Genomic DNA, 115,343 nt, shown 5'->3' on the forward strand with positions numbered 1-115,343 from the left:
ATGCTTTCCTCGACAAGTTCAACTGGACTCCGGAGGATATGGCGAAGGTCATGGTTGCTATTCAAGGCGGCGAAACGCCAGAAGCAGCAGCTAAAGCCTGGGTTGAAGGCAACGCCGAGCTGGTTGATGCTTGGTTGAAATAATTCAGCCTTGCTTTCATCAGCAGCGCGCGCTATAATACATCTAATTTCATTACAACGACTTGCTGATGACGAGAATCCAACTCCGAGGCGTTCTCGTCAAGAGAGATGTTTAGCGCTTCTCCTAAGTTAACCGGGCCCGCCCGTTATCGCGGAACCAAAGCGGATCGTTCGGCACTGCCGTCCGGTCAAGTTGGGTGGCACCGCGAGTTTAACGCTCCTCGTCCCAAAAGGATGAGGGGCGTTTTTTGCGTTTTTATTTAAAAGGCGAAGGAGCGCGGTAACATGCTGGACATGAAATGGATTCGCGAAAACAAAGAGCTGGTGCAGCAGGCGGCGGAGCATAAGGGGCTGGATTTTAACGTTCAGCAGCTGCTGGATGCCGATAGCCACAGACGCGAGCTGCAGCAGAAGGCGGACGAACTTAGGCAGGAGCGCAATGCGCATTCGCAGCGCATTGGGAAGCTGATGCAGAGCGCAAATGCGAGGCGGCAGAAGCAAGGAGCGGAGCAGCACGGGGCAAAGCAGCAACAGGCGGCGTTCGAACCGCCGCAATGGACGGAGCAAGAGCAGGCCGAGCAATTGAAGCAGGCAGTAGCGAAAATTAATGAGCTGCTAAAGCCTTGCGAGGAGCAGCTGCTTGAAGCCGAGCAGCAATTCCGCAAGCTTATGCTGGAGGTGCCGAATCCGGCTTCGCCAGATACGCCTATCGGCAGGTCGGATGCTGACAATGTGGAATTGCGCCGAATCGGCAGCATTCCGGCCCCCGCTTTTGCGCTGCGGGATCATGTAGAGCTTGGCGAGCTCCACGGCATGATAGATATAAATCGCGGCGTTCGGACGGCGGGCTCGCGCAGCTACTATTTGAAAGGGACAGGTGCCCTGCTGCACCGTGCGGTCCAGCAGCTTGCGCTCGATTACTTGCTGGAGCGCGGATTTACGCTGCTTGATGTGCCTCTGATGGTAAGAGAGGAAGCGATGTACAATACGGGATATTTCCCCGGGGGAACGGATTCGGCATACCGGATCGACGGCGAAGATCGCTGGCTGATCGGGACTTCGGAAGTACCGCTAGTCGCCTATTACGATAATGAAATCGTCGATGTGGCCGAGCCGATTCGGCTTACTGCCGCAACCGCCTGCTTCCGCAGCGAGGTCGGCTCGGCTGGCCGGGATGTGCGCGGCCTCTACCGCGTGCATCAATTTGCCAAGGTTGAGCAGGTTGTGCTTTGCGAAGCCGATCCTGCCCGTTCGGAGGCGCTGCTCCACGAAATAACAGCGAATGCGGAACAGCTGCTGCAATTGCTGGAGCTGCCCTATCGTGTTGTTGCGGTATGTACCGGCGATATGTCGCAAAAAAATGTGAAGCAATTCGACATTGAAACGTGGATGCCGAGCAGGCAAGCTTATGGCGAGACGCATTCGTCGTCGAATGTGCATGATTTTCAGGCGCGGCGCTCGAATATTCGCTATCGCGATGCCGAAGGCAAGCTGCGCTACTGCCACACGCTCAACAACACGGCCGTCGCAACGCCGCGCATTCTTATTCCGCTGCTGGAAAATCATCAGCTTGAAGACGGCTCGATTTATATTCCGCCAGCGCTTCGTCCCTATATGAACGGGCTGGAAATGCTGCAAGCTCCAGCTGCCCCCCTTGCGGAAGCAGCCCAGGTGCAGCCAGAAACAAAGTAAAACATGTCCAGATAATGGTCATACCAACAGGCTGGAAAATAAAAAGACAAGCGCTGCCGATTCAGCAGCGCTTGTCTTTTCTATAGTTGAGCAGCAGTCTGAACGGCAGCGGGCAGCTTGCTGGCTTTATTTTTCCAAGCTGTATTGGCGTTAGGATGATTTCAGCTCTTCCAAGTAGGCGACCAGACGATCCGATGTTTCGCTGATGCCCTGCTCCATTCCCATTTCGACTACCGTCTTGAGTGCTTCCTCCGTTGGGTAGCGGGTCACGCTCACGAATTTGGTTTTGCCATCCTGCGTCGCTTCGAACGTCATGGTGACGTTAGCTGACGGCATGTCCGCGGATTCATTGCCTTCGGCATCAGAGAAATAATCTACGTAGGCGATTTTCTCATTCGTTACAATTTCCTTGTATACGGCCTTGCCCCATGATTCATAGCCGAAAAAATCCCCTTGGTTCTGGTCGATGCATTTCATGCAGTAATGCCATACGCCGCCTGGACGGAAATCGACTGTGCAAGCCGACAAAATCCAGCCATTCGGTCCCCACCAATGCTTCAAATGCTCAGCCGTGGAATGGGCTTCAAACACGAGTGCATGCGGTGCGTCAAAAACCCGCTCCATCGTAAGTACCTGTCCGTCTACCTTTAAGCTTAATTTGTTCGTCATTGTGATTGCCTCCTGAAAGTTAGTTTGGTTTGCTGCCTCGTTCCTTCAACTGCTGCAAGTAAAAATCCAATTTGTCGAACCGCTCGCTCCATAGGCTGCGATAGGTTTCCAGCCAGCTGTCCATCTCTTGGAGCGGCTCCACCCGAAGCTTGTAATAACGGCGATTGGCCGCTGCCTGCACCTCGACGAGCCCTGCTTCCAGCAATATACGCAAATGCTTGGAAGCCTGAGGCTGACGAATGGGCAGACGTTCCGCAATTTCTCCGACAGTCAAGGAACCATCCACCAGCAGCTCCATGATCCGCAGGCGCGTCGGGTCGGATAATGCGCTGAATGTCGTAGCTTTCATAAAAACCGCGTCCTTTAATGGCGCTGTTAGAATTAAAGGGAAGTCAGCGCTATGAAGGTGCTTTCGTTTCCCTGAATTGAATATACCATTACAGGAATATTCCCGTCAAGGAATAATCAAAAAACTTCCGCCGAGCATAATTGGCATACTGTCATTTTGCACAAAAAAAAGCCGCTAACAAGCATAAAACTTGTCACCAGCTTACGTATAAAGATCAAAAAAAAAGAGCTGCACCCCAGCGGTGTGCACTCCTTCTAGCCCTTCAATGATCCGGCGGCCATGCCGGAAATAAAATAACGCTGCAGCAATAAAAATAAAATAAGCATCGGCAGCGAGATCAGTACAACTCCGGTCAGCAGCCCCGGATAATTGGTTGAATATTCGCCCTGGAATTGCAAAAGCGCTAAGGGCAGCGTCATTTTTGCCTTATCTGTGAGCAGCAGCATCGGGAACAGCAGGTCATTCCAGACGCCCACGAGCAGGAAGATAGCTGTTGCCGCAAGTGAAGGTGCTGACAGCGGCAGCGCTATTTGGGTGTAAAGCCGCCATTCCCCCGCGCCATCCATGCTGCCTGCCTCGAACATTTCCTTGGGCAGCGCGCGCATGAAGCCCGTCAGCATAAAAACCGCTACTGGCAGCAGCATCGCGACCGTCACTAATATGAGCCCAAACCGGCTGTTCATCAGCCCAAGATCGCGCATAAAGGAGTAGATTGGAATCATATTCACCTGTGCCGGAACCATCAATCCTATGAGAAATATGCCGTAAAGGATTAGGCCGAGCCTATTGGCAATCCGGTAAATGCCGTAAGCAATCATGCTTGACACGATCAGCTCCAGGACAACCGTGCTGAAAGAAACCGTTATGCTATTGCTGAAATAAGACAGCATCGGTTGGCTGTCGAATAGATGGCTGTAGTTTTGCCCTGTGAATGAGCTTGGAATACCGAGCGGACTCGCATAAAACTGCTGCTGGTCTTTGATCGTCGTCACAATCAGGAAAATAAGCGGCAGCAAAATAATGATCGCGAAAGCGAGCAGAAACAAACGCCCTGCTATTCGTAACAGCATGAATCCATGCCTCCTTTCTGATCTGATCATGACGCAAGTTAAGGGCCTATCTTCAAGCCGCCTGCTTCGCAGCGCGTGGGGCAGCTTGAAAATACGGCCTAATAGGAGACGCGATTCGCTTGCAGCGCTTTGAATTGCAGAAACGTAATGAAGGCAATAATAAACAGGAAATAAATCGATGCAGCGGACGCTTGGCCAAACTTATAGTTTTGGAACGCCGCCGAATAAATGTACGTGGACAAAATTTCCGTCGCATAATTCGGGCCGCCCCGCGTCGTAACGAAAATCAAATCAAACGCCTTGAAGGACTGAATCGTCGTATAAGCGACAACAATCGTAGCCGCAGGCGCAAGCAAGGGCCAGGTAATCCGGCGAAAAATAGCCCATCTGCCTCCTCCGTCCAGCTTCGCCGCCTCATACAGCTCCTCTGGAATCGCATGCAGGCCTGCGATAAACAAAATTGCCATTTGCCCAATATGCGCCCATGCTTGAACGGCAGCAATGGAATAGATCGCAAGCGACGGATTGCCAAGCCAATTATTCGCAAGCGCTGACAATCCGAGCATCCGGAGCAGCTCGTTAAGCAGCCCCAGATTCGGATCGTAAACATAAGCAGCGATAAAGCCGACGGCGGCAGACGATAATATCGTCGGGAAGAAATACAGCGCCCGCAGCGCCACCGTCGTTTTTTTATTTTTCGTCAGCAGCAGCGCTACAATTAGTGATACGAGCGTCTGCACGACCACGACCGACAGCATGAACCGCAAGTTGTTGCCGATCGCTTTTTTGAAAATAATGCTGTCTGCTACCGTCTTGTAATTATCAAGACCTACGAAGCCGGAGGTGTCCGACATGCCGTCCCAATCCGTGAAGGAATTGTAGAAGCCGGACAGCGTCGGATATAGAAAGAAGACAGCATAGAGCAGCAGCCCCGGGACAAAAAAGAAGTATATCGTCTTCCGCACAGCCATCAGACTATGGCTTCAGCTGCTGGTCCACAATCGCTTGCGCGCTGCTGGCAGCCCCTTCCGCCGAATCGCCAGCAATGACCGCTTGAATGGAGCCGGTAACCGCCTTCTGAATTTCAATATTCGTAATGAGATAACGAGGCTGGAAGCGCGTTTTCTTATCGGCCCAGCCGCTGATGACTTGCAAAGCAGGGCTTGTGTATTCGATATCCTTGACCGGAATGTTCTGGTTCGCCGCATTTGCGACTTTGCCCGCTACTTCTTTTTTGCCCAGATAAGAAATGAAGGCTTTGGCTTCTTCCGGATGCTTGGACTTGCTGTTGACGCCAAGCATGAATGTCGTCGTATGAATGCCTTCATAGATTGCTTGATCAGCGGGCACGGTAATTGGAGCGAGCAAATCCAGCTTCAGCTCAGGACTCGCTTTCAATACGGCTGCAATGGAGTACGAGCCAGTTGCCAGCATCGCCGCTTTTCCTTGTGAGAAAAGGGCAATCGCCGCATCCGTATTCGTACCCAGCGAATCCGGCTGGAAATAACCTTTGTCGTTCAGTTCTTTGAACTGCGACAGCGTGGTGGTCCACCATTCATCCGTAAGCTTGGTTTCGCCCTTCTCAAGCTTTTGGAACACCTCTTCATCCGGCGCATTGTTCATCATCATCGGGTTCATGAATTGGCCTGGGCCAATATCGGCGCCGGGGAAGGCGATCGGGATAATGCCGTTGCTCTTAAGCGTTTCGCTTGCGGCAAGGAAGCTGTCCCAATCCTTCGGAGGTGAAAGGTTGTATTGCTCGAACAGCCCGACGTTGTAAACCGGAATGTTGTACACGAGAGAATACGGCAGCGCGTATTGCTTGCCATCTTTTGCTCCAGATTTAATCAGCTCCGGCACGAACGATTGGACGAATGCCTCATTCGTTAAATCGGTGTATAAGCCTGCTTTGGCAATGGATTCAAACTGTGCGCCCGGGAAGGAAGCAAATACGTCGCCTACAGAGCCGTCGAGCAGCTTAACCTGCGCCGTCGTCTGATATTGCTCAGACGGGAACGTCTGCATCGACACTTTGATGCCGGGATTTTCCTGCTCAAAATCTTTAATAATCTCGTTCCAGACTGGCACATCGCCCTGCCAATGGATAAAGCTGATCTCTACGGGCTTGCCAGCTCCGCTATTGCCGCTGGATGCGGTATTGCTGCTGGCATCGCCGCCAATGCCGCCGCAAGCTGCCAAGATGAGTGCAAGCAGCAGCAGTATGGCTGCGGGAAACGAATATTTTTTCAACATCATGGATTTAATAACCCTCCTATCATCTTCTGTGAAAATTTACGCCCGTACTTCGCGTCTGCTCGCCCACTTCTGATGGAACAGCGGCAATGCTTCTTTGCCGAAGCGCTCTGCCTCCTCCAGATGAGGGTAGCCCGACAATATAAAGGAGGATACGCCTAGCTCTGCGTATTCAATTAATCGTTCTGATACTTGGTCGGCTGTGCCTACAATCAGGATCGCTCCGCCCGAACGGACAAGCGACAGTCCTGCCCACAGGTTCGGCCCTACGACAAATCGCTCATCCTTGAACTGCTCGCGCAGCTCGTTCTGCCGGCGTTGGTTCGTTGCATCTGTCTTGGCAAAAGCTTTCTGCGCCTGCTCAATCGCTTCAGGCGACACCTTGCTAATGAGCTCCCATGCCGCGGCCCAAGCCTCTTCCTCTGTGTCGCGTACCAATACTTGCGCCCGAAGCCCGAAGCGGACCGGACGGTCAATACCCGTCTCCTCGCGATACTGCGAACGAACGACTTCAAAATCTTCGATCTGCTCGCGAATCCAGTCATGCGGCTCGCCCCACATTAAATACGTATCCGCGAATTCAACCGCTACGCGCTTCGCTGATGGAGAGCTTCCGCCGAGGTAAAACGGCGGATGAGGCTTCTGCACCGTCAGCGGCGTCGTCACCGCACGCGTGAACTGATAATATTTTCCGCGGAAAGGCTGCTGCTGATCGTTCTGCTTCGTTTCGGCACCTTCGCTGCCGACGAATTCAGAAGCTTTAATGCCATCCGATTGCGTCCACGCCTGCTGCATCACCGCCAAATATTCACTAGCGCGCTCATAGCGCTTATCATGCGCATGGGCAAGCGGGTCGCCAAGCTCCTCCAGATCCTGCACCGAGCTTCCGGTCACGACGTTAATCATCGCGCGTCCGCCAGATAATTGATCGAGCGCCGCTCCCATCCGGGCCGACAGCACTGGGGTTGTGAGGCCTGGGCGCACCGCTACAAGCGGGCGAAGCGTCGTCGTGTGGCTCATAATGGCTGAGCCAACAACCCAAGCGTCCAAGCACGGGCCGCCCGTTGGGATCAGTACGAAGCCAAGGCCTGCTTTTTCAGCCGCTTTAGCCACATCAATCAAATACTCCAGCGTAGGTTCCCTCTCCGATGCTACGCCTACGTAGCTGCCATCTCCCGCCGTAGGCAGAAACCAGCCAAATTCTATCTCTTTATGTTCATTAAGATTATTCACCATTATGCTCTCCTTTACGGGTATGACTCTGGATCCGTGAGCAGCCCGTATCTCCAGTTCGTCTGGCAGATGCCTATGGTACATCCGGCTGTCCGGTCAATAACCAACAAGTTTAGTAGGAATAGTTGTATTTGCATCATAACAATCAACCGTTAGTGGGTCAATGTCATTTCGCGGCGTTTTAAACTTGTCATTTTGTGATGTCGAATCATTTGCTATACTGGGAAAGGTTATGTCTTTTCACAGCGCCATTGAGGTAAAGATAGAATAATAGATTGTAGGCCAGGCACGTTTAAACATGGAAAAAAGGGGGTATTAATGATGAGACCGAATATGCGTGAGGACCATCATGAATGGCTGGAAATCTATCATTTCACGCCTTCTGCTTTCGAGAAATCGGGAGCTGCATGGCCCATTCGGGTCGGAACGAATATCGCCAAGCCGAATTATCATATCGGTCCGCGTGTGGCGCCTTACTATTATTTGCTAGGCGTGCTGGAGGGGCAAGGAACATTCATTCAGGGCAACAAGACGTACACGCTGCGTCAAAATGATCTGTTCTGCCTGTTCCCGCAAGTTACCCATGAATATTTCACCTTGGCGGAGGAGCCGCTGCACAAAATCTTTTTTGCCTTTGATGGCAAGAAAGCGATTCAGCTGTTGGCCCGGCTCGGGCTTGGACCGCAATCGCCCCATGCACCCGGTGCATTGACACCACAGGCTGCCGAATTTATGCAGCAGCTATTGCAGCTCGTCAGCCACTCGGGTCCACCGAATACCGACCTGGCGCGGCTAGGCCTTTTTCACCGGATATGGGATGAGCTTGTCTCATCTGCTTCTCCCGCTGTTTTTCCCCGCGACCATCGCAGCATCAGTTGGCTGCAAAAGGGGCTGGAGTATATGGAGATTCATTATGCGGAGGGCATTTCCGTGGAGAGCGTCTCCGACTACGTGGGAGTCAATCGCACACATTTTACTAAACAATTCAGCAAAGCATACGGCATAACACCGGTCCAATATATCCAGCAGCAAAAAATGGGCGAAGCCAAGCGTCTTCTCGCGCAAACCGGCTATACGTTATCGGAAATCGCCAGCTCCATCGGCTTCCCCGACCTCTTTTCTTTTTCCAAAGCGTTTAAGAAAAATGTAGGGATTGCGCCCAAGCAATACCGCTCCCAGCTCATTAGCGGGAAAACAGAGAGCAACGATTGACAGCTGTAACTGTATAAATTATAATTACAGTATTATCATTGTTAGATTGTAATGGGATTCAAGGTGAAACGGCCGTTGCCATCCTTTGACGGCGCAGCGCGTTTCATTCCGAGAAATATAGAGAAAGGATAGTGTTACGATATCCTTTCCTATATTTCAAGTGTAAAAGGCTGTCGCCGTCCTCTGGCGTCAAAGTTACCGTTTCACGCTGAAATATAAGCCCATTTATAAGGATGTGACTTATAAATGCTTATATTTTTGAAAAAATCAGGCATAATTGCAGGTTCCATTAAACGACAGGTGGTGACTGGAATGAATAATGAGATGATAATTAAACCGGGCGACTGGATGAACGGAACGACTGGAAATGGCGAGCTGATGCTCGGCTTCGTAGAAAGCGTTGATGCTTCCCACGGCACGGTACGGCTATATGTAACGGCATGCGACAATGAGCTTGCCATCGGCAGAACGATTACGCTTGCAGCTTCACAGGTTAATTCGCTGCGCTCGTCACCGCTTTATACGGTGCAGCAACTGACGCAGCTAATCGACCTGGCGCTCGCAACAAACGATGAAGCTTGGTTTAATGAGCTTTCGGCCATGCTCGTCAATTTGAACAATGGCAAATTGCCGCAGGACAGCTCCCTGCCAAACGCCCATACCAAGATTTTCAACCGTCTGGGCATTTCGGTTAATGGAGAAGCAAACGGCTTGTAACACATAGCAGTAAAAATGTTCATCGTCGGCGCTAGTGTGCCGGATGGAGATGGAGATGAAGCGTTCCTTCTGGGACGCTTTATTTTTTTGAGGGTGGCATGGACTTGTGGGGAACGATTGGGGTGAGCTATAGCGTCGCTAGTATCAGCGGTATCGGCGGTGGATTTCATGCTGAATTAGGGGTTGTATTGTTTTCTGCCATCCCTTACGATGAGAGAAAATAATGTAAAAGAAGTATGTAAGGGAAATATGCAAAAGACTGGTGCGAATGTGAAGCTCCCATGAAATCCCTGGGGGATTCGCACCTCGAAACTTGTCGAAAACGACTTATTTTCATGAGAACGGGCAAAAGTCAATTTTTGTTTTAGACTTGTTTGGCATTACTTTTTTTGAAAATGTGCTGGATGAATGCCTGCTTGGCATCATTCATGGGGATTTTCGCTGTCGCACTCCGTATGGGGTGCGTGGATTGAAACTACGTGTGTCGGGAGCATTAAGTTACCTTCTGCACGTCGCACTCCGTATGGGGTGCGTGGATTGAAGCCGACTAACATGGTCTGCGGTATCACTCATTAGCGTCGCACTCCGTATGGGGTGCGTGGATTGAAGCTGCTTGACCGCACCTATTTTTTTCTTCCGCAAACAGTCGCACTTAAATAGATTTGGTGGACACAGCAGCAGCTATTTCGACAGAATCACAGGTTATGGCACAAGCTGCGGACTCAGGAGATGCTAATGTGCTGCAAATGATCATTTTGACGGGATAATGAGGGCAATAGCGGCTTTCCAGTCCGCTTAAGGTCTAAATTCAGTTTAAAAGCCAAAATAGCGGAATCTCAGTCCTTGAAAAAAGAGTGAGTAGCCTGAGCCGCGTACTCTTAGCAAAATCGCAGGCCATTAGAGCTCTAAAGTTATACCATTCTACTTGCAACATCAACAAAAACCGTTCCTTTCGTTAATGGCAGACTCTGCTTGCCCTTAACGAAGAAACGGTTTTTGTCGTTTTACCTTTTATCTTTTACCTCTCACCTTTTACCGATCAACCTTCTAAAGCTTAAATTTATCGATTTGCGTACGCAGCTTCTCCGCCATGTTGGCGAGCTCTGCCGAGGAGGAAGCGACTTCCTCCATCGATGCCATTTGCTGCTGCGCTGCAGCCGAGACATTTTCAGATTCAGCAGCGGTTTCGCTGGCGGAATCGGCAATGTGACGAATAGCGTCCACTAGGCTGCCAGTGCCAGTGACAATTTCGTCCGCCGCTGTCGAAACGCTTCGAATGCTGCCAGCAACCTGCTCCACGGATGAGCGAATATGCTTAAACAGCTCGCTTGCCGATTCGCCTGCTTGTCTGCCCTGAGCAGCTTGCTCTACGGTCTGATCAGACGCGAGAAGCGTCCGCTTAATCTCAAGCTGAATGCTGCCAATAAAGCCGGAAATTTGCTCCGCCGATGCCATCGACTGTCCTGCAAGCTTCCGAATTTCATCGGCAACGACGGCAAAACCTCGCCCAGCTTCGCCAGAGCGCGATGCTTCAATTGCCGCATTCAAGGAGAGAATATTCGTCTGGCGAGCGATGTTGCTAATGCTTCCTACAACCTCGCCAATTTTGTCCGACAAGCCGCTAAGGTCTTGAATCGTACCGGACAGCTCGCGAATGCCGAGCTCCATCTCGTCCATTTTTCCACCGAGCTTAATCATAGCGGCTGACCCGTCTGTTGCAAGAGTGGACGTCTCAGAAGCAATGACTGATACGTCTGAGCTATGTGCAGCAACGCCGTTAATTTGCACAGCAATATTTTCAGCTGCATCGCTGCCATCTTGTACGCTGGACGTTTGCCGCTCCGAGCTTTCGGCCACAACCATAATAGCCTCCGAAATGCTCTGCGCTGCATGCGCCCCTTGATCGGCGCCTGCCGCAAGCTGCTTCGCTGATTCCGTCAATTGCTCGGATAAGCCTGCAACGCCTTTCATTAATTGGTGCATTTGATCGCCTGCTGCATTAAAGGAATGTAGAGCAACGCTAATATCGTTTTTGCCTTTGGCCGGAATGCGATGCGTGAGATCCCCTTGTGCCAGCAAATCAATTCCGTGAGTCAACTGGCGGATAGGATGTACAATTCGGAGCGCTATCAAAATGCTAAGCAGCAGCGCGCCCAAAATAATGAATTGCCCTACGATAATAATGAGCTTCAGCAAATCATTAACCGGTTTTAAAAACTCGCTTTCATGCACATAGGTGACAACGATCCAATTGAGATCTGTTTTGGTTAAATAGGAAAGCTGGTCGACCCCTGATTCATGGAAATGAATGGCCTTGTAATTGCCCTGAACCGCATCAGCGAATGCTTCATCCAGTACAGGGTTATTCAAATCGGCAATCTTATTGTTTAAAATAAAGGACTCATCCGGAAAATAAATAAAGGTTCCATCCGCAGTCGTCATAAGAGCTCTTCCCGTCTCGCCTTGCTCAAAGCGGGCGATGCTCTCAACCGCCTCACTGATTGGATATGCTGCTGAATAGAAGCCCACAGGCTTGCCATCCTTCATTAACGGAGCACCAATCGCAACGACAAGCTGGTTGTCTACTTTAGAAATAATCGGGTCAGAGACGAAAGCGCGTCCTGCCTGTACCTCCTTTATATAGGCGCGTTCAGATAAGTCATATTCCTTGCCGTTCAAGTCTATTGCAAGCTTGCCTGTCATATCAGCCGAATACATAATCGTTGAAAATTCAGGATGCAGCTTCTGTGACTCGATGATATAGTCAAGCTGCTTTTGCTTGTCGTCTCCAAGCTCCGCTCCATGCTCCGCAAGCATTTTAATAATGGTCTGCTTCTCTTTCATTCTGCTGTCAACTTCCTTTGCCAGCAGCCGCGTATTCAACTCCATTTGCTTCTCTGACTGGCTCCTGACCTCACTTGAGGTGGGGGCATAGAACGTATAGGACAGGACCGATACACAGACAACGACTATGAGCAGTGTAGACAGCACGATCCGCCCCGCTGTTTGACGAAGGGAACAGAACCTAAGTAAAGCACGAATAAAACGTGAATTTTTGAAAGCCATAAGCTATCCCCTTTTTTAAAAAATGATTATTGTGTAGTAGTTATATCGGAATAGGAATGAGACTTTTTAACCAATGTGACACTTTTTCGACAATTTTCTATTCACTTGTTTTATTGCAGCCTTAGCTAATCCCTTGATTATGATAATAAAATTTCATCCCTTGAGGTTGTAAGCCCTGAGCATCTTGCGCAGCAGTTGGCGACGTTGGTTTAAAAAAAGGCAAAATACAGAAGAGCCGCACCTTAATGGGGCGGCCCTTCTGTATTTCGTTTATTACAACGGCTTTATTGCTCGGATCTCCTCTTCCGTCAATCCAGATGAGCTTTCTTTTTTTCAGCATCATATTTATTAAATTGTTGCATCTCAACATTAAAACCAAGAGGAAGAGCTCTATAGAGCCCCTCCTCTTGGTCAAAAATAAAACGATAGCTCTAGCGTAAAAAAATTCGATGCTATGCTCTTTCCACTCTCTTCACAAGCGGCTTGCTGATGCCTTCCGCCGCACTGCCCGTCGCCGCGAAGCTGTCCGCGTCGTAGTTATACGAGATTCGCTCCGGCAGCGGCATCCGATTGCCGTCTAGCAGTCCGCGAACGAGCTCGCGGCCAAGCTCTGGCGTCATGCCGTTATACCAGTTGCCGTCGGGATAGACGACCACATTGCAAGCATCCTCGCATCTGCCGTTGCACATCGTCTTCGTCGTATGGACGAAAGAATCCGCTTCGCGTCTCGCAAGCTCCTCACGGATGGCGAGCGTTACCTCTTCAGCGCCGCTGCGTTTACAGCTGCCTCCGTTGCATAGAAGCAGATGATGGCGCGTCTGCGTCAGGTTCCAAGTTGCCATCCTCTTGAAGCCTCCTTTCCTACCTCGTTTCCCGGTGCACAGTTACCCGCCCCAAGGCGGGACTGTATTTGCGCATCTCCAGCCGCTCCGGGGTCGTACGTTTATTTTTGGAGGTCGTGTAGTTGCGGTCACCCGTCTCCGTGCATGCCAACGTTACAGTAACTCTCATTAGGCTCACCTCCTTTTATAACATATTATTGAACGGCCTGTCTCCTTAATTTATCGCGCAAGCCTCCTGCGGCGACTGCGGAAACGGATCAATAAGGCTGTCCCAATCCTGCTTCATCTCTTCCTTCGTCAGCAAGCATTGGTCAAGCGTTGCTTCAATCTCGGCACGCTGCAAATCGATTCCGATAAACACAACCTTATTGATTCGGTCGCCATACATCGGATGCCAGCTGTCCGCCAGCTCAGGCTCCGACTCAAGCAGCAGGTGCTGCTCTGACTCAGGAAGCGCAGCCACCCACAGTCCAGCAGGGCCAAATTGAATCGATGGCCCCGCCTGGCTAATGCTCTGCGCCTGCAAGCTGCGGGTTGCCAGCCACATAATGCCTTTGGCCCGGATAATGTCCGAAGGCCACTCCTCCATCCAATGCATCAAGCGCCCCGGATGAAAAGGCTTCGCCCGCACATAAACGAATGAGCCAATCCCGTATTCTTCCGTTTCTGGCGTATGTACTGGGGCATTCAGCTCCCGCATCCAGCCAGCCGATACGCTGGCTTCTTCAAAGTTGAATCTGCCGGTATTCAAAATTTCCGCGGGATCGACCTTGCCCTGCTCGGTGCGAATCAGCTTGGCACGCGGCTGAAGTGTACGAAGCACACCTTCCAGCTCGTCCAAATCCTCCTCGCTCACCAGATCGCATTTATTTAGCAGCAGCACATCGCAAAATTCAATTTGGTCGATCAGCAGATCAACGACCTCCCGGTGGTCTTCCTCATGCGCCCCTTGGCTGCGTTCAAGCAGCGTCTCGCCAGAGGCATAATCATGCCAGAAGCGGTATGCATCAACGACCGTCACCATGCAGTCCAAGCGGCAAAATTGCGACAGGTCAATGCCCTGCTCCTCATCAATATAGGTGAACGTTTGGGCAACGGGAACCGGCTCGCCCACACCCGTCGATTCAATCAAAATATAATCAAAGCGCTCCTGCTTCGCCAGCCGCTCCACCTCGCGCAGCAAATCCTCGCGCAGCGTGCAGCAGATGCAGCCATTCGACATTTCCACCAGCTGCTCATCGGTGCGGGACAGCCCGCCTTCTTTTTGAACCAAAGCCGCATCGATATTGACCTCGCTTAGATCATTGACGATGACCGCCACCCGAAGGCCATCGCGATTGTTCAGCACATGATTGAGAATCGTCGTTTTTCCTGCTCCTAAATAACCGCTTAGCACCGTCACGGGAATTTTAAAGCCTGATTGCTTCTTCACTACTGCTTCCTTATCCATTCGTTTCACGCTTCCCTTCATATATAGCTTGTAAATAGCTTGGCCTAAAAGCTAGATGACCTGTCGCTTGCTACGGCTTAAAACTGCCTTATTCGTTCAAAGCGAGCTTCAGTGCTTCCAGGTTATTTTTCATTACACCAATATAATCGAGCCCGTCTGCCGCTTCTTCCTCTGTCAGCCCTTCAAGCGGATTAAGTACAGCTGTCTTGGCGCCGATTTCGCTCGCAATCGTGCTGGCGATTTTTGGATCAACCAACGTTTCGAAAAAAATCGTCTTTATTTGCTGCTCCTTCGCCAGCTTCACAATTTCCGCCATTTGCTCCGGGGATGGCTCCTGGTCAGGAGAAAGGCCGGAAATCGGCACCTGCGTCAAGCCGTATTCACGCGCCAAATAGCCAAAAGCCGCATGCTGGGTAACGAACTCCGTACGCTTCACTCCTGCAAGCCCTGTTTTATAAGCCTCATCCAGCTCTTGGAGCTTGGTAATATAAGCATCAGCATTTGCTTTGTAGTTGTCGGCATGGGCGGGATCTGCTTTCGCGAACGCCTCTTGAATCGCTGCAACTTCTGCTTGTGCCAGCTTCGGACTCAGCCATACATGCGGATCGAGGCTATGCTCATGAGCGTGATCATGCCCCTCCTCCCCATGGGCAGCTTCCTCATGCTCGGCAGCATGGTCATAATCATGTTCCGCATCCGTATCTGCTTCCGCATCCGCATCACTCGCAGCACCGTGCGCCTCTTCTCCATGCGAATGCTCATCTTCCCCGCCCTCTGCTAGTTCAATGCTGCTGCTCGCCTCCACGACGATGCGCTTCTCATTGGCGGCGCTGTCCAGCGCCTGTTCCGCCCAGCCTTCTACAATGCCGTTATATACGAATACATCTGCCTCTTTCAGCACCGCCATGTCCTTGGCACTTGGCTCCCAGTCATGCGGCTCCGTGCCGGCCGGAATAAGCGCTGTTACATCGGCATATTCGCCGCCCACCTGCTTGCTGAATTCATACATGGGATAAAAGGTAGTTACGACTTGCAGCTTCTTCGCTTCCGTCTCCCCCGCAGCTGGCGAAACGCTTGGCTCCGACGAAGCGGCACTTCCGCTATCTGCCTGGGCCCCAACTGTATTCACCCCATTCGTGCTTCCTGCCGCGCCGCATCCCGACAACAGCAGCATCGCTGCCATTAATAACAAAGAAATTTTACTAAACATAACTTTCATTTTCTGTACCTCCATGTGTGTGAGTAGCTGGTGCATCCAGCTTGTTGCTCTTCATACGGGGAAAAGCGTCCTGCTTCGCCACTTGCACTTGCCCCGTTTGATGATGGTTGATGATGGTGCGATTTTGCCGATTGCCCAGCTTGCCGGCGATGACGGATACCTTCTTCAATACAATGCCAAGGATCAGCAGCGCCAGCAAAAATAGGGCGATCGTTCCGCCTGGCGGCGTTCCCAGCTCATAAGAGGCGGTCAGTCCGGTAAAAACGCCCGCCACGCCGGCCAGCATCGCAATCATGAGCGCTGCCGCAAAGCTGCGGGCAAGACGAACCGCCAGCGCCGCAGGCAGCACGATCAGCGCCGATACGAGCAGCACGCCTACAATCGGCATAGCCGCAGCGACAATCATGCCCGTCACCATGCTGAACAGCATGGAGATGAGCCGGACGGGAATGCCATTCGTTTGTGCCGTTTCCTCGTCGAAAGCCATCTGATACAACGGTCTGCGCAGCAAAATAAAAAAGATCGCGCCTACTGCCGCCGCACCGAGCATGAGCATAAGCTCGGCTTCGTTCACCGCGACGACGGAGCCGAATAAATACGAGGAGAAGCTTTTGTTCATTCCCTTATTCAGCCCCATCAGTACAACGGCGCTCGACAAGCCGCCAATCATAATAATGGCAATCGACATTTCGCTGTAGGCGCGGTAGGAGCGCCGAATATATTCAACCGCTATCGCTCCTGCTACAGCAGCAGCAAACCCGGCATAGGAAGGATTCCAGCCCAGGTAGGCACCCGCGGCAACGCCGGCTAATGATACATGCGAAAGCATATCCGCCATCAGCGCCTGCCGTCTCAGCATTAAATGTACGCCCAGCACAGAGGCGACTAAAGCGATGATGCCTCCGGCGCAAAATGCCCGCTGCATGAAGTCGTAGTGCAGCATTTCCATCCTCCCTCCCCCTTTCGTTCCAGCTCAATTATTCGGTCCAAATAAGGCCGGACCTCTTCGAGTCCATGGGTCACCATCACAACCGTCCGTCCATGAGCCTGCACATGATGATACATTAACTCGTAAAAACCTCTACGGCTCGCTTCATCCATGCCGGTTGTCGGCTCATCCATAACGAGCAGATCAGGCTGCTGGGCCAGCGCTCTGGCAATACACACCCGCTGCTTCTGTCCGCCTGAGAGCTCGCCGATTTTGCAGCCGCGCTGCTCCCACATGCCGACCTGGCGCAGCGCCTCCTCGGCACGAGCCCGCTCCTGCGGCCGCAGCCGCCGCAGCCAAGCTCCGCTCTCATATGCGCCTGACCTGACGAACTCCAGCACCGTGCTGGGAAAGCCGCTGTTAAACGCCGCAATCTGCTGCGGCACATAGCCGATCACGAGCTTCTTGCCGCTCGCACTCTGCTTCGCCAAGTAAACCTCCCCGCTCCATGGCTTCAGCAAGCCCAGCGCCAGCTTAAGCAGCGTCGTCTTCGAGGCGCCGTTAGGCCCGGTTACCGCTATAAATTCGCCGGCATGAATCGCCATATCGGCTTCATTCAGACTCGGTACGCTGCCGTAGCCGAATACGACCTTTTTTAAAGTAGCAATCTGCACGCAGTCTCTCTCCTTCTGCTCCAACGTTATTTTTTAAAAATATAAGAATTTATAAGTTTCACCCGCGAAACGGCAGCTTTGCCGCCTGGGGATGGAGACAGCCGTTTATGACTAATCGTAATGATTACGATATTATCTTAAAAAAGAAATCGCCAGCAGCGACTTGTTATCCGTTATTACCTTGTTTAATAGTAATTATTACGCTTAATGAGTATAGCAAGCAGATTTTCATTCGTCAACTGCCTATTTTGGGCTAGCCCCCATCGCCTTATACGGAGGAATATCCGAGGCATGCGCTGGCATACAGGCCAGATCCAGTATACAATAAAAGTCATTATTCAAATATTTTCCGGCATAGCTTGCCAAGAAAGGATGTTTACATTTCCGATGAGTACATCCGTTGAACAACATCGCGAGGAAGCACCTTCGACCGTCAATTGCATGGTCATTACCGTATCTGACACACGTACGCCTTCTACCGATAAAAGCGGCACGCTGCTTATAGAGCTGCTCAAGGCAGGCGGCTATCAAACGACGCGCTACGCCATCGTCAAGGATGAATACAGCGAAATCCAGTCCGCGCTGCGCAGCGGAGCTTCGGACCCGGCAGTTGAGGCGATTTTGCTCAATGGCGGGACGGGCATTGCCAAGCGCGATACGACCTATGAGGCTGTAAAAGATTTGCTGGACAAGGAGATGCATGGGTTTGGCGAGATTTTTCGCTATTTGAGCTTTGCTGAAGATATCGGCACGGCGGCGATTTTAAGCAGGGCGATTGCTGGCGTCTACGAGGATACAGCGATTTTCTCCATGCCAGGCTCCAGCGGCGCAGTCCGGCTCGCGGCCGAACGCATTATCGTTCCTGAACTCGGTCATGTGATGCGGGAAATTTATAAGGATATTCGCTAACGGCTTTAAATAAATTGCAGCAAGGTATTATTAAATAGGAGATTGCAAACGATGATAGAAGTATTTGAATTGCGAGATAAGATGGCGTTTTTTGATGAGGCTGTTCAGATGTACTGGGATCAATGGGGTAGCGAGAGCAACTTTAAGTTTTATCAGGATTGCATGCTTCATTCATGTAAATCCGATTGTGACCTTCCACGATTTTATATTGCGCTGCAAAATGATTCCATTGTCGGTACATCTCTCTACTGATTTGGAAGGCTATTATGAAAAATATGATTGGACGTATCTCACCAAGGGCTACCTCTTTAATGGAGAAGCTGCAAAAATATATGAAGCCACTGTCCATCCATAAAAACAAGAGAAAGAGGAGGCGGCCTCTCTTTCTCTTGTTCCCCCTCTCTTTCTACTCTTTCTCGCGCCTCTTTTTTCAGGCTCTATTCAGCCTCTCACCTTTCCATCTTTCTATATTTTAAGAATAGTTCGTTCGTTTGAATGTCGCGTCGTTTTTGGCAATCGTTGTTGTGAGCGCGCTCAAGGCATCCAGCCGTAGCACGAAGTTATAATGGCGAACGTAATAGCCGCGAATAATCGCTGCCATTTTCGTAATGCATCCAAAGCACCTATTTGCCTGTTGCGGCGTTATAGATGACCTTCGGGCGCTCAATTTTGCTCGTATTCAGCTCCGTTGCCGAGGTTTTAGTCAGCACACTGCTGCGGAAGGTCCAATTTTTGAGATCGCTTGACGTATACACGTTAACGGCATCGAAGGTTCCGCTCGTTGCATGCTCGCCATACCAATAGTAGGTAGAACCGACTTTTAAAATGTTGCCGCTGTTCGCAAGGATCGGATTGCCTGCGGTGTCTTTCCAATCCGTCCCGTTCACAATGCTGACGCTTGCAGCGTTGGCACGGCCCGCCGGAATCGCTCCGGCAGCAATCAACATTTATGTAAGCGATTTCAATTGAACAATCCGGCGAAGGGTGAACGATTTGGACGACGGCCGAAAAGGGACAGAAAATGAGTACTTTATCAGAAATTTGCTATTCAAACTCGTTTATTGTAACATTTTATTAGTTTGAGAGATTGCTAGTTTTGCTGCCCATTATTTATATTTATACATTCAGGAGATGATCTAGATTAGTTACGCTGCTGCATTTGCAATGTCTTTCATTATTGTGCTGCTGCTTATTCCTCCGCTTCGCAAGCTCGCTTTCCGCATCGATTTTGTGGACAAGCCTCGCAAGGATGTCGAACGCAAAATACATAAAGAGCCGATTCCACTCACGGCGAGCTATGCTATTTTTGTCGGCTTCATGGCAACGTATTTGGTGTTTGTAGATGAAATTACAATGAAAACAGTAGCTATTATTATAAGCTCGATTTTGCTGCTCATTATTGGCACGATTGACGATTGGTACAAGACGCATGGCAAGGATTTTCCGTCTCTGCCGAAAATGCTCGTTCAAGTGTCAGCCGCCGCAATCGTATTTTTCGCAGGGGTATCGTTCGAGGGCTTCTATAATCCGCTTAGCGGGGAATTCGTCAACCTGCCTTATGCTTTGCAATTCGTGCTGACGATTTTATGGATCTTCGGCGTAACGACCGTTATTAACTTCTCGGATGGCATGGATGGCTTGGCGGGCGGCCTTTCAACAATTTCAGCTGTGACGCTGTTTATTGTGGCCCTCACCAAGGGACAAAGCGATTCCGCGATGCTGGCTATTATTTTGATCGGAGCTGCGATTGCGTACTTGCGTTACAACAAGCCTCCGGCGAAAATATTTATGGGCGACGCTGGCGCGACGTTTCTCGGCTTCATGCTCGGGGTTATTGCCCTCGATGGCGCCTTCAAGCAGGCGACCGTGCTGTCGATATTCATTCCGATTTTAGCGCTTGGCGTACCGATCTTCGATAACATCTTCGTCGTAATCAAGCGCATGATTCAGGGCAAGCCGATCTATCAGGCAGATGCGACACAGGTCCATTACCGTCTGCTGCATTCCGGCCTCAAACCTACGCAAGTATTGTCGTTTCTGTTCCTGATTAGCGTATGCTTCTCGCTATTTTCGATTATTTTGCTTATGATTCCGGTATAGCGCGTGTTATACAAAATCCCCCTGCCGTGTGGCAGGGGGATTTTTCATGGCTGCGTTGAGTAGTGGCTATTCATTCAAGCGCTGCATTACGCGGTGCAGCAGCACGCTGACTTCTGCACGAATCGCATGATCTCCTGGAGCAAAAAGCTTGTCCGTTCTTCCTTGCAGCAGCTCCTGCTCGTACAAATACGCAATATCCTGCTCTGCCCAGTGGCCGCTAATATCGCTGAACGGATGCCCGGCGGATGAGGCTTCTCCCTGCGCATCTGCTGGCTTGGCCTCGTTTGTCGGCGAGGCTTCCGCAGTAGCTGCTTCCCCCGTTGCAGGCTTTGCAGCTGCTGCGGAAGCAGCGGCCTCCGCCGCGCCGAGCGCCTTAAGCTGCCGCGACAGCACCGCAGCAATTTCCGCCCGCGTAATCGGCTGGTTCGGCAGAAAAACGCTGCCTTGCGGCCGCTCTACCCCTTGCAGCAGGCCACTTGCCGCAGCCGTCTCCACATAGTCGTATGACCAATCGCTTTTGCCCACATCGGTAAAAGCAGGGATGGACTGCTGCTTCATATCCAGCTCAAATGCCAGCACAGCAGCCTTAGCGAATTCTGCCCGCGTCATTAGGCGTCCCGGCTCAAAATCGCCAGCGGCCGTACCCTGCATCACCTGCTCCAGCGCCAGCTCCCCGACAGCTGCGGAAGCCCATTTCAGCTTCGCAACCGCTTCATAATCCTTGAATTGCTTAAGGCGCTGCTCCACGGTCAATTGGGCGGCAGCTTTCGAAGGCGCTTGTCCAACGATTTTCGCCGCACCTTCCTTTGCGGGTCCGGCGCCAATGCTGACAACTGGCTCATTCACGCTATGCTGGATATTCAGCCCCGGATTATCCGGCAAAATAATAATCGACTTCGCCAAGCTGAAGCTCGCTGCTCCATCCTTCACCGCTTTGAAGGTCACACTGCCCAGCTTGCCATAGCCTGAAAATAATGCCGGGCCGCGCTGGGCCGTCGCCTCGGCAATCTGAATCAGACCTGCTGCTGCATCAAGCTTGTTCAGCAGCTGCATGGGGCTCGCCGCAGCTGCAAATACTGCAGGCCGCAGCAGCGCCCCCGCCCCTTTTTCAACTACAGGCGCTATCCGCTCCGTATCGTATTTCATATGTACCTCATAGCCTTGGACACCGCCGTAGCTCCCCTTAAACCCTTGCAGCCATACGGCGACCTCGAACTCCTCGCCAGCCTTCACCTGGTCCGCGGATGGGACAATGCGAATTTGCGGCAGCTTGCCTGCCTCCACCTTCTCGGCTCCCGCGGCTGCAACCGTACCAAGCCCCAGCCATGCAGCGGCCAGCAGGCTAGCCCCCATCAATAACAACCATTTTGAATGCAGACTCACTCTCAAATCCCATCTCTCCTGTCCTCAGCTTCTTACGCCATATCCATCGCTTGCCTAGTGAGCAAATATAATTTAAAAGGCGGTTTTCTTAAAGGTTATTACTATTATGCGGAAGTGGTCTGAAAGTTGTTAGGTTGCCTGCCCAATCTTTTTTATCAAGTTTATAATAGTTATATTTTTCGTTATCAATCTCGATCATACTCTGAAAGTTAAAACCACATTTATCTATTACTCTATTCGACGGAACGTTGTCTAATAGAGCAATAGCACTAAGCACCTCAACATTCGTATTCTCGAATAAATAATTAGTCATTCCTTGTGAGGCTTGGGTTGTATAACCTTTACCTCTATGATCTTTTGAAATGGCATACATGATTTCTCGGTTTGGCGGTGGTAATTCGTCTTTCATTCCTGAACAACACCAACCGATAAATTCTCCTGTCTCTTTCAAAATAATTCCTAATCGAAGACGGAGATCACCAATATCTTCACCTTTCGATACCGTATTGAAAAACTGTTTGTTCTCTGGAATTTCATAGTTAATAAACCAATCTTTCCGCTGCTCTTTAGATACGTTCCAGCCTGGCAAATACTCATGTATTTCAGGTTGCCAGGTGAGTGAATGAAAATGATCTAAATCAGTAGCCAAGAATTCTCTTAGAATCACATCCTTGCAGTCAATCGTAAAAGCGTTTTCCTCTGGAACGAAACGAATATTAGTGTCCATGATAATTCTCCCTCTATAAACTGTACTAATGTCTATAATAACTCTCTAAGAGAATCTATTGCGAGGGTAAAATCACTATAATTGTTTTTTATTTAGCTACCATATTTCAGAAAACAGCCTATTAAAAAAGAGAATGCTCAGATTCAACCATACCTATGTGGCATCCTGAAAATAAGGAGGGGAGCCGATCGCGCTCCCCTTCCATTTTTTCACGACTGTTTCATGATCAGCCACTTGTTTCGTGTCTCTTGTCTCTTGTATCTTGTCTTTTTCCTTTTACCTCTTGCCGCTTACAGCTTGAAGTTGCCTAAAACGAAGGAAATATCGAGCAGATCAACCGCGTTATCCCGGTTAATGTCCGCTGCGCTTGCTTGCGCATTTGCCCAGCTTGTGCTCCGCGACTTGCCGAACTGCTTGGCAACAAGCTGGAGATCGGCCAGATCGATTTTGCCGTCGCTATTCACATCGCCCGCCAAAAGCGGTCCGACATTAAGCGTCGTATCCTCGCCTGCCACCGTCACCGAAGCAGCCGAAGCCACATGGCCTGGCGCTACGACGCGCACCGTGTAAGTGCCCGCAGGAACAAGCAGCGTATAGCTTCCATCCGCCTTCACTTCACCGACAGCTGCAACCTCTTTGCTTGCTGTAATGGCCTCTACCACAACTTTGTGAACGCCATCAGCACCTTGGTACCAAGTCTCGCTGTAATTCACACCGCTGCCGAAAGCTTCCGCTGTTATTTTGCCTGTAATCCGATGTTCCGGCTCAGTAGGACCCGCCGTCACCGTAACAGATGCGTCACTCACGCTGCTGTAGGAAATTTCTTGCGTATCGCTGTTCAATGCCCGTACATTGGACAATTTAAAATCCCGTTTTCCGGTGCTGCCACTGGAAAAATGGAACGTTGCCAGCGTCCCGGAGCCACTGTAGCCGCTATGATCTCCGGTCAAGGATACGACATAATCGCTCCTTGCAGTGCCGTTGCCGAGATCGACAATCGTCTCATCTACGATAAGCGATCCGCCAGGATTCGCCTGCTGCTGGTAGGTCGACAATGCAACGCTCGGCTCCACTGAGCCTTTCACCAGCGAGCTGTCATACGTCAAGCTGAATTGCGCCGCATATAAGTCCTTAACATGAGCAAAATTCACATCAAGGTCAAAGGTTTCTCCTGTCCGTACGCTGGACTTTGAAGCAACAGCCGCTAATGTGGCAGGCTGCTGAGCCGTGCTCTCATAACGGACAACAAAGGCTGGCTCAATGACGCCATTATCGGCGGCATCATACACATACACATCAAACGTATTGCTTCCTTGGACAATCGGCACCGGAATCTCAAAACGCCCGTCTGCTGCAATCGTCGCATCATACTGCTGCAAATCGCCTTTTGCATCCTCAGCCATCGCAGCAGCGCCAACTGCCGAATAATCGCCGAACAAAGTAATGAGGCGGTCGCTAATAATTCGCCCGCTAATCACGCCTTCACTGCCCGTAACGGCAATCGGCGGATCAGAGAGCTCCGCAACCGGAGCCTGCACATCCACGATAAATTCGGCAAGCTGGTCCAGCAAATAATCTTCGTTCCCAAGACCAACCCAAGGCACGACGACATATTGTCCTTCCCCAAGCTGCTGAGTGCCAAGTGCCGTCAATATTTCCCCGTCCCAGCCTTCAACGATGTAGCTGCCCGGGCTAATGCCTTGCGCGCTTTCCACAATGACGCCCTTCCAGGACAAATTGCTTCCCGAAACCGCATAAACATCTAGTGAAAAATACGGCAGTGTGGCATTTACGCGGAACTTAAGGTCGGTCGTATCCGCTGCGCCATCACCATTTGGCGAAAAGAGGAACGGTTCAAGCGTAATTTCCGATACTTTTGCCGGAAGCTCCACGTCGCCCACATAGACAGCGAGTGGAAGCTGTATCGTCTGTCCTGCACCTTGAATGACGACCTCGCCCTCGTAACGGCCAGCTGCTGCTGCTTCAGCTACATGCAGTGCTACATCGAAGGAAGCAGTACCTCCTGCCGCCACCGCAAACTGTTCTTCGCTAACACTCAGCTCACCCGCTGCCTCGCCATACCATATCGTCGATACCGCATACGAGCTTCCTGCTCCGGAAATATCCTTCACTTGAATGGTTTTTGCCGACTCATTCCCGGCGGCCAGCGCCCCGAAAGACAAGCTGCCCGTCAAATAGGATGTAGCGGCTGATCCTGGTACCGCAACCGTCGTTTCTTCCACGAGCGCTATCGCTTTGGCATTGGAAATTTGCTCCAAGTCAATCCGTCCTGCCCCTTGATCCATATGGGAATAGCGCTCGCCGCTGCGATCTGCCAGCTTCTTCGCATTGTTCATCAGCAGTCCTTTTACCTCAAACGGAGTAAGCCCCCGCTTCTTTTGAAGCAGCAGCGCCGCAGCGCCTGCAATATGCGGACTTGCCATGCTCGTGCCTTGCTTATTTTCATAAGCATCTGAATAATCGCCGCCATACGCTGGTATGGATGAACGAATGGCTACACCTGGCGCCGTTATATCCGGCTTAATGGCCAGACCCGGCAGCGATGGGCCGCGCGAGCTGAAATCTCCCATCATATCCTGCTCTACTACTGTGCTGAAGTCGATCATGTAAGCGCTGGCTCCAGTCGCCGCCGCGTCAGCCTTCGCTTTGAGCGCAAGTCCATCCTCCTGCGAGATGCTAAGCGTTGGGACATAATCGACTCCAGCATTGAGCGTTCCGCTAAATTCGCCTGTCGCATTGTTATAAATAATGACAGCCGCAGCTCCGGCATTTAAGGCATTCAGCGCCTTTTCGCCAAAAGTAATGGAGCCCCGTGAAATGAGGGCAGCTTTCCCCGTCACATCTTTGCCAATGAAATCTGCCGCTGTTCCAAAGCCGGCATATACAAGCTCCAGTGCACTATTTTCCAAATTTCCAAGCTCGGGAGAATAGGCCATGTACGCACCATAAACACGGCCTGCACCAGCTCCTGTCAGCACTGGCACCGATAATGGCGGTGAAGATGCACCGACGGAAATCGCCAGCTCTGCAGTAGCTGGAACACCAACCGTATACGGCTCTGGTCCATCATTGCCGTTCGCCGCAACTGCCACGACGCCTGCCAGCATCACATTATTCAGCGCAACGGCGCTAGCCTCGAACTGGTCATTAAAGTCATCGCCCAGCGAAAGGTTAATGACATCCATACCGTCAGTAACCGATCGTTCCATGGCGGCAATGACGTTTTCGGTCGAACCTCTGCCTTTCGGCCCCAGTACGCGGTAAGCATAAATATCTGCACCGTATGCGACGCCTTTTACCCAGCCGCTTTCGCTATCCGGGTTTCCCGGATCGCCGCGCCCTGCCACGGTACCAGCCACATGTGTGCCGTGGGAGGTTGCCACTTCGGCATCATTCGGATCGGGAAGCGTCTCGTACGGATCATTGTCATTGTCGACAAAATCATAGCCGCCCTTATAAGCATCCTTCAAGCTTGGATGGAGATAGTCAATGCCGCTGTCGATCACACCAACCTTAATGCCTTCCCCCGTTAGGCCGCTGTCCCAATAAGTAGGGGCACCGATAAATGGAGCACTTTCGTCCATTTTCGCCTCTACGCTTGGCAGCGGGTCTATAATGATTTCCGTATTCGGGTAGATTGCCTTCACGCCAGGCAGTGCCAGCAGCTTGTCCACCTGATTGGCCGGAACCTGTACCGAGTAACCATTGAAAATTTGCTGGTACTGGCGCCCGAGCTTCACATTCAGCTTCCTCGCAGCAGCAGCAAAGCTCGATTGCTCCTGCTTCACAATCGTCTGATAGTTGGCAATGGACTTAGCCTGCCCTTGCTGTGCCTTGACGCTCTGTACGGCAATAGGATCAGAAACCAGCTCAACGATGACGCTGATCGTCTGGCCACTGTCCGAATGCGGCACATAATTTTTGGGCAATGGCGTTGTTCCATCTGCTGCAGAACCCGTGGTTTCGGAGCCACTCGCCGCTTCCAGCTTGAAGCGCTGCTCGCCCTGAGCGCCAAGCAAGCCTGCCGACTCCTTCTTGCCAGCTGAATCTACTTGCTGATAGGCCGATTTGGGCAGCTTCAGCTGCTGTGACAAAATGGAAGATTTAATGCTTTGCGGCGCTGCTTCCGCCCCCATAGCTCCCGCGGGGAACAATAAGGTGAGCAAAAGCGCCATAACGATTAAAATAGATAATGGCTTATTCCGACTTGTTTTGCGTTTAAACCATTGCTGCATGAAATCCCTCCTATTTTTCTTTGCCCTCTACTAAACTGCTAGCCGATCCTCCTTTCTATCTCATATCACAAATTTCCTTTTAATCCATAAATATGTATTTCTAAGTTCGCTAAAATCTATTGTAAAGGATCGTTTACGAGAAAATTGTAGAATCGTCTGATTATTGAAAATATTTTGGAGCATACAAGGTGAAACGGCTGTCGCCGTCCTTTGGCGGCGCGGCGCGTTACATTCCGAGAAATATAAGCCGATTATAAGTGTGAAACTTATAATCGGCTTATATTTAAAAAAAATCTGGCAAACGCTATAAAGCAGCGTCTGCCAGATTGTCTATGAATCTATGAATGGCATACCGTTAAGCGCCAGCTTTCGGCAAAATCAGCACGGATGCGGTTCAAACTATGATTTCGTTTTTGTCGCTGCACGCACCATAGGTGCGACATTCCCGGCTAAAAGCTCGATGCTTTCGGCAACTTTGGCATAAGGAATGCCGCCAATATCGAGCTGGGCAATAAAACGCTGATGCCCGAACAGCTCATGCTGGCAAATAATCTTCTCAGCTATTTCCTCAGGGCTGCCGACGAACAAGGCCTGATCCGGCGCCGTCATATCGGCGAATTCCTCCTGCGTAATCCGGAAATCGCTGCCGCGCTGGCGGTTCATATGCGACCAATAATTCGTGTAATAGGGGAAATATTCCGCACGCGCCTGCTGGCTATCCTTCGCGATATAACTGTGGCCAGTGACGCCAACCTTCAAGCTCGCTGCATCAAAGCCCGACGCGATTCCCGTTTCGCGATAAAGATCGACGAGCGGCTTGAACCTGTCCGGCGAACCGCCAAGAATCGCCATGATCATGCCGAGGCCAAACTCCCCTGCGCGCACGGCGCTCTGCGGCGATCCGCCAACGCCAACCCATACCGGAATTTGCGGCTGAATTGGACGCGGGGCAATCGCGGCGGCCCGAAGGGCAGGGCGATGCTTGCCCTGCCAGGTTACCGTATCCTGGCGGCCTAGCTCGCCGAACAGCTCCAGGTTTTCGCTAAACAGCTCATCATAATCGCTCAATTCATAGCCAAACAGCGGGAACGATTCGACGAAAGCACCGCGTCCTGCAATAATTTCCGCGCGTCCATCAGATAATAAATCAAGCGTCGCATAATCCTCAAATAAGCGCACCGGATCAACCGTACTTAGCACGGTAGTCGCACTCGTCAGCCTAATGCGCTCCGTTTCCCGGGCAATAGCTGCCAGCATAACCGGCGTTGCCGAAACGACAAAATCATGGCGATGATGCTCGCCCAAGCCGAATATGTCAAGGCCTCCCTCATCCGCCAGCTTTGCCGCTGCAATAATGTCCTGAATCCGCTGCTTCGCACTTATCGTGTCCGATGTATGAGGATCAGGCAATATATCGCCTAGTGTATAAATGCCAATTTCAATAGCGGCCTGTTCCTGTTGATCTTCCGTTTGCTTCTCCATCTCCACTTACCCACCAATCGTCAGCAAACTGGATATGCCAGAAGGATCTGTGACCATCCAGCCATCTGCCTGCTTGCGGAATTGTATTTGCTTTTGCCCCAGTCTGGCCAGTACTTCGTCCATCGCTGCTTGATCAGGAAGCACAATCGTGTAGTAATCCAGACCTGCCGCATTCGCTGGAGCCGCTGGAACACCGACGCCTGCCCAAGTATTCAGGCCTAGGTGATGATGATAGCCGCCCGCCGAAATGAACAATGCGGAGCCGCCCATATTGAAAATAATATCAAAGCCTAATGTGTCGCAATAAAACTGCTGGGCTTGCGGCAGATGGCTTACATGCAAATGCACATGCCCGATGACCGTGTCCTCCGGCAGTCCGTTCCATACTTTGCCTTCGGAAGCATCCAGAAGCCCTTTAATGTCAACGGGATCAGTCGCCATCTTATAGCCGCCGCCCTCCAGCTTCTCCCATTGCTCACGCGGGCGATCGCGGTAAATCTCAATGCCATTGTTGTCTGGATCATTGAAATACAAAGCTTCGCTAACCAAATGGTCGCCCTGTCCAACGGCTACATTATGGTTTGCCAAATTCCGCAAAGCAAGCCCTAGCGCTTCGCGGCTCGGCAATAAAATTGCAAAATGATACAGTCCCGCAGCTGCACGCTCCGGCAAAACAACCGCACCCTGCTGCTCCTGCAGTATGAGCAGCGGACGCTTGCCATCAGCCGTTAGCTGCACTTCGTTTCCGCTGCGAGAAAGCTCCTTAAAGCCAACAACCGCTTTATAAAAAAGGAGCGAGCGCTCCATATTACTTACTTTAAGCTTCACATATCCAATATGTGCAGCCGGATGAATGGAAATAGTCATTGTCCATCGCCTCTTTATCTGATATATTTGTTATAAGAATATATGTTTTATATGAGAAATATTATCATGCTCATGGTGGCAAGTCAATAAAACATTTGCTACTATGGATGAAGCTTAATGCCACATTCACAAATCAGCCAGCAAAGCCCTCACAGCTTAACGACATCGTTTAAGAGGCAACCAAGGTTTCAGGAGGTACTCATGGATATTGGCAATACAATTCGTACAATTCGCAAGAAGAAGCAGCTCTCCATCCAGCAGATTGCGGAGGCTACTGGACTATCGCAAGGCTTCCTGAGCCAAGTCGAAAATAACAAAACATCGCCATCTATTTCTACGCTGGATCACATTGCGGGTGCGCTGAACGTTCCGCTCGCCTTCCTGCTGCTCAAGAAGGACGAGCGAATGCAGATTTTGCGTAAGGATGAGCGTCGGCACACCTTGTATGGCGGCGGAAAGATGAAGGTCGAGCAGCTCAGCGAGCGCGGTTCTGTCAAAATGATGCTCGTCGAGCTTGAGCCCGGCGCATCAACGGCAGAGGCGCACGCCCATGCGGGCGAGGAAATCCACTTCCTCCTCTCCGGCACGATCTATGTAGAGCAGGGGGACGAATCGGCGACCATCTATGCAGGCGATTCCTTTAGCTGGAAAGCCTGCATGCCCCACTACGCCAAAAATATTGGCGAGGATACAGCCATTGTGCTCATTTCCATCAATAACGATACGCAATTGGTTTAGCCCATCCTATTCAAATTGCTCTGCTGAAAAAGCAAAAACCCGCAGCTGGAGCATCTGTTGCCAGATGTCCTGCCTGCGGGCAGCTTATTGCATGAGCTGCTATTATTTTTTGGCTGCTAGAAAAGCATCGATTTGGCTTTGCACTTCTGCAATAATTTTATCAATGCCGGCCGCTTTCACCTGCTTGTTCAAATCCTCGAGGCCTTTATCTACATCCTTAATCGCGCCGTATTCCAGCGGAATTGCAAAGCGGAGCATCACATTACCGACGTTAGCCACTTCCGTCTTCACCTTGCTGTTGTCAAAAACGAAGGTTTCCAGTGGGTAGTGGTAAACCTTTCCTTCCCAATCGTTTGTGAGCGCGGTTGCTTCCTCTGGGAAGGATGCGTTGTCACGATTGAGCGGCGAGTTGAAGCCCCAGCTGGAGAAGCCTGTGAAGTTCACGCTTTTATCGGTCGTATCGTATTTATCGTCGCCAACGGCTGTGAAATGTACGCCTGGGATACCGTATTGCACCAAGTCATGAAGCTCTCTGTCATTTTGCATCAGGTCGACGAACATCAGCGAACGCTCCGGATTTTTGGACGTTGCATGGATAGAAACGCCGTTTTGCGTCGATACGGCATTCGATTTCTTCGTATTCGGCGTAATGTCGGCAAGCGCAAGCTCATAAGGAGATTTTTCCATGCGCATCAATGCCATGAGTGAGCCGAGCGTTCCCATATTATGCGTAATGGACGCTGTTTTGCCTTCCTTGAAATCCTGCTGATGATCATTTTTATTATTCAATACGTTTTTCGACCAGGCATTATTGTCGGCAAGATCTTTGTAATAATACAGCAAATCCTTGAATTCCTGTGTTTCATAGACGTTAAACACTTTGCCCGCTTCATCCGTCAGCTTAAAGCCGATCGGCAGGTCGAAATCGAGCATGTTCCAGTCATTTTGCTGCTTGAGCAGGATACGGTCTAAATTATGCAGCTTCCAGTCGCCGGTTTCCGGTGTGAATGGCGTAATGCCTTTCTCATTTTGAGCGATCGCTTTCAAATAGTTAGCATAAGCTTCCGGGCTGTCGATAGCGGGAAGATTGTATTTTTTACGCAGGTCCTCCCGGTACAAAATCAGCTTCTCTACCGATTCGCCTCTGTTTTGCGGAACCATGTACAGCTTGCCGTTTACTTTCGCTTGATCCCAGCCTACCTTGTCCATCGCCTTCCATGTTTCCGGCATATATTTGGACAGCATATCATCGGTCAGCTCCAAGAAGCCGCCTTTGAGCGCCTGATCGTTATAGCCCGCCCAGTTCGCGGAATAGATGAGGTCGAAATCTTCATTCGCCGCCAGCTTCAGCGGATATTTTTGCGCCCAATCGGACCAATCCAAAAACTCGGCATCGACGGTTGCATTGATTTTTTCCTTGAGCTTTTTGTTGATTTCCGCAAATACGCTATCATAATCAACCGGCTTTGGTCCAACGAACACCATTTTCAGCTTGACCTCTTTGGAAATATCTAAGCCGTCCTTTGTAGGCGACTGCGTTGCGGAAGAATTAGTACCTGATGCTGGCGCTGTGCTCGCTTCTGTTCCTGTATTGCCACCGTTGCCGCATGCACCAAGAACCATGGCTAAAGTTAAGGCTACCGCCGGTATAACGACTTTTTTCTTCTTTTGCATATTGAATTTCCCCCTTAAATGTAACTGTTGATATGCCCATCTATCTTGATAAACCAAGTTCCCTTGGGATTATCCTTTCACTGCGCCAATCGTCAAGCCTTTTACAAAGTACTTCTGGATGAAGGGATAGGCAAGCAGGATCGGACCGCTGGCTACAACCGTCATTGCCATCTTAAGACCCTCTGTCGGCAGGCTTGTCGTCACAACAGCGCCTGAGCCCATCATCGCCTTGCGCATACCATCCATGTTGCCCAACATTTTGTACAAGTAATATTGCAGCGGCATCAGCTTGTCGTCGGCAACGAACAGCAGGGCGTTATACCAATCATTCCAATAGCCGAGGGCAAGGAAGAGACCGATCGTTGCGAGAGCAGGCTTGGACAGCGGAAGAATAAGTTTCATGAAAATGAGGAAATCGCCTGCGCCATCGATTTTGGCCGATTCAACAATCGCTTCTGGAATGTTGCTCATAAACGATTTCATAACGATAATATAAAACACGTTCAGCAGCAGCGGCACAATCAGCGCCAGCGCCGTATCCTTCATATGGAGATAGTTGACGATGAGCAGGTACCAAGGCACAAGCCCGCCGCTGAACAGCGTCGTAAAGAAAAAGAAGAAGGAGAAAAAATTGCGCCATTTGAAATCTTTGCGTGATAGGCAATAGGCGGTCATAGCGGTCAGGAATAGGCCGATCGCTGTACCGATAACGGTAACGGAGATGGTTACCCCATACGCCCGAATCATTTGTTCGGGATATTTGAATAGGATTTTATAAGGCTCCACAGAGAAGGCCGTTGGGAAAAATTGATAACCCTCACGCACAATGGTGCTTTCCTCGGTAAACGAAGAGGATACGATCAAAATAAAGGGCAATATGCACAGAACCGACAGTACGGTTAAGGAAGTATAGCCGATAATGGCAAGAAGCTGGCGGTCGAGCTGACCGCTTTTCACAGACTTGTTGCTGACGATATTAGCATCAGATACACTCATTTTCATGACCTCCCACTAGAATAAGGCGCGATCTTTGTCATACTTGCGAACGGCATAGTTAAACAGCATAATGGTGGTAAATCCAAGAACTGATTGATAAACCCCAGCTGCGGCCGACATGCCAATATCATTCGAAGTGATGAGCGATCTGAATACGAACGTATCAATAACATCAGTAGACGAGAACAGCACACCATTATTGCCGACCATATTGTAAAACATCCCAAAATCGCCTTTGAAAATATTGCCGACTGCCAGCAGCACCAATATAATGACGGTCGGATATAAATTAGGAATCGTTACCTTGAAGATACGCTGAAAAATATTCGCGCCATCGATTTCGGCTGCCTCATACATTTCGGTATCAATGCTCGTGATCGCCGCCAAATACATGATCGTACCGTAACCGAGCGTTTTCCACGCCGCGACCAGTACGAGAATAATCGGCCAATAGGCAGGCGTATTATAAATATCAATCGGCTCCATCCCAATATTCCTCAGCAGGGAATTAACCGTTCCGATGTCAAAGCTGAGCAGGTTGTAGGCAATCGCTCCCACGACTACCCAGGAAATAAAGTAAGGCAGGAACAAAATCGACTGGGCGATTTTGCGGAACCATTTGCCCCCAACCTCGAACAGCAAAATCGCTGTGAAAATTTGCAGCACATTGTTGACTACAATAAAAGCGATATTATAGAGCGCCGTATTTCTTGTTATGCGCCAGGCATCGCCCGATTCAAAGAAAAACCGAAAGTTGTCCAGCCCATTCCACGCGCTGCCAAAGATTCCGCCGGCATAATCATAATGCTTGAAAGCAATAATAATGCCCGCCATTGGTATATAAGCAAACAGTAGAAAAAACAAAACGGCTGGCAGCAGCATGAGCAAAATAGCCCGATATTTGATGACATCCTGTATAAATCCGTGTCGCTTCATCTGTGCTCCCCTCTCTTCTCTTGTCTGCTTTCATTATAAGAAAAGCAGGGCGTCCGCATAATTAAGGGGAACAACTAAAACTAATACTAATTCAACGATTGGATAAAATAACGGCTAAAAATAACCCGGAATCCACCGGACCCGGGCCGTTACCATGCAATAAAAAGAGAAATACGATTAAATATTATGCTTTTTCCGATATTCTCCCGGCGACATGCCAACCTGCTGCTTGAATTGACGATTAAAATAAATAATATTTTTATAGCCAGCCAGCTCGGCAATTTCGTAAATTTTCTTGGTCGGGTCCTCCAGCAGCTTGCACACATGCTTCATCCGCAGCTCGCTTAGAAAATCACTGAACAGCGTATTCGTCTCGGCTTTGAACAGCTGGCCCAAGTAGTTTGGCGTAAAGTCAAAGTGGGCCGCTACCTCATTGAGCGTAATTTTCTGATCGAGCCGCTGCTCAACATATAGCGCAATTTCTTCAATCAGCTTCCGCTTCTGCCGCTGCTTCTTCAAATACAGCAGCTCGGACAGCTCGAAAAACCGCCTTCTCAGCCAGGAGAGAATGTCATGCACCGTCTCAAATTGGAACAAAACAAACGGCTGATGGGAGTCCCATTTTAAAATTTCATATAAATGCTCGTTCATTTGCTGGAGATCCGCATGCAGCTTGGACGTAATGCGAATGATGAGGTCGTAGATGTCGTTTTTCCCGGTTAACGGCTGGTCGCCGCTGAACAGCTCCCGCAAGCAATCATCAACCGTCGTCAGATCATATTCCAGCATCGCGCGCAGCATACGGTCTACCGTCTCTTCGAGGCTGTAGGCCATCGCTTCTTTCGGCGACCAAGCCGCTGCATCGTGAATAAGCCTGTTTTTCCCGACAATCCATTTGATGCTGAGCGCTGCCTGTGCCTGCTGATAGGCATCATGCAGCTTGGCGATAACCGTTGTATGCATGCCAGCGCCAATCGTAATCGAATACGGAAAAGCTTCATTAAATGCTTGCACCAGCTTTTCAAGCAGAGCTTTGCATTCCGCCTCCTGCACCGTCGCCAGCAGCACAAAATGATAGTCATAGCTGGTCAGCACGGTTCCAACTTGATGCCGATCTACAAAGGTCCGAATGAACAACGCCATTTCCGCTGTTAAGGAACGGCGCTCGTCAGCTGCCATTTTACCCAGCTTCCACTCCAAATCGTCGATTTCAATAATGGCAACGGCTGCTCCGCCCTGCAGCAGAGGCATGAGGAAGCTGTGGAGATGCTGCTCTACCCGCCCCGATGTCGGCTCGTTAAACCAGCGCAGCAGCAGCTCCTGATGCACAAGCGTCAGAGTCTCGGTCAGCGATTGGTTTTGCATCCGCTCCTGCTCGATTTTGTTGCACAGCTCCAGCAGCATATCATGAAGCTCGTTATCATCAACCGGCTTAAGCAAATATCCGGAGGCGTTCAGTTGGATCGCTTCCTTCGCATAGCTGAAATCCTGATGTCCGCTTATAAAAACAAGATGGGCCTGCGGGTTAATCGCCTTCGCCCTGCGCGCAAATTCCATCCCCGACATAATCGGCATGCGAATATCCGAGAGAATCAGATCGATGCGCTTCTGCTCCATCATTTCCAGCGCCTCAAACCCGCTAGTGGCCACGGACACATCCTGCAAATGCAGGCGCTCGTTGCCGACTACCCTTCGGCGAAGCCATTCCAAGTCGATCGCCTCATCATCCACCAATAATAAACTAATGTCCATCCCCGCACTCTCCCCTCTTAGCTGCTTATGGATCAAATCCCTTCCGCATCCTCCCGAATCTCGGCATTTTCCACTGGAAGAATAATTTGCACCGTTGTGCCTGCACCATAATGGCTGCCAATTCGAATCCCAAAATCTGTGCCGTAGCGCAGCTTGATCCGCTCTTCGACGTTTTTCAGCCCATATTTATCCGATTGGCCATTTTCCACGCTATCCGTTTGGTCGGCAAGAGCTGGCAAAGGCAAAGGCGTATTCGAGAGCATTTTCCTCAGCGTATCCGGCCGCATTCCTATGCCAGTATCAATAATTTTCAGCTCAATGCGGTCGCCCAGCCGCCTGCCCGTTATGCGAATCGCTATCGTTTTGCCAAACCAGGCATGCTTAAATATATTTTCGACAAATGGCTGTAAAATAAGCTTAATGATCGGTGTTTGCAAAATATCCGGCTCAACATCGTAATAAACCTCGAACGTGTCCGCATATTTGACTCGCTGAATGTCCAAATACGTCTTTACCTGCTCTAGCTCCTTCTCCAGCGTGATGTAAACGTTACCGCCATTTAACGTTAATCGGTAAAACTTCGACAGCCCCTGAACCATCGCCGTCACCTTGTCCGTCTCGCCCAAATTAGCCAAGCTGCCAATCGTCGAGAGCGTGTTATACAAAAAATGAGGGCTGATCTGCGCTTGCAGCACATCCAGCTCCGCCTGCTTTTTCTGAATGCCCTGCACGTAGACATTTTTGATCAGCTCTTGAATGCTCGTTGCCATCTGATTAAAGGAATTGGCGATGTGGACAAACTCGTCATTGCCGGTAAAACCAATCCGCTTATGAAAGTTCCCCTCTTGGAAGGAGCGGACCAAGGTGACGATTCGCTTCATCTTCTTCCCGGAAAGCCGGGCAACGATGTAGCCAATAAACACCATGACCAGAAAGCTGATCAAGCACACGGCGAAAATAACCTTTTGCATGCGGCTGGCGTCCTTGTTTAAATAAGCATGCGGCACTATCGTTTCAATGACGAATGGCGTTCCGGGTATTTCCTCTTTCACACTAAGGTAGGAGGCCGAATCAGAATGGTCGCTTGTTATGCCGCGCGTATACATGACCTCGCCTGATTGAGTGTTTAGCAGCCGCAAGCTGATGCCTTGATCGATCGGGAACGTATCGAAGTTGCCAAGCAGCTCATCGAAGCGGGCCGTCACGCGCACATAGCCGATAATGGGAGCCATCCCGCTGGAGGACACCAGCTTGCGAAAATGCGAAACGTTTTCCAGCTTGCGGTCGGAACCCAGCTGTATCCAAAGATTATCCTGATTGGATGCTTGAAGTGACTTGAACCAGTCTGTATGCTCGATCTGACGCACCGAGAGCACATAATAGTCTCTGCGCTGAATCGGCTTGTCCATATCATCGCCCGGCACCTCGTACAATTTCTCGTCTACCGTGTAGACGGCAAGCCTGATATTGTTGCCATACAGTTGGAGCGGCGCTCTCATCTGCGGTATGATGTCATCCTTCATTTTCAGCATCATTTCCAGCGGCTCTCCCGTGTTTTGCAGCGCATTCTGAAAAGTTAAGCTGCTGAAAAGCGTGCTCGATATGCGCTCAATTTCATCCATTTGGTATTCAATATTATTGCGCGTCTGCTCCAGCGCGGTGCGAATATTCGTCTCCGCCATCTCCGTTCGCGATTGGATGAGCATCGTATACGATATATAGCCGACCAGCACATCCGTCAGCAGTACAAGCGCCATATAGGGAATCATCATTTTATACGTAAATGGTATATACAGCTTGCTCAGCTGGAAGCTCTTCATCTGTCGTCTCCTTTCGTATCATGCACCGCTTATGTGCATCATTCTACAATACGGGCGGGGAATTTGATATGGCAATAAAATCACTATTTTCTGCACTTATTTAAGCATTACAAGAAAACAACCCGTAAAGTGGAGGTTGTTAGAGCATCCACTTTACGGGTTATAATGATTTATTTATTTCACAATACTCTCAAGCACATCATCAATCATCTGCGAGTTCGCAATCGTTCCCGTATACAGCCAGCTGGCATTGTTGTCATACGCGTAGACGTTGTTATTTTTAACCGCAGGAATGCCCTGCCAGATTGGATCGCTCAAAATTTCCTCTTTCGTCGCTTCCCTGCTATTCACAATGAACAGGTAATCGGCGTCCAGCTCGGCCAGCTTCTCCTTGGAAATCGCACTCCAATTCGCCTTCGCTGTCGACGATATTTCCGCAACAACATTCGGAACGGTCAACTCCAGATCCCGATAAAGCAAATCGCCGCTGGATAAGTTTTGGTTGACGACGTACACATTTTTAGCCGTAACCCAGAGAACAGCAGCTGACTTATCTCCGATCGCCTGATGCAGCTTTTCCTTGGCATCTGCTGCTTTCGCTTCATAATCAGCCAGCACCTGCTTCGCTTCCTCGCTCTTATTCAGCACTTCGCCTACCTTCAGCAGCTCCTGCCGCCAATCATTGTTGACATCGCTGCCTACCGTATAGGTTGGGGCAATTTTAGCATATTGTGCGTACTTGTCCCCCATCACCATTTCCGCATTGTCGATAATAATGAGATCCGGCTGGTAGCTCATCACGACTTCATAGGGAAGCTCGGATGGAATAGCAGGGATATTAGCCAGCTCCTTCTGCAAATAATTTTGCACCTTCCCATCACTGACCGACCACTGAGCAACCGGAATGACGCCTAGCGCCACCAAATGATCTTCCAAATAAGAGGCTATAACCCGTTTAGGATTAGCTGGAACCTTAACTTCATTGCCCAAACCGTCCTTCAGTATTCGCTCACTCGCTGTCTGTTCCGCTGCATTGCTGCTTGCGGCTGGTGCAGTGCCATTTGTCGCTGGAGAATTTGCCGAACTTGCGCATGCGCTGACCAATAAAGTCATCGCAAGCAGCATCATAATGGCAATGGATTGTTTCGAACCTCTGTTCATTTTTAATGCCCCTTCACTACTGTTTTGATAATGATTATCACCAATAACAGTATGCCCGCTGCGTCTTCTCGACACAATAGGGTATCGGGACATCAATAATGGATTATAAGGGCGTTTTCGCGGAGCGCTCGCTTCCGTTTTATAATGGATCGGCGAAATGCCCGTATGCTTTTTAAAAATACGACTGAAAAAATAGACGTCCGGATAGCCGACACCGGCAGCGATTTCCTGTAAAGTCCCCTCCGTGCTCGTCAGCAACTCCTTCGCCTTCTCGATACGAAGCTGGATGAGATAATCAATCGGACTATGCTGGATTTGATTTTTGAACAGGCGTGTTAAATGCCTTGGCGTGCACTCCAGCACCTTCGCCAGCCGCTCCAGTGTAATGGCTTCGGCATAATGCTCATGGATGAACCTGACCGCCTGGGCGACCAGATCTGCTTTTATAACGGGAACCTCCTGCTCACTGAGCTGCCGCATCCATTCATATATAAAATCGTAAAACAATGTTTTCACATGCAGCTCGGCAAGCTTGCCGCCCTTGTGAAATTCCTCGTCCAACTGCTTCAGCTTCTCATAAAGAGATATTGGAAAAGCAGGCGTAACGCCATATTGCATGCGAAAAGGATTTTTCTCCAGCAGCCGCTGTTTCTCCGGCATATTCAGAAGCGGCTGAACCGCTTTGTAGAGGATGAGATAATATTCAAAAAGCTCCTCTGTCGAGCGAATATCCAAATAAAAGCCTTTTCCGCCATGCAGCATTTGAAATTTTTTGAATGCATACTCCCGGTTGTCCAATGCGACCGCTGCACTGCCTCGCAATGCAAACAAAAACGCATTGGCCGGAAGCCGATAGGCGCTAAGCGCTTCCCCTAGCTTCATTTTTATATGCCGAACGTCCATCACTTTAATGGCGCTATGCGTGAACCAAAAAAGCTGCTCGTCGATGTTTATCGTGTCGTTCATGACTTCCACTCTATCTTCACTCCTTGCTCTAACGCTCCACTCGTCTATATTTGAAAAAACGGATAAAAAAGCAAAAAACAGGCCAATCATGGTAATATCTAACCATAATCGAACTGTTTCATGCAACTAACTTTGATACCTTTAAATGTTGAAGGACTGAGGTTCCGCTATTTGGGCTTTTGATTCGATTTCAGGCCATAAGCGGACAGGAAATCCGTTATTGCCCTCAATATCCCGTCAAAATGGCTTATGGCCGTGCATTAGCTGCCCCTGAGTCCGCAGCCTGTGCCATATCCGTGTTTTTGCCGAAATAGCGGCTGCTGTGTCCGTCAAACCTCCTGAAAGCTCCTGAAACTTTCTAAAATTTCCTAACCAGCGAGCGGTACATGAGGAACAGGAAATACGGACTGCCAATCAGCATAATAATTAGGCCTGACGGAATTTCTTTCGGCGCCATAATCGTTCTTCCGAGCGTATCGGCAATGACGAGCAGCAAGCCGCCGAGCAGCCCTGACAAAATAATGGAGCGTCTCGTGTGATGCCCAATCATCATGCGCACGACATGCGGCGCCATAAGTCCGAGAAAACCTATCGTACCTACGCTCGCAACAGCTCCCGCTGCCAGCAAAACGCCGATAATCATCGCCCAGAGCCGCGTTCCTCGAACCGGAAGGCCAAGGCCTACCGAACTTTCGTCGCCAAACGCCAGCAAATCAAATTTCCGTCCCAAATAGTAGGCAACCGGTAAAAGGATAACCAGAAACAGCATAATGCTATAAAATTGGTTCCAGCCTCGCCCATAGGTCGTGCCCGTTAACCATATTAGCGCTGTACTGTTCCACAGGCTCGCCTTGACGATCATCGCCTGTATGCCCGCAGCGCCGATTGCCGATACTGCGATGCCAAGCAAAATAAGAACAGACGGATTTAAGGATTTGCGCCATGCTAACAAAAATACAAAGGCCGCGGCAAGAATCCCACCTGCAATTGCAGCAAACGGAAGGGCGAAGATTGTTAAATTCGGCAGTGCAACCAATACGATTAGCGCGCCAAACCCCGCTCCCGACGTTACGCCAATAATTGAGGCGTCGGCCAACGGATTTCGGACGGCGCTTTGAATTAAGACGCCGCTAATTGCAAGCGCAATACCGCCTCCAGCCGCAACAAGTGTACGCGGGAGCCTTAAATTCAGCAGCACAGAATACGATGAGTCTCCTCCACCGACAAGGCTGCCCAGCAAATCGGCAATCGGTATTCTCGTTCCCCCAAGCGACAAGCTTACAAGGATGATAACGATGAGCAGCGCTGTCATGGATATCACAGTCGGAGCGAAGCGCATACGCAGCGCTACCCCGCCGATGTTCATAGATGACTGCCCAGAGCCTGCTCCGGATATATTTTTCATCTTGGTGAGTACGAGCCAAATGAGCCAAGGCGCTCCAATAATCGCCATGACCGCGCCAACCGGCATTTCCCCTAAATTGCTCCGTACCATACGAGCAAGCAAATCCGCCGCCGTAATGAGCAGTGCTCCCCACAATGCGCTGGCGGGAATGAGCAGGCGATGCTTGCGAATACCGCTAAGCCGGACAAGATGGGGAGCGACCAAACCAACGAAGCCAATCGGACCAACTACACTGACTACAATGGCAGCCAGCAGTACCGAGAGGCCAAGCCCCATTGCCCGTGTTAATCCTACACGCTGCCCAAGCGAGCGAGCAGTAGATTCGTCGAGCTCCAAGGCATCAAATTGCCTTCCTGCGAGCATCGCGATCCCAAGCAGGGCAATGACGAAAGGCCATGCATACAAGACGCCGCTCCAGTTCAGCTGAATCAAGGAGCCTGAGCCCCATAAAAATAAATTTTGCGTTTCCGTTTGCTTAAAAATTTGAATGGCCGTTGTAAACGCCCCAAGCACCATAGATACGATCATGCCTGATAAGGCAAGTCTGATAGGTGTGGCCTTCCGGCCGCCGCTCAGGAAATAGGCAATTAACGCCGCCAGCAATCCCCCCGCCGCCGCCAGCAAAAATGGGAACTGCTGCTGCAGAGCAGGAAAAGCTACCAAGCCAAGGACAACCATAAAATAAGACCCGGCATTGATACCTAATGTATCGGAGGCAGCGAGCGGATTTTTCGTTATCGTTTGCAGTAAAGCACCAGCCGCAGCGAGCGCAGCACCAGCCAAAATACCAATAACCGTGCGCGGCATACGGATATCCCAGAGCAGATTATGCTCCATTATATCTTGGCGGCCGAGCAACCCATCTAATACGGTAGCTGCCGGGATTTTGGCCTCCCCGAAGCAAAGACTTAAAATCGATAATACGAAAAGGGCGGCAATGCCGCCCCCAAATATTCCAATTACCCGCCAGGCCATTCCGATTGAGGCTTCGTTGTTAACATTTTCGTTCATCGTGCCACTCATTTCGTTAATGTATTTACAACTTCATCAACGATCACTTTAGAGGAGATTGGACCGCCGAACACCCAGGTCGCGCTATCTAATCCGAAGAAACGTTTTTCCTTAACGAAGGTAAGACCGTTCCAAACGGAGTTATCCTTTAGCTCCTTCGAAAAAATATCATCATCCTTTTGGACGATGTAGATTAGATTGGTGTCTTGAACCGCAGGCAGCGCTTCAACCGTCGAAGTGCTAAATCCATAAACCTCAAAATTTTCCGATTTCCAATCGTTTTTCAGGCCAATCCGATTCAACGTTTGTACGGCAAGAGAGTTATCAGTAAAAAGACGCAACGTTGCTGCATTTTGGTAGCTGTACGCTTGTGTCAGTACATAGTTGAAGCCGCCCTTGCCTGCCGCCTCCAGCTTCGCCTTTGCATCCGCATAATGCGCATCCAGGTCAGCTAGAACCTTCGTGCCTTCCTCTGTTTTGCCAACAGCAGCTGCAATCGTTTTGAACACTTCTTCCATCTGATCATATTGATTGGTTTCCCCTTCAAGCGGGTACAGACTAAAAATCAACGTTGGCGCAATGCCTTTCAATTGATCATAGATCGCTTCGTGGCTATCCGTATTCGCAATAATCAAATCCGGCTTCAAAGCCGCAATCGTCTCCAGATTCGGCTCTTCACGCAAACCAACATCCGTCACGTTTGCATCCAGTGGCGCCTCTGATGTCACATACTGCTTATATTGTGCGTTATCGGTATTCCCCACTGGCTGCATGCCAAGCGCAATCACGTCTTCCGTAAACGTCCACTCTAGTACGACAACCTTTTGCGCGGGCTTATCCAGCTTAACCTCGCCTTTAGCATCCTTAAGTACAATAGGACCAGCCGCAGCGGACTCCCCATTTGTATTTGCAGCAGCTGAATTGTCAGTTGCCGTTCCTTCTGCTGCTGAATTATTCGTTGTGTTAGATCCACAGCCTGCCGCGACCAGCATAACCATGATGACCATAATTAAACCCATTAGCCTTTTGTTCATTTTATATATCCCCCTATTTTTTCAAAAATCAAAGCTGTTCCAATGTGATAATATTTATCATTATATTGATAATGATTATCATAATTAGACACAATAGCTATATTAGCTACCATTTTACCGAAAGTCAATGTTTAAATTTTCAAATTCCACTTTATCCGACCCGAATACAAAAAAAAGAACAGGATACGTTCTCCTGTCCTTCGCTACCTTGTATTTCTGCCGCAAGCTGTATCTATGCCATCCGTTGCATCAATCCCGCAGTCTTAGACACTCACATCTTTCAGCTCCGCAGCCAGACGCTCATTTCGCCAGGCTGGCGATTGCCCCATAAATAATAAGGGATGGACTTGAAGCGCACAGCTGTCTTCTGCTTCGTAAAAGGACGGTAGGGCTTGCCATCTGACCACGAAGCAGAGTCTGTCACTACTCCGTCTCCTTCTACAATAACGCAGCCGCCAAGAAGATTTGGAGCGGTATACTCCGTCAAATTTGGCTCCTCCGCCAATGAGAGCGAGGCAATCGGAGCTCCATTGTCCGCTTCCTCCAAGCAATAAACGAGCGGCCCGCGCTGAATAGCCACTTTGCCAGCATCAGCCCGAATAGACGGGTGGGCTGCAATGAACTTCGCCTCGATCGGAAGCAGCCACTCCAATGTATCGCCATCTGACCAATTTCGCGCTACTTTCGCATAGCCATTTTCAACTCGATAAAGCTGTGTTTCGCCATTCACCTTCAACGCTGGCTGCTCGTGCTGGAACCAATCAGGTATGCGTAAGGCCATTTCAAAAGCAGCACTTGCAGTGCCCTCCGGAAGGGAAACCGACCATTCAACATGTCCGCTCCAAGGAAGCTCGGAGCGTTGATGCAGCGCTACGTTGACGCCGACAAGCTCAAAGGAAGCTTGGCTTCCAATAAACAAATGGGTGTACACCGTTCTGCCATCCTCAGACACGTCGTAAATATAATCGTTTAGTGAAGATAGCAGCCGTGCGACGTTAGGCGGACAGCAGGAGCAGCCGAACCATTTTTGCCGAACTGGCTTTACGTGCTGCCGGTCTGGACTTTTGCAGCTTGCTTCTGGCCATACCTCTAGCGGGTTGACATAGAAAAAATGCTTGCCGTCGTTGGACATGCTGCCCAGCACATTGTTGTACAGCGCTCTCTCCATCACATCCGCATATTCGCTCCTTGCTTCAAGCTGCAGCATGCGGCGTGCCCAGAAAATCAAACCGATAGAGGCACAGGTTTCTGCATAAACCGTATCGTTAGGAAGATCGTAGTCAAACGTGAAGGCTTCTCCGTGATGCGTTGAACCAATGCCTCCAGTAATGTACATTTGTTTGCCTGTCGTATTGGACCAAAGGCGCTCGCAAGCTTCGCGCAGCCCGGCGTCTTCCGTCAAACGGGCGAGGTCAGCCATCGCCGTGTACATGTAGACGGCTCGAACGGAGTGGCCGACAGCGACCGTTTGCTCACGTACAAGAAGATGGGATTGGTATACTTCCAAATTAGGCATTCCTTGTGACCAAATGTTCGTCCTGCCGCCGCGTTTCCATTCCTCTACAAAATAGTTTGGCTCGTTTCCACGCTCATCAATGAAGTAGCGGCTAAGGTTCAAATAACGCTCCTCCCCCGTAACTCCATACAGCTTGACCAAGGCCAATTCAATTTCCTGATGCCCGCAGTAAGCCCGGATCTGGCCCGGTTCAGTTCCAAACAAGCTTGCAATCAGGTCAGCGAAACGGCAAGAGAGGTCGAGCAATTTACGCTTGCCTGTCGCTTCGTAATAAGCAACTGCTGCTTCAATCAAATGGCCTGCACAATAAAGCTCATGGGCCTCGTAAAGATTCGTCCACTGTTTTCCAGGCTCTTTAATCGTAAAATAGGTATTCAAATAGCCGTTGGTTTGCTGGGCTTTGCCGATCAGATCAATGGCTTCATCAGCCGTTTGCTCAAGCTCAGGATCGGGGTGGCGATGCAGCGAGTAGGCAACAGCCTCCAGCCATTTGTACAGATCGCTATCTTGAAAAACCCAGCCGCCAAATTCCCCTTTCGCAAGTCCTGCAGCTATTTTGAAATTTCGAATGGCGTAGCTCGGCTCAGCACCTTCTATCCTATCGTTCAGTGCTTCCCACTGATAAGGGATGACGGTTTGGCGAACAAGCTCGGAATATTGGTTCCAAAAATCGTCTTGGATAAAAATCTGATTTTTTCGCATAAATATCCACCTCGAAGCTATAAAATTTGACTCTCTATAGCATCGAGTATATGCTTTTTATAGCTGTCATAATAGAAACGGATTGACCTTTTTTCTATAAAATATAACACAGAAAAATGAGGGTAATCACTTGAAGGACGAGTTAATGGTTTCGCTGCAGACCCCGCCCCTTCCTTATTATTGGGAAGCTGGCCGCGCGGACTTTCGCGCAGGAGATCGCCACCCGAATCGAAAACATTTCGGTCTGTTCGACCTGCTGCTTGTAGTTAATGGAGCACTGCACATTGGTGAAGACGGGAAAGAATGGTCGCTTGGCGCAGGGGATACGTTATTGCTGCTGCCGGAAGGGGAGCATTATTCGGTCAAGCCATGCGAACAGGAAACGATTTTTTATTGGGTTCATTTCGAGCATAAGGTTTGGCGTCAAGCTCCTGCGATTGCTAAAGCAGAAGCAACGGCCCCATCATCTCCCTTCGATAATCCAAAATTAATCCATATCCCTAAGCATGCCTCGCTGCCTAACCCCCAGATCGCGTTTGATCTGATGAGGCAGCTTCTGGAGCTGCCGATCGGAGAAGCCTTCTGGGAGAAGCAGCACTTGCTGTTCCAACTGCTCGCTTTGCTGGAAAATGGTAGATCGGGGATGACTAGCACGCCAGCAACGCGTCTGGCTGAGAAAGCTGCTTCTTACCTGCAGCGCAACTACCAAGAGGAAATTACCAATGAAACGCTGGCATTAGCGCTGCACTTCCACCCTAACTACATTGTGCGTTGCATGAAAATGAAATATGGGGTCACGCCCATTCATTATTTGCTGCAATTCCGGATGGAGCGGGCCAAGCAGCTTCTCGTCTCAACGGAATGGTCCGTCGATCGCATAGCTGAGGAGGTCGGCTTCCGATATTCCCCTTACTTCTCGACCTGTTTCAAGCGCAGCGTTGGAATGACTCCACTCCACTTTCGCAAGAAATATTTGAATTGAATAAATACGATTATTCATTATCCGAGGTTTGAAAATTAGAATAGACACCGCATATTTATAGCCAACAAAAAAATAACGACCGATCATCATTGATGACCTGTCGTTATTTTTTAAGTTAGAGCATTTGCTGCTTGCTCCATTATTTTTTTCAGCTTATACCCAAATAAGCACTTAAACAACTTGTGATACGCTCATGTTCATCAACGTCCGAGGTGCCCGTAACTGCTATGGCCCCAATAAAGCCAACTCCCCTTACTACGATTGGGAATCCGCCTCCTGCTGCTACATAGTCAACAGGGCTTAAATGGAGAGCCTCCTCCAGTGTCACACCTTGCTCCTTCAGCTTCAATTGAATGCCCAATGTGCTTTGATTGAGCCTATAAACCGTATTTTTCTTCTTCCGAAGCCATTCATCGTTGTCTACGGTCGTCCCTTCCAATGCAGCGTGGAAGATTTGTTGTCCGCATTTAGAAATTTCCACTGCAATAGACTTTCCTTCACTTCTGGCTTTGTTTAGCAGCAATAAACCAATTTCTATTCCCATGTCATGACTAAATGTATCAAATTGCAATAACCTTTCTTGTTTGGCAATCCTCTCAATATTCATCGTCAATTCCTCCATCCTGTTGCGTTATATTAGCCTCTTCCCTTAATCTTCAAAAGGATATTTAAGCCCCCATTGACGCCGCAATTCATCGCACTGCTTCATAATGGACAGGCTTTGTTCCCATGTCATAATGGGCGACTGCTTCAGATTTCCCCTTATGCATGCATTCACATGCGCAATCTCATATTGAAAGCCATCATCTTGAATGCCTTCGACACTTTGAGGCGCTGTTTCTTCATAGGTTGTAATATTGCCATCCTTCATCACATGGATTAAAGTAGGCTTCCAAAAGGACGGCACTTCAATATAGCCCCCAGTACCATAGATCATGGCAGTATCGACCATATCCGTTCTCACGCCACTGCTCATGACGACAAGCTCGCCTTTATCATATTTGGCAATATAGCTTGCTTGCTCGTCAACCTGTATATGGTATTCATCAGAATCAATAGTAGCGAATCCTGTAAGGGCAACGGGATTTTTCCCTAATACGGCTTCGGCAAAATGAAGATTATAAATACCTGTATCCAGCAAGCCGCCACCAGCAAGCTCCGGATTCATCCATCGTTGATCACGGAATTCGCCAGGCATTCTAAAAGAAAAAGCAATATTCATCGCTCTAACTTCACCGATGCCCTCATCATTTAATAATGACCTTATTTTGTTCATCATCGGAAAAAATCTTGTCCACATGCCCTCCATGAAAAATACATTATTTTTCTTGGCACATTCTAATACTTCAGTTAATTCACCTGCATTGACACATGCCGGCTTTTCTACCAATACTGATTTTCCGTGCTCCATCGCCATGATCGCCATTTTTTTATGTGCGGGATGCGGGACGGGAATATAGACAACATCAATATCCGGTCTTTTTAGCAAAGCATCATACTCTAGCGCTAAGGGAATATCGTGCTTTCGAGCCATCTTCTGCGCACTTTCTATTGTTCTCGACGATACAGCCACAATTTCCACATCATTCAGCTGTTTGGCACCACAAATCCATCTGTCAACAATACTTCCTGACCCTAATAAACCCCATCTTATTTTTCTTTCCATTGTTATTCTCCTCCTTTTCGCTTCGCCCGACCTGATCGCTCAATCCTTGTATTCGCTTTCATTCTATCTTTTAGTTTACATGGTGGAACGACGAATTCCGATTGTCCAAACCGAGGTGTTTTTACCCAAAACCGGGCTACCCCCCCGTTCGATCGCGATATTCCTGAGGAGTCATGTTCGAAAACGTCCTGAACAGCTTAATGAAATGCGGCACGGCCTGATACCCAATGATTCGGGCGATTTCATAAATTTTCTTGTCGCTGCTGCGCAGCAAATACGCGGCCAATTCCATCCGGTATCGCAAAATATATTCGCTCAAATTGTTTCCTGTTTCTGCCCGGTACGCTCTCGACAAATAGGCGGGATGAAGACCGATTTGCGCCGCAAGCGTCTGCAGCGATAAATTGTCGTTCATGTTTTGCTCGATGAATTTATGGACTTTGTCCACTAATCCGGTCTGCTTGACGCATGAATCTTCCAATTGTTCTTTAAGGCAGCGGAATATGAAAAATGCCCACTTCTCCAACTGCTTAAGAGAAGGAGCAGTTGGCATGAGACCGAAGGAGGATGCCCCGAACTCGCTTAGCAGCTTTCCTTTCTTGTGCGCCATATACTGGTAGGCGTTAGCAATGGCGAAATACGCTTCATTGGCATACTCGGGGGGATAATCTACGCTTTTCAGTTCCTTGAATATTTCGATTAGCTTTTCCTCCGCATGCAGCCAGTTCCCCGTATCGAGCAAATGAATGAGGAGAGGAGGGCGATATAGCGATGTCAGCGTTCCAATTCGAACCTGATCGAGTAGGCCCGTGATCCGCAAAAATAGGCTTTGCCGCCCTTCTTCTATCCGCCTCATGCCATCAATTACGGAGCGGTACAGGCCGGGAAGGCCTTCGGGAAAAGATACCCCGTTCACGGCTAGCGCGATGGACACATGGCCATTCAAGAGGGACTCCGCCTTTTTCTTCAGCGCAGCCACCCGGACGTCCATCGTAATCCGATCGATTGTCATAGCTTGTTGAGCCTGCCCGTTCGCACTGGCTTCCCCTTTGGCCGAAACGACAAAGACGAGATATTCATTATGATCACGGCAGAACCACAAGTGAAAGACGTCCCTAAACAATTCTTCCGCCATATTCGTGACCGCATATTCAATAAGCCCTCTATCCATGCTTTCATATTCTTGCAGCCTGCCCTCCAGCCTTACGATGAACAAGCCTACTTCCTGACCCAAGGTGAAAGGCAAGTCCAATAGGAAAAGCTTTCGTTCCAGTTCCGCGAACGGGATGCCGTTATCGTGCAGCAAACGATTCAACAGCTCGTTGCGCAACGTAGGCAAATTTTCTCTGAAGGCGTATACGTCGCGCTGCTGCTGCTGTTGCTGCCTCATCTCGCCGGTAATTTCTTCGGATAATTTGCCCAGCATCTCCCGAAGCTGTTCGGGATTTACCGGCTTCATTAAGTAGCCAGACGTATTATACGGTACAACACCTTGCGCATATTCGAAATCGGCATACCCCGAAATAACGATAATTTTGACTTTGCGTCCCATTTTACGTATTTCTCGAATGAATTCAATTCCGTTCATCTCAGGCATCCGTATATCCGTAATGATGATATGTATGTTTTGTTCCCGATAAAGCTTTAAAGCCTCCTCACCCGTATGGGCTTTATGAATATGCCTGATTCTAAGTTCATCCTTTGGAATGGTAGCGGCTATGCTGTCAACCTGGGAGGGAATATCGTCTACGATCAGCACTTCAAATATCGGAATCGCCTCCGTTCTTAATCATCAATCCCACGCGAAGCCCACCTAAAGAGGAATGGTCGATCAAAAGCCCCGAGGATTGTCCGAAGTAATGCCTTAGACGTTGATGAACGTTCCTTAGCCCAAGGCTGTGATCCGCGCTTGATTTCAACTGCAAGGAATGCCTTAAAGCATTTAATTCAGCTTGCTGCATTCCGACGCCGTTGTCTTCTACGATGAGTTCCCAGCCTTCCTCGGTCTGTTTGCCGGTTATGACGATTTCAAATTTCCCCTTCTTGCCTTCCATTCCATGCACGATCGCATTTTCGACAAGCGGCTGAAACAGCAAGCGGGGCATAAGCAAAGAAAACATGCCTAATTCGATCTGTTCATGAAATTCCAGGCGCTCGGACTGCATCCGGTGGATTTCCAAGTAATTGCGAATCAATTCCATCTCTTCGGCCAAAGAAGTCAATTGCTGCTCCGTCCTGGTCGTATAACGGTAATACTGGCTCAAGTGCTGGGTGAAGGCGACAATCGCTTTCGTCCGTTCAAGCTGAGCCATGCTTTGGATATATGCGAAGTTGTTATACAAAAAATGCGGATTGATTTGCGCCTGTAAATGCTTAAGGGACGACTCTTTGGCCTGAAGCTGTTCCGTGTACACTTTATCGATTAGCGTCTGAATATCGTGGGACATCAGGTTAAACTGCTCGATCAAATAATAAAACTCATTGTTCGATATATGCTTGACCCGATGACCGTATTCGCCCCGCCGGAGCGACTTCACTGCCCGAATTAAATCATAGATCGGCTTCTGCACGTTGCGGTACAAAAGCGCTGCGGCGGCAACACCAAGAACCAGCAAAAGCAAGCCTGCGGCATAAAACATTTTCTTGCTATGATCAATGGGCTCCAGCACTTTTTGCATCGGTTGGAAATCGATTAAATACCATCCCAACGAGGCGGATGCCACATAATTGACAAGATACGGTTCATTGCGAAAAGTCAATTTGACCGACCCTTCGGTCGGGTTCTGTGCTTTGATTTTATCAAATTGCTTGGCCATGGCATTGATCAGATCGGGCTCCGACTCCCGCGGCATAATCGGCTCGAAGCCCGGACAATAGAGAAACGGCTCTCCGACGCTGCCTTGCTTAAAACGATCCAGCATTTTGACTAGATTTTCCGACGAGAACGAGACTTCGACATACAAATTCGGATTTTCTGGCTTGGCGTTCGATTCGAAAGGAGTTATTAAATCCCGCACAAATGCGTTTTCCGGTCCACGCTCCGTAACAATCATGCGATAATCCCAGCGCTGCTGGCTCGAATTTCTGAAGTAATCCGCATCGTGCTGCTGCAAATAATTCGTAGAAACCATTACGTCCGAAACCGGGGAATATACGGTGAAATCATTTACCCATTGGAAAGTGGTAGACTGCATATCCAGCTTCTGCAGCAGAAGCGTCTTCGATGCCAGCATGGAATAGGAAGGTTCGGAAGAAGAACGCAGCTGCAGCTGCAGCGCATCCGGGTCGGATGCAACGACGAAGGCCGCTCTCCATAAACGGTCTGCTTCAACGTCCATCTGCTCCACAAAAAAACGAATCCGATTCATGTTGACTTGAAGCAGCTCCTGCTCAACAACGCCGGTACTAATCTTATTCGACGAATTATACATCATAACGACAGGGATGAGCATGAGAACGATCACGATCATGACTTTCGTGAATATATTCATTCTGCCTCCCATAACGCTTCTGCTGTATAACATAGGTCTCCTCCAATTCAGTTGCATCTTCTCGGCCTGCTAGAATTACCCTAGGATTTCACCGAGCCAAGCACAATTCCTTTAACAAAATACTTTTGCAAAAATGGATACACGAGTAAAATCGGCAACGCGCCGATAAAAATTTGTGCTGTTTTAACCGTACGGTTGGAGAAATTGGCTATACTTTCCGATGTTACACCAATCCGTGACATATTGTCACTAACAATCATGGAATGCAAATAAGTGGCGAGCGGATACCCATCCGGATTGGTCATATAGATTACGCCGTCAAACCATGAATTCCAATGAGATACCATTGAAAATAAAGATAATGTCGCAATGGACGGCATCGATACGGGCAAATAAACGCTCCAAAGCACTCTCAAATGACCAGCTCCATCGATATGGGCAGCCTCTTCCAGCTCCTGAGGAATCGTCCGGAAGAAATTGAGCATCAAAATCATATTCCACACGCTGACAGCCGAAGGCAAGATCAACGCCCAAATGGTATCGATCAGATGCAGCTTGCTGACCAATATATACGAGGGAATCAGACCACCCGAGAACAGCATCGTGAACACGAAAATCCAGATGTAAATTTGACGCCCCGGGAATTTGTAGCTGGATTTCGATAAGCTGTAGGAAGCCATCGTGACCACAACCATTGAAAGGATCGTGCCTAACACGGTCCGCTCTACGCCAATCCACATGGCTTTAAGAAATTTCCCGTTGGCTAGCGTTTTGACATAGGCGTCAGTCGTAAAGCCGACCGGCCAAAAATTGACGATATTCGCTGTTGCCGCAGCCCGTGAGCTGAAGGATACCGCAAGCACATGGACAAGAGGAAGAATGCAAATGAGCGCCAGCAGGCAAAGAAAGACGGTGTTCAGTATCGTAAATACGGTGTAGCCTCTAGAGCGGTAGTGCATGGTCGACCTCCTCAAGCGTAAACGGCTGAAGCYGTCCTTTGGCGGCAAAGCAACCGTTTCGCGATGAAATATAAGTCTATTTATAAGTGTGAAGCTTATAAATTCTTATATTTCAAGCGTAAACGGCTGAAGCCGTCCTTTGGCGGCAAAGCAACCGTTTCGCGATGAAATATAAGTCTATTTATAAGTGTGAAGCTTATAAATTCTTATATTTTAAAAAATCCGGTAGTTAGCTAGTTTATATGCCAATCTGTAGCTGATGACGATTAAAATGAAGCCGATTAAAGACTTGAATAGTCCAACCGCCGTTCCGAAGCTGAATTGTCCGTTGTTCAGTCCTTCCCGGTATACGAATGTATCAATGATATCTCCGTGCGAATACACGAGCGGATTGTACAAGTTCAAAATTTGATCGAAGCCGGCATCCAAAATCCGGCCGAGCGATAGCGTCGCTACCACGATTACGATTGGCAAAATGAGCGGAATGGATATGGATTTGACTTGCTGCCAACGGGTAGCCCCGTCGATTTCGGCCGCTTCGTATAAAGCCGGATTGATGCCTATTAGGGTAGCTAAGAAAATAATGGCAGAGAAACCAAATTCCTTCCACACGTCGCTAAGGATGACCGTAAACCGGAACCATGGGCCGTTGCCTAAGAAAAAGATGCTGTCTATGCCGAACGAATTAAGGACGCGATTGACGATTCCGCCCTCCGTCGATAAAATATCGAGCATAATGCCACCCAAGATGACCCATGACAAAAAGTGCGGCAAATACACAAGCGTCTGCACGACTCTCTTAAAAAAAATCTTCCTGACTTCATTGAGCAGCAGAGCGAATACAATGGGAATGAATAAATTCATAATTACCTTAAATGCGGCGATAATTAACGTATTCCATATGACCTGCTTGCCGTCCGGATACGTGAACAGATACCGGAAATGATCCAAGCCCACCCAAGTCGACCCCTTGATGCCAAGCCATGGTTGATAATCTTGGAAGGCAATGACAACTCCAAACAACGGGATATATTGAAACACGATGCATAATATTAAGGCCGGCAACAATAGCATGTGGAACGGCCATGTTTTTCTCCAGTACATTGCCACTTCGTACCCATCCTTTCATCGGAAAAACGGAAAGGAGACCGGCAGCAAATGCTGCCCTCTCCTCCGTCCTCCATTCCTGTTGTCAGCGCGCGTTACTGGTTTTCCGCATACCACGCGTTAACTTCATCCGTAATTTTCTGGCCGCCATTATCCAGCCATTCTTTGACGAATTCATCGAAATATTCGATCGGTTGATCGCCATAAATAATTTTGAGGTAGCTTTCAGTAGCAAGCTTCTTCAGCAATTCGCCTTTGGATTTCATCGTTGGCGTCATTGGGCCGGTAAAATAGTTTTTCCCCTCCGTGATGCCTTGGTTAATACGGACGCCCTGACCATCGATTTGTTTCTTCTTCATTTGTTTAACGTCAAATTCTTTGGAGCTTACGGGCTCAGCGTTAGGGTCGGCCAAAAACTTCTTGACTGGAGCCTCGTTGGAGTAAGGAATCGTCACGCTTGAGCCGAGAATATTCGTCATCATGAATCTCATATCCATACTTCTTCCGTCTTTAAGCGGCCATTGGTCTGCCGGAACGCCCGCTGCTTCGTAATCGCCCTTGATGAGCTTGCCGTTGTATTTCACATAATCGTATCCTTCATAGTAACCGTCTTTCCAACGTGGATCGAAGAACGGATCGCCTTCTTGCTCCAATTGCTTCGCGAACATTTTGTTGAAATAAGCGAACCATACTTCGATATCCTTGAAGTCTTTATTAAATACGGTGAAGCCCGAAACCAACATTTTCTCCGCACGACCTACCAAGCCATCCGGACCAGCTGGAAGCGGATATGGCTCAAAGTCGGCTTTTGGATCGTTCTTGGTCGCGTCGCTCAGCGGCCAGTCACCCATCCAGGCCGGACCGAACATAATGCCGGCTTTGCCGCTGGCAACCAATTCGGAGGATTTTGACGGATCCTTGATTCCAGCTTCTTTGTCCATATAACCTTTGCTCATCCAATCTTTCATCGTCTGCAAATACAATTTGGCGTCTGGATTAATCGCGCCATAGGTCAGCTTGCCATCTTCCCCCTTGTTCCAGAAACTGCGGATGTCAGAGGTATTGATCATTTGGGTGGTAAGGGCTGCAACAATGGCGTCCGTCTGCCCCATCCAAGTCCACGGTCCTTCTTTAAGCGGAACGGCCAGACCGATCGTATCGTTCTTTCCGTTTTTATCGGGGTCATTTTCCGTAAATTGCTTGAGCACGTTTTCGAACTCGGCCAGCGTCTTAGGCGGCTGAAGACCTAGATTATCAAGCCAGTCTTTGCGAATCCACATAACGGTGCCTTCATCACCCATGAAGAAGGATGGCAAACCATAAATTTTGCCGTCTTTTTTGACTTCACCTAGTGTGTATCCATAATTTTTCAATAATTCCTTATAGCCTGGATGCGCATATTTCTCTATAGCTTCGTCCAGAGACATTAGTTTATTAGCTGCAAGCAAGCTTTGAAGCGGCTCCCCCTGGGCTCTGAAAGCATCAGGAAGCTTGGCGCCACTGGAAAGCAGGAGGCGAAGCTTCGTATCGTAATCTTCCGGTTTCGTTACAATAAAATCGAATTTCACGTTGATGCCCATATTTTCTTTCATCCAGCGAAGATTCATGTTGTCTTCCATCGACTCGCCAGGCTTGAACGCATTGCCCCTCGAAGCGCCATCATCGACAATGGCAGTCGTAATCGTAACCGGTGGGTCAAACTTCTGTTCCCACGTACCCGCCCCAGCCGAAGCGCTTTCAGCTGTGCTTGCCGGGCTGCCAGACGGCTCTTGATTATTATTGCTCGAACATGCGGCTAAAGTCGGCAATACTCCGATCGCAATAGAAAGCGCTAACAACTTTGCAAACTTAACATAATGACCCATGTTTTACCCCATTTCTATATATTGATGGTACATAGGAGCTGCGAGGAGTTTAGCTGTCCTTTATTTCGTCGCAGTCTCATAGCTAATTATAGGGTCATAGTGCAGCTGTTTATATATTCCGTTTTTAACATCATATCAAAAATCGTACATTCGGCTTTCCGCTTAGACTTTCTTTGATGGAATCTAAACAGGCAACTACTATAGTTCAAACAAAAGCTCAACCTATTCTATATATAACTAATAGGTTGAGCCTTTTGATTGATTAGATTCTTTATACTTGAGCATGCATGGCTGGATGAAATCCCATTCTGTACTGTTTTATGGTCCATGATGATCGCCTGGAAGATGAGGCGTTTCGGATTATATTTGTCCCGCCAATGGGAATCCGGCTATTCATCTGCCCATATTAAGATTATTAGATAAAAATAGCATATGTACAAAAAACTAGACATATTGTAAAAATTTACTTATATTGTGATAGGGGGTATTCCAGGCTTCTGTTAGATGCATCTGTCGATTTAATCTATCTATGAATCTGGTGCGGTTATCAACAGAATACTCCTCACACCATTGAAGAGGGGGCGATCTTCATGAATCTATAATGGAAACAATTCTATCATTTCCAAAAAAATATGAAGGAGGAATATTTATGAAAAATAATCTCAAATTCCTGTTCACATCCGTTTTTTCTTTGATTTGTGTTTTGTGCATTCATACGAGCGTTTTCGCCGCACCAGCATACAATGGGGTTGTCGAAATGGAGCAACCGTCAGGCGAGTCGTTTCAAGCTACGATGCATGGAGATGAATGGTTCCATTGGGCAAGTACAAACGATGGCGACGTACTTATACAAGATCAGCAGGGGTATTGGAATTACGCTGAACTTACATCAAACGACCTGAAATCGACGGGAGAAAAATATAAAATTGACAAGAAGCCTGCAAAAGCGGTAGATGAGAACCATTTAACCACATGGGTAAACAAATACAATCCTCAAGCTCAGAAAAAACAGGAGCTGATAAATGAGCTGCAAAAGGAATCCTCATCTTCTCTTGAACGTTCAGAATCGAAAGAGTTTACGGGATCACTACAAAATATTGATGGAACTGTCACTTCAGTTTCAGGAACCAAAAAATTACTAGTTTTGTTAATTGAGTTTACAAATATTGATATCGCATATAGCGACAACGATTGGAGCAACAAATTCTTTTCAGCAAATCAAAAGTCAATTAAAGATTACTATAATGAAGTGAGTAATGGAAAAGTGCAGCTCACTCCAGCGTCCGAATTATATGGCACGCAAAATGATGGGGTAGTAAAGGTAAAACTAGACTACGATCATCCGGATACATCGGGAAAAAGCATGGGAACAGTTATAACAGATGCAATGACTAAAGCTGATCTTGCGGTGAATTATGCTAGTTTCGATACCAATAATGATCAGGTCATCGATTCTAAAGATGGTTTCTACATTGTAACTATTCTTGCTGGTAATGAAGAGGCTAGTGGTGGTCCAGCACCAAATGTTTGGGCACATCAGTCGTTTGCTCCCGACACCAATCACGATGGTGTTACAGTATCAGGTATGTATACGGCACAGGGCGAAAAACAATATGGTCATATGGCAACGATTGGTCTCCTTGCTCATGAATTAGGCCATTCCTTTGGTCTTCCAGATCTCTATGGTTCTAATAATCATGTAGGTGAGCTAAGTATAATGGCTAATGGATCCTGGAATAGTCTTCAAGGAGAAGATTATGGAGCTACACCCACTCATATGGATGCCTGGTCAAAAGTAAAATTAGGATTTGTAACACCTGTTGTAGTAAATACAACAAACAATGTTACTCTGCATAGCATCCTTAATAACTATAATGTTATAAAGATTCCTTTAGCGGATAATTCTTATTTTTTAGTTGAGAATCGCCAAAAAGTTGGATATGATGCAAGCTTGCCAACCGTTTCTGGCGGCATCGCGATTTGGCATATTGATGAATCCATGAATAATATCCAAAATGATCCTCACCCTTTCATCGATATTGAGCAATCCGTCAGCGAATACCAGGACTCGTTCTATTATACGAATAATAATCATGCTGCTTCCTTCGGTCCAGGCACCAATCCAAACAGTAATACCTACACTGGAAATAATTCAGGAGTTACAATTACGACGACAAGTACAAGTAATTCCGCTATGAATACGACAGTAACAGTAGGAGGAGCCAATCTGATTCCGCAAACGAATTGGACGCTAAAATATGTAGACAGCGATGAATTGTACAATGAAGCCCTGAAAGCCTTTGATGGAAGCAACAGCACGTTATGGCACACGAAATGGTCCCCAGTAGCTCCAATGCCGCACGAGATTCAAATTGATCTGGGTGCATCCTATACTCTCTCCAAATTCAGCTATCTGCCAAGACAAGATGGCCAAGTGAACGGAACGATCAAGGACTATGAGTTCTACGTCAGCACTGATGGGGTAAACTGGGGAACATCTGTAGCCTCAGGTGCCTTTACAAATGATACCACTTTGAAAGAAGTCAGCTTTGCAGCCAAGACAGGTCGATATATTAGACTGCGTGCCTTAAGTGAGGTAAACAATAACCCATGGACAAGTGTGGCTGAACTTAATGTATTTGGAGTGACGCAATAATATATTTGTGAGGGCAGCTATTGAAATGATTGTACGCTAATGCTACTACAAAAGGTTATCATCTGCTGAGAGGTTCGTTCAGCATTTGATAACCTTTTTAAAAACAGCATATATCGAAAGGAACCCGTCTACTCAAATCCTGTTTCTTACACCTTAATGTGATTTTTGAGTTTCTTCCGCCACCTTATGGCACAGTAGAGATTTTCTTTCTTTAGCCAGTTGAGCTGCCAAGCGTACAAAGAGGCCAACCTATTATACAAAACTAATAGGTTGGCCTCTTTGATTTAATAGATTTTTCAGGCTCTCGTTTACCAACCGAACCGCTTCCATTTTTGGCTCCAGAGACTGCCGGAAGTTCCGCCCTTATCGGCAAAAAAATACCATGTGGCGGCCTTTATGTGATTTCTCCAGAACCTTCCCCCCTTATAGAAATTGTTCGGGCTGCACGCATTAAAATGGTTTAATCATTTGTTGGGCGTTGCTGAATCAAAGTGTGAAGTTCTTTTTGAAATTCGTCTGCCAGACAGGCCGTTTGAATGATTTCATTAAAAGTCAGCAAAGCTCTTTGGAGTTTAGACTCGCCAAGCTCTGTTAAACAAGTATAAACGCCTCTTCGATCATCTTCACAAACATGACGTTGTAAAGCGCCGCAATTTTTGGCTTCCATTCTAACTACCAATCTGGATATGGCACTTTGACTCAAACCGACCATGTCTTGCAATTGCTGCAATCTCAGCTGTTTATCGCTTGTTTGAGACAGAAAATACAGGACATAAAATTCCTTTAAGGACAAGCTGTATTTCTCCTCTAAAGCACTCTCCAGCTTATTATTAATCTTTGCCTGAATGTCACTAAAACTCAGCCAATTATCTAAAAGTTTGTTATCGGTGTTGGTATTCATCAAGTTTTCACCTGTTCTATTTCATAGTATTTAGTCCATAGGCCGATCAACTTGAACATTTGTTCAGCGGCATATCGTTATTATAACCTTAACCTTGTATCCGTACCAGAGCCTTCATTTTATAGCTTTATATGCTGGGGATATAAGTTGTCACTATGCATTTTACTATTTATAGAGGGTGGGAAATGACAAACCGATAACGCACATTGTACGTTCAAGCTAGAGCTGTCGTCATTTTTCTTCTATTCGTTCAGCTCTTAGAATCCAGAAGAATACTGTTTAGGGATATCGGTTTCTTTGCTCAGCTTTGATGCGGCTTCCAATGCCCAATAAGGGTTTCTCAGCATTCCTCTGCCAACGGCAACTAAATCAGCATCTTCATTGCCAATGACGGCGTTAGCCAACGTTGGATCATCGAGTCTTCCTACAGCGATCACTGGAATATCAAGAGCTTGTTTAATATCTCTAGCCAATGGCACTTGATAAGCAGCATGAGTTCCCGGTCTGCCCCATGCAGCAATTGGCCCCTCACCACCGGATGAAATATCAAACATGTCCACCCCTGCTTTTTGATATTCCTTGGCAAACGCAATGCTTTCCTGAATACCGTATCCGCCCTCCACGTATTCCTTGGCTGAAATACGCATTATGAGCGGCATATCTTCTGGCATCTCGGCCTTCGCCGCCTGAATAATTTCCCGACCAAAGCGGTTAAGGTCTTTGCCATATTCATCATCCCGTTTGTTCGTAAGTGGCGAGTGGAACTGATGAATCAAATAGCCATGTGCCCCATGAAGCTCAATCGTATCGAAACCCGCCTTCACCGCGCGAGCAACAGCAGCCCGGAATTTCTCTACCAATCCTTTAACCTCTTCGGTTGCAAGCGCGCGCGGCTGTTTTGAATTTTCATCAAACGCAATCGCAGATGGCGCCACAGGAACTTCGGCATCTTCTGCCTTGCGTCCAGCGTGGGCAATCTGAATCCCGACTTTGGCACCGTAACTATGGCATGCATCTACGATTCGTTTCAGCGCCGGAATCTGCTCGTCAGACCATAACCCTAGATCAAAATCGGAAATACGCCCATCCGGCTCTACATCCGTCATTTCAAGCATAATAAAACCAGCTCCGCCTACTGCACGGCTAACATAGTGCATGTAATGCCAATCTGTAGCGATACCATCTTTTTTACCAACCGAGTACTGACACATTGGCGGCATTACGATGCGATTTTTCAATTCCAAACCTTTAAATGTATACGGACTAAATAAATCTTTCATGAGAAAGACTCCTCTCTTTATTTAACTACATAGAGAAATTCAAATCCGCGCTTTCGCAAAATTCGCGCAGCTTTTTTTGATTTAAATGCCCTAGTAGACAATATGATGACATTATCCTCACGGATAAGATGCTTTTTCCATACGTAAGGAAGGCGGCCTAGCGAGATATTGATCGTCCCAGCTGTAGGATCAGCTAAATACTCGAGAGAATCTCGGATATCAATTACTTTATATTCACGAAATTCATCCCGCCGTTTCATAAAATCTTGATAATCGATATGTTTAAGGTTTGGCAAGGGCCATAACTGACGTATAACAACGAACATTGCGATTATAACGGCTAAAAAAATCAACCAGAACATTCCGAAGCCCTCTCTCATTTCATTCGGATTTATACTGCAGCTGCTTTTTAGACTTTTTTCAATGCATCGGCAATTAAATCGTCACCAGCAATTAAGTCAAACCCACGCTTGTAGGTATGCTTCTCATCCAATGCGGCCAAAATAGCATGAGCTACATCTTCACGAGGAATACTGCCAGAAGTGATATTCTCAGCAGCAAATACTTTTCCTGTACCCGGTTCATTCAAAAGAATGCCTGGCCGTATAATCGTGTATGTCAACTTGCTGCTTTCCAGCAGTCTGTCTGCATAATGCTTTGCTGCGTAATACGGAACAATCTCAGTGTGCCAGTTCTCACGGTTATTCGCCTGAATGGCACTGATCATAATAAATCTGCCAATGCCTGCTTTTTCAGCCGCTTCAATCGTTTTCACAGCACCATCTAAGTCAATCAACAGTGTTTTATCATGACCTGTTTTGCCTCCTGAGCCCGCGGTAAACACAATGGCGTCACAGCCCTCAGCGGCTGCGGCAATGGAATCGACCGTTCCTTCCAAATCTGCAAGCACCGTTTCGACGCCCTGCTTCTCATAGGCATCGGCTTGTTCTTTTTTTCGCACCATCGCCCGGACGGTGTGCTCTTGGCTTGCTCTCAACAGTTGAATAAGGCGCTGTCCAATTTGTCCATTCGATCCGACTACTAACACCTTCATATTCAAACCCTCCTCGTTATGAAATATTGCCAGTCTATTGCGATAGCCCTACGGATACCAGCAATGCTTGAGTATTGTGGGTAAAGGACGCTTTTGTGCGCAAACGATCTATGATCAGATAACAACATGATCCGTACGCCAAACCGAATAAAAGCATGCGCATGCATTTAATTTAGCGTAAAAAACAAATGATGTCAAGTCGTGTATACCATCAATATAATCAGTCATTAATTGAAAATAAGCTTCATCATTTCCTCTTTATTTCCTCGTTCCTTTGATATTTGCTTGGCCTTGGACTTTTTACCTCTCGATTTTAGTTGTCTTGTATCCAGTCTCACGAATTTCTAAATTCACACTAAGATCACGTAGCGCCTGCTAACTAAAAATAACCAAATTTTAATCCTTTTCAGGTACATAAAAAAACAAGACGCTAAACAATCGCGTCTTGTTTTTTTATCTTAGAAGTCATTTAAAGCTACTAGCTTCACTAAATGATAAGTTGATTGCTTTATTAATTGGCGAGAGACTGCTCTCCGCCATCCGAGCTCCGGGTATAGCGGTGATCCGTGGACGCCTCCTGAATGTGTCCGAACGCCCAATGACTTGCCGGAACATCCTTCCAGGCGGCTTTCTCGCCCGTGAGTGGACCGCGCTCCAGCACGCGGTTCAGAATGACGACCGCTTCTGCGCGCGTCAGTGAATCGTTCGGACGGAACAGACCGTTGCCCGAGCCGGACATGATGCCAGCTGCGCTTACTCGTCCGATCGCTTCAGCCGCCCAGTGGCTGTCAATATCCTTGAACGATGCTTTAGCATCGCCCTCTGCCATTCCGTTTTTCAGCAAGCGATCGACAATCACTGCCATTTCCGCACGGGTAATCAACTTGTCTGGCATGAAGCGACCGTCGGAGCCCTGCATATAGCCCTGCGCCGTCGCTTGCGCAATCGCTTGCTTCGCCCAAACGGCGGACGGCAGATCGGAGTAAGCAGCATCCGCTGCTCCTGCAGTAGTACCCGGCATCGCTCTGGATAGCAGCGCCGCCATCTCCACACGCCGAACTGCTTGATTCGGACGGAATGTACCGTCGCTGTATCCTTGAATATAAGCCGTATGAGACGAGCTATCCACACTCAACTTCACGATGGAAAAGGTGCTGAACTTCGTAATGGTAAATCGGATGCCCGGCTTGTCCGTTCCGTTGTAGCCGACCTGTTCACCCTTCACCCATTCCTTCGTACCGTCGCTATGCTCGATGAAAACGCCCAGCTTCTCCAGCTCCGCCTTTGGCAAATCCCCCCCTACCGGCAGCTCAAGGGTTACCTCGCGGCTGCTCATGTTCGTCTCGATCGTCATCGGCCGACCAATCAGTTGCAAGCCGTCCGCCGTCGCTAGTTGGAGAAGCGTTGGCTCCTCATTGAGGCGCTCTTCCACCTTCTTGCGTTCGACAGCTGCCTTAATCGGTACGATATGGAAATACACTTCCTCCTGCAAGCCTTGCAAGGAGCGGCTCGGTATGAGGATACCGCCGTTGTTGGTCCAGATTTGCAAATCAACGCCTTGTGCGGCAAACTGCTTCGCAGCCTCTGCCGGCAGCTTAATAATCAAATCGGATACTTCGTCCTTCTTGTCAGGAATGACGATTCTGGCCGTAGACGAGCCGGCTTCCTTCAATTGCTTAAGCGCCTGCTCCGCCTGTGCCCACGTCAATGTCACTTCGTCTTTCTTGCTGCCATCTGCAAGGGTCGTTCTTGCAATAGTCGTGCTGGCAACTACACCGCCCTTGCCGCTGCCATCGCTGACTTCGACTTTAATTTGCTCCGTCGAAGTCGAAGCTCCGCCGCCACCTCCACTTACCGGTGCCGTCGGTATCGCAGCTTGTGATGCTGCGGACGGATCGGACATCCCCGCAGCATTCTGGGCGACAGCGTTGAAGGTATAGGACGTGCCGTTCGTCAGCCCGGAGATGACGACCGACAATTGCTCTCCGCCAACTGTGACAGAGATGTCGCCAGGATTAGACGTCACAATATAACGATCTACCGGAGCCTCGTTCACATTGGCTGGCGCGCCCAGGGTAACTTGTACTTGCCCATTGCCTGGCACAACCGACAGGATAGCTGGAGTCAGCGGCTTCGCCACCGGACGAACCGTGCCGATGAGCGGCGCCGAATCTCCAGCAACATTCACTGCGTAGATTCGAATCGTGTACGTCTTTCCGTTAAACAAGCCATCGAAGCTCGCGCTGTACAAACCCTCGCCGCTTTCCGGCACTTCCTTCGCTGAAACGATGCCGTTATCTAGCAGCGCTTCGATGCGGTACTTCAAAATTGGCTCGCCGACCGCATTGATCGGCTTCACAAAGGAGATGACCGCCGTCCCGCTGCCTGGCGTGGCGTTAAAATTCGTCGGTGCTCCAGGAACCGAAACAGGAGCGACTGCCTCCGAAGCCGGGCTCAGACCGGATGCGCCGGAAGGATTGACCGACTTAACCGCAAATACGTAGGATGTACCGTTAGCCAGTCCCTCTGCAGTATACGCATTGGTGCTAACCCCACTAGCGATCTCTACCCAATCGGTGACGTCGTGAGGCCCAGCTTCTCCCTCATAAAGGTATACTTTATACGTCTCCGCCATCGGCACGGCCGGCCAAGTCAGCCTGATCTTGCCATCACCCGGAGTCGCAGTGACCAATGCCGGAGCTGCGGGCGGAACGACGACGGAAACTTTGCCGTTTGAGACAGTCTTGTTCATCTCCACGGCATGCACGTCGGTAAACGTCAGCTCCCGCACGTCATTTGGCGTCTCGATAGTCAGCGCGTGATCGCCGATCGGCGCGTCATCTTCAACTGCGAACTTGATCGTGAAGAGGGTCTGAGCATCCTGAGAAGCCGGAATCGGGCTATCTCCACCCGTCAGATCCAGCCAAGAAACAATCAACCAGCCGTCAGTATTGTTATAGTTCGACATGAAGCCTTGTTCCACGATCCCATCGTAGCTTATCGCGTCCGGATCGAACTTGATCCGTATGCCATAGGAGGCAACCTCCTTATCAAGCTTCGCCTTCACCGGCACGGAGACGATGTCGTCCTCCCCTGCCTTGATGGACGCCGAGCCGATTTCAATGGCCGCATTTCCTGATGGAGACACGGTCACCCTCCCGCTCACGAGATCGGCAGATACTGGATTGACGTCCTCGTAAAGCTGGCCCTGAACGACCGTAAGGGCGGAGTCGCCTGCCGGCACGCCTTCCTTGATCTTGAACCGCAGCGTGAACAGCTCGCTGGAGTCTTCTATAAAACCGGTAAGCGTCAACTTAAGCTTCAGACTTCCGGTTGTTGCTTTGTCTACAAGCAAAAGCGCGTTGGAATCGATTGCTTTGACCAGCCCGCTAATGGCTGCTTCCTCTCCTGCCACCGGCTCAAGCACGTTCGGATCGTAATTAATCGTAGTGTCCGACCGGTAGACATACAGATCGGAGCTATTCGAGTCGAAGAAAACCGGCACATCAATATAAGCACCCGGCGCTCCGGCCACCGTGCCGACACGCACGGATGGCGTGTTCGACGGGGCAGCAGACGCTTTCGGGAGTGTCGGCAGCAGCAGCGCCAACACCAGCAACAAAGCAAGGAAAGCGCTGAACCTGCCGCGCAATCCAGATCGGTTAGCATAAAAGTAGTTCAATATATTCACCTCAAGGTTTCTTAGGTTGCATTGCCCATATAGATATTCATAATCAAGGTAGCATCAGCTTCGGTCACTTCACCGTTATCATCCATGTCGAGCGCTTCAAGCTGATCTGCCGTCAGCGTGATTTTCCCTTTTAGATACTTGGTGATGAGCAGCGCGTCCGCAGGCGTTACGGCTCCGTCCCCGTTGGCGTCTCCCTTCAGCCCTATGATAAGCTCCACCTTGCCGGCCGTTTCGGAATACGCTCCGCCAGAATCCATGGCCAGCCATTCGAAGAAGGTCGTACCTCCCCAAGCTGCATCGGGCGTGAATATCAAGCCGTTCAACGAGGCCTCAGTAATCGCTTGTTCGGCCTGAACAGGAACTCCTGCGAGGCTGAGCGTGCCGTGAGCCGGCAGCGTAACGACGCGAATCCCCTTCATCACATGGCCGTTCGGATCGGAATAATGGTTCAGGAAATCCGAGCCGTTCAAGGCAATCGCATGGCCTTTCTTGCCTCGTTTCATGAAAGAGCCGGCGATCGGGGGATCGTTCAGCTCGGAGGTCAAGCTAAGCACCCGATTAAAGGTGCCGGTATCATCCAAATTAAGAACGACAATGCGATTTTGAGGCGCATCCGTCACATACAGTTTATTGTCCGGACCGACGGCAAGGGCATGCGGCTCGCTGATGCCGTAATCGTCGGTCAGGTTGAGCCAGGGCTGAAGTGTTGGGCGATTGTAGTAGGAAGCGCCGTTATAGGAAGTACGATAGATTTTCGTCTTGTTCATAACCACGTAAAACATCTCTCCGATGAAATCGACCGCGATTTCCCCCGTCGAGTAGCCATCCCCTGGAAACGTGTTAAAGACAGATTCCAAGTCGACGTAGTAGCCGCCAGAATCCCAGAGTTTACCGTCAAAGTGAAGCGCGAAGCCCAGCTCTCCTTGACCGGAGCTGCCGCGGCCCGAGCCGCTCAGATCCAGTCGAAGACTAGCTTTTGTATTAACCATGCCATATGTCGCAGGAAAATAACTGATTGTTCCGTAGCTTTCATAATAGAAGTTGGCTTCTGTGTACACTTGCTGGTTGATCGGGTTGATTTTCTGTCTAACGAAAAGACTTTTGATGTTCATAAGCTTCGGATAGTTTTGGACAGCGGTGACCATCGGGGTGATCAAATCAATGGGATTGTCCATCGCCTGCCCGTTATGCTTTACTAGCGAAAGCAGTCCTCCTTCCCGGTTAAACGCATGCAGTCCCGCGGTCAAGCCCGATTCGGCGACGTAAATATTGCCGCCTTGGTCGACAGCGACTGCCGTCGGATTATTGACGGGAATAATTAAATTCGCCAGCCCGTCCTGATCCGCCCGAATGACCCGGTTATTGCCGGTGTCGGCGATGTACATCTCCGTTATGCCGTTGTAAGTGTAGAATTTGATATCTTGCGGCGAGTTGAGGTACAAGGGACCAACCGCTGCATTTGCCTCGCGGGACGGCAGCGCCAATGCGGCCAATAGAATAAAGACCATTACCGCAACAGACCTTCTTTTCCATTCCTTCACCCCGTTTGTTTTTCTCGTTAGCATCTGAAACTGTCCTCCTCCTTAAGTCATCAGTTATGATGGTATTTGTCGAATAGTGTAACAGCAAGCACTTAACAAACACTTAAACTCTAAAGTCCATATTGCACAGCTCATGCTAATGTTCATAATCAATTTGACCCTGCTTGCCGGCATAAAAAATGCACCACCTAGAATTTATTGGATAAACCAGGGGTTTATTCCAATGTCTATTCTAAGGGGTGCACTTCAAAGTTGGTCAAGTCATTCTTGTCGTTTTTATACGTGGCTGCCATTTTCAAATGTTCTCAGTGATGTTCGGGGGACATCTAATCAAATATAGCTAATAAATGTTCTTACTTAAGCTCATAGTAAACATCCGGTACGGGCGTTTGTTTGAAAATGGATTGTTTCCTCAAGTAGGCTTTCCCATTTACCTGAACTTCAAGCTCATTGAAGCTTTCAATGAGACCCCAACCAACCATTTTATCCTGATTAAAAACAATAACGAAATAACCCATAAAAATCGCATTATCAAACTCGAAATCAGAGTTAAGTGTTGTATTTACAATCATAATTTTGCACTCCTCTCTTTTTCAACATTTTCGCTTCTCCTACTAGAACCTTTTTGCTGTATACTCACAACGCTTGGGATCATTTCACTCGGCAATCCGAATGGATTAGCTGACTTTGGAGTGACTCAAGTGGTAATGTAAGATAAACTAACGCTTTACCGCTAGCCTTAGCGACGGCCTCTGCTCTCTGTCCACCAGTGTAACTTTCTCAATGCCCGCCATAAGAAACATAAGGACTAAAGCACTTTGCAAAATAATCAAAATCATTGACAAATCATTCTCTCCTTGAAAAAATGAATAATAAAAGACGGGATTCAACAAGGTATTCCCGTCTTTTGGTAATATTTTGCTTAGCTTTGTAAAACCTTTGCTTCAACAAAAATGTATTTTGATGTGCGCTCCTTAATGAGCCACTTTTCATTTTGACGTACATATACATCATGATATTGAACACTATAATCAGTGAGGACTTCTGTGCCCTCCTCACCGTCACGCAACATTTTTATATGAGAAAATACGACTCCCGTTGCAGTATCTCCATCCACGTTTACAACATGCTGCCCGTTCAGAGAGAAGTATCGTTTCACAAGTGAAACGTGACCGTTGAACTCCTCCTCCAGTTGTGCGGTGCCAGAAACATTAGACACCAATTGATCACTCATATATATTTTAAACTGGGTATCTGGTGTAAATAATAGCATTTGATCTGAAATTCTTTTCTCATCGGTTAAAGTTGCATAAGCATCCACAAGTTCTCTTAATTCAAGTTTTGCTTGGAGCGTTTCTAGTGACATGATGTTATCCTCCTGGTAATTTAGATTAGAGTAAGTAATCCAACACTTGTTGAACAACTTTTCCTTATTGCTTATTATATAAGGTATATCGATTCGTTCAATTGTTAATCATTCGGTTTTTGTTCGATATTCAACAGAAGATCGTGTTTTGTTGTATTTTTTCAGGGAGGTTATGCAATTGGAAGGTAAAGTTGACAGAAGAATTACAAGAACAAAAGAGGCAATTTTTCAATCCTTTATTACTTTGGTCTCTGAGAAGGACTTTGAAAGCATTACGATCAACGATATTGCAGATCGGGCTAATATCAATAGAGGCACCGTTTATTTTCATTTTGATGATAAATACGACCTTCTGAACAAATGCATAGACGAAAACCTAAATAAAATGATTTCGGTTACGACTGAAACAAATGCAAGCGGGGAGACTGTCGATTTGATAAAATCCTCCTTTTTGCCCGTTATGAATTATTTTGCAGAGAACCATCGATTTTATGCATCTATGCTTGCGAATAAAGGAATACCTATATTTCGTGAACGGATGCTAGAGCTCGTTACGAGTCACATCAAACTCCACATTGATATGGGTGGAAATAATCAGAATTACAGCAAGGAGCTAGTGACTCAATTTATGGGCTCGGCATTTGTAGGGGTAATGGAATGGTGGATTCTCAATAACATGCCACAATCTCCTATTGAGGTAGCTGATCAGTTATGGGGTTTGTTGAAACGGAATCAAGTCATCAATTAATCATCTTGAAGTCATGCTCCTCATGGCACGACTTCATTTCCCAAAGTTACAAGATAAGCAAGTAGCCCTTGTTACAGATGCGAATCGAGGAATCGGATTTAACAGACATATAGGCCTGTCAGCCATTGTCCAGTGCGCTAACTGTAAACCAGCCAAATTCAGCCCACCCAGGTGATGCCTGTTCCTTAATGGCGCTTGCCGTCTGATCTTTGACAACATCCGATTTAGCATACACGCCTATTTTTGCTCCTACCCATTTGCTGACCGTTGCTTGAAATAAAGGTACGTTTAGAGCTTCAGAGTGCTCCCCGTCTAAACTATAGCCAAAGGAGCAGCAGGCTCCAGGGTGGACATCTGCCCGCAGCACAACTTGATCTGCTTCAATAGGAGCTTCCCAAATTACCGTTTCCTGATCCTCGTTTCCGTGTACCAGCTGCAATTTTCTTGTATTCATAGATTTGCTGCAGCAAACACGAAAAGCAGCATACTGGTATCCAAACACAATTAATCCGGCCTCCATTCCAGCTGGAGCAGCTGAAATGTCCAGTAAGGTAGAGACTCTGAACGAAGGCGCCGGAAACTTCTGCAGCAACAAATGCGGGGCATGAAACAAAGTATCTTCCCTATTCAGTCGCGGCTGGGCAAACAATCTTAGCCAGCCCGGCCGCTGCGACAGAGAGTACCAGGTGTCAGACGGATTGGCCTGCCACTGCCATTGCACGCCAAGAGCGGATGCTGCAAAATGATCAGAAGAAGCCGGCACTTCGTACGGATACTCCCTTCCTACATCGGGCTTGCGGTACCGTTCGAGCGGTTCTCCCACACCATTACCATCCACAGCATTGCCCATTACCGGCCAGCCATCGACCCATGCAACAGGCTGCATATGCACAATTCTGCCGTAGGCACCTTTATCCTGAAAATGCAGAAACCATGATTCCCCGGATTCTAATTCTACCCATCCCCCCTGATGAGGGCCATTTACCTTTGATGCTCCCTGAATAAGCACAACACGCTCTTCATAAGGACCATAAGGGCTGGTAGCCCGAAATACGGCTTGCCAGCCGTTCTCCACACCACCTGCAGGAGCAAACACATAATAGTATCCTTGTCTTTTGTACATTTTTGGGCCTTCCAGTGTGGGATGCCGCTCAGAATCGTGGAAGATAATCCTCCCTTCGCCTAACAATCTTTTTCCATCAGGCGACATGGGGCGCAGACACAAGCGATGCTTAAGGCCGCTGCGGCTTTTGGCAAATGCGTGAATCAAATAGGCTTGTCCATCTTCATCCCAGAAAGGGCAAGTATCAATGAGACCTTTACCCGCGTGTACAAGATGCAGCTCCGACCATTCTCCTGCTGGGTCCTCGGCGGTCGTCATAAAAATACCTACATCAGGGTCACCATAAAAAATCCAATACCGATTGTCATGATACCGGAGGCTCGGTGCCCATACACCATTCCCATGCTGAGGTCTGTCGTAACCTTCCAGTGGCATACGCTGCAGGGCATGATTGATAAGACGCCAATTTACCAGATCCTTTGAATGCAGAATCGGAAGTCCTGGAATATGTCCAAAGCTGGAAGCCGTCATGTAGAAATCTTCACCTACCCGAATGACATCAGGATCAGAATAGTCGGCGTGCAGAACAGGGTTTCTGTAAGTCCCGTCCCCCAGGTCAGCAGTCCAAGGTTCCAACCCATATTTCGGTTTGATAAGTTCCTTCATCATTTTCGTTTCCTCCCATTGTTCAGCTATTTTTGTTTGAACTCGCTTGGGCTCATGCCCGTGTACTTTTTAAATACTTTAGAAAAATACGCACGATCTGAGTATCCCAGCATATAAGCTACATTCTCTGCCGTTTCATTTTGCCCGCCGAGCAATCGTTTGGCCTCCTCCATTTTCAGAAGATGCACATGATCCGTAAAGTTCAAACCGGCCAGTTTCTTGAAATATCGTGAGAAGTAGTTTGGGTTAAGATGCAGATATTGCGCAATATCAATAGAAGTAACATTTTTGTAGATATACTGATAAATAAAAGCGTTTATTACCTTAAGATCAGGATTTGTGTTCTGATTGTCTGTGTAAGCCGAGCGCTTCTTCTCCATAAAGTCGTCTGAAAAAACACTAATAATCACAAGTGCCTCTCCTAAATTCAACGCTTGCTTTATTTCCTGTTGAAGCCGCTCATCCATTGTCCCCTTTAATTGATAGACCGCCTGTTGCAGCATGCGGATCAGCAAATCCTGAACTTGTTTAGCTTCCGGTTTTTTTTCACGAATTAGCTTTTCGATGGTGCTTGCATATATGAGGACAAGGGATCTGTTAAACTCGCTTAATGCCGCTGCCCATTTCTGACAATAGGGTTCAATAGCAGTTAAGTCTACATTCACACTTGTTTCAGCTTGGCTTTCAGGCCCGTCAATTGTAATCAACCACGCAGATTCGTAATACGAGCTTTGCTGTTTCCTGATCATTTCATCAACCTTCGATTTCAGTTGAGCCAGTGAAACGGGCTGATAGGAGATTAAAAAACAGCAATTAATTTTTAGAAATTCCGAAATTTTCTCATGAATGTGGTTGAGATGCCCTCTGACAGCTAATTCTTCATCTGGGTTTCCGGAGAGGTTGGCAATGAACCATAACTGGAGCCCTTCGGCTTGAATCGGAGTAATCCCGGTTCCTTCCGTTAGTTCTTTGGCTATGTTGTACGCTGCATATTTGACCAGCTCCAGGTTGTTTCGATGATAAACGTTCAGCATGGAGCCTATATCAAGATGGCATAAAATAACCATATAATTAGGAAATACCCACTCGATCCCGAGTCTTTCTCCTTGCTTTAATAATGACTCGGGCTCAGAAGCCTTAAGAATTTCAAGAAAGAAACGCTGGATTAATAGATCCTTATTCCGCTCAACATCGCTTTTATAGGCTATCTTCTCCAGTTCGGTTTGGGCAGATTTCATTTTTGCAACCGCTTTTTCAACACTTTGAATAATTTTATCAGAGCTTAATTCGTCTTTGACGATATAATCATCCGCTTCAATACTCATTGCTTCTTTAAGATAATGAAAATCCTCATGGCAAGTTAAAAAAATAATCCGCAGCTCGGGATATACAGACCGGAAATATTGAGCGAGCTCTATACCGTTTCCATCAGGCAATCCAATATCCGTAAGCAGGATGTCCGGATACTCTTTCATAAATAATTCCTTGGCTTCACTAACTGAAAAAGCTGCAGCACAGACCGACAGATCATGACTTTCCCAGGGAACAAGCCTTTGCAAATATTCAACAACCGGCACATCATCGTCAATTAGCATCACTTTGGCCATGTTACATTTCCTTTCCAACTATTCATTCCGGGTATCCGTAAAATACATACAAAACCCTTTGGGTAATTTGGCGAAACAGTAAACGATGTTCCCTCACCATAGCTGAGAAATAAACGCCTTTTCACATTGTGAAGACCTACGCCTTTTTCATCTGTCGACTGTTCTCCTGAAATCAGCTTTCCACTCAGCTGCTGTAATTCCTCTTTACTGATCCCGCTGCCGTTGTCCTCCACCCGGATTTCTATCGTTTGATTAGCCGCCGATTCGACGGCCACACGAATGCAGGGATTTGAATGATTTCGTTTTATTCCATGAATGATACTGTTCTCTACCAGGGGCTGAAGCAGCAGTCTCGGTACAATTAATTGACGGTATTGTTCAGGCAGCACGATATCGAGCTTAATGTTTATCCGGTTTCGCAGCCGCATGATGGACATATATTCTGTTAACAGATTACATTCCTCATATAAAAACAAAGGTTCATTTACCCGCAAATGGGCCCGCAATAAAATCATTAAGGAATCAATGTTCTCACTATTAGAGAAATCTCCCTCCAAGGCCAGATTGCATTTAATCGAATTTAATGTGTTAAGCAAGAAATGCGGTTGAATCTGCGAAAAAAGAGCATACAATTCGATCGTTCGCTTCTCTTCTTGTTCCTCCTCAATTTTTCTCATTAAGGAATGAATATTATTGAGCATATGATTAACCGCGCTGCCGAGCTGAGCGATTTCATCTTGCCCCTTCACACTGTAGCGGACCGAAGTATTCCCTTCTCCATATTGCTTAACCACGCGCATCAGCTTTCCTATCGGACGATTAAGCCCCCTGGCAATCACAAAAGATATAAAGAGAAATATAAATAAAACAATTAATATGCCCATCAGTAAAAAGGAAAAGCGCTGTGTAATCTCGCCTGTAACCTCTTTTATATCCACTTCAAAGGTCAGCTTCCATGGAGTTCCTGCTACCTCTGTCTTCTCCAGCATCCAGCCTTTTTGCGCAACTGCCGGCAGAAGCGGGGCACTCCCATCCATCCCGGCTATGAGCAAATTCTCCTCGCTATACAGCGAAAATTTTCCATTTGTTGTATTTTTAAATAATTGGATAAAATAAGACTCGGGAATCCCAATAAACAAAGTGCCCAGTATTCGGTCTTGTACAGGATCGTAAACGGATTTTTTGCAATAATAATAGTATTGTTCCGCTACCCTTTTCTGCATAATCTCAGGCCATTCTGACCGGAACCATTGCACAACTCCGGAAGCTGCCTCGGCTGTAGTCATGTGCTCGAATTGCCTATCCATTCTTAGCAGCTTAATATCTTCAGTTGTTAGAGAACCGACAAGTGGGTAGTCCGCTTCATTAATAAAAAAAGTATCAACATGCAGCAGCGAGAGTTTACCCACCAGAATGGTCATGCTCTCATTTAAATCCGTATAATTTTGATAATCCTCAAAATGATCAAAGTGCTGCAATTGATTAAGCTTTCTTAAGTCGTAAAATATACCGTTAGCCTGAGGTGTCGTAAATTGATTTACCGTATACAAAATATCATTTGCGGTTTTAGATAGATCATTTGCCATTATGCCAGTGATCCCCTTCATATTTGCATGTGCATTAACTTCGCTGGACTGTTTGTTAGCAAAATAGGAGAACCCTGAAATGAACAGCAACGGGATAATCAAAAACAGCAGCAATGCTGCCTGAATCCTCCGGTAAAACGATATCCGATACAACCACCTCATGCTGTATTCCCCCAAAGTCTGCTTTCTTCTGATACTACACGAGGACTATCTAAAGAAAAATAGGGGAATCGAAATAAATTCGATCTCCCCTTTCGTTATGGTTATGGATTAGCGGCAATTATTTTTTGACCTTCATCCATCATGTATTTCTCTGCTTGTTCATAAGTGGAGTTATCGAGTAAATATTTATTGATTCCTGCTTCAGCCACTTTCTTCAATTGCTGCTGGTAAGCTACACTCACAGTTGAAGAGCCTGCCGTATGCACACGTTCATCGAACAGTACATTTGAGAGCACTTGATTATCCACCAAATCTGATTTATCACCAATAATCTTCGCCAGAACCGCTTTTCCATCTGCCTTCTTCCAGCCAGGGATTCTTCCCGACAGTTCGGCTCCTTCCATCGTTGCGAATTTGATGAACTCAAATGCAGCTTCTTTCTGCTTGGAGTTTTTATGCATGGTCAGAAAGCTACCGCTTATGCTTGTCAACCCAGGTTCTGCAGCCTCAGAGGAACGAGGCAATGGTGCAAAAGTGATCTTAAAATCTCTAGGATAGCTTTCTGTGTTTAAAAAAGCTTCATCCAATGCGTAACCTGCAATAGGAAGCATGCTGGTAGTTCCATTCATAAAATCAGTAGCCCAGTGCTGCTTTGCAGCAAGTACATCAGCGAGCGGTTTTACCGACTTGTCTTCTACCTCCATCGTCCGGCGTAAATTAAACCAATATTCAAAGGAAGGATCATCGAAGAGCAGGGTACCATCTTCTTTTAGCTGAGGATTTTTGAAATCCGTGTAAGCAATTAGATTAGCGTATTCTCCAAAGGTATGAAAGTAAGTACCGTAGCGGTTTTCACCGCTCGCTGCAAGCTTTTTGGAATATTCTCTGAAGTCATCCCATGTCCAGTCAAAACCGGGAACCTTAAGACCGGCTTCCTTCAGATGTGTTTCATTTAAGGCAACAAACCAGAAGCTGGCATCTGTCATTGCAGCATAGTGCTTGCCTTCAAAAATCGGGTTGCGGTAATATTCATTGTCAGGATTGATATTGCTTGCTGTAAAGAATTCATCTAAAGGATATAACATCCCATTACCCGCACGCTCTAGCACAAAGCCTTCGTTGTTAAGCAGAACGACATCCACCTCTTCACCTGATGCTGAGAGAACATCAAGCTTTTGAAGCATTTCTCTGGAGTCATTATTTTGTACAAGTGCCACATGCTCTACATTAATATGATCATTCTGCTCATTAAAAGCGGCCACCAGCTTCATCATCGGTTCTCCCGGGTCGCCTTTAGCATTGGTATACAATTTTATCGTAACCTTTTCAGCTGACGAATTTTCTCCGGCTTGATTTTCCGGCTTACTGGTACCGCTTTCGTTTTTCCCGGCATTATTGCCGCAAGCGGCCAAAATCAACATTAAGCTCAGGAATAGAAAGATAGATGCCTTCTTCATGCGCTGTATCCCCTTTTTCTTATATAGAATGTGCTGCATCTTTATCATACTCATTTGTAAGCGTTTTACCGTGTAACCTGATGCGCTCTTTTTCGTGTGTAATTCCACTACATCCTGTTCTGCTATCCTTTTACACCGCCGACTGTAATACCGTTAATCACTTGTTTTTGCAGGGCAATAAACACAATAATCAGCGGAATAATCGCCGAAACTGCGGCCATCATCATTAGTGAAACGTTGTTTGAATATTCCTGACGGAAGAACTGTATCCCGAGTGGCAGCGGATATAGCTCCTTCGTAAACAGAAAGATAAGCGGGTTCTGGTAATCATTCCAGGTCCAGATAAACTTAATAATCCCTGCTGTGGCCAATATAGGTTTGCTAAGAGGCAATAAAATTTGGGCATAAATCCGAACATAGCCTGCACCGTCAATTTTGGCCGATTCAATAAATTCATTGTGAACCCCTACCATAAACTGACGCATTAAGAACGTAAAGTACATGGAAAACATCAGCATGACGATAATGCCAGTATGCGTATTATATAAACCCATCCATTTTATCATAATAAATCTGGGAACCAGTGTCGCTTGTTCAGGAATAATCATAAAGGACATCATCATTCCAAACATCAGCCCTTTCCCGGGTGCTCTCAATTTGGCAAAAGAGAACGCGGCCATGGATGAAAAAAGAAGGGTAAATACGGTAGCGATAACAGAAAGCTTCAGGGAATTCCAATAAAATAGACCGAATGGCACATTCTCAAGCCACACCTTGTGAAAATTACTAATCCAATTCCAGTCCGTTGGAATCCATTGAATAGGGTATACCATGACATCACGTTCAAATTTGGCGGAGGCAGAGAGCATCCATACCAGTGGAATAATAAAGAAGATAGACAAACCGCCAAGCACAACAGATACGATTATACGGCTCCAATCCCATTTTCTAGCCTTCATTCGTTCACCCCCTCTTCTAAGCCCTTTTTTCTTTCGCTTGAAAAATCCATGTGACTGAGGTCACCAAAATCACGAGCAGGAAAAGAATCCATGACATGGCTGAGGCATATCCCATATTAAAATTAATGAAGCCTTCTTCATAGATCCGGTAAACAATAACCGTTGAAGCATCGTTTGGTCCGCCATCGGTTAAAAACTTAATCAAATCAAACACTTTAAAGGAGCTTATTATCGTTGTAATGGTCAGGAATAACGTGGTTGGAGCTAGTAGAGGCATCGTAATAAACCAAAATTTCTGGATTCCGTTTGCTCCATCTATATCTGCTGCTTCATATAGATCCTCCGAAATTTGAGTCAAGCCCGCCATAAATATGATCATCTGGTACCCGAGTGCCTGCCAGATCGCAATGACCATAATGGCTATAATCGCGTAATGGGAGTCCACAAGCCATTTCGGCGGATGCTCCAGACCTATTTGCATCAAAAAGCGATTGATCGGCCCGCTTGACGGATGGTACAAGGCTGCCCACACGGCGGCAACCGCTACGGTAGAGCAAATATAAGGAATAAAAAACAATACTTTAAACAAATCCTTGGCATAGGCCTTGGTATGAATAATAACAGCCATAATCATAGCTGCTATAAGACCAACGGGAACCGTAATAGCCGTAAAAAAGATATTATTCTCCAGCGCCTTTAGAAATTTAGAATCCTCTGCCAATCGCGTGAAATTGTCAAACCCGACCCATTTCATCCCCTCAAACCCGTTCACCAGATTCCAGTCGGTAAAGCTTAGAAATAACGAAAAGATAAGCGGGAAGATAGCCAATATAATAATGCCTATCGCTTCCGGTGCTAGAAAGATCCACCCGATAACGCCCTCTTTCCGGCGTTGATTCCACCATTTCCTCTGAGGTCGATCTGTACTTCGTTTGATCGCCATGGACATCTTGATCCTACCTCCTGATTGTTGTTATTCGCATAGGATCATTATAGGAATATATAGGGAGGGTGACTGCTTGTAATTTACACCTTTTTGTCGTGTATAATTTCTTATCCAGTAAAGCTTCAATGCATACAAAGAAGCCAAACAACGATTCCCTCCTACACAAGCGTAAACGGCTGAAGCCGTCCTCTGGCGGCAAAGCTGCCGTTTCGCGTAGAAATATAGAGAAAGGATCGAAAAATCACATCCTTTCTCGATATTTGAGAAATCGCCGTTTGGCTTACTGATTATAGAAGTTTGAGGTTATATATAAGGCTAAAAATGAATTTCCTCATTCGAGGAGAAGGAATAAATCTGTCCTGCTTCAGCCATAAATTCTACCTTCGCCAGGCCGGGCCCGCTTATTCTGCATAGGCCCGCTGCTGTACACTCTATCCTAGCCTCTACTACCTTCATTTCCGACCACTGCATGCTTACAGTAAATCCTCCACGCGCTCTAAGACCGCGGACGAATCCACTATCCCAAGCTGCCGGCAGTGCTGGCAGGAGCAGGATTTCTTCCGTATGACTTTGTAAAAGCATCTCGGCGATACCTGCCGTTCCACCAAAGTTGCCGTCTATTTGAAACGGTGGATGATTGTCGAACAAATTAGGCAGTGTCGAATGATTTAATAACGCTAACACATTGGAGAAGGCTTTCTCTCCTTCCTGAAGTCGCGCCCAGAAATTAATGATCCAGGCACGGCTCCATCCCGTATGCCCGCCGCCTGCGCTCAGCCTGCGCTCCAATGTTACACGTGATGCAGCTGCAAATTCTGGCGACTGCTTCTGGTTAAACTCGTCGCCAGGATAGAGGGCAAACAGATGGGAAATATGACGGTGACCCGGTTCCGGCTCCTCATAATCCTCCATCCATTCCTGAACCTGTCCATATTTGCCAATCTGTGGCCTCGGCAGCTGTTCCAGTGTGGCGGCAAGTTCTACAGCAAACGGCTGATCGCGGTTCAGAATTTCACAACTTCTTATACAAGCGCCGAACAACGCTCTAATGATTTGAAAATCCATAGAGGCTCCTACACAGAGTACACCACTCTCCCCTCCGGGAAGGGTATAGCGGTTCTCGGGAGATACAGAAGGACAAGTGACCAGCCTTCCTTCTGTATCTTCTATTAAATAATCCAGTAAAAACTCTGCCGCCTCCTTCATGGTTTCATAAGCCTGTTCCAGAAAGAGACGGTCCCTTCCAAAACGATAATGCTCCCAAAGATGCAGGCAGAGCCATGCTGCGCCCATCGGCCAGAAGGAAGCCGGCAAATAAGTATCCTGCGGGGCGGTATCCGCCCAGATGTCTGTATTATGATGGGCTGTAAAGCCACGGCAGCCATACATGACTCTAGCTGTGCGGCGGCCAGGTTCTCTCATCCGCTCTATCAGCTCAAATAAAGGCTCGTGACAATCCGCTAAATTACAATTTTCCGCCAGCCAGTAGTTCATCTGAGTGTTAATGTTGATCGTAAATTTACTGTCCCATGGCGGAAGAAAGCTGTCATTCCAAATTCCCTGCAAATTGGCCGGCAAAGAACCGGGACGGCTGGAGGAAATGAGCAGATAGCGTCCATACTGAAAGTACAGGGCGACTAAACCATTATCCACCTTCCCTTCTTTGACCCTGCTTAGCCTTTCATCAGTTGGCAGCTGCTCCATTACCCCATCAATTCCCGCGAGCCCCAGCTCCACCCGATCATATAGTGCTCTGTAATCCTGAGTATGCTTTACGAGTAATTCATTATAGGACAGCTTCTCTAGTGTGCCCAAATGTGATTTGCAGTGTGTCTCGGGGTCGCTGTATCGAAAGGTAGTGGCTGCCATAAGCAATAGAGTTACACTGTCCGCCTTATCAATAAGGAGATGTTCACCAACAGTCCGGCAGCTTCCCCCTTCAAGGACAGCCTTAAGCACCACCCGGAACTGACTTCCCCCTTCACCTCCGCATTCGCCTCTCATGACCAGTCCGTCATGACCCCATTTTTCAGTCTTCTCCATATACTTCCACCGATTGCGGTTGAATCGGGCCTTCAGTGAGATAGCACCTGGTTTATTAGCCGTAAACCGCAGCACAATCGTCTGATCGGGATGGCTCGCGAACAGCTCCCGGGAGCAGTTTACATTGCCTAAACGATAACTGACCCGGGCCACTCCGTCAGACAGATCCAGCTCCCGGCAGTAATCGGCAGCATCCTGGTCATGTCCACCCATAGTAAGGAGCAAGTCACCGAGCGGCAAATAATGCCGCTGGGCTTCCGGCAGACCCGGCATTGTCAGTGCTGCAAGCTCCTCGGCTTCCTTCAGCCGTCCTTGCATCAGCAGCTCCCGCAGCTGCGGCAAATGAGGCAGCGCGTCTTCATTATTTCTATCCCGCGGTCCACCGTACCATACCGTATCCTCATTTAGCTGAATCTTCTCTTCATATATCCCACCGAAGATCATCGCACCCAATCGACCATTACCAATAGGAAGTGCCTCATTCCACTCTGAGGCAGGCTCTTTATACCATAATTTTTTCCTTTGTTCGTTATTCAACAAAATCCCTCCCTTGTAAATATGGTTGTCTCCGATTATGTATATAGACATTATATAAATAAACGGGATAGAAATAAGCTTGTAATTTACACTTGTTACCGTGTATAAACCTCTCTTTTCAGGAAGTGTACAGCCTTTTCAATCCTTAAATGAGTCTGCTATAGCCTCCATTAAAATGACTCTTTCATTCTAAGTTAAGCTTCTTAAACAAAGAATGTAGAAAATTAACTTATGCATGAACAATTCTATCCTCTTGTATGTTTCACATTGGTTTATCATATGTGGCTAAGGTAATTATTTTTTTGAGTATACACGCGAAAAACCCTGATAGATCAACGTTCTTGATCCTATCAGGGCATATTTAATTCTCATTTATTAAGTTTCTACAATGAACCCCATTGCTTATATCAGTGACGTCCTATTTAGTCATTGGACGAATTTAACTTTCATCTTCTCTGTTTAGTATACATGTTCCTGCTTAACTAACAGATCTTTTACTACATGAGCGCTGCTAATCGTTACAATATGCTGTGGCTGTAATCCTAAAAGCACTCTCCCGTATAGCTCTAGGCAGGTAGAGGCTGTTGTAAACGCATGGTTAGCTGCTCCTCTAATATCACGATATATTTGAGATAACTGATTCGAATTCAGGATTGCACTACCACCGCTTTCTACCATCAGCATTTCAACAGCCTCCGAACATAGCATAGCTGCGTACCCAATATCCGTTTGAATTCGTACAAAGTCTTCTTGATCTAATAGTTCATTATTTCGTATATGATTCTCTAGAATTTCAATAGATCGATTGATCTGAAGATGAGCGGATTCTATCTTCATGGCTGCTAGACCTACTTTGTACTGGATATGTCCAACTTCTGCCTGGGATTTGTGAATGGTCATAGCAATTCCTTTTTTAGGTGCTCTTTCAATAAAATACTCCAGTGCCCCTCTACCAAGTCCAAGAATGGTGCTTATTCCTGTTGTAAGGCTGGTAATCAGAAATAAATAATGCTTATATCGATCTTCGCCCTTTAAATGTTGTAATATAGCCTCATTCACTTGCTCAAAATCTTCGTCAGCAACACATTCATTAGGAATAAATACGCAATTCATTTCTAAACTATTACTTGCCGATCCTTTTAAGCTCATCGTGTGCCAATCATCAACAATTTTAATTTCATCCATGGGAACAACAGCGAGCTGCATTTTTGGATCTTGTTGCATTGTACTAGCATCTTTTAGATTTAACAACGCGTGTGTGGCATGCTTTGAACCAGAACCAAATGCCCAACGGCCATACTCAACCAAATAGCCTCCATCCACCTTATTCACAACCGATTTAATCGCCAGCAGTACCGAGCAAAATTTCACCTCATTGGCTTCTCTGAATATTCTGTCCACCACTTCTGAGGGCAGTAGTTGGGAGGCACTATAGTTATTTCCGTTTATATTTTGAATCACCCATCCAACAGAACCATTGCCTTTCGCCACTTCGGAGACAATTTCAATCATTGCTCTTATGCTAACTTCAAATCCACCATATTTCTTCGGTGTTCTAAGTTTAAAGAGTCCCGCACTTGAAAGCTTTTCGATAACTTCTTCCGGTATGTGCATGTCTTTATCAATTTTCGTACCATATTCCTTTAAAAATGGAACTAATTCCGTAGCATTCTGGAGAAGTTTTTGCTCTTCATCGGTAAGTGAAATTACTTTACTAAGGTTTGACATTACGAACACTCTCCTCTTTACACGTATTAGGTTTTAATATGGATCATGAGATAAAAGACTCTCAAACTATTCTAATTCAACATACAATGGAATGATAAAGAGGAGCGAATAGATATTCGTAAATCATCTATTCGCTTTTACATCTTTTATTAATCCTATGGTTAGGTCAACGATGCTTCAAGACAAGCATTATGACCAATCGGAGTCTCCTGACCACTTATGAACCTTCACTCGTCTAACAAATACGCCAAGAACAAGGCCGGCAAGGGCTACAAACATCGTGAAGAATAATGCGTTTTGCATACCTGCAGTCAATGCCATTGTTGCATTAGCTGGGTTTGAAGGATCAGCAACATTCTTCATAAAGTCTGCTATTCCGGTTGTCATGACACTAACCGCCATAGCAATACCGATCGCTCCTGCAATTTGCTGCAACGTATTCATAATAGCCGTACCATCCGGGTACATCTCGGAGGGCAGCTGGTTAAGCCCATTCGTCTGAGCAGGCATCCACACCATAATAATTCCAACCATCAGGCAGGTATGCAGGATGACAATTAAAGTGATTGACGATGCAACCGTAATATCAGAATAGAACCATAGGGTGGCCCCAGTTAAGATTAGACCAGGAACCACCAAAAATTTAGGTCCGAATTTGTCAAAGAGTGACCCTACAACTGGAGAAAGCACAGCTGAAATGATACTGCCTGGAAGAAGAGTCAGCCCAGCTGTCAAAGCACTTAATTCAAGAACACGAATCAAAAACATAGGAAGAATAAACATGGCTGCGAGATCAACACTCATACAAATGAATACTAGCAACGTACCGATAGCAAACATCGGATTTTTAAGCGTTCTTAAGTTCATAAGTGGTTCTTTCATGTTCATTTGGCGAATGACAAATAGTATCAATGCAATAACACCAGCTATTAGAGAGATAATGACCACAGGGTTACTCCAGCCATGGTCTCCCTCTCCAGCAGTACTAATACCGTAAACAAGTCCGCCAAAACCAATTGTCGACAAGACCAAAGAGTATATATCAATACGTGGTTTAGTTATTGGTGCTACATTCTTTATAAATGTAACGCCAACTACCAAAGCAACCACCAGTGTCATTAACGATACCCAGAATATCCAGTGCCAGCTCAGATTATCAATCAATAGACCTGAGGTGGTTGGACCTAAAGCAGGTCCTGCTGTAAACACAAGAGTAACCAGTCCCATCGCTTTTCCACGTTTCTCAGCTGGGAATATAATGAGAGCAGTATTAAACATCAATGGAAAGAGTAGAGCTGCTCCAGCAGCTTGAAGTATCCTTCCAAACAGCAATATATCGAAACTTCCTGCCATAGCACCAATAGCTGATCCTACAATTGAAATAATGACGGATGTCAGGAAAAGTTGCCTCGTTGTAAACCACTGATTTAATAATCCTGAAAGTGGAACTAAAATTCCAAGTGTAAGTAAATAACCGCTTGTTAACCACTGGACTGTGGATTCCGTAATCGCAAACTGATTAATTAAATCACTGATAGCGATATTAATTGCCGTTTCATTAAACGTACCTATGATACCTGCAAGCATTAATGCAAACATTATGGGTAAAACTTTAACATTTGGGACCTTTTGCTCTTCTGAAATAGTTCCTGATTGCAAAACCTTCACTCCTCTAAGACTTTCTAATTTTTACCGCATGACACTACGCAGTACAGAATACCTTTATTAGAAAGCTCGTGCAGCAGAACCACGGTAACAGGCAGTGCATTGAGTTATTTCCATATCTGAACCTCCTCTTGCATCTTTATCTCATTCTCTCTCTAAAATCTTTCTAAAAGTAAACTCGGAAGCGAACGTTATAGCCCAGAACTTCCAAATAAAGTAGAGGAGAACTTCCAACTTTTCGATCATAACACACGCGTGTCAAGTCCCCCCCTCAACTAAAGAAAAAGTCAACCCCATTTATTTTTTTGAGTAAAATTGAGAGAGATTTCATTTACTATCTATTGCAACTAGCTACAAATGAAAAGTTTGCTTGTTTGATCTTCTCTGAGATGCTGGAAAAGCATTGATCATTTTGCTGACTATTTTTACTTTTTCACATCAAGTTTTTGCGCTCATCCAAAGACAAAAAAATCTATCTTTAAAACAAAAAAAGCCGCTACTTATGCGACTTTCTAAGCGATCTGTGTTTTATATTTTTCTATGTTTCCTTCCTCAAAGCCTCCACGATACTCGTTTGATTTAATCGATACATTGGCCAAACTGTGGCAATCAGCGTTGTTGCTATGGCACCTGCACAAGCAAGGACAATGCTACCCCATGGAATTGTCCAGTCTATATCCAATACACCTCTTAAGAGCCGATGCAAACCATAACTCAGAACCGTTCCGAGGGTGCTGCCGTAAATTGCAGCGTACATGCCGTAAAATAATCCTTCCAGCAAGATCATTTTGCCTACATTTCTATGTGTCATGCCAATGGCCTTGAGAACCGCGAATTCTTTGGTTCGCAGAATGAGATTTGTGCTGACGGTATTCAATATGTTCAGGAATGCAATAAGGACAATTACACCGATAAAACCATACAAAAAGATGCTTGCTGTGGTGGCATCGTTTTTGGCCTTTGCACGCGCCATCACATTATCCATATAGCTGTAACCTGCGTCTTTTTCGGTTAGGGACTTGAGGTAATCCGTGATCGGTTTGTTGGAAGTATCGGTTTTCGCAAGAATAAAGATCCTTGAATAAGCATCGTTACCTGTAACTTTCTCTATGACTTCAGGTGTCGTAATGAATTCAAGCATAGCACTCTCATTATAATCTTTCGATAACACCCCTTGATCAACGATTCCAGTCACCGTCAGTGTCTTGTATTTTTGATCCCCCCCCTCTAAAGTACGTACTTGGATATGATCCCCAACCTTAAACTGGGTTTGGTCGATGATAATCTGTTTGCCTTCCTCCGTCGTTATGATTCGTAACTTCTGATTGAGAATGACGCCATTCTCCTGGTTCATCTTATCCTTGTCGATCGTGCCAGCCGTTAGTTTGGATTTCAGAGCATCGAGTCCGTTATCTCCGAAGGATTGGAGGTAATTGTTGTCAGTTCGATACCCCTCTCCTTCTTCAACAGAATACATTCCCTTCCTGAGTTCATAGTATTTGGGATTCACTTTATCCTTCGGAAGGATTGCCATCACTTGATGGGTGTATAACTTATAGGCATGTTCAACTGCGTCAGTTTTGACAATATCTGAATATACGGAATCATCGATCCGCTTGGAATTCCCTTCATATTGAACTGAGTAGGAATATTCGATCCCCGATTGAGACGTCTGTCCTAAGAATTCTGTCAAGCCGCTAAAGACAATAAATAAAAGCATACTGATAACCATGGAAAAGGCTGTGATGCGGAAACGTTTTTTATTCCGTCGTATGTTTCGACTAGCAAATTGGCCTTCCATACCAAACAGCTTTTTCACCAGCATCGATTTACGGATGGATGTTACATTGTCCACCTTTGTGCTGCCCAAGCCATTTATCGCTTCAAGTGGGGATACATTGGCTGCCAGTCTAGCCGGTCCGATCGCAGAAAGATACACAGTCAGCAGTCCAAGTGCACCAGCAATCATCAGGATCGGTAGGGAAATGACCATTTGCATATCATTCAGAAAACCTAGTGCCAAAAAGCTAATGTTGTAAAACAGTAGCTTCATAAAGACAGTTCCCGTGAATAGTCCTATGGGAATGCCAATCAGACTGAGAATTGTCGCCTCTTTGAGAACTAATTTGCGTATTTGTGATGGGGTAGCTCCTATGCAACGCAGCATACCGAATTGGGAAGTGCGCTCCAAGACAGAAATATGAAACGTGTTATAAATTACCGCACTCGTACAACCCATAATAATAAGTATGATCGCAGCGAATGCGTATAGTAAGCTATGGTTTACACCTTCGTAGATGCTTTTGCCATATAACTTGAGCAGTTCATTATTGTACTCAATCCGAACATTTTTAATGTCGATAGCCCTATCTAGTTTTATGGCAGAACCTTGATCCACTTTCTCAATATTCAGTGATGAAAGGATAGCTTTTGTCTTTGCTTCGATTTGATCCATCGATTTCATTTTGACGTAAATGAAATATTTTTTATCTGGTTCGATCGCTTGGTTATCTTCGTAAGTGATCGCCGATAATATGAAGTTGGCCGACCAGGAACCCTTAATGCCTGGGTTACTAAACCCTACGACGGTAAATTCCCTCTCTGTTTGGGGTCGAAAACCTTCATCCTGATCCCAGCCGAGATCTCCCAAACCATTGATTGGTTTGATCTCCCCTGTTGATGCGACAATCCGTTCTCCCAGAGTTAGCTTAATCGAATCACCCAGTTTCGGTTTCGTCGGAAAGCTATCCAGACTCAACGTCGGTAGGATAACTTCATGCGAATTCTTGGGCAGTCTGCCCGCATCCAACTGGATCTGGAGTTTGCTCATCGCATCGGTGTTATAACCTTTGAGATTCAAATACCGATAAGGCGCAGCAAATGGATTTTCTCGCTTCTCTTTCTCACTCGTTTTACTAAGGACCGAATATCCTTCCCTACTAACAATTCCGGCACTCTCCACCGATGCATGATTGACAACTTTAGAGATGGCTTCTCCGGGTATTCCGTTAAAAGAAACATGGTAATTCCCATACTCTTGAACGGTTAGCCGAACTACCTTGTCCCTAAAGCTAAGGCCAATGGTTCCGATGGCTGTAAGTAGTGTCACAGACAAAATAATACCAACGACGGTGAGCAGTGACCTTCTTTTTTGCCCGAGCAAATACTTCTGGGTAAGACTGGTATACTTATTCACGATCGCTCACCCCGGGTTGCTGCATGAGTGTGCCATCTTTTATATTTACAACGCGGTCCGCTCTTTGGGCTACATTCAAATCATGCGTAATCATAATCAAGGTTTGATTGTATTTTTTGACAGAGAAGGTAAGCAGATCAACGATTTCCTTACTGTTTTTGCTGTCCAGATTGCCTGTGGGTTCATCGGCCAGTATAATCGATGGTTTGTTAATCAATGCGCGCCCAATTGCAGTTCGCTGCTGTTGCCCGCCTGATAATTGGGACGGAAGGTGCTGCCTTCGATCGCTGAGTCCCAACACGCTCAATAATTCTTCGAGGTAGCCCTCGTCCACTTTTTTGTTCTCCAGCAGCATCGGCAGCTTAATGTTTTCTTCCGTGGATAGGACCGGTATCAGATTGTAAGATTGAAAAATAAAACCGATTTTACGTCTTCTGAATATGGCGAGTTCTTTCTCGCTTTGTGAATACAAATCCATACGATCAATAAAGACTTGACCACTTGTCGGTTGATCGACGCCCCCGAGCAGATGCAGCAAGGAACTTTTTCCAGACCCGCTGGCGCCCACGATTGCAACGAATTCTCCTTGGTTGACGGACAGATTAACGTTTTTCAGCGCCTCCACTCTGGCCTCAGCACTTCCATATGATTTACATAAATTATCGGTCTTCAAAATTTCCACCTTGTTGTACCTCCGTTGTGTGATTAACATTGCTTGATTGTTATTATAGGTGTGGAAGCTTACGATGAAGTGAAGAAGAAGCTTACATTTTCGTAAGCTTCTTCTTCACTTCATTATCTTTTGAAAAACGAAATTCTGAATGTAGCACCCTCTCTAGGCACGCTCTCCACCGTAATAATCCCGTTTTGTTCCTCGATGATCGATTTTGTCAAAGCCAGACCGATGCCTAAACTATGGGGCTTGTTATGGTTCTTTCCTCTATAAAATCGCTTGAAAATATGAGGCAGATCATCGGGATGGATGCCTTCGCCTGTGTCTCGGATAACGATCGTATTAAATAGTGCGTTTTCTTCCAGTTTAATACGGACCTCCCCTTCTTGTGGGGTGTGCTCCAGTGCATTTTTAATCAAATTCATAAAGGCTTCCTTCAGCCATTCTTCATCCGCTTGCAAAAACGCATTCTCCCCGCCGCGAATTGTGATGGTCTGTCGCTTCTGCTCTGCTACTGTTCGGAGCGAATAGACAGCACTCTCCATTAACTCCCGTAGCCTGATTCTTTCTTTGCAAAACCCGATGGCCCCAGCTTCGACCCTCGCCAGCTTCAGCAGGCTCACGATAAGCCATTCCATTCGGTCAAGCTGCTGCCGGCTTCGCTCCAGAAACGTCATTCTCATTTCTTTTTCCATCCCGGGATCGCTGAGCAAATTTTCATTGAACACTATGAGGGAAGCAAGAGGCGTTTTGAGCTGGTGTGAAATATCGGATAACAGGTTTCGCAGAAAGGCTTTTTCCTGTCGGAGTTGCTCCAGGCTGTTGGTTAGCCTTCCGGCCATCGCATTGAAGCTTCGGCCTAACGAGCCGAACTCTCCCTCCTCATTCTCGGGAAGTAGGTTGTCAAACTGATTTTCCACAACCTGCTCTGCTGCGTAGGAAATCGTTCTGATTTTGTCAAACAATTTGCGGTATTCCCATAGCAGCAATAACATGAGCGGGATTAGGAGTAGCAATACCTGAGCCGCTGTTTTCAAGGGTAATGATCTTCCCGAAAGTACTGGCTGATTTTCTATGGGGATATCTCCCTGATAACCGTATTGCGCGAGGATGCGTTTGCCCTCAGCGAGTTCATCTGCTTTAGCTCCTTGGGTGATAAAGTGAATCACCTCATTTTCCAACCCTGGCTCTTTCATCAACAGATGTCCGATCAGGGCGGTATTTTGATTCACAATGGTTGTATTGATACTCTCGACTTGGTGGTGCATGTAAAAGAACATTAATAACGACAAAAGAACCTGCAGTGCAAGCACTTTAACGGCGATGGATTTCCACTCTGGATTACGCAGTACTTCGATCATGTTCATTTCCCTGTGACTTCCACGTTCCATTTATATCCAATCCCACGAATGGTTACGATATATTGTGGTGCAGCGGGAATGTCTTCCACTTTTTCTCTTAACCTCCGGATATGGACTGAGAGCGTATTATCATCAATGAACTCGCCCGAAAGATCCCATAGATGGTTCAGAATTGAACTCCTGCTGCATATCTGCTTAGGGTGGGAGATTAACATCAGTAATAGTCGATATTCAAGCGCCGTCAGTGTAATTTCAGTATTATTTTTGAGTACAGTTCCTTCTAAAATACGCAGTTGAATGTTGTCGGATTTCCATATGCTCACTTCTTGTTTGCTCTGGTTTTTCCGTCGCAATACCGCTTTGATTCGTGAAATAAGCTCTTTGGTTCGGACAGGCTTGGTTACATAGTCGTCCGCTCCTAGGTCAAGTCCGACAACCACATTCGCTTCCTCATCCAAAGCTGTCAAAAAAATAATGGGCACCTGGGAGGCTGCCCGGATCTCACTGCACAATTGATATCCTGACCCATCAGGCAGGTTGACATCCAACAAAATTAAATCGATGGGGTCTGCCTGAAGCTTATTCCTTGCTTCTTCCAAGCTGCCTGCCAGAACGACAGTATATCCTTCACTGGATAGCGTATATTGTATACCAAATACCAAGTTTTCATCATCTTCTACGAGTAATAACCGATTCATCTTGCACCTCAGATCATGCTATATTTAATATAAAAAATACTGCTTCATTTTTATTAAATTGTTACAGCGTTATTATACATCATTTTAGTTTCACTTTGGCTCGAGGGATTTTAAATTACTTTTCGTATTACTGTCAATAGAGTAACCACATGAGACCGAGGGGATCAAGTTGCATTTCAGTACGTACGCATTTGTACCTCTATCCGTAGCGATGTAGGTGATGTCGGTCACCCAAGCTTGATTGGGTGCCTTGGGCCTGAATTGGCGGTTGAGTACATTCTCAGCAACGGGCAGGTTATGTTTGGAGTTCGTTGTCGCTTTATATTTTTTAACGGTTCGAGATTTCAGCCCCTGCTCCTTCATCATTCGAGCGACGGTCTTCTCCGAAACTTTCCTGCCTTGTCTATGAAGCATCTATGTAACCTTCGGGCATCAGCGTCGGTCTTTTGCAAAGTAGTGCATGGCCTTTTTCGTATTATTAGGTCAGCCAGAGATTTATGGTTGGCTTATTTTATTAGGCACTTTAAGATGGCAGTAGTCGGGAAGAACGTTGGCCTTTTAGGGAGCATAGATCCCGTTCTTAAAACTGTTCTCCCCACCACCCTCAATCACAAAATTGTAGATTGAGACCTTGACCGCCTGATTCTGTTGATATCAAAACTTGGCAATCTCCATTTCGAAATCGTTCGATAGACATTTGCTTTTCGCTAGAAGAGAGGCCCCCTTGAAAAGTAGTAAAAGTCACGTCATAATCGGTAAACACAGACTTTAGCATTTCAATGGTTGCAAGATATTCAGAATATACGATGACTTGATTGCGATTAGCTTTAATGATTTTCAGTAATTCTGCTGTCTTAGTCGGTACTCCAATACTTTCACCAAAACCAATAAGATCTTCACATATTTTTTGGTCATCTAGTCCTGATAATCGAGGCAGCATTCGATTCTTGAGAGTCCTCAAGGTTGATTGTGGGCTGCTGCAATTTTGCTTCAGAAGCATCATTAGAATAAGAACAATTAAATTGATCTCCGTCTTATCCCATCCAATAGGAATTTGGCCATCTACATACTTACGATAAATATTTCTACAGAAATCTATAACTTGATTATGGAATTTCCTCTCGGTATCAGACAACTCTATCTCAATGCTATAAACTTGCCGTCTTGGCAGCTCCACTAATGTATTAGCCCTTCGATTTCTGACCATTACGTTATTAAGAAGTTCTTTAAGGTTTTGAATATTTTTGGGTGTATAACGGTTAACCATATACTTTTCTCTGAATAGTTTTCGACTACGTAAGTATCCTGGTTTTAATATGTTCACGAGATTATAAAGTTCTCTAATATCATTTTGGATAGGTGTAGCAGACATAAGTAATGTGTTTATCTTACTTATACTGTAGATAAACTTGTATGTAGCTGTGGTGTGATTTTTAAGGCAGTGCGCTTCGTCTACTACAAGGAGATCAAATGTACGTTCACTGATTCTTTGTTTTCTCTCAACAGAACGCACGAGTCCAGGAATGGATGAAATAATAAAATCAGACGTCTCCCATTAAACGATCAAATCCTTTTTGAAGTCGAATGGTCTGGGATTGTAATTCCAATTTAACGTTTATACTGGAAGATCTACCTGATAATAATAAAACCCATATTAGCTCCTAACTCAGCTATGAAGACGGCAAAAGAGCCTGCGTTAACAGGCTCTTCCATGTCATATAATGCGATTAATCATTCCATAATGATAGGCGATCTTTCACTAGAGCCCCGTAGCTGTCTTCCAACTTCTCTACGCCCGCATCGATCAAATCTTTCTGATACGTATCCCATATAACGTCGAACTGGCCCTCTTTGACGTCATGTCAATGAGCTTAATCGGCTGAATTCCTAACCATTGATAGTTGCCTAGCACTCATATTTGTTTTCATTAATAGAATGTGGTGTAACACATCAACATGAGGAGGCATGCCACAAATGCAGAAAAAGGGACCTGTAAGGAAGAAAACAAAAAATTGTAAAAAGGTACAGCGGCACGTACACGAATTTGAAGGTAGTACTAAATTGGCTGAAGAAGGCGATGATCGACATAACCATCGCTTTGCTGGAGTTACAGGCCAAGCGATTCGAGTAGGAAAAAGCCATATCCATGAAATCGATCTAACGAAAACGGATTTCTTTAACCATTTTCATAAACTGAAAAAGATTAAAACAGGGCCTGCAATTCCAGTAGGAAATGGTAAACACGTACATTTTGTAACAGGTCAAACGACATTAAATGATGGTCATGTTCACCAATTTAAATTCGCAACATTGATTCAAGAACCACTAATTTAGTGAAATATCGCTTAACGGAAAACAAACCTGCCGGATGAAAATATCGGCAGGTCTGTTCTGTTTATATTTTCAATTTTGAACTTTAAATTATTACTCACATAGGACATTGTGGCCAACTGCCGTCATGTTTTTATTCAGCTGTATTCATTTGAGGTTCCCACCAGACTCCCCCTTCAAGTTCCTCTAATGTTTTAGCCATTAGAAATAACCTGACCGTTAGAATTCCTGTAATACGAATAATTTGGAGTTTGAACAAAAATGAGCGCCTCTGGCACGTTGGCTCTCTACTCAGAGCATTGAGGCCGTTCTCGTCAATCCTCACTTTTCTTCATTTTAACTATCTGAACCGTTGATTAACAAAAGCCAGTAGAATCAGGCTTTTTTAGCTACTGGCTTTTGTAACGACAAAACACTATAAAATTAGCGTCATTATTAAATAAAGTCTACACACATGATCAAAACAATCTAAACCTTATAAGCCCGCATCGCCTTGCGCAGCTCCTTAAACGTCGGGCGCTTGCCATACATTAGGACGCCGGTGCGATAAATTTTCGCTCCCAGCCAGCCGAAGATGTAGATCGATACGAACAAAATGCCTAAGGACAGCAGCACCTGCCACACTGGCGGGTTCGTCAGCCCAATTCGCAGCATCATGACGAATGGCGAGAAAAACGGCACATAGGAAGCGACTTTCACGAGCATCGTGTCCGGATTCGAAATGCTGAATGTGCTAATGTAGAAGCCTGCCAGCGATAAAATCGTAATCGGCATGACTGCCTGTGCCAGATCCTCCGTCCGGCTCACAATGGAACCGATTGCCGCATACAGCATCGCATACAGGAAATAGCCTGCCAAGTAGTAGATGACCGCATACACAATCAGCGACGGATCAATTTGGTCAAAATGAATATTCAAATTCGTGAACGCATCTTTATTTTGCGGCATCGATAAATTGATGATCATAACGGCTCCATACAGCACCAGCTGGAACAAGCCGACGAGGAACATCCCGAACACCTTTCCGAACATTTGTGTCAACGGCGATACGCTGGTAATGAGAATTTCCATAACCCGCGAGCCTTTTTCCGATGTAATTTCTGTCGCAATCAGCTGCCCCGTCACCATAATAACAAAGAACAGCATAATGACAATAATCGATACGAGTCCCATATTGACCGCTTGCTGCTCTGGGGACAGCCCCTCTGCATTGGAACCTGCTCCCGCTTCAGCAGCAATTTGCATGGTATCAATCGTTACCGGCGCGAACAGCTGTCCCTTTTGTTCCTCGCTCAGTCCGGCTTCCTTGAAAATCATTTCGGTGCGTATGTTTTGCAGCGCCCCTTGCAGGGAACGGGTTGTAGATTCATCCAGCAGCTTCTCGGATTTATAAGTTACAGCTGGAAGCCCGTTTGCCTGAACGTCGCCAAAGGTCAAATATCCTTTAATTTTCTGATCGATAATGCCCTGCTTAAGTGCTTGCTCATTACCCGCATTGGCACCCGTATCCGCAAAATCAACCAGCTCAACATTTGGCTGCTCCTGCTGCGAATAATAGACTTTGAGCTGCTCCGCAAGTTTAGTCCCCTCTGCCCCACTGCCCGCTTCCGCCTGAATATAACCAATAGAAGTGGTTTTTACTTCGTCATTGTTAAACTGGGAGATGAGATAAGGCAGATTAGCACCAATCGTAATAATAATTGCAAAAATCAACGTCATAACCAAAAAGGATTTTGTCCGAAACTTATTGCGAACGGTGAAGCTGACGACTGTCCAAAAATTACTCATGCTTTTCACCCACCAATTTTATAAAGATTTCGTTTAGGGTTGGCTCCATAATTTCAAACCGCTTAATTTCCGTTTGCTCCATCGCATGGCGTAAAATAAGCCCGCCCGCCGCTTCGTTCTCAATACGGAGCTCGTAACCCGATTCATTGCGCTGCACATTCGTTACGCCTTCCAGCGTCTCAAGCCCCTTCACGGTGCGCTCGGTGCCTAGCATGACGCGCTCGCGAGGATATTGGCCCTTAAGCTCCTTAAGGTTGCCCTGCAGTACCGCGTTCGAGCGGTGCATGATCGTAATATTGCGGCACAGCTCCTCCACATGCTCCATCCTGTGTGTCGAGAACAGCATGGTTGTACCTTCTTCACGCAGCTCCTTCACCGCTGCCTTAAGCAGCTCCACGTTCACCGGGTCAAGCCCGCTAAAGGCTTCATCCAAAATGACGATTTTCGGCTTATGGATGACCGAGGCAATGAACTGGATTTTTTGCTGGTTGCCCTTCGACAGCTCCTCCAGCTTCTTGTTGTAATATTCCGGCACGCCGAATTTTTCCAACCAATACTTCAAGCTTTGATCAGCATCCCGCTTCGACATCCCCCGCAGCTTCGCCAAATAAAGCAGCTGGTCGCTTACGCGAACACGCGGATACATCCCCCGTTCCTCCGGCAAATAACCGAGCATTTGCAGCTGATTATGGCTATAAGGCTTGCCGTTATATAAAATTTGTCCCCCATCGGGAAAAATAAGTCCCAGCACCATTCGCATCGTCGTCGTTTTGCCCGCGCCGTTCGCACCTAGCAGGCCGTAAATTTCGCCTTCTCCTACTTCCAGGCTAATGCCATTTACTGCTGTTTTATCGCCATACTGCTTATAGATTTGTTCAATTTTTAGTGGCTTCATTGTCGTCTCCTCCTTGATATCAAGCTCTAATATGCTGTCTGTCCTGCTGGATTAATACCGCCAAAATATCATCAAGGTCGAGCGCCTGCCGCCCCATGATCTCGATGCTCGCCTGCTCAAGCCAGCGCTCGGTTTCCAGTGCCTGCCGCGTAATGATTCGCAAATTGCCGCAGCCTGCATCTTCCACCACGCATTGGCCGGGAATACTCCTCACATCCCTGCCTTCAAGCTCTCTGCCATTCACATAAAACATATGCCAGCTGCTGAGCAGCTCATCCTTCTCGTACATGCCCAGTATGCGGCCTTGCGACATAAAGACGATGTAATCCGCGAGACGCTTTACTTCATCCACAATGTGAGAGGCCATAAGAATCGTTCGCTCTCCAGCATTCATATAATTGTGCAAAAAGCTCATCATGCTGCGCCAAGCCAGCGGATCGAAGCCAGAGGAAGGCTCATCAAGCAGCAGCAGCTCGGGATGATGGGCGAGTACAAGTGCAAACTCATACTTGCGCCGCGTCCCTTTGGACATTTTGCCAAGCCTGATGCTGTCATCGACCTCGAACATTCGCAAAATTTCACGATACAAATTCACGTCCCAATTCGGGTACCATTTTTGCACAAAATCGGTCTTATCCGAAGCCCTCAGCTTATTCTCATGACTGCCAAACAGCTCGGGCACATAACCGATTTTATTTTTCCAGTCGATATCCTTCTGGTCTGCAATGGAATGGCCAAGTACGCTCAGCTCGCCTTTATCAGGCTTGATCAAGTCCAGCAGCATCCGAAAGGTCGAGCTTTTGCCTGAACCATTCGGGCCGACAATTGCAGTAACGTATCCCTTCGGCACTTCCAATGAAAGCGGCCCTAGCTGAAACCGATCACGCCGCAGCTCAACTTTTTTTATATGAATAGCCGTCTCGTTGCTCATCTCTTGTCCTCCCTCTAGACTTGATCTTTAAAATGCTTCTCCAGCTGCTCGCGAAAAATCTGTTCCAGCTCCTCGCGTGAGCACTTCACCCGCTGTCCCGCTGTTATCGCCGCCTCGAATGCTTCGACGACAGCCACTAAACGGTATCGGTCACGATCATCCTGCTCAACCGCCGCAACGTAGGTGCCCGTTCCTTGCCTCGTTCGCAGCAGCCCTTCCGACTCCAGGTCCTGATAAACCCGGCGTACCGTGATGACGCTGCATTTGAGCGATTGTGCAAGCTCCCGGATTGAGGGGAGCAGCGTTCCTTCTGCCAATTGCCCACTGACAATCAGCGCTCTCAGCTGGACTTCTATTTGATAATAAAGCGGCTCGGCGCTCTGCTCATTAATTTGAATCGGCAGCCACACGGCTTCACCTTCTTTGCTTATTTACTCAATTGCCTATTTAAAGCTGCGCGTCTCCAGCCGATGTTTTAGACCTCTATAACTAATGGTGATTCCAATCATACTGACTAGCATCCCAACTAGCAAATACCACCACTCCCCATTTCCAATTCCTATCAGCGAATAGTTGACGATCGAAATGCCATTAAAGCTGAGCAGAGCGCTGATGATCAAAAACACAATGCAGTACAGCACACACACGAGCATGTACGTCTTTCCCGTGAAGCCATATTCCCAAATGGCATACGTAGCAGCAAAGCCAAGCGAATAGAAAAACCAGAATAGTCCATATAAAAGATAAGCACCCGGAGAAATCGCCTCACTTAAGCCATCCACTAAAAAATATTGAATCAGGAAGAAAATGATTTGCATCGGGAAAAGCATAACCGCCAGCTGCAGTATTCTCCCCCATATAATCTGCGGTACTGTAATCGGCATCGTACGCCATTCTGCCAGCTTGCCACTATAGGTATCATTGAACCAGAACATATTAGAGCGGCTTAGCCCAAAACCGAGGCAAGGCAGCGTCGTAAGAAAAACAAAATCGATCGCCCAATATTCACCTGCCGAAACATCCAATTCGTTAATTTGGTACAACATCCCCAACACAATTGCCATATATATAGCTAGTAAAAACGAAGCTAGAAAACCCCATCGTGTTTTCCGCAATTCATAAACTAAAATATGCCATGCCCCTTGCCACATACTCACAAGTTTTCCTCCAGTCACTCTATATACTGTATATATCTTTATACACAGTATAATCACACCTAAATCAGTTGTCAATCCATCCCAGCATTTTTTTGAAAAAGGGCTCTGCCTAGCCATGTTTGTTAAGCGGCAAATCAAAAAAAGCCTTGGACATGAGCTTATTAGGCTCTGGCCAAGGCTTTATAGCTTTTAAAATGTAGGATGTGCTGCTGTTTTAGAAGCGTGCTGCTGCTGCTTTCGCTTCTTCGATTGCATGCGCAACAATAGCTTCCGCTTCATTAGGCATTTGGTTGTGGCCTTCTGCAATGACGATTTCGAAATTCGTTACGCCGAAAAATTGCATAATATTGCGGACATAATTGAGGGACATTTCAGCTGCCGCTGCTGGACCTTCGGAGTATACGCCGCCTCTTGCATTCAGCAGAGCTACCTTTTTATCAGGAATAAGGCCAACCGGACCTTGCTCGGTATATTTGAACGTTTTGCCTGCTTCGTAAATGTAGTCAATATACGTATGCAGCACAGCTGGAATCGTCAGGTTCCACAGTGGAAAACCGAAAACGACCTTGTCCGCAGCAAGAAATTGATCAATATATTTGCTGGAAACATTAACCGCCGCTTGCTCCTCAGGTGTCAGCTCATAACCGCGCGCCGCTTTAAATTTACCGTTAATCATATTGGCATTCAAATACGGAAGCTCTTCTTGGAACAAATCCAGTTCCGTAACGCTATCATTTGGATGTGTCTCTTTGTAAGTATCTAGGAACGCTTGATAGAGCTTCACGCTCACTGCTTGGTCCAAACCACGATCATTTGCTTTCACAAAAAGTACAGTGCTCATAATAATTATTCCCTCCGTAAAAAAGCGCTCAATGCGGGCAGCTTCTCAATTGTGTATTTGTAATAAGCTTTATTTTACAAGCCTTTTTCTTACAAATCATCGGCCAATAGCATGAAAGTCGCCCGTTTTGAGTCTCAGAGGGCTTAGGTCTAGTCTTACGACTCTGGGCCCAAATAATGAATACCGCGCAGCGCGGCTTGTGTTCGATCGGTTACATCCAGCTTGCTAAGAATGCTGCTGACATGGGTTTTGACTGTTTTTTCGGCAACGACTAATTCCCGGGCAATTTCTTTATTGCTTTTCCCTTTCATCAGCTGCCTAAGCACCTCTATTTCACGAGGCGTTAGCGATGTAAAGGCTAATTGATCTGACTTAGCGCGTGTTGAATCGGGTTCCGACTGTAATTGGAGCGGAGGATGCAATAAACGATCCTCTGTTCTTTCAAACCGTCCAGCTGGCGTCCCACCCCCGATTAGCACGCTGGAAATATCGGGATGCAGCTGAATATTGCCTTTATAAGCGCTGCGTATCGCCTCCGCCAGCTGATCCGGTGCGACATCCTTCAGCATATACCCAATCGCCCCCGTCTGAAGAGCAGGAACAATATGGCCGCGGTCTGCGAAGCTGGTCAGCACCAGCACTTTAATCGCTGGATGCTGCTCGGCAATGATTCGGCTTGCCTCAATCCCATCCATGACAGGCATTTGCAGGTCCATCAAGATCATATCCGGCTGGAGCTCGGCCGCTTTCTCCACTGCTTCCTTCCCGTTGGCTGCCTCTCCGACAATTTCAAAATCCGGCTGCAAATTTAGAAAGAAAGCGATGCCCTTCAAAACAATTTGATGATCGTCAACGAGTAAAAGCTTAATTTTCACCGTTCATCCTCCCTCCTCTGCTGCCAGCGGTATGCTCGCCCGAATGACGGTTCGCTGCCCCATTTCGCTATGAATGATAAACTCACCGCCGAGCGCCTCTGCTCTTTCGCGCATAGACAGCATCCCCATCGTCTGTCCCTGCAGTTGTTTAGGAGAAAAGCCTCGGCCATGATCCTCAATTTCCAGCGTTACTTCCCGCTCTGATTTCACAAGCCGAATATAGGCAGCTTCTGCACCTGAGTGCTTTCGAATGTTGTTAAGCCCTTCTTGGCCAATCCGCCATAAGCCTTCTTCAAGCGCACGGGGCAGCTCCTTCAGCCCTTCCGCCTCTGCATGTACGACAAGGTCCATCCTTTCGCCATACTGCTTAAGCGCAGGCAGCAGCCCATTCTCAAGACCAGCGGGATGCAGCTGCCAAATAAGCGTCCGCATCTCCCCCAGCGTTTCCTGCGACAAGCTGGCCATTTCCTGAAGCGAGCGTTCCACGATCGGCTCTTTCCCGCCGAGAATCTTTTCTGCCCCTTTAGCGATAAAAGACAGCGAAAATATTTTTTGCATCACCGAATCATGCAAATCCCGTGCCATTCGGATTCGTTCCTCCATACGGGCAAGCTCCCGGCGCTGTTCATTTACTCTCAAATTATCAATGCTGAGCGTCAAATGCTCACCGAGGGCATACATAAATTCTTCATGATAATGATCGAATTGCCCACTATCGTTACTGCTAATGAACAAAACACCATAGGGACAGCTGCCTCTTCGCAGCGGAATCGCTGCAGCCGATGTGAATGCCTTTAGACCTTTCGCTGTTAGCGGGACGACTGCTTCCTCCTTGCTATCTGCAACAACGACAAGACGATTTTGGTGAAAAGCGTCAGCCACAACTCCCCCGTTTCCACAATCGAGCTGCTGCCAGCCTTCCCTCGTCTGCTGCCCGTCGTAATAAGCTCGAAGCGAAAGCTTGTCCTGCTCATAGACGAATAATGCAATTTGCGGCCAGTCGAAAGCAGCGCTTATATGTTCAACCGCTTTCAAGGGCAGCTGGCTAATGTCCTGCACCGCATGGATGCGCGTAATGACCTCGCCAAGCTTCGCATAGAGCAGCGCATTTCGCTCCTGTGCCTGATATAGGCGGATACGCTTAATCGCTGTGCCTATCTGGTACGCAACTGCCTGCAGCAGGGCAAGCTCCTCATTTGAAAAAAATTCTTTGCCCGCCTGCGCAGCATTCAGCAATCCAAAGCTCTCCGCGCCTGCCTTCAGTGGCACCGTCGCATGATGCGTCAAGCCGCCTTTATCGCCAGCATTGTATTCCGCAGCATATACAATTCGGGAGCATTCAATAATGTTGACCGCACGATTCAGCTTGTTTTGGCGATAGCTTTCGGTGCACCAGCAGCCTTCTCCGCACATTGCTGCATTATCGTTGGCTGCAAGGGTTGAGGGGAGATTTTGCGCGGCCGCACATATGCTGTCTGAATGCTCATCAAGCAAGAAGATCCAGCCCGTCGTAAAGCTGGTAACCTCAAGAAGCTTCACCAGTACCGCATTCAGCATAACCTTCATATCATTCATCGAATTGAGCATCTCCGCAATTTCCTTGAGCGCCGCCAGCTCATCTGAACGAATCTCTCTGGACAAGGCAAATCCCCCTTTAATACAGCAAAGCCGCGAATCAGCTTCGCGGCTTCCTTGTAATATGAACTTTATAGACCAAATATAGCATCAATCATCGGCTTCGTATGGCCGCCTGGATATAATAAATACAGCAGAACATAAACGATAACACCCGTAATCGCTGTGAAAAACCAGATAATCGACGTTACGCGGCCCCATTTGCGATGCTTGGCATATTTGCTCTTGAAGCCCAGCACGAGCGTCGTAATGCCGAATACCGCTGCTACCGTTGCAAGCGTAATGTGGAAAATCAGAAAGACAACATAATAGAGATGCATGCTGTCGGGTCCGCCCCATGTCGTATTGCCGACAACTATTGTTCGCGAGGAGTAAATAATAAAGAAGATGATGGCTGCAATTGCAGCTGCGATCATCACTTTCTTATGCGCCTCAACTTTACGCTTAATAATCAGTCCCCAACCAATCGCAACCAGAATCGCACTAATAACGATAAATGATGTGCTTATTGTAGGGAGAATAAAATACCAATCCAATGTCGATCCCACCTATATCGGTAAAATAGTAAATCCGCCTGTATATTATGCCGTACCTGTGTTGCTATTGGGCAAATCGTCTTCTTTATGCTCACGCTTGTACCATTGTGAGAATATATACGCCAGTATAATCCCGTACATCAACTCTTGCAATAGCTTCATGACGATGCCGCCTAGCTGCTGGTCCTCTACCACTTCCATTAAATTGAAAAATTGAGGACCGTCGAACATCGTAAGCAGCCGCGTCGGATCGCCCGACACACAATACCCCATCGCCTGAACCCAGACGTTTGGATCATTATATACCGCATATAAAGGAGAGCTTGCAAATATAATTAAGGCGCACGCGGGAGTCAGCAAAATGCCATTCGCGAAAACATACGCCATCTTCTTCAAATCCGTCAGGCGATTCCATTCCGGCACAGGACATGCAATCTGCCACCACATCATGATCGCAGCAATTAGCATAACAAAATAATAGATACGGTGAATCGTATAGTGGGTCATGACAAAGTCATGTATGACTGGTACATGGTAAAAAGAAAATAATAGATTAAACAGCAGCAGCGATAAAATAGGATTCATTAGAAAGTTGAGTGAACGCCATTTTTTCGAAGCAAACAGCTTGCGCCACATAAATGCGGGTATCGATAATATAAGCATCGGCGGCACAATGAGATAAGAAATCGACATATTGAACATATGGAAGGTAAACATTAAATGTCCCAGGAAATTAAGCGGCCCGCCATTGCACAAATAATAGAGAATAGCCGAAACAACAAACATAAACCGCTGCTTGCCTGTTGCGGACACCTCTTGCGGTGAGTGCTTCTCCCGCCATGGTCCGTTCAAATAAAAATACAAAATTAGGACAGCAATTGTACCGAACATATACCATGGGGTCCACAACTCTTCAAAACTGAAATATTCCAGGCCAAGCATGGCTGCAACCTCCCTTTATCTTCTGCAAAAGAGGAGGGAACCCACCCGGGACCCCTCCTCTGTGCAATTGTAAATCTCTATTACCACCAAACCCAATATTTCGCCATAACGATACAAGTAAATGCAATAAATACACCCATAAGAATGCCGACCGTAGCAAAAACGTGGCCGCGGTCTTTCATATGCATCCAGAATGCCATTTGCACGAACACTTGGAGCATAGCGCAACCCATAATAATGATGTAGATAAAGCTTTTATTGATTTCGCCAGCCGCTACCGCAGCAAATGCTACGAGTGTCAGCAATATGGAGAAAATGAACGCAATAATGTGCTTCTTTGGTCCTTCTGAGTTGTGGCGAACTGGACGCTGCTCTTCAGCTGTCGAGTGATTGCTTGCCATTTGGCTAGACCACCTTTCCCATCAAATAAACGACGGTGAAGATAAATACCCAAACTACGTCGATAAAGTGCCAGTACATACCTGCAACATACACTTTAGGAGCTGTAACAACCGTAAGACCTTTTTTCATCAACTGTCCGATAATGCTGGAAATCCAGAAAATACCAAACGCAACGTGGGCACCGTGGAATCCGACTAACGTATAGAAGGAAGAACTGAACGCACTTGTCGTAAAGCCATGCCCTTCATGCACATAGTGGTAAAACTCATAAATTTCAAGTCCTAGGAATCCAAGTCCGAGCACAACGGTTACGATTAACCAGTTGATCAAAGCTTTTACATTATGATTATGCAGCGCTTGGATAGCAAATACGCTAGTCAAGCTTGATGTAAGCAAAATAGCAGTTGCTGCTGCAACGAGCGAAAGCTTGAACAGCTCGCTTGGCTGCGGTCCATCCAGCACTTGATGGCGAAGGGCAAGGAACGCCGAGAACAGCGTTCCGAACAAAACTGTTTCACCGCCAAGAAATAGCCAGAAGCCTAATACTTTATTGCGGCCCTCAAGAGTGGCTTTCTCGGGCTCATGAGGGAGATGCCCCTCTGCATGTGAATGTGTACTCATGCTTTAACCCCCTTGTCTTCCAACTCTTCCGGCTCAATGTGGAAACCATGATCATCATATACCGAGCGAAGGAACATGCTTCCGAACGTTATTAACAGGCCAAGACCGGCAACATAGAAACCGATATGTTCTGTAATAAACGTCCAATCCCTCGAATACATCAGGCCAAAGCCTGTAATGAACAAGCCAAGCGACATTGTGAACGGCAGAATAGAAGGAGATGGCATATGGATCGAGCCAATTGGCTCAGCAGGCGTCATGCCTTTGTGTCCATCCATTTTTTCTTTCCAATAAGCATCGTAGCCGCGAACAAGCGGAGTTTGCTTAAAGTTATATTCTGGAGGCGGCGATGGAATGGTCCATTCCAGCGTACGGCCATCCTCCCAAGGATCATCCGCTGCATTTTGTGGTTTTGCATTAGTGATAACTACGTTCAGGAAGAACATAATCGTACCAATACCCATCATGATTGCACCAATTGTACTAATCAAGTTCATTTCATTAAATCCAAGGCCGTCGAGGTACGTCCAAATACGACGAGGCATACCAAGCAAACCGAGGAAATGCTGAATAAAGAATGTCAGATGGAAACCGATGTAGAACATCCAGAACGTCCATTTGCCAAGCGTTTCATTCAACACGCGACCGAACATTTTAGGCCACCAGTAGTGAAGACCGGAGAAAATACCTAAAATCAGACCGCCGACGATAACGTAGTGGAAATGCGCAACTACGAAATACGTATCGTGATACTGGAAATCCGCTGGCGCAGCTGCAAGCATAACGCCTGTAACGCCGCCCATTACGAAGGTCGGAATAAATCCAACGGCATACAAATTAGCGCTCGTAAACTTGATCGATCCGCCCCACATTGTAAAGATCCAGTTGAAGATTTTAATACCTGTTGGCACTGCAATCAGCATCGTTGCTATTGAGAACAATGCGTTAGCTACAGGCCCCAGACCCGTCGTAAACATGTGATGCGCCCATACCATGAAGCCCAAAAAGCCGATCAGAATTGTCGCGAACACCATCGAGCTGTAACCGAACAGGCGTTTACGCGAGAATGTACTGATTACCTCGGAAATAACACCGAAGGCAGGCAGGATGAGAATATACACTTCAGGGTGTCCGAAAATCCAGAAAATATGCTCCCATAGTACAGCGTTACCGCCATTGTTAGGGTCGAAGAAGTTGGCATCGAATACCCTGTCGAACATCAGTGCCGCCAAACCTACAGCAAGTGCAGGGAAAGCGAACAAGATAAGCGCCGACGTAATGAACGAAGCCCATGTAAACATCGGCATCCGCATGAAGGTCATGCCAGGTGCACGCATATTAATAATCGTTACCAGGAAGTTAATCCCCCCGATAAGCGTACCAATACCCGCTATCTGGAGACCTAAGACATAATAATCCATCCCATGGCCAGTACTGAACGCCGGCCCCGAAAGTGGTGCGTAAGCCGTCCAGCCGGCGGCTGGCGCACCTGTGCTTGTAAACCAGCTGACATTCAATAATACGGCTCCGAAGAAAAACGTCCAGAAGCCAAGTGCATTTACAAAAGGAAACGCAACGTCGCGTGCGCCGATTTGCAGCGGCACGACCGCGTTCATTAAAGCAAATAGCATCGGCATCGCAGCCAAGAAGATCATTGTTGTACCGTGCATAGTAATCAGCTCATTGTATGTATCCGCACTAACGAAATCATTTAGCGGCTTCCAAAGCTGAATCCGAATAAGAAGTGCTTCCAAACCACCGACCAGAAAGAAAAAACCGCCGGCGATCAAATATAAAATACCGATTTTTTTGTGGTCAACCGTTGTTAACCAGTCCATCAGACCAGAGTAACGCTTAACCGCGTGTCCTTGAGCCAAGTTGGTACCTCCTTTTCATCACCGATGATCTATTTTTCGTAGTCCAATGTTAATTCCGATAAGTATTTCGCAATACCATCAAGCTCTTGCTGCGTCAGATCGATCTTGCCCATCAGATTGCCAGGTTTAATGTCATCTGGATTTTCGATCCAACGATGAAGATTGTCATAAGTGGAACCTTCATTGGAGTACTGAGGATCATCTGTATTAATCAGGATACCACCAACGGAATCACGGCTTCCGATACCTGTAAGATTCGGGTACAATGGTCCGCCTTTGTCGCCAACAGCGTGGCAAACGAGACATTTGCTTTCGAAAGCAGCGGCAATTGCCGGATCGCTTGGCATTGCTACTGGCGCTTGAAGCGCTGCTACCCATCGGTCGAACGATGCATCATCAACCGATTTCACCTTAAAGTCCATCAAGCCGTGGGAAGGTCCGCAAAGCTCGGCACATTTGCCCAAGTAAACGCCTTCTTTTGGTGCCGAGAAGAACATTTTATTTGTTGAACCACCAGGATTAGTATCGATTTTACCTGCAAGGGAAGGAACCCAGAACGAGTGAAGCACGTCTGCTGTCTTCGCTTCAATTGTAATGGTCTTGCCTTTTGGAATAACCAGTTCCTGCGCCGTCTTGACGCCCAGATCCGGATACTCGAATTCCCACCAATATTGATGTGAAGTTACTATTACTTTAACCGCATCTGGATCGTTTGAATGATCCTTTGACAGGTTAAATACGGTCTGAACGGTAGGAACACCCAAAATAATCAAGAGAATAATAGGAATTACGGTCCAAATAATCTCTAGCTTGTGGCTACCTTCGACCTGCTTGGGAATCGACTTATCTCCCTTACGTCTGCGAAAACGGACAATGACAAACAAACAAAGTGCAAATACAATCACTACTACACCGATCATGATTGAAAATGCGAGCTTCATCAATCCGAATTGCTCTTGCGCTACGGGCCCCTGGGGATTCAGCGCGGATAGATCTGCTCGTCCGCATGCTGACAGCACCAATACCATCAAGGCCAGAAGCGGCGCAAGCCGTTTAAAAAACTGCCACCGATTCATCAATAATCAACCCCACTTTTGACGTTTTTGCAGCTGTAAACACCCCGAAATTGTGGCAAACTGCTTGTTTTTAAGCTAATAAAAAATGACAACTTCTGCGACCTTAATACCTTATTAAATATAAAGTTGAAGCCCTTATTTGTCAATGTTCCACAGAGAGTTCACAAATTGTTCGCAAAGCTGTCAAATTCGTTATTTTAAAGCGCTTTTTTCGAGAATCGTGGGCTTTCCGTTCACAAAGTCAAATCTGTATAGCTTTTCCTGCGTATATTTAATCGTTCCCTACAAACCCTATTCTTATTACAGCAGGAATGGAGGACATCTAAATGCCAAAAAAACGAATGTTTTATGCGTTATTATGCAGCGCCCTCCTCGTATGCTCATCGGCTGCCTGCAACTACGAGCAGCGGGTACAGGACAGCGACTACGATTATGGCAGCAGGCAAGCCGGCGATCCGAAAATGCTGGGCAGCAAAATGTATGGAACGACGACGAACAATCCGCATCAGCATGACAATGCTTTTTTCGAATACAGCAATACGTTGTCTAAGAAGGTGACCAACTTAAATGGCGTAGCTGCGGCGAACGTCATGCTGACGGACAAAAACGCTTATGTCGGCATCGTGCTTGATTGGACCGCTGTCGGTACAAGAGGTGCTGGCGGCAATCGGGAGCAGTTGAACGGCGGGCAGCCGGAGGACGCCTACAACACGAGCCGTGTCAGCCCGCTTGAGGACAATCGGCTGCTCGTCAAGCCTTATCAGTCGTATTTCTCGGTCAACGACCACAATGAGTTGTCCCCGGAGCTTAAGCAAACGATCGCCACGCGTATTCGCGAGCTTGCCCCGATGGTGCAGGAGGTGCACATATCCGCCAATATGGATTTCGTGAATAAGCTGAATGATTATGCAGTGGAGTCGTGGGGAGGACGATCACTGACCCCGCATGTGGATGCTTTCAACACTTTGGTGAAATATCAATTCGTCGGGGGCCAGGAAATGCCTAAGCCAATTACTTCCAAAAAAACACCATAAAGATGAGCCTCGCATTTGTATATCAAAAAAACTCTTCTATTATATATGCTGATGCAACGCAACAATGATGAATGGGGACCTTTAAGCAGGGTCCCCTTTTCTCTGTTTCAGCATAATGAACAGACATAGCAGCATGGCAGCAAACGACCAAACAGCCATTGCCCCATAAAGCTTCGCCCCGCCATACTGATCAATGAACCACCCTCCGGCGGTTGCCGATATGATGCTCGATACTCCAAAAAGCAGCACCGCTAGCACCGTCTGGCCCGTTGCCTTCCATTCCTCAGGAACAAGCTTATACAAATATTGAGTCGACGCCGCGTAAAAAAGCACAAAGGAGACCCCTTGCAGCAGTTGCAGCCACATAAGAGCAGCAGGATCAGCGACGACAGCAGACAGCGCAAAGCGCAAGGCATAGCAACTAGCGGCAACCGCGATAACAGCAAGCTCTTTTCCCGGTTTAATGAAATAATGGCTAATGGCGAAAAAAACAACTTCTATAATCGTCATAACGGTCCAGGCTTGCCCGACTAACTGGACATCGCCGCCCAAGCTTTTAATATATAGGCCGATATAATTATCATTCATCCGGTGCGGCACTGCTAGAAACAGGACAAGTCCGAGAAACCATAGCGTCTGCTTGCTTCTGAAAAACAAGCCGATTTCCCTAAGCGCAATCGGCTTGGCAGTTGCCGGCACTTCAGCAAGCAGGCTGCACAGCAGCAAGGTGATGACCCCGTACACGAGAAATAATACCGCCAAGCTGCCGATGCCATAGTGCTTGCCTGCATAGCCGATGATGGAAGAGGCCATCGCAAAACCAAGCGCGCCAAACATTCGGATCGAGCCGAAATTGACCTTATATTGAAGGGACACACGATAATTGAAGCTTTCAACCAAAGGGTCCGTCGGCATGAAGAAGAAATACATCAAGCTAATGCCTACAAACAACGGCACCAGCTCCGTGGAACGATAGAGCAGTCCGCCTATAACGACAGATACCGTAATTAGCAGCAGCAAAACCTTTTTGATTACCTTGTATTTGTCGCTAATCATTCCCCAGAGCGGCTGGGATACGACCCCAATGAGGCTGCCCAGCCCCAGCATCAACCCAATATTCGTGGCGCTAATATCGCGCTCAGCCAAATAAATAGGCAGAAAGGAGAGAAATAATGCAAACAGCGAGAAATAGAAGTAATTGTATGCGCGCAAAAATAAAACCTGTCTCATAGCCCGCCCCTTATCGTTATGTATATACACCTCCGTACATTTTAAAATACATCGCCTGCATTGAACAGCCGTTTTTGCTTCAATGTATGCCTTTGCGTCAGCTGCTGTCCGGCTTATTTCTTATCGATAAGCGCTTGCAGCTTGTTTACCGCACTTTGATAATCAGATTTATCCTTTTCATTTAAGGACAGCTGATCCTGAAGCTGCAATTGCACCTCAAATTGCTTCATTATACTTAGCAGCTGTGATTTGGGGTTCGTCGGTTTAGCTGGCTCAATGGATTTGGTGCCCGTCTGAATCATCAGCTCACCCTGATCATCGACTTGCCCCAGAAAGATGTCCGTTAGCTCGATCCGCTGATCGCGCAGCTTTTTGTTCAGCCAGTTGTCATCAAGTCCTGACTCTCGGAGCGACTTCTTGAGCACCTTGCCATCCATAATAATCGTAGTCGCTTCCGCCTCCGGCTCTACTTGAAGGCCGAGAATATCAGCGGTCAGCGGCTGTTGTTCCTTTTTCAGCAGCACATTAATTTCACCGCTTTGCTCCATAATAGCAAATTCCACATCCGCCATCCGATAGACATCCTTTTTACGCAGCTGCTCTAGAAACTCATCGAGCGTCATACGCTCCTTTTGCAAATTTTTTCGCAGCAGCTTTCCTCTTCGGATAAGCACGGTTCCCTGCCCGTCGATAAAGTTGCGAAGCGTCTTGCTCTTCATGGTAGCAAACTCGAAGCCTACGGACACAATGACCCATACGAGCAAGGCTACAATACCCAAATACCATTCATTATCGAGATCCAGTGAAATGTACGAAGCAATGTTCCCCATCGTAATCCCCGTAATATACTCGAATAACGACAGCTGCGAAATTTGCCGTTTGCCCAATAGCTTGGTCATGACAAACAAAATAACGACCGAGGACAACGTTCGCAGCGTAATTTCCAACCAATCTTGCATAAAAGGTTTCGCCTCCTGCATTTGTTTGCTCTAACCCGGGGAGTGGAACAAACTTTGTGAGTTTTGTATTTAAAGTAGCGTAACCAGATAGGCAAAAGTCATACATATAAAGGTATCTTTTCGCCCCTCTTGCAATTGTTCTTCATATAGGCTATAATGATCTTTGATGTGTTATATTTAACCCCCAAATATCCCTCCTAGAGATTCAATGTTTTCCACAGTTTTGATCTTCTTTTCTGGATTTTCTTTTCTGTTCATTTCTGAATTCTCACGTTCGTGCTGTACGAGCTTTGATTCACACTGGCGCGGTCTAGGAGCCGCAAGGATGGAAGAGAGGTAGGGCTTCCGTTGTTTTGGAGTTAGGTTACGAGGCAAGATTATGCTGTCTTGCAAGATTAACAAGGGATATAATGGCCATTCATGTTGCTGAAGGCCCGGTTAAATATACGATACACAAACAGCGGCACCCATTTGATGGGTGCCGCTATCCAATTTTATAGAGATATTTCCGCAATTAAACGCAGGCTGCACAGCGCGAGTGGCTGCTATCTGATCTGTTTTCCCCAGACTGCGAGCCCTTTGTCATCCATTCCGGTAAATACTAGCGTAGGCTTGTTCAGCTCTGAGTCCCATGCTGGCAGCACCAGCACCGTTTCAACCCCCGCCTTCGTCTGATCCTCATCTTGAAAATACAGGCGCACCGTATGCTCGCCATCAAACTCCCAATAATTTGCTGATTCTTCAGCGCCAATCTTGCCGTCTTTTCTCAGCTCAATCGCTTCTGAATCAATCGGCCCATCTATATATTTCTCGTGCACAATGCGCTCCCATGTGCCCGCAAGCGCGCTCTTAGGTATCGTTTGCAGTTGTTCCCCCGCATATCGCTCAGGCGACACCACCGGCCACCCATCGCCAGTCCAAAGCAGCTTGCGCACATGCAAGTACATCCAGTTCGAATCCTGCTCTGGGCGAGCATGATGAACGATATAATCGCTATCGCCGTCCTGCAGTATCGAATTGTGGCCGGGAGCAATCCAGCCTTCTCCTTCCGCAAACCGGTAGCCGCCCATCACCTTGTTGCCGACATCGAAGGTCGGATCATAAGCGGTATCCAGCATATCTCTGCCGAGGGAATCGAGAAAAGGCCCTGTTATCGACGCCGAGCGTCCTACCCGCACATTATAATCCTGACTGAGCGAGTCATAGGAAACGAACAAATAATATTGCTTGAGCTCAGCATTATAAATCATATAGGGACCTTCCACTGCTCCCGATTCCGAGGCAGCGCGAGCCGCGATTTTCGTCCCGTAGCCCTGCTCCTTAAGCTTGCCCGTAGCCGGATCGAGTGGAGATACATAGATGCCTCCGAAAAAAGAGCCATACACGAACCAAGGCTTGCCTTCGGCATCCTTCACAATATTAGGATCAATGGCATTCGGCTCGTCGCCAGGCCCCGTCTTTATGACTTCTCCCTGATCCGTCCACGGCCCTTCCAGCGAATCGCTTGTCGCAACCCCAATAAACGAGCGATTTGAGCCAAAGGTCGACGCCGAATAATATAAATAGAAGCGATCGCCAAGCTTCGCCACCTCTGGCGCCCACATGCCCGTTGCCCCCGTCCACGCCTCTGCTTCCGCTGGAACACCATCAAGCGCATAGCCGGCCCATTCCCAGTTCATGAGATCCTTCGATTTTCTGACCATAAGTCCTGGCTTTGCCGTTCCGCCGACCTTAACATCCGTGGAGAAAATATAATACGTATCCCCTTCCTTAATAATAGAAGGATCATGCACATTGCTCATATTCCAGCCCTGCTCATTGTCTATATTCGCTGTATCATACATCGGGTAGCTAGGCGGCGCCTGCGGATAAACCACTTCCTCGCCCGAGCAGCCGGTCAGCCAAACCGTAGCAACTGCCGTTATCGTTAAAAAATATCGTTTCATAGGCGGCTCTAACCTTTCACGCCAGAAATGGCAACCGATTCAATAATTTGCTTCTGGAATACGAGAAAAATAATAAGCATCGGCAGCAGCGCAATGAACGAAGCCGCCATAATAAGCGCATAATCGGTCTGAATCGCATAAGTCGCGTTAAAATTCGCAATGACGAGCTGGAGCGTCTGCTTCTCCGGCGAATTCAAATAAATAATCGGCGCCAAATAATCATTCCATACCGCCATAAACCATAAAATAAGCTGTGCCGCCACAGCTGGACGGATAAGCGGAAAAATGATTTTGGAGAAAATGCCGAAATACGAGCTGCCATCTATTTTTGCCGCTTCGATAATCGCCCCTGGCACGCTCGTCAAATACTGCCGCAGAAAAAAGATCATCATAATGTTGCCGAATAATCCCGGCACGATTAGCGGCTTGAGCGTATCGACCCAGCCAAATTCAGAGAACAGAATAAACTGCGGAATCATGACCGCCGGGTAAGGAATCATTAAGGCGGATAGCAGCAGCAGAAAAATCATATTTTTGAAAGGAAAACGCAGCTTGGCGAAGGCGAACGCCGCCAGACTTGAGGTGAATGTGCCGATAATCGTCACGCACACCGTAATAATCAGGCTGTTCTGAATGCCGCTCAGCAGCGGGCCCTTTTCCCAAATTTCGATATACTTCTCAAAATGGAACGTTTCCGGTATCCATACCGGAGGCAGCGCAAAAACCTCCGCCTTCGACTTGAAGGAGGTCGACAACGTCCACAGCAGCGGGGCAACCATAAAGACGGCACCGATACTGATGACGATAAAAGCGAGCAAATCGGTCAGATTGAATCTTTTTAACGATAGCATAAGTCTGGCTTCACTCCTTTCCTGCCGGCAAGTTTATTCCATATCCTTCGAGGAACGTTCATTCATGCGGAACTGCACGAGCGTAATGACGAAAATAAACAGTCCCAGCAGCATCGCCATCCCCGAGGCATAGCCCATCTGCAGGTTCTCGAACGCTTTCTTCCATACATAGAAAACGACCGTTGCGGAGCTGTATTCCGGCCCGCCCGTCGGCGTCATAATGTTAACCTCAGTAAAAATTTGCGCTCCCCCAATAATTTTCGTTACGACGATAAAGAACGTGACAGGCTTCACCATCGGGAACGTAATGTTCCAGAAAATTTTCCAGCTATTCGCGCCGTCCAATTGCGCCGCTTCATAATAATCCTTCGGTACGCTTTGCAGCGCAGCCAAATAAAGCAGCATGGAATACCCAATATTTTTCCAGATCATCATCAATATAAGAGCAGGCTTTACCGTATACTTATCCGTGAGCCAGTTCGGGCCCTCAAAGCCAAACAGCGCTAGAAACTGGTTCACCAGACCATAATCGCCGTTATAAGCCCACTGCCACAGTATCGATACCGCTGCAAGCGAAGAAATAACCGGCACATAATAAATGACCCGGAACGTTGTCGTGCCGAACATTTTCCGATTCAGGCCCATCGCCAGCAGCAGCGCTAATGTAATTTCAATTGGAATACCAATCATCATAAAAATCGTATTAAAGCTCGCTTTATAAAAAAGCTCATCGGCGAGAATATCTTTAAAATTGTCCAGCCCAATAAACGTCATCTGCCCGAGCCCATCCCAATCGGTAAAAGAACCATATAGGGAGTACAGCAGCGGGTACAGCGTAAACAAAAGATAGCCTATAACGGGCGCCAGCACGAATAAATACCCGTAATAGCCTTCCTTCCGGTAAAGATTCGACCTTACTTTCATGTTTCACCCCTCAAAATGACCGGAAGCCAGAGGAACAGGCACTCTTTGCAGCTGCCCCTTGAAAACCAAGGACCGTGCTTCGCCTGTCCTCCGTCCTTCCGGTACTGAGATTAGCTTCTGCTTGCAACCATTATTTCTTGGATTTCGCTTCTTGCTCAACCGCTTTATCAAGCAGCTTCTGCATCTTCGGCTGCTCCGCCTTCACGTAGTCCGCTGCTGTCACCTTGCCATCAAGCACAGGCTGAATATCGGTGAAAAACAGCTGATACCATTCGGAGTTGTATGTCAGCGTGTTAGGCATTGGCTTGCCGTAATCCTCTACGATACGGAGGAATTCAGCTTTGTTTTCAGGCTTCGTCGTCGTGTCTGCGGCCCATTTTTCCGCCATATCAATCAGGTTCGGAATTTGCACCTTCGCATCAACGAGCTGCTGCATGCCTTCCGGCGATGCGGTCAGATACGTTACGAGCTGTGCCGCTTCTTCCGGATTTTTCGAGCCGCTGGATACGCCGATGCCAAGCGAGCCAAGGAAGGTCGCGGATTTGCCGGTCGAGCCAGCAGGGTAAGGGATCAAATCATAATCGAAAGGCAGCGTCTCATACGTCGCAAGATCCCATGGACCTACCGGGAAAAAGGCAAGCTCGCCCTTCATCCAGCGCTGATACGTATCAAGCGTCGCCGCATCTTCAATGGATGGCGTAATTTTATAAACATTTTGCATATCGGCAAAATATTGCAGCGCCTCCGCGAACTTCGGATCGTCAATCGTCACCTTCGTATTCGTTGCGTCCAGCCAGTCTGCCCCATTGCTCCAGACGAAGGCCTGCAGCGCCCAGTTGACATTAAAGCCCGTTCCGTACTGATCGATTTTGCCATCGCCATTCGTATCCTTCACCAATTGCTGATTGACCTTGATGAATTCGTCCCATGTATACGGCTTTTCCTTATCCGGCAACGGGATTCCAGCCGCTGTGAACATGTCTTTATTGTAGCCGAGCGCAAACGGGCCCACGTCCTTCGGCAAGCCATAGATGCTGCCCTGGCCTACGTTATTGCCATCATAGCGGTAAATATCTACGCCACGCTTCCATAGGTTATCGAAGTCGACATCCTTCACGTATTCCGTAATATCTTTCAATACTCCCGCATTCACATAAGCTCTTAAATCGCCTGGGTCAAAATAAAAGACGTCCGGCACGCTTTTGCCCGTAATGGCTGCTTTCAGCTTCGTCGCGTATTGGTCACCCGTTGTCGTAATGATTTTCACCTTTACATCAGGATGATCGGCCTCAAACTTCTTGACCGTCGCCTCATACGCCTTCTGCTCCTCCGGTCCGCCGCGGAACATGAAGCTGATTTGCTTCGTGCCGCCCTGCCCAGTCTCGGTGCTTCCTTCTGTTTGCGAATTGCTGCTGCAGCCCGCGATAACGCCCCCCAGCACAATCGTCGCTGCCATTGCTGCAAGTAAACTTTTTTTCATCCTCAAACCCTCCTCCATAAAATGAAAACGTATTCACAATTTCGAAAAGTTGCCTTGCATCATGATGGTATAAGTACAGTGCTGGCTCACGCGACACATCCGTTTGCAAGTCAAAATCGCCTTTCAACCGTTGTATCGCGCCTTATTAATCCTATTGCTTCACAAACATTAATAATATATGTATTAATCATTAATGTTTTTATTATTTACGATAATAGTTCAAAGCGCTTACATTGTCAACTATATTTGTTTGATTTTTGGAATTCCTTTGCGCTCAGCCAGCTTCTTACTTGCCGTCCCGCACCGGGACGCCAAAGCTAGGCTTGCCATCCGCTGTCCAGCCGAATACTTGTGCCCTCGTGTGGCGATTCGGATCGTAAAGCGGATCCCCTGTAATCTCCTTATAATTGCGGGCATGGTAAATCAAAATATCCTGCTTGCCATCCGGCGACACCGTAAAGCTGTTATGTCCAGGTCCATATTGCCCGTTCTCTTCACTCGTTACAAATACAGGCTCCGGCGCCTTGCTCCATGAAGCCGGGTCGAGCAAATCGCTGTCCTCGGAAGCGCTCAGCAGTCCCATGCAATAATGGTGATCGGTTGCGCTGGCCGAATAGCTAATAAATATCGTCCCGCCACGCTTCAGCACCGCAGCTCCTTCATTGACGTAAAAGCCGATTTTCTCCCATTCGTATTCGGGCTGGGCAATCATAACCTGCTTGCCGCTCATCGTCCAAGGATTGCTCATCGCCGCAATATATAAATTAGAGTTGCCTGCGATCGCCAAATCCTTCTGCGCCCAGACGAGATATTGCGTGCCCTTATGCTCGAAGCTTGTCGCATCCAGCGCAAACGATTCCCAATTGGCGACAAGCTGCCCTTTTTCAACCCACTGGCCTTCCAGCGGATTGGCTGATTCATTTTCCAATACGAACATGCGATGGTCGAACAGCCCCTCAACTGTCTCCGTCGTACGCGCCGCAGCGAAGTAGATATACCATTTGCCCTGAACAAAATGCAGCTCCGGCGCCCAAATGTTCGCGCTCATCGGTCCCTCGGCATATTTTCGCCAGACGACAACTGGCTCTGCTTCCCCCAGCTGCTGGATTGTGCGCGCTCTTCTAAGCTCAATGCGGTCGTATTCTGGAACGGAGCCCGTGAAATAGTAGTAGCCGTCGGAATGGAGATATACCCATGGATCCGCACGCTGCGGTATAATAGGATTGACGAAAGATTGCTCGGCTTGAATCTGCTGCTCCATCATAATCAAAACCCCTTTGTTAATTATTCATAAATATATTACTTACTTCCTTCGATGTTAATATATCAACAGCTTTACGCCGCTGTCAACCAGATCATGCCTGTTTGAAGGCGTTTCCTTGTCTGTTTTGGCCAAATCATGTATCATTAGTCACAATCAGTGTTATTCACATATTCATTAATATTTCAATTTCCGGAGGACGCCACGTTGAAAATAGAACTTTCCGAACAATATTTGCCTGTATTCGAGGCTATATCCAGCAACGTCCGCATCCAAATCATTCACCTTCTATCGCAAAAATCGATGAATATTCGCGAGCTTGCCGAAGCGCTCGGGCTTAGCAGCGCCATTATGACGATGCATGTCAAGAAGCTGGAGAAAGCAAACATTATTCACTCGGAGATGACGCCCGGCAAAGGCGGGGCAGCGCAGAAGGTTTGCTCGCTCAGCATCGATAATTTGGAAATCATGTTTCCAATCAAGGATGTGATTCCTCGCGAGGTGCGGCGAACCGATATTTCGATTGGCCATTTTACCGATTTGGACATTTCGCCAACCTGCGGCATTTGTACGAGGGATTCCATCATCGGCATATTCGACGATCCGAGGCATTTTCTTGATCCAGAGCGGCTGAATGCGAAAATTTTGTGGTTTGGGCAAGGGTATATTGAATACAAGATGCCTAATTACATGCTTGGGAGCGAAAATCCGGAGCAGCTCGAAATTTCAATGGAAATTTCCTCGGAGGCCCCTTTCACGAACAACAATTGGCCTTCGGATATCAGCTTCTTTTTCAACGGCATGAAGGTTGGCATGTGGACGAGCCCCGGCGACTTTGGGGGCAAAGGCAAGCTTAATCCGCCATGGTGGTTCGAAAGCGTCAATCAGCATGGGCTGCTCAAGCATTTGATCGTGAAGAAGGAAGGCACCTTCATGGATGGCATTAAACTGTCCGATGTGACGATTGACGATATTGATATCCGCAGCAACCAGTGGACGTTCCGCATCGCCGTAGAGGAAAATGCCGAGCATATTGGCGGCGTCACGCTGTTCGGCTCCGGCTTCGGCAACCATAATCAGGACCTGGTGTTCCGCCTGTATTATACGAAGCAGCCTCAGGAGAAGGAGATCGAAGCTTAGGCAAAGGT

93 protein-coding genes and 2 pseudogenes (1 of these 95 running past the window's edge) are annotated in these 115,343 nt (G+C 47.4%); 15 read left to right on the forward strand and 80 right to left on the reverse strand.

Annotation, left to right across the window (positions count from 1 at the left end; genetic code table 11):
• Together ASF12_RS30810 and serS are read left to right on the forward strand one after the other, a co-directional pair.
• Positions 1-143, forward strand: partial view of a glycine betaine ABC transporter substrate-binding protein gene (locus ASF12_RS30810; RefSeq protein ID WP_327204959.1) — the end only. Its footprint begins 703 nt before the window's first position; 143 of the gene's 846 nt are visible here — the last part of the coding sequence; the start codon falls outside the window, past its left edge; the stop codon is at positions 141-143.
• 282 nt (positions 144-425) lie between these two features.
• On the forward strand, positions 426-1,832 hold the full coding sequence (gene serS / locus ASF12_RS30815; protein WP_056042787.1) for a serine--tRNA ligase: 1,407 nt from the start codon (positions 426-428) through the stop codon (positions 1,830-1,832).
• Positions 1,833-1,982: 150 nt separating this feature from the next.
• Here serS and ASF12_RS30820 read toward each other — a convergent pair whose 3' ends face one another.
• The 6 genes from ASF12_RS30820 to ASF12_RS30845 all read right to left on the reverse strand — a co-directional run bounded on the left by ASF12_RS30820 (position 1,983) and on the right by ASF12_RS30845 (position 7,409).
• Positions 1,983-2,501 (reverse strand): SRPBCC domain-containing protein, encoded by a 519-nt coding sequence (locus ASF12_RS30820; RefSeq protein ID WP_056042789.1) that lies wholly within the window; start codon positions 2,499-2,501, stop codon positions 1,983-1,985.
• 19 nt (positions 2,502-2,520) lie between these two features.
• Positions 2,521-2,850: an ArsR/SmtB family transcription factor gene (locus tag ASF12_RS30825; RefSeq protein ID WP_056042790.1), complete on the reverse strand. Its 330-nt coding sequence runs from the start codon at positions 2,848-2,850 to the stop codon at positions 2,521-2,523.
• Positions 2,851-3,104: 254 nt separating this feature from the next.
• Entirely contained in the window at positions 3,105-3,920 is an 816-nt protein-coding gene (locus ASF12_RS30830) for a carbohydrate ABC transporter permease (RefSeq protein ID WP_056042792.1), read from the reverse strand.
• 98 nt (positions 3,921-4,018) lie between these two features.
• Positions 4,019-4,891: a carbohydrate ABC transporter permease gene (locus ASF12_RS30835; RefSeq protein WP_056042794.1), complete on the reverse strand. Its 873-nt coding sequence runs from the start codon at positions 4,889-4,891 to the stop codon at positions 4,019-4,021.
• A gap of 4 nt (positions 4,892-4,895) precedes the next feature.
• Positions 4,896-6,176: an ABC transporter substrate-binding protein gene (locus tag ASF12_RS30840; protein ID WP_056042796.1), complete on the reverse strand. Its 1,281-nt coding sequence runs from the start codon at positions 6,174-6,176 to the stop codon at positions 4,896-4,898.
• Between the two features lie 36 nt (positions 6,177-6,212).
• Complete coding sequence (locus ASF12_RS30845; protein ID WP_056042799.1) at positions 6,213-7,409, reverse strand: LLM class flavin-dependent oxidoreductase; 1,197 nt, start codon at positions 7,407-7,409, stop codon at positions 6,213-6,215.
• A gap of 318 nt (positions 7,410-7,727) precedes the next feature.
• Here ASF12_RS30845 and ASF12_RS30850 point away from each other — a divergent pair, with 318 nt between their 5' ends.
• Both ASF12_RS30850 and ASF12_RS30855 read left to right on the forward strand, forming a co-directional pair.
• Positions 7,728-8,618, forward strand: a complete 891-nt coding sequence (locus ASF12_RS30850) for an AraC family transcriptional regulator (RefSeq protein ID WP_056042801.1) — start codon at positions 7,728-7,730, stop codon at positions 8,616-8,618.
• Positions 8,619-8,930: 312 nt separating this feature from the next.
• Positions 8,931-9,335, forward strand: a complete 405-nt coding sequence (locus ASF12_RS30855) for an IDEAL domain-containing protein (RefSeq protein WP_063892701.1) — start codon at positions 8,931-8,933, stop codon at positions 9,333-9,335.
• Positions 9,336-10,382: 1,047 nt separating this feature from the next.
• On the opposite strand, the gene ASF12_RS30860 is transcribed toward ASF12_RS30855, so the two are convergent.
• The 7 genes from ASF12_RS30860 to ASF12_RS30895 all read right to left on the reverse strand — a co-directional run bounded on the left by ASF12_RS30860 (position 10,383) and on the right by ASF12_RS30895 (position 17,514).
• Complete coding sequence (locus tag ASF12_RS30860) at positions 10,383-12,401, reverse strand: methyl-accepting chemotaxis protein (RefSeq protein ID WP_081419140.1); 2,019 nt, start codon at positions 12,399-12,401, stop codon at positions 10,383-10,385.
• A 452-nt stretch (positions 12,402-12,853) separates the two neighbouring features.
• Complete coding sequence (locus ASF12_RS30870) at positions 12,854-13,243, reverse strand: (2Fe-2S) ferredoxin domain-containing protein (protein ID WP_056042808.1); 390 nt, start codon at positions 13,241-13,243, stop codon at positions 12,854-12,856.
• Positions 13,244-13,262: 19 nt separating this feature from the next.
• Entirely contained in the window at positions 13,263-13,412 is a 150-nt protein-coding gene (gene rpmG / locus ASF12_RS30875; protein WP_056042810.1) for a 50S ribosomal protein L33, read from the reverse strand.
• Between the two features lie 45 nt (positions 13,413-13,457).
• A complete protein-coding gene (locus tag ASF12_RS30880; RefSeq protein WP_056042812.1) occupies positions 13,458-14,693 on the reverse strand; it encodes a GTP-binding protein in 1,236 nt (411 codons plus the stop codon).
• 88 nt (positions 14,694-14,781) lie between these two features.
• Entirely contained in the window at positions 14,782-15,912 is a 1,131-nt protein-coding gene (locus tag ASF12_RS30885) for a metal ABC transporter substrate-binding protein (protein ID WP_056042814.1), read from the reverse strand.
• Entirely contained in the window at positions 15,896-16,861 is a 966-nt protein-coding gene (locus ASF12_RS30890; RefSeq protein ID WP_081419141.1) for a metal ABC transporter permease, read from the reverse strand. Before ASF12_RS30890 ends, ASF12_RS30885 begins: the two co-directional genes overlap by 17 nt.
• The gene (locus tag ASF12_RS30895) at positions 16,798-17,514 is read right to left on the reverse strand and encodes a metal ABC transporter ATP-binding protein (protein WP_056042816.1); all 717 of its coding nucleotides are present in this window, start codon (positions 17,512-17,514) and stop codon (positions 16,798-16,800) included. The genes ASF12_RS30890 and ASF12_RS30895 overlap by 64 nt, the downstream gene beginning before the upstream one ends.
• Positions 17,515-17,621: 107 nt before the next feature.
• Here ASF12_RS30895 and ASF12_RS34895 point away from each other — a divergent pair, with 107 nt between their 5' ends.
• The 3 genes from ASF12_RS34895 to ASF12_RS34125 all read left to right on the forward strand — a co-directional run bounded on the left by ASF12_RS34895 (position 17,622) and on the right by ASF12_RS34125 (position 18,675).
• A complete protein-coding gene (locus ASF12_RS34895; protein ID WP_155973607.1) occupies positions 17,622-17,771 on the forward strand; it encodes a hypothetical protein in 150 nt (49 codons plus the stop codon).
• A 130-nt stretch (positions 17,772-17,901) separates the two neighbouring features.
• Positions 17,902-18,423 (forward strand): MogA/MoaB family molybdenum cofactor biosynthesis protein, encoded by a 522-nt coding sequence (locus ASF12_RS30900; RefSeq protein ID WP_056043023.1) that lies wholly within the window; start codon positions 17,902-17,904, stop codon positions 18,421-18,423.
• 51 nt (positions 18,424-18,474) lie between these two features.
• The gene (locus ASF12_RS34125) at positions 18,475-18,675 is read left to right on the forward strand and encodes a hypothetical protein (RefSeq protein ID WP_056042817.1); all 201 of its coding nucleotides are present in this window, start codon (positions 18,475-18,477) and stop codon (positions 18,673-18,675) included.
• A 220-nt stretch (positions 18,676-18,895) separates the two neighbouring features.
• On the opposite strand, the gene ASF12_RS36250 is transcribed toward ASF12_RS34125, so the two are convergent.
• Together ASF12_RS36250 and ASF12_RS30915 are read right to left on the reverse strand one after the other, a co-directional pair.
• Positions 18,896-19,024 carry a hypothetical protein gene (locus tag ASF12_RS36250; RefSeq protein WP_268795479.1) on the reverse strand — a complete coding sequence of 43 codons (129 nt, stop codon included), beginning with the start codon at positions 19,022-19,024 and terminating at the stop codon, positions 18,896-18,898.
• A 25-nt stretch (positions 19,025-19,049) separates the two neighbouring features.
• Positions 19,050-19,370: pseudogene (locus ASF12_RS30915) on the reverse strand (family 43 glycosylhydrolase); the annotation flags it as partial.
• 217 nt (positions 19,371-19,587) lie between these two features.
• Here ASF12_RS30915 and ASF12_RS30920 point away from each other — a divergent pair.
• A complete protein-coding gene (locus tag ASF12_RS30920; RefSeq protein WP_056042822.1) occupies positions 19,588-20,523 on the forward strand; it encodes an MraY family glycosyltransferase in 936 nt (311 codons plus the stop codon).
• Positions 20,524-20,589: 66 nt separating this feature from the next.
• On the opposite strand, the gene ASF12_RS30925 is transcribed toward ASF12_RS30920, so the two are convergent.
• The 5 genes from ASF12_RS30925 to ASF12_RS30945 all read right to left on the reverse strand — a co-directional run bounded on the left by ASF12_RS30925 (position 20,590) and on the right by ASF12_RS30945 (position 29,238).
• The gene (locus tag ASF12_RS30925) at positions 20,590-21,906 is read right to left on the reverse strand and encodes an S-layer homology domain-containing protein (protein WP_235533336.1); all 1,317 of its coding nucleotides are present in this window, start codon (positions 21,904-21,906) and stop codon (positions 20,590-20,592) included.
• Positions 21,907-21,994: 88 nt separating this feature from the next.
• Positions 21,995-22,633 carry a GNAT family N-acetyltransferase gene (locus ASF12_RS30930; RefSeq protein ID WP_056042826.1) on the reverse strand — a complete coding sequence of 213 codons (639 nt, stop codon included), beginning with the start codon at positions 22,631-22,633 and terminating at the stop codon, positions 21,995-21,997.
• 290 nt (positions 22,634-22,923) lie between these two features.
• On the reverse strand, positions 22,924-26,889 hold the full coding sequence (locus ASF12_RS36420) for a S8 family serine peptidase (RefSeq protein ID WP_056042827.1): 3,966 nt from the start codon (positions 26,887-26,889) through the stop codon (positions 22,924-22,926).
• A 399-nt stretch (positions 26,890-27,288) separates the two neighbouring features.
• On the reverse strand, positions 27,289-28,371 hold the full coding sequence (locus tag ASF12_RS30940; protein ID WP_056042829.1) for an LLM class flavin-dependent oxidoreductase: 1,083 nt from the start codon (positions 28,369-28,371) through the stop codon (positions 27,289-27,291).
• 6 nt (positions 28,372-28,377) lie between these two features.
• Complete coding sequence (locus ASF12_RS30945; protein WP_056042831.1) at positions 28,378-29,238, reverse strand: VOC family protein; 861 nt, start codon at positions 29,236-29,238, stop codon at positions 28,378-28,380.
• A gap of 201 nt (positions 29,239-29,439) precedes the next feature.
• Here ASF12_RS30945 and ASF12_RS30950 point away from each other — a divergent pair, with 201 nt between their 5' ends.
• Positions 29,440-29,976 carry a helix-turn-helix domain-containing protein gene (locus tag ASF12_RS30950; protein ID WP_056042834.1) on the forward strand — a complete coding sequence of 179 codons (537 nt, stop codon included), beginning with the start codon at positions 29,440-29,442 and terminating at the stop codon, positions 29,974-29,976.
• 102 nt (positions 29,977-30,078) lie between these two features.
• On the opposite strand, the gene ASF12_RS30955 is transcribed toward ASF12_RS30950, so the two are convergent.
• The 9 genes from ASF12_RS30955 to ASF12_RS30995 form a co-directional block, all read right to left on the reverse strand.
• Positions 30,079-31,650, reverse strand: a complete 1,572-nt coding sequence (locus ASF12_RS30955) for an ABC transporter substrate-binding protein (RefSeq protein ID WP_056042836.1) — start codon at positions 31,648-31,650, stop codon at positions 30,079-30,081.
• A 69-nt stretch (positions 31,651-31,719) separates the two neighbouring features.
• Positions 31,720-32,646, reverse strand: a complete 927-nt coding sequence (locus tag ASF12_RS30960) for a carbohydrate ABC transporter permease (protein WP_056042838.1) — start codon at positions 32,644-32,646, stop codon at positions 31,720-31,722.
• 15 nt (positions 32,647-32,661) lie between these two features.
• Positions 32,662-33,582, reverse strand: coding sequence for an ABC transporter permease (locus ASF12_RS30965; RefSeq protein ID WP_056042839.1), 921 nt, complete (start codon positions 33,580-33,582; stop codon positions 32,662-32,664).
• 177 nt (positions 33,583-33,759) lie between these two features.
• A complete protein-coding gene (locus tag ASF12_RS30970; RefSeq protein WP_056042841.1) occupies positions 33,760-35,334 on the reverse strand; it encodes a response regulator in 1,575 nt (524 codons plus the stop codon).
• 32 nt (positions 35,335-35,366) lie between these two features.
• Entirely contained in the window at positions 35,367-37,154 is a 1,788-nt protein-coding gene (locus ASF12_RS30975) for a sensor histidine kinase (protein WP_056042843.1), read from the reverse strand.
• Positions 37,155-37,328: 174 nt separating this feature from the next.
• The gene (locus ASF12_RS34130; RefSeq protein WP_081419157.1) at positions 37,329-39,281 is read right to left on the reverse strand and encodes an AraC family transcriptional regulator; all 1,953 of its coding nucleotides are present in this window, start codon (positions 39,279-39,281) and stop codon (positions 37,329-37,331) included.
• 358 nt (positions 39,282-39,639) lie between these two features.
• Positions 39,640-41,697, reverse strand: a complete 2,058-nt coding sequence (locus tag ASF12_RS30985) for an iron ABC transporter permease (RefSeq protein ID WP_056042845.1) — start codon at positions 41,695-41,697, stop codon at positions 39,640-39,642.
• A gap of 8 nt (positions 41,698-41,705) precedes the next feature.
• Positions 41,706-42,731 carry an ABC transporter substrate-binding protein gene (locus tag ASF12_RS30990; RefSeq protein ID WP_056042847.1) on the reverse strand — a complete coding sequence of 342 codons (1,026 nt, stop codon included), beginning with the start codon at positions 42,729-42,731 and terminating at the stop codon, positions 41,706-41,708.
• 280 nt (positions 42,732-43,011) lie between these two features.
• Positions 43,012-44,949 carry a glycoside hydrolase family 127 protein gene (locus ASF12_RS30995; protein ID WP_056042849.1) on the reverse strand — a complete coding sequence of 646 codons (1,938 nt, stop codon included), beginning with the start codon at positions 44,947-44,949 and terminating at the stop codon, positions 43,012-43,014.
• A 130-nt stretch (positions 44,950-45,079) separates the two neighbouring features.
• Between ASF12_RS30995 and ASF12_RS31000 the strand changes: the two genes are divergently transcribed.
• Entirely contained in the window at positions 45,080-45,931 is an 852-nt protein-coding gene (locus ASF12_RS31000) for a helix-turn-helix domain-containing protein (protein WP_063892693.1), read from the forward strand.
• Between the two features lie 148 nt (positions 45,932-46,079).
• Here the strand turns inward: ASF12_RS31000 and ASF12_RS31005 are convergent, their stop codons facing one another.
• From ASF12_RS31005 to ASF12_RS31035, 7 genes are all read right to left on the reverse strand, one after another.
• Positions 46,080-46,538, reverse strand: a complete 459-nt coding sequence (locus tag ASF12_RS31005) for a heme-degrading domain-containing protein (RefSeq protein WP_056042853.1) — start codon at positions 46,536-46,538, stop codon at positions 46,080-46,082.
• 42 nt (positions 46,539-46,580) lie between these two features.
• Complete coding sequence (locus tag ASF12_RS31010) at positions 46,581-47,597, reverse strand: Gfo/Idh/MocA family protein (protein WP_056042854.1); 1,017 nt, start codon at positions 47,595-47,597, stop codon at positions 46,581-46,583.
• A gap of 136 nt (positions 47,598-47,733) precedes the next feature.
• Complete coding sequence (locus tag ASF12_RS31015; protein ID WP_056042856.1) at positions 47,734-49,356, reverse strand: response regulator transcription factor; 1,623 nt, start codon at positions 49,354-49,356, stop codon at positions 47,734-47,736.
• Between the two features lies 1 nt (position 49,357).
• The gene (locus ASF12_RS31020; RefSeq protein ID WP_162241952.1) at positions 49,358-51,088 is read right to left on the reverse strand and encodes a sensor histidine kinase; all 1,731 of its coding nucleotides are present in this window, start codon (positions 51,086-51,088) and stop codon (positions 49,358-49,360) included.
• Positions 51,089-51,168: 80 nt separating this feature from the next.
• Positions 51,169-52,047: a carbohydrate ABC transporter permease gene (locus ASF12_RS31025; RefSeq protein WP_056042861.1), complete on the reverse strand. Its 879-nt coding sequence runs from the start codon at positions 52,045-52,047 to the stop codon at positions 51,169-51,171.
• A 213-nt stretch (positions 52,048-52,260) separates the two neighbouring features.
• Positions 52,261-53,151: an ABC transporter permease gene (locus ASF12_RS31030; protein WP_056043031.1), complete on the reverse strand. Its 891-nt coding sequence runs from the start codon at positions 53,149-53,151 to the stop codon at positions 52,261-52,263.
• Positions 53,152-53,249: 98 nt separating this feature from the next.
• Positions 53,250-55,019, reverse strand: a complete 1,770-nt coding sequence (locus ASF12_RS31035; RefSeq protein WP_056042862.1) for an extracellular solute-binding protein — start codon at positions 55,017-55,019, stop codon at positions 53,250-53,252.
• A gap of 649 nt (positions 55,020-55,668) precedes the next feature.
• Between ASF12_RS31035 and ASF12_RS31040 the strand changes: the two genes are divergently transcribed.
• Positions 55,669-57,675: a M6 family metalloprotease domain-containing protein gene (locus ASF12_RS31040; protein WP_056042864.1), complete on the forward strand. Its 2,007-nt coding sequence runs from the start codon at positions 55,669-55,671 to the stop codon at positions 57,673-57,675.
• 460 nt (positions 57,676-58,135) lie between these two features.
• Here the strand turns inward: ASF12_RS31040 and ASF12_RS31045 are convergent, their stop codons facing one another.
• The 8 genes from ASF12_RS31045 to ASF12_RS31080 form a co-directional block, all read right to left on the reverse strand.
• The gene (locus tag ASF12_RS31045) at positions 58,136-58,576 is read right to left on the reverse strand and encodes a MarR family winged helix-turn-helix transcriptional regulator (RefSeq protein ID WP_056042866.1); all 441 of its coding nucleotides are present in this window, start codon (positions 58,574-58,576) and stop codon (positions 58,136-58,138) included.
• A gap of 257 nt (positions 58,577-58,833) precedes the next feature.
• A complete protein-coding gene (locus ASF12_RS31050) occupies positions 58,834-59,856 on the reverse strand; it encodes an NADH:flavin oxidoreductase/NADH oxidase (RefSeq protein ID WP_056042868.1) in 1,023 nt (340 codons plus the stop codon).
• Positions 59,857-59,873: 17 nt separating this feature from the next.
• A complete protein-coding gene (locus ASF12_RS31055; protein WP_081419144.1) occupies positions 59,874-60,218 on the reverse strand; it encodes a rhodanese-like domain-containing protein in 345 nt (114 codons plus the stop codon).
• A gap of 47 nt (positions 60,219-60,265) precedes the next feature.
• Positions 60,266-60,910 carry an SDR family oxidoreductase gene (locus ASF12_RS31060; protein ID WP_056042870.1) on the reverse strand — a complete coding sequence of 215 codons (645 nt, stop codon included), beginning with the start codon at positions 60,908-60,910 and terminating at the stop codon, positions 60,266-60,268.
• 511 nt (positions 60,911-61,421) lie between these two features.
• A complete protein-coding gene (locus ASF12_RS31065) occupies positions 61,422-64,592 on the reverse strand; it encodes an S-layer homology domain-containing protein (RefSeq protein WP_056042872.1) in 3,171 nt (1,056 codons plus the stop codon).
• 20 nt (positions 64,593-64,612) lie between these two features.
• Positions 64,613-66,166, reverse strand: a complete 1,554-nt coding sequence (locus ASF12_RS31070; protein ID WP_056042874.1) for a dockerin type I domain-containing protein — start codon at positions 66,164-66,166, stop codon at positions 64,613-64,615.
• 329 nt (positions 66,167-66,495) lie between these two features.
• Positions 66,496-66,714, reverse strand: coding sequence for a hypothetical protein (locus ASF12_RS31075; RefSeq protein WP_056042875.1), 219 nt, complete (start codon positions 66,712-66,714; stop codon positions 66,496-66,498).
• Between the two features lie 350 nt (positions 66,715-67,064).
• Positions 67,065-67,508, reverse strand: coding sequence for a nuclear transport factor 2 family protein (locus ASF12_RS31080; RefSeq protein ID WP_056042876.1), 444 nt, complete (start codon positions 67,506-67,508; stop codon positions 67,065-67,067).
• Positions 67,509-67,680: 172 nt separating this feature from the next.
• On the opposite strand from ASF12_RS31080, the gene ASF12_RS31085 reads away from it, so the two are divergent.
• The gene (locus tag ASF12_RS31085; protein ID WP_056042877.1) at positions 67,681-68,256 is read left to right on the forward strand and encodes a TetR/AcrR family transcriptional regulator; all 576 of its coding nucleotides are present in this window, start codon (positions 67,681-67,683) and stop codon (positions 68,254-68,256) included.
• A gap of 118 nt (positions 68,257-68,374) precedes the next feature.
• Here ASF12_RS31085 and ASF12_RS31090 read toward each other — a convergent pair whose 3' ends face one another.
• The 15 genes and pseudogenes from ASF12_RS31090 to ASF12_RS31160 form a co-directional block, all read right to left on the reverse strand.
• Positions 68,375-69,988, reverse strand: coding sequence for a glycoside hydrolase family 43 protein (locus ASF12_RS31090; RefSeq protein ID WP_235533328.1), 1,614 nt, complete (start codon positions 69,986-69,988; stop codon positions 68,375-68,377).
• A 23-nt stretch (positions 69,989-70,011) separates the two neighbouring features.
• Positions 70,012-71,592: a response regulator transcription factor gene (locus tag ASF12_RS31095; RefSeq protein WP_056042879.1), complete on the reverse strand. Its 1,581-nt coding sequence runs from the start codon at positions 71,590-71,592 to the stop codon at positions 70,012-70,014.
• Positions 71,580-73,340: a sensor histidine kinase gene (locus ASF12_RS31100; RefSeq protein WP_056042881.1), complete on the reverse strand. Its 1,761-nt coding sequence runs from the start codon at positions 73,338-73,340 to the stop codon at positions 71,580-71,582. The genes ASF12_RS31095 and ASF12_RS31100 overlap by 13 nt, the downstream gene beginning before the upstream one ends.
• A gap of 101 nt (positions 73,341-73,441) precedes the next feature.
• Positions 73,442-74,797 carry an ABC transporter substrate-binding protein gene (locus ASF12_RS31105; RefSeq protein WP_056042883.1) on the reverse strand — a complete coding sequence of 452 codons (1,356 nt, stop codon included), beginning with the start codon at positions 74,795-74,797 and terminating at the stop codon, positions 73,442-73,444.
• Positions 74,798-74,919: 122 nt separating this feature from the next.
• A complete protein-coding gene (locus ASF12_RS31110) occupies positions 74,920-75,756 on the reverse strand; it encodes a carbohydrate ABC transporter permease (protein ID WP_056042885.1) in 837 nt (278 codons plus the stop codon).
• Positions 75,757-75,772: 16 nt separating this feature from the next.
• Positions 75,773-76,705: a carbohydrate ABC transporter permease gene (locus ASF12_RS31115; protein WP_442952565.1), complete on the reverse strand. Its 933-nt coding sequence runs from the start codon at positions 76,703-76,705 to the stop codon at positions 75,773-75,775.
• 312 nt (positions 76,706-77,017) lie between these two features.
• Positions 77,018-79,333: a glycoside hydrolase family 95 protein gene (locus tag ASF12_RS31120; RefSeq protein ID WP_081419147.1), complete on the reverse strand. Its 2,316-nt coding sequence runs from the start codon at positions 79,331-79,333 to the stop codon at positions 77,018-77,020.
• Positions 79,334-79,741: 408 nt separating this feature from the next.
• Positions 79,742-81,010, reverse strand: a complete 1,269-nt coding sequence (locus tag ASF12_RS31125) for an acyl-CoA dehydrogenase family protein (protein WP_056042890.1) — start codon at positions 81,008-81,010, stop codon at positions 79,742-79,744.
• A 189-nt stretch (positions 81,011-81,199) separates the two neighbouring features.
• Positions 81,200-82,609 (reverse strand): DHA2 family efflux MFS transporter permease subunit, encoded by a 1,410-nt coding sequence (locus ASF12_RS31130; protein WP_081419158.1) that lies wholly within the window; start codon positions 82,607-82,609, stop codon positions 81,200-81,202.
• Between the two features lie 604 nt (positions 82,610-83,213).
• On the reverse strand, positions 83,214-85,871 hold the full coding sequence (locus ASF12_RS31135; RefSeq protein ID WP_056042893.1) for an ABC transporter permease: 2,658 nt from the start codon (positions 85,869-85,871) through the stop codon (positions 83,214-83,216).
• The gene (locus tag ASF12_RS31140) at positions 85,864-86,553 is read right to left on the reverse strand and encodes an ABC transporter ATP-binding protein (RefSeq protein ID WP_056042894.1); all 690 of its coding nucleotides are present in this window, start codon (positions 86,551-86,553) and stop codon (positions 85,864-85,866) included. Before ASF12_RS31140 ends, ASF12_RS31135 begins: the two co-directional genes overlap by 8 nt.
• Positions 86,554-86,666: 113 nt before the next feature.
• Positions 86,667-87,911, reverse strand: a complete 1,245-nt coding sequence (locus ASF12_RS31145; protein ID WP_056042896.1) for a HAMP domain-containing sensor histidine kinase — start codon at positions 87,909-87,911, stop codon at positions 86,667-86,669.
• Positions 87,908-88,603 carry a response regulator transcription factor gene (locus ASF12_RS31150; protein WP_056042898.1) on the reverse strand — a complete coding sequence of 232 codons (696 nt, stop codon included), beginning with the start codon at positions 88,601-88,603 and terminating at the stop codon, positions 87,908-87,910. The genes ASF12_RS31145 and ASF12_RS31150 overlap by 4 nt, the downstream gene beginning before the upstream one ends.
• 194 nt (positions 88,604-88,797) lie before the next feature.
• A pseudogene (locus ASF12_RS36040) lies at positions 88,798-88,987 on the reverse strand (IS3 family transposase); the annotation flags it as partial.
• 220 nt (positions 88,988-89,207) lie between these two features.
• The gene (locus tag ASF12_RS31160) at positions 89,208-90,116 is read right to left on the reverse strand and encodes a DEAD/DEAH box helicase (protein WP_081419149.1); all 909 of its coding nucleotides are present in this window, start codon (positions 90,114-90,116) and stop codon (positions 89,208-89,210) included.
• A gap of 461 nt (positions 90,117-90,577) precedes the next feature.
• Here ASF12_RS31160 and ASF12_RS31165 point away from each other — a divergent pair, with 461 nt between their 5' ends.
• Positions 90,578-90,937, forward strand: a complete 360-nt coding sequence (locus tag ASF12_RS31165; protein ID WP_056042903.1) for a YmaF family protein — start codon at positions 90,578-90,580, stop codon at positions 90,935-90,937.
• Between the two features lie 465 nt (positions 90,938-91,402).
• Here the strand turns inward: ASF12_RS31165 and ASF12_RS31170 are convergent, their stop codons facing one another.
• The 14 genes from ASF12_RS31170 to coxB form a co-directional block, all read right to left on the reverse strand.
• Complete coding sequence (locus ASF12_RS31170) at positions 91,403-92,722, reverse strand: ABC transporter permease (protein ID WP_056042905.1); 1,320 nt, start codon at positions 92,720-92,722, stop codon at positions 91,403-91,405.
• Entirely contained in the window at positions 92,715-93,617 is a 903-nt protein-coding gene (locus ASF12_RS31175) for an ABC transporter ATP-binding protein (RefSeq protein ID WP_056042907.1), read from the reverse strand. The genes ASF12_RS31170 and ASF12_RS31175 overlap by 8 nt, the downstream gene beginning before the upstream one ends.
• A gap of 19 nt (positions 93,618-93,636) precedes the next feature.
• Positions 93,637-94,548 (reverse strand): ABC transporter ATP-binding protein, encoded by a 912-nt coding sequence (locus ASF12_RS31180; RefSeq protein ID WP_056042909.1) that lies wholly within the window; start codon positions 94,546-94,548, stop codon positions 93,637-93,639.
• A gap of 14 nt (positions 94,549-94,562) precedes the next feature.
• A complete protein-coding gene (locus ASF12_RS31185; protein ID WP_056042911.1) occupies positions 94,563-94,958 on the reverse strand; it encodes a GntR family transcriptional regulator in 396 nt (131 codons plus the stop codon).
• Between the two features lie 33 nt (positions 94,959-94,991).
• Positions 94,992-95,705: a hypothetical protein gene (locus ASF12_RS31190; RefSeq protein ID WP_155973613.1), complete on the reverse strand. Its 714-nt coding sequence runs from the start codon at positions 95,703-95,705 to the stop codon at positions 94,992-94,994.
• Between the two features lie 214 nt (positions 95,706-95,919).
• Entirely contained in the window at positions 95,920-96,546 is a 627-nt protein-coding gene (locus ASF12_RS31195) for an FMN-dependent NADH-azoreductase (RefSeq protein ID WP_056042914.1), read from the reverse strand.
• Positions 96,547-96,701: 155 nt separating this feature from the next.
• Complete coding sequence (locus ASF12_RS31200; RefSeq protein WP_056042916.1) at positions 96,702-97,421, reverse strand: response regulator; 720 nt, start codon at positions 97,419-97,421, stop codon at positions 96,702-96,704.
• 3 nt (positions 97,422-97,424) lie between these two features.
• On the reverse strand, positions 97,425-99,062 hold the full coding sequence (locus tag ASF12_RS31205) for a GAF domain-containing sensor histidine kinase (RefSeq protein ID WP_063892696.1): 1,638 nt from the start codon (positions 99,060-99,062) through the stop codon (positions 97,425-97,427).
• 65 nt (positions 99,063-99,127) lie between these two features.
• A complete protein-coding gene (locus ASF12_RS31210) occupies positions 99,128-99,592 on the reverse strand; it encodes a DUF420 domain-containing protein (protein WP_056042917.1) in 465 nt (154 codons plus the stop codon).
• Positions 99,593-99,637: 45 nt separating this feature from the next.
• Positions 99,638-100,534 carry a cytochrome c oxidase assembly factor CtaG gene (gene ctaG, locus ASF12_RS31215; RefSeq protein WP_056042919.1) on the reverse strand — a complete coding sequence of 299 codons (897 nt, stop codon included), beginning with the start codon at positions 100,532-100,534 and terminating at the stop codon, positions 99,638-99,640.
• Positions 100,535-100,614: 80 nt separating this feature from the next.
• The gene (locus tag ASF12_RS31220) at positions 100,615-100,935 is read right to left on the reverse strand and encodes a cytochrome C oxidase subunit IV family protein (RefSeq protein WP_056042920.1); all 321 of its coding nucleotides are present in this window, start codon (positions 100,933-100,935) and stop codon (positions 100,615-100,617) included.
• 4 nt (positions 100,936-100,939) lie between these two features.
• A complete protein-coding gene (locus tag ASF12_RS31225; protein WP_046234813.1) occupies positions 100,940-101,557 on the reverse strand; it encodes a cytochrome (ubi)quinol oxidase subunit III in 618 nt (205 codons plus the stop codon).
• The gene (gene ctaD / locus ASF12_RS31230; RefSeq protein WP_099521416.1) at positions 101,554-103,395 is read right to left on the reverse strand and encodes a cytochrome c oxidase subunit I; all 1,842 of its coding nucleotides are present in this window, start codon (positions 103,393-103,395) and stop codon (positions 101,554-101,556) included. The genes ASF12_RS31225 and ctaD overlap by 4 nt, the downstream gene beginning before the upstream one ends.
• A gap of 68 nt (positions 103,396-103,463) precedes the next feature.
• Positions 103,464-104,513 (reverse strand): cytochrome c oxidase subunit II, encoded by a 1,050-nt coding sequence (coxB, locus tag ASF12_RS31235; protein WP_056042924.1) that lies wholly within the window; start codon positions 104,511-104,513, stop codon positions 103,464-103,466.
• 323 nt (positions 104,514-104,836) lie between these two features.
• Here coxB and ASF12_RS31240 point away from each other — a divergent pair, with 323 nt between their 5' ends.
• The gene (locus ASF12_RS31240) at positions 104,837-105,544 is read left to right on the forward strand and encodes a YhcN/YlaJ family sporulation lipoprotein (RefSeq protein ID WP_056042925.1); all 708 of its coding nucleotides are present in this window, start codon (positions 104,837-104,839) and stop codon (positions 105,542-105,544) included.
• 81 nt (positions 105,545-105,625) lie between these two features.
• On the opposite strand, the gene ASF12_RS31245 is transcribed toward ASF12_RS31240, so the two are convergent.
• From ASF12_RS31245 to ASF12_RS31275, 7 genes are all read right to left on the reverse strand, one after another.
• Positions 105,626-106,774: an MFS transporter gene (locus ASF12_RS31245; RefSeq protein ID WP_056042927.1), complete on the reverse strand. Its 1,149-nt coding sequence runs from the start codon at positions 106,772-106,774 to the stop codon at positions 105,626-105,628.
• A gap of 113 nt (positions 106,775-106,887) precedes the next feature.
• Positions 106,888-107,733: a DUF421 domain-containing protein gene (locus ASF12_RS31250; RefSeq protein ID WP_056042929.1), complete on the reverse strand. Its 846-nt coding sequence runs from the start codon at positions 107,731-107,733 to the stop codon at positions 106,888-106,890.
• A gap of 545 nt (positions 107,734-108,278) precedes the next feature.
• Complete coding sequence (locus tag ASF12_RS31255) at positions 108,279-109,658, reverse strand: arabinan endo-1,5-alpha-L-arabinosidase (RefSeq protein ID WP_442952568.1); 1,380 nt, start codon at positions 109,656-109,658, stop codon at positions 108,279-108,281.
• A 29-nt stretch (positions 109,659-109,687) separates the two neighbouring features.
• Positions 109,688-110,530 (reverse strand): carbohydrate ABC transporter permease, encoded by an 843-nt coding sequence (locus ASF12_RS34900; protein WP_046231421.1) that lies wholly within the window; start codon positions 110,528-110,530, stop codon positions 109,688-109,690.
• A 33-nt stretch (positions 110,531-110,563) separates the two neighbouring features.
• A complete protein-coding gene (locus ASF12_RS34905) occupies positions 110,564-111,454 on the reverse strand; it encodes a carbohydrate ABC transporter permease (RefSeq protein WP_056042933.1) in 891 nt (296 codons plus the stop codon).
• A gap of 130 nt (positions 111,455-111,584) precedes the next feature.
• Positions 111,585-112,934 (reverse strand): ABC transporter substrate-binding protein, encoded by a 1,350-nt coding sequence (locus ASF12_RS31270; protein WP_056042935.1) that lies wholly within the window; start codon positions 112,932-112,934, stop codon positions 111,585-111,587.
• 286 nt (positions 112,935-113,220) lie between these two features.
• Positions 113,221-114,195 carry a glycoside hydrolase family 43 protein gene (locus ASF12_RS31275; RefSeq protein ID WP_056043044.1) on the reverse strand — a complete coding sequence of 325 codons (975 nt, stop codon included), beginning with the start codon at positions 114,193-114,195 and terminating at the stop codon, positions 113,221-113,223.
• A gap of 207 nt (positions 114,196-114,402) precedes the next feature.
• Between ASF12_RS31275 and ASF12_RS31280 the strand changes: the two genes are divergently transcribed.
• Positions 114,403-115,335 (forward strand): ArsR/SmtB family transcription factor, encoded by a 933-nt coding sequence (locus ASF12_RS31280; RefSeq protein ID WP_056042937.1) that lies wholly within the window; start codon positions 114,403-114,405, stop codon positions 115,333-115,335.
• The last annotated feature ends 8 nt before the right edge of the window (positions 115,336-115,343 follow it).

The sequence above is a fragment of the Paenibacillus sp. Leaf72 genome, assembly GCF_001422685.1.
In the GTDB taxonomy this organism is placed as follows: domain Bacteria; phylum Bacillota; class Bacilli; order Paenibacillales; family Paenibacillaceae; genus Pristimantibacillus.

Coding starts and splice junctions, on each gene's coding strand:
- ASF12_RS30840 (WP_056042796.1), bottom strand. CDS start 6,176: ATGATGTTGAAAAAATATTCGTTTCCCGCAGCCATACTGCTGCTGCTT.
- ASF12_RS30835 (WP_056042794.1), bottom strand. CDS start 4,891: ATGGCTGTGCGGAAGACGATATACTTCTTTTTTGTCCCGGGGCTGCTG.
- ASF12_RS31095 (WP_056042879.1), bottom strand. CDS start 71,592: ATGGCCAAAGTGATGCTAATTGACGATGATGTGCCGGTTGTTGAATAT.
- ASF12_RS31075 (WP_056042875.1), bottom strand. CDS start 66,714: ATGATTGTAAATACAACACTTAACTCTGATTTCGAGTTTGATAATGCG.
- ASF12_RS36250 (WP_268795479.1), bottom strand. CDS start 19,024: ATGGCAGCGATTATTCGCGGCTATTACGTTCGCCATTATAACTTCGTG.
- ASF12_RS31225 (WP_046234813.1), bottom strand. CDS start 101,557: ATGAGTACACATTCACATGCAGAGGGGCATCTCCCTCATGAGCCCGAG.
- ASF12_RS30850 (WP_056042801.1), top strand. CDS start 7,728: ATGAGACCGAATATGCGTGAGGACCATCATGAATGGCTGGAAATCTAT.
- ASF12_RS30885 (WP_056042814.1), bottom strand. CDS start 15,912: ATGAAAGTTATGTTTAGTAAAATTTCTTTGTTATTAATGGCAGCGATG.
- ASF12_RS31220 (WP_056042920.1), bottom strand. CDS start 100,935: ATGGCAAGCAATCACTCGACAGCTGAAGAGCAGCGTCCAGTTCGCCAC.
- ASF12_RS30930 (WP_056042826.1), bottom strand. CDS start 22,633: ATGGACACTAATATTCGTTTCGTTCCAGAGGAAAACGCTTTTACGATT.
- ASF12_RS31250 (WP_056042929.1), bottom strand. CDS start 107,733: ATGCAAGATTGGTTGGAAATTACGCTGCGAACGTTGTCCTCGGTCGTT.
- ASF12_RS31060 (WP_056042870.1), bottom strand. CDS start 60,910: ATGAAGGTGTTAGTAGTCGGATCGAATGGACAAATTGGACAGCGCCTT.
- ASF12_RS34895 (WP_155973607.1), top strand. CDS start 17,622: ATGACTAATCGTAATGATTACGATATTATCTTAAAAAAGAAATCGCCA.
- ASF12_RS31070 (WP_056042874.1), bottom strand. CDS start 66,166: ATGCTAACGAGAAAAACAAACGGGGTGAAGGAATGGAAAAGAAGGTCT.
- ASF12_RS31240 (WP_056042925.1), top strand. CDS start 104,837: ATGCCAAAAAAACGAATGTTTTATGCGTTATTATGCAGCGCCCTCCTC.
- ASF12_RS31170 (WP_056042905.1), bottom strand. CDS start 92,722: ATGAGTAATTTTTGGACAGTCGTCAGCTTCACCGTTCGCAATAAGTTT.
- ASF12_RS31045 (WP_056042866.1), bottom strand. CDS start 58,576: ATGAATACCAACACCGATAACAAACTTTTAGATAATTGGCTGAGTTTT.
- ASF12_RS30820 (WP_056042789.1), bottom strand. CDS start 2,501: ATGACGAACAAATTAAGCTTAAAGGTAGACGGACAGGTACTTACGATG.
- ASF12_RS31090 (WP_235533328.1), bottom strand. CDS start 69,988: ATGATGAAGGAACTTATCAAACCGAAATATGGGTTGGAACCTTGGACT.
- rpmG (WP_056042810.1), bottom strand. CDS start 13,412: ATGAGAGTTACTGTAACGTTGGCATGCACGGAGACGGGTGACCGCAAC.
- ASF12_RS34905 (WP_056042933.1), bottom strand. CDS start 111,454: ATGAAAGTAAGGTCGAATCTTTACCGGAAGGAAGGCTATTACGGGTAT.
- ASF12_RS31165 (WP_056042903.1), top strand. CDS start 90,578: ATGCAGAAAAAGGGACCTGTAAGGAAGAAAACAAAAAATTGTAAAAAG.
- ASF12_RS30960 (WP_056042838.1), bottom strand. CDS start 32,646: ATGAGTGTATCTGATGCTAATATCGTCAGCAACAAGTCTGTGAAAAGC.
- ASF12_RS31055 (WP_081419144.1), bottom strand. CDS start 60,218: ATGTTCTGGTTGATTTTTTTAGCCGTTATAATCGCAATGTTCGTTGTT.
- ASF12_RS31100 (WP_056042881.1), bottom strand. CDS start 73,340: ATGAGGTGGTTGTATCGGATATCGTTTTACCGGAGGATTCAGGCAGCA.
- ASF12_RS31130 (WP_081419158.1), bottom strand. CDS start 82,609: ATGTTTGCATTAATGCTTGCAGGTATCATAGGTACGTTTAATGAAACG.
- ASF12_RS31025 (WP_056042861.1), bottom strand. CDS start 52,047: ATGCACTACCGCTCTAGAGGCTACACCGTATTTACGATACTGAACACC.
- ASF12_RS31175 (WP_056042907.1), bottom strand. CDS start 93,617: ATGAAGCCACTAAAAATTGAACAAATCTATAAGCAGTATGGCGATAAA.
- ASF12_RS31040 (WP_056042864.1), top strand. CDS start 55,669: ATGAAAAATAATCTCAAATTCCTGTTCACATCCGTTTTTTCTTTGATT.
- ASF12_RS31120 (WP_081419147.1), bottom strand. CDS start 79,333: ATGTCTATATACATAATCGGAGACAACCATATTTACAAGGGAGGGATT.
- ASF12_RS30990 (WP_056042847.1), bottom strand. CDS start 42,731: ATGAACAAAAGGCTAATGGGTTTAATTATGGTCATCATGGTTATGCTG.
- ctaG (WP_056042919.1), bottom strand. CDS start 100,534: ATGCTTGGCCTGGAATATTTCAGTTTTGAAGAGTTGTGGACCCCATGG.
- ASF12_RS30890 (WP_081419141.1), bottom strand. CDS start 16,861: ATGGAAATGCTGCACTACGACTTCATGCAGCGGGCATTTTGCGCCGGA.
- serS (WP_056042787.1), top strand. CDS start 426: ATGCTGGACATGAAATGGATTCGCGAAAACAAAGAGCTGGTGCAGCAG.
- ASF12_RS30870 (WP_056042808.1), bottom strand. CDS start 13,243: ATGGCAACTTGGAACCTGACGCAGACGCGCCATCATCTGCTTCTATGC.
- ASF12_RS31005 (WP_056042853.1), bottom strand. CDS start 46,538: ATGAATATTGAGAGGATTGCCAAACAAGAAAGGTTATTGCAATTTGAT.
- ASF12_RS31180 (WP_056042909.1), bottom strand. CDS start 94,548: ATGAGCAACGAGACGGCTATTCATATAAAAAAAGTTGAGCTGCGGCGT.
- ASF12_RS31275 (WP_056043044.1), bottom strand. CDS start 114,195: ATGGAGCAGCAGATTCAAGCCGAGCAATCTTTCGTCAATCCTATTATA.
- ASF12_RS30985 (WP_056042845.1), bottom strand. CDS start 41,697: ATGAACGAAAATGTTAACAACGAAGCCTCAATCGGAATGGCCTGGCGG.
- ASF12_RS31150 (WP_056042898.1), bottom strand. CDS start 88,603: ATGAATCGGTTATTACTCGTAGAAGATGATGAAAACTTGGTATTTGGT.
- ASF12_RS36420 (WP_056042827.1), bottom strand. CDS start 26,889: ATGCAGCAATGGTTTAAACGCAAAACAAGTCGGAATAAGCCATTATCT.
- ASF12_RS31145 (WP_056042896.1), bottom strand. CDS start 87,911: ATGAACATGATCGAAGTACTGCGTAATCCAGAGTGGAAATCCATCGCC.
- ASF12_RS31270 (WP_056042935.1), bottom strand. CDS start 112,934: ATGAAAAAAAGTTTACTTGCAGCAATGGCAGCGACGATTGTGCTGGGG.
- ASF12_RS30945 (WP_056042831.1), bottom strand. CDS start 29,238: ATGACTATTTCCATTCATCCGGCTGCACATATTGGATATGTGAAGCTT.
- ASF12_RS31080 (WP_056042876.1), bottom strand. CDS start 67,508: ATGTCACTAGAAACGCTCCAAGCAAAACTTGAATTAAGAGAACTTGTG.
- ASF12_RS30860 (WP_081419140.1), bottom strand. CDS start 12,401: ATGGCTTTCAAAAATTCACGTTTTATTCGTGCTTTACTTAGGTTCTGT.
- ASF12_RS30920 (WP_056042822.1), top strand. CDS start 19,588: ATGTCTTTCATTATTGTGCTGCTGCTTATTCCTCCGCTTCGCAAGCTC.
- ASF12_RS31010 (WP_056042854.1), bottom strand. CDS start 47,597: ATGGAAAGAAAAATAAGATGGGGTTTATTAGGGTCAGGAAGTATTGTT.
- ASF12_RS30970 (WP_056042841.1), bottom strand. CDS start 35,334: ATGGACATTAGTTTATTATTGGTGGATGATGAGGCGATCGACTTGGAA.
- ASF12_RS31115 (WP_442952565.1), bottom strand. CDS start 76,705: ATGTCCATGGCGATCAAACGAAGTACAGATCGACCTCAGAGGAAATGG.
- ASF12_RS31085 (WP_056042877.1), top strand. CDS start 67,681: ATGCAATTGGAAGGTAAAGTTGACAGAAGAATTACAAGAACAAAAGAG.
- ASF12_RS30955 (WP_056042836.1), bottom strand. CDS start 31,650: ATGCAAAAGAAGAAAAAAGTCGTTATACCGGCGGTAGCCTTAACTTTA.
- ASF12_RS31125 (WP_056042890.1), bottom strand. CDS start 81,010: ATGTCAAACCTTAGTAAAGTAATTTCACTTACCGATGAAGAGCAAAAA.
- ASF12_RS31110 (WP_056042885.1), bottom strand. CDS start 75,756: ATGAAGGCTAGAAAATGGGATTGGAGCCGTATAATCGTATCTGTTGTG.
- ASF12_RS30950 (WP_056042834.1), top strand. CDS start 29,440: ATGGATATTGGCAATACAATTCGTACAATTCGCAAGAAGAAGCAGCTC.
- ASF12_RS30940 (WP_056042829.1), bottom strand. CDS start 28,371: ATGGAGAAGCAAACGGAAGATCAACAGGAACAGGCCGCTATTGAAATT.
- ASF12_RS30855 (WP_063892701.1), top strand. CDS start 8,931: ATGAATAATGAGATGATAATTAAACCGGGCGACTGGATGAACGGAACG.
- ASF12_RS30825 (WP_056042790.1), bottom strand. CDS start 2,850: ATGAAAGCTACGACATTCAGCGCATTATCCGACCCGACGCGCCTGCGG.
- ASF12_RS30995 (WP_056042849.1), bottom strand. CDS start 44,949: ATGCGAAAAAATCAGATTTTTATCCAAGACGATTTTTGGAACCAATAT.
- ASF12_RS34125 (WP_056042817.1), top strand. CDS start 18,475: ATGATAGAAGTATTTGAATTGCGAGATAAGATGGCGTTTTTTGATGAG.
- ASF12_RS30830 (WP_056042792.1), bottom strand. CDS start 3,920: ATGCTGTTACGAATAGCAGGGCGTTTGTTTCTGCTCGCTTTCGCGATC.
- ASF12_RS31245 (WP_056042927.1), bottom strand. CDS start 106,774: ATGAGACAGGTTTTATTTTTGCGCGCATACAATTACTTCTATTTCTCG.
- ASF12_RS31020 (WP_162241952.1), bottom strand. CDS start 51,088: ATGAATATATTCACGAAAGTCATGATCGTGATCGTTCTCATGCTCATC.
- ASF12_RS30845 (WP_056042799.1), bottom strand. CDS start 7,409: ATGGTGAATAATCTTAATGAACATAAAGAGATAGAATTTGGCTGGTTT.
- ASF12_RS31195 (WP_056042914.1), bottom strand. CDS start 96,546: ATGAGCACTGTACTTTTTGTGAAAGCAAATGATCGTGGTTTGGACCAA.
- ASF12_RS31105 (WP_056042883.1), bottom strand. CDS start 74,797: ATGAAGAAGGCATCTATCTTTCTATTCCTGAGCTTAATGTTGATTTTG.
- ASF12_RS34130 (WP_081419157.1), bottom strand. CDS start 39,281: ATGAACGACACGATAAACATCGACGAGCAGCTTTTTTGGTTCACGCAT.
- ASF12_RS30880 (WP_056042812.1), bottom strand. CDS start 14,693: ATGGATAAGGAAGCAGTAGTGAAGAAGCAATCAGGCTTTAAAATTCCC.
- ASF12_RS34900 (WP_046231421.1), bottom strand. CDS start 110,530: ATGCTATCGTTAAAAAGATTCAATCTGACCGATTTGCTCGCTTTTATC.
- ctaD (WP_099521416.1), bottom strand. CDS start 103,395: ATGGACTGGTTAACAACGGTTGACCACAAAAAAATCGGTATTTTATAT.
- ASF12_RS31050 (WP_056042868.1), bottom strand. CDS start 59,856: ATGAAAGATTTATTTAGTCCGTATACATTTAAAGGTTTGGAATTGAAA.
- ASF12_RS30975 (WP_056042843.1), bottom strand. CDS start 37,154: ATGAAGAGCTTCCAGCTGAGCAAGCTGTATATACCATTTACGTATAAA.
- ASF12_RS30965 (WP_056042839.1), bottom strand. CDS start 33,582: ATGAAGCGACACGGATTTATACAGGATGTCATCAAATATCGGGCTATT.
- ASF12_RS30900 (WP_056043023.1), top strand. CDS start 17,902: ATGAGTACATCCGTTGAACAACATCGCGAGGAAGCACCTTCGACCGTC.
- ASF12_RS31030 (WP_056043031.1), bottom strand. CDS start 53,151: ATGTACTGGAGAAAAACATGGCCGTTCCACATGCTATTGTTGCCGGCC.
- ASF12_RS31035 (WP_056042862.1), bottom strand. CDS start 55,019: ATGGGTCATTATGTTAAGTTTGCAAAGTTGTTAGCGCTTTCTATTGCG.